We start from the raw sequence: 115,343 nt of genomic DNA, 5'->3' as shown, positions 1-115,343 counted from the left end.
TTCCGGCGGGAAGAACAACTGGCTGAGGGTCAGCGCGAAAAACACGAAGATGATGAAGTCGTAGATTTCCAGGGCCCCGCCCAGAGCGGCCAGGCCCAGGGTTTTGTAATCGGAGCGGGAAAAACGCTGCGCCTGTGCAGGAAAGGTGGCAGTCATGTGCAAGCTCGGCAGACAGACAAAATGGCGTGCAGGTTAGGAGCTGAACCGGATCATGGCAATCACGACAGATACATTTGTTTTGCTCATTGATCGATGAAGATAACTGCATTCCCAAATCAATGGCCGTGGAGCAACATGCCGGAAAGCTGCCGCCGCCATAATAACTACAAGAGGAAGCCCCCATGGCCGATGCCATTGAAGAAAGCCGCTATGCCCGTTTTGCCCTGCGCTGTTCCAACTTCGCCGAACGCTGGTTTCCGGACTCGTGGGTGTTTGCCGCGCTTGCAGTGATTGTCGTCACCGTCGCGACCCTGGGCATGGGCGCCGCGCCGACCGACGCCGCGAAGGCCTTTGGCGATGGGTTCTGGAGCCTGATTCCGTTCACCATGCAGATGGCCTTCGTGGTGATCGGCGGTTATGTGGTCGCCAGTTCGCCGCCGGCGGTCAAGCTGATCGACCGCCTGGCGCGCATTCCCAAAAACGGCCGCTCGGCCGTAGCCTGGGTGGCCTTGATTTCCATGGTCGCGTCGTTGCTCAACTGGGGCCTGTCCCTGGTGTTCGGCGGTTTGCTGGTGCGGGCATTGGCCCGGCGCACGGATTTGCGCATGGACTACCGCGCGGCCGGTGCTGCGGCTTATCTGGGGCTTGGTGCGGTCTGGGCGCTGGGGCTGTCGTCGTCGGCCGCGCAGTTGCAGGCCAACCCGGGCAGTCTGCCGCCGTCGATTCTGGCGATCACCGGAATGATCCCATTCACCGAGACCATTTTTCTGTGGCAATCGGGCGTGCTGCTGCTGGCGCTGATCGTGGTGTCGCTGATCATCGCCTACGCCACCGCGCCCGGCCCGAACAGTGCTCGCGATGCCAAGGCCTGCGGCGTCGACCCGGCGTTCAACCTGCCCAAGGTCCAGGCGCCGACCCGCCCCGGCGAATGGCTGGAACACAGTCCGCTGCTGACCATCCTGCTGGCGCTGCTGGCGGCCGGTTGGCTGTTCCACGAGTTCTCGACCAAGCCTGCAATCAGCGCGATCTCGGGGCTCAATACCTATAACTTCCTGTTCATCATGGTCGGTGCGCTGTTGCACTGGCGCCCGCGCAGCTTCCTGGATGCAGTGGCCCGCGCCGTGCCGACCACCACCGGCGTGTTGATCCAGTTTCCGCTGTACGGCTCGATCGCCGCGCTGATGACGCTGGTCAAGGGTGGCGACGGTCAGACCCTGGCGCACCATATCTCGCTGTTCTTCACCTCCATCGCGTCCCACGACACCTACGCGCTGTTGATGGGCGTGTATTCGGCGGTGCTGGGTTTCTTTATCCCGTCGGGCGGCGGCAAGTGGATCATTGAAGCGCCTTACGTGATGCAAGTGGCCAATGACCTGCAATACCACCTGGGCTGGGCGGTGCAGATCTACAACGCGGCCGAAGCGCTGCCGAACCTGATCAACCCGTTCTACATGCTGCCGCTGCTGGGGGTGCTGGGCCTGAAGGCACGGGACTTGATCGGTTTTTCGTTTGTGCAGTTGCTGGTGCACACGCCGCTGGTGCTGTTTTTGCTGTGGGCGTTGGGGACGACATTGGCGTATGTGCCGCCGGTGATGCCATAGGAGCAGTTATAAGTTGCAAGTTTTTAGCTTCAAGCTTGGAGCCAGGAGCCAGCAGCTGCCTTAATGCCGTCACATTGCATTGCTACCGTCCTGCGAAATATCTTGCAACATATCGACAGGGACTCCCGCAATGAGTGACGAGCACGAAGACCGCCCTTCCCCCGATTCCGTTGCACAACCGCCGGTCGATACCAGCCGGCGACGTTTCCTGGGAGGCGCGGCGGTGCTGGGGGTGGGCGCCACCTTGAGTGCCTGCGGCAATACCAGCGAAGCGCCGGGCAAACCGGCGGATCGACCGCTCACGCCACAGGAATTGGACAAGGCATTGCGCGACCAGGTGAAGACCGTGGTGGTGATCTACGCCGAAAACCGCAGTTTCAATAACCTGTTTGCGGATTTCCCCGGCGTGGAGAAACCGCTGTCCGCACTGTCCGCTGCCCAGACCCGGCAGCGCGACCGCGACGGCAGTGTGTTGAACAGCCTGCCGCCGACCTGGGGCGGTGTGTTGCAGGTCGGCCCGCAAAGCGTGGACGGCGTGACCTATCCCAGCGAAGTGCAATTCCAGGAGAACCTGCCCAACGCACCCTTCGCCCTCAAGGGCCCGAATGGCGCGGACCTGCCTTTGAGCCTGGTCACCCGCGACCTGTGGCACGTGTTCTACCAAAACCAGATGCAGATCAACGGCGGCAAGAACGACGGTTTTGTCGCCTGGGCCGACTCAGGCGGCCTGGTGATGGGCCATTACGCCCAGAGCCGTTATGCCCTGCGTCTGTGGGACGTGGCCAAGGAGTTCGTGCTCTGCGATAACTTCTTCCAGGGCGCGTTCGGTGGCTCGTTCCTCAACCATCAATACCTGATCAGCGCCACCGCGCCGTTTTATCCGAACGCTGCCCAATCGGTGGCCAAGGCACAGATCGCCACGTTGCAGAGCGATGACCCTGCCGACCCGCGCCTCAAACCGCTGGATGCATCCCCGGCCAGCGCCATGACCGGCCCGCCGCAGTTCGGCCCCAGCGCCCTGACCCCGGACGGCTACGGCGTAAACACCCTGGCCCCGCCGTATTGGCCAACCTGGATCCGCGACCCGCAGAACCCGGACTACTCCAAGCCCGACCTGCCCAATGTGCTGGTGCCGCAAACCCACGAGCACATTGGCGACAAGCTGTCGAAGAAGAACGTCGACTGGGCCTGGTACGCCGGCGCGTGGCAGGCGACCCTGGATCAGTTCAAGGACTCGGGCGGTATCCCGAAAATCCCGAACTTCCAGTATCACCACCAGCCCTTCAACTACTTCAAGCAACAGGGGCCGGAAAATCGCGCCGAACGCGACAAGCGCCTGCGCGACGGCGGCCTGGGCGATGAGTCCAGCACCAATAAATTCTTTGCCGATGCCGAGGCGGGCAAGCTGCCTGCCGTGACCTTCTACAAGCCCCAAGGCAACCTCAACATGCACGCCGGTTATGCCGACGTGGCCTCGGGCGACCGTCATATCGCCCGTGCCTTGAAGGTGCTGCAGGAAAGCCCGCAATGGAAAAACATGGTGGTGGTGGTAACTGTCGATGAAAACGGCGGCTGGTGGGACCACGTGGCGCCGCCCAAGGGCGACCGCTGGGGCCCCGGCACGCGGGTGCCGGCGCTGGTGGTGTCGCCGTTTGCGCGCAAGGGCATGGTCGACCATACGGTGTACGACACGGCCTCGATCCTGCGGCTGATCACGCGGGTATTCCAACTGGAAACACTGGACGGCCTCAAGCAGCGCGATGACGCAATGAGTGCCCGGGGCCAGAAGCCGATGGGGGATCTGAGCAATGCATTGCGCTTCGACCTCTAAGGCGCTTATCCAATAGCGACACCGGCAGCGATTTAGCACGCGATTTTCCTGGCCAGCCGCTACTGTGTGCAGGTGGGCTTTTCACCCGCGCAGACGGGCTTTCGCTGACAAGGAATCGACTATGTTTAAACAGACCAGGCTGTCCTGCACCCTGATCGCACTGCTGGCCAGTGCGGTCGTACAGGCCGACATCAACGTACCGCTGGGGAACACCCAGCGCGTCACGCAATTATTCGCCTTCCCCAATAACTGCAACGTGATCTGCTTCAAGCCGTGGACGCTGGAACAGACTGCCGAGCACTACCTCAACCAGAGCCTGCAACGTGACGGCTACAGTCGCGCCAAGGTAAGTGTCAAAACCGACGGCGACCAACTGACCGCCACATTCAGCGGGGTACCGGATACCTACGGCCAGCCTCTCACCCAATTGCTCAACACCGCCGATCTGGCCTATCAGGGCGCCAGCAAGTTGAACAGCGACGGTAAATGGGCCTACAACTGGTACCTGTTCCTGCCGCTGGGCATGGCCCTGGAAAACCGCAAAAGCGTCGAGCTGTTGCACTTTCCGCCGGATTATTCGTTGACCCACTTCCAGGACTACCTGGAGTCGGCCACCACCGACCGCTGGGCCGCCCTGCTCACCGACAACGGCGTGCCGGCCAGCGAAACCCCGGCCTACCAGACCATCATCGATATCGCCCCGATTGCCGCACCGTCCAATGCGGGCAAGGACCTGGAAAACGTCTACGGCTATTTCACCGACTACCAGACACGCATGGTCAGTGAACTGAGCCTGCGGCCCGACGGTGCGCTGCCCATGGTGGCCTTCGGCGCGCCGGTGCGCAGCTGGATCAAGCAGCAATACGGGCAGACCGTTGACGTAATGGGCCTGGCGCAGATCAGCCCGGTGGCCGGCAAAAGCGTATCGGTACTGGGCGCCAACCACCCCAGTTACATCTGGTACGCGGCGGACCCGGCAAGCTATGGCGGTAACGAACAGAAAGCCGACGAGGCCGGCCTGAAGGTGATGGGGCAGGATTTGAGCGCGGCCTGCTGGCAAGCCGGCATGGGCCGCAAGCCGGCCAGTGACCCCAACGTGTTGCTCCAGGCGTGCAACACCACTTGGCAAGTGACGCGCAAGGAACAGACCTGCGAATTGTTCTACACCTCGGTACGCTCGCTGACCCCGGAACAGGCAAATGCCAAATGCGCCACTGCACCGATCAAGGCGCAGTTGAAACAGCTGAAGAACCCCGCGCCAGCGACTCTCCTGCCTGCGCCCAGCCTGTAGAGAGCACACAGGGCTGGCTGATATCTACTGTCAAATTTGACAGTAGATATCAGCCAGCCCATCGGCGAACCTTGAGCCGGGCCCATTCGCTGCAAGACTGGCAGTCAGACATCACCTGCAGGTCGATGCAGCCCATTCAAGGAACGTGATGAAAACTCGTGCCATGGATAAGGCGATTCGCGCGAATTCTGACGACGACTGTCTGTATCCCTTTACGACGACGTTGGCGGAGTATGGCTACCCCTCCAACCGGCAATTTGAAATGGTTTACGACAAAGCCGGCGAAATCATGGGTGTCAAATCCCGCGTCGCGTTCGACAGCCGCACCCTCATCGCTCGCGTATTCGGCTATGCCTTGGGCGAATGCCGCCAGCACACGTTTCAGATCTCGGGGCGTATCTGGCTATATGACCCGTGGTTGTGCGGTCAACTGCAGCATGCCTGCCACCCCAATACGTATTTCGACACGTCCTACCTGGAGCTTTGGTCAGTGATGCCCATCGCAGCCGGTACCTGGCTGACCATCGATCACGCCACCACCGGCGACACCCTGCCCCGACAGTTTGCCTGCACCTGCGGAGCACCGGACTGCCGGGGCTGGATCAAAGGCTCGCAGGAACAACTCAGCGCAGAAGGCCGGCTGTTCCTGGAGCAGCGCGAGCGCGCCGAGCGACCTTAGGCGTCACCCAGCGGGCGCAGGCGATATTGCGGCGGCAGTTGCTCGAAGCCGCTGATGGTGGTGTTCAGGCTTTTCCAGCGACCATCCTTGATGCCGTAGATGCAGCCGTGGATCGATAGGCTCTGCCCACGGTGCCAGGCGTTTTGCACAATGCTGGTGTGGCCGACGTTGGCCACCTGCTGAATCACGTTCAGCTCGCACAGGCGGTCGACCTGTTCTTCTTCGGTGGGCAGCTGCGCCAGCACTTCGCGGTTTTCGTAGTAGAGATCACGAATGGTGCGCAGCCAGCCATCGATCAGGCCGAACTGGCGGTCCTGCATCGACGCACGCACGCCGCCGCAGCCGTAGTGCCCGGTGACAAGGATGTGTTTGACCTTGAGCACATCGACCGCGTACTGGATCACCGACAGGCAATTGAGGTCGGTGTGCAGCACCACGTTGGCCACGTTGCGGTGCACGAACAGATCGCCTGGCAGCATGCCGACGATCTCGTTGGCCGGTACGCGCGCATCGGAACAGCCGATCCACAGGTATTCCGGGGTTTGCTGGCGGGCGAGCTTGGCGAAGAATTCGGGATCTTCCTGTTTGATCGCATCCGCCCAGCGTTCGTTGTTATCAAGCAGGTCTTGTAGTTCGTTCATCAGGGAAAGCCTCGGGAATGATGCGCAGCTGTGTGACTGACAACCCCTCGTTCGGGTCACGCCTGGCGCAAATTAGCTTGAATCTTTGGGGTGCAGAGCCTGTCCACACACTATAAGCCCCACAGTATGAGGATTGGCCATGACTGAATCACGACGTCCCTACGGCGCTACGCAGCCCGAACCGATTGACGATAACGAAGACCGCATGGGTTCGATGCGCGAGCTGGACTTTGACCAGGAAGACCAGACCGCGGAAATCGGCGATGAAATCCCGCGCGGCGAGCGCGAACACCTGATGCCCGATGAGCGGGTGCGCGCGGCTGGGATGACCGGGGCTTCGACGGATGACCATGAGTCGACTGACGATGATATGAGCCCGGAAACCCTGATCCATGAGGACGGGGCGCGGGATGCGCGAGAGGCCGGGGAGGACAACCCAGCCGACTTCGACCTCAGCATTGTGGATGAAGATGAGATCGGAGGCGGCAATGGCCTGGACGAAGCGGAGCTGGCGGATATCGATCCGGTCGACGGCAACCGCTGATACGACACTGTTAGCCATGTGGGAGGGGGCTTGCCCGCGATAGCAGGGTGTCAGTTACTTGATAAGTCGCTGATACACCGCCATCGGGAGCAAGCCCCCTCCCACACTGATCCATGTGTTCAGTCGACGAGCGTGCAGGCCATAACGACTGCGTCTTCGCGGCCGCCGACAGCCGGGTAGTAATCGCGCCGACGCCCAATCTCATTGAAGCCATAACGCTCATACAACCGGAACGCCCCGGTATTGCTGTCGCGCACTTCCAGGAAACACTCTCGCGCACTGGCGGCATACGCGCGGGACATCAAGTGTTCCAGCAATGCCAGGCCCAGGCCACGCCCCTGGTTCTCCGGTTTGACGGTGATATTGAGCAAATGGGCTTCATCCAGAATGATCTGCACCACACCGTGCCCCACCTGCTGCTCACCCTCGAACATCAGCCAGATCTGGTACTTGCCCAGCCCATCGAGAAAGATGCCGCGCGTCCAGGGATGGCTGAACGCCGCGTATTCGATTTTCAGCACGGCGTCGAGGTCGGCCTCGGTCATCGGGCGGAAGGATAAAGCCTCACTCATCGGTTGTTTTCCAGCGCGCCATCAGCCGGCGCATGGCTTGCCAGACATCAGCCTTACGCTGTGGCTCTTCCATTAATAATTCCAGGCCCGGCAGGGCCCACACCGAGCCCAGGCCTTCGACCTGCAGTTCGCGGTACCAGGCTTCGGCGTTGGCCTCGCCGGCAAAGCGCACGGCGGGCAGGCCGATCAGCCACAGGCACACGCAGGGTTCGTCTTCCAGGCGTGCCGAGACAAAACCTTGCACAAAATCCCGCGCGGCGTCCGGGCCCTGATCCATGGTGCCGCGCACCAGCAACGGCCAGCGCACCGGGTCGCCGACGATCTGCGGGCTGTCGGGCAGGCCGGCGGCGCGCAGCATGTCCTTGAGCAGCATGTAGGCCGGGTCGCGGGTCTGGAAGCGCTCGCCGGTGGGCAGTTCCACCAGCAGCAGGCAACGCCCGGCTCGCAGCAGTTGCAGGGCAAAACGCGGCGGCGGCACCACTGGCGCCTTGGCCACCGACGTCGTGTCTTCGGCCACCATCGGTTTGGTCACTGGCGAGGGGCGCGGCACTTCGATTTTGGCCCGTTCGACCACCGGCCGCACCTCGGGCACAGGCTTGACCACCGCAACCGGCGCAGCGGCCTCCTCGCCCGAGGCGTCGAACGCCTCATAGGGCTCAGGCGCCTGCAACAACGCGGGCCGCGACGGTGCGGCAAACGGCAGTTCGGTGCGGGGCAGCCAGTTGACCACCTGCATGGCGGTCAAGTAAGCGCGACGTCGGGACTCGATAAGCACAGCTCGGCCACTTGTGGATAAGTAAAGAGCGGGGATTCTACCGCTGTTCGGCAACAATCGCCCACTGCGCGCTGACCGGCTGTGGATAAATCCCACTCCCGATGCAGTACAATCGCGACCTTTAATCGCCAACCAGCCGGCCTTTCCCATGATCGAACCCAAGCGCGTCCTGCGCGCCCTCGCCGAACACTGGGCCTTGCTTGAGCCACTGTGCGAACACTTCGACCAAGGCACCCTGAGCCTGGGCGAGCTGCGCGCGCAATTGGCCGCCCAACAACTGGACAGCACGCCCCAGGACATCACCAGCCTGCTGGATGTGTGGATTCGCCTGGACATCCTAGTGCCTGTGGCCAAGAGCCCGAACCGTTTCGAGCTCAACGCACAGATCCACGACTTCCTCGCCTATTTGCGCAAAGAGCACCGGCTTGGCCTGTGCCTGGAAATCGAAGCCTACCTGCGCCACCTCGAGCGTCTGGCCGGCTATATCCAGGACGCCTTTGACATCCGTGACGGCCACGACCTGGCCCGGCAATTGCGCCTGCTGGACATGCGCGTGCGCGACGTGCTGAAAAAACTCGCCAACGACGAACAAGCCCTGGCGGCCGTGGCCGACCGCGCCAAGACCAGCGACCGGCAGATCCCGTTGCGCCAGCGTTACGCCGAGGTCTTGGCGACCTGGGATGAATACGTCGAACCGATGATCCAGTTGGTGAACGCCGACGGCGCCTTCGAGCAAGGCGTGCGCAAGGTCGAGAATGTGCTGCTGCGCATGCTCACCGAGCAACAGCGCCTCGGCCACTTGGTGGACGACGACATGCTGCTGCGTACCCACGCGCGCATCCTCGAAATGCAGACCAGCGCCCAGTTGACCCTGCGTCACGCCCGCGAACTGCTGTTGCCGTTGCGTGAGGAGGCACGCCGCCACAACGCAGTGACCCGTGGCGCGGCGCTGGCCCTGTCGGCGATCCGCCGCAAAGGTCTGGACGCGGTGCCGCAGGCAGCGATGCCGCTGTTCACCCGGCCGCAAAGCACCTTTCTGGGCAGTGCCAGCCAGGTCGAGGCCTACGTGTATGCCCTGGCGAATTTCGAGCCGAAACCGGCGCGTTTCCCCAAGGCGCACACATCCCACAAGGGTCAGGCGCAACGCGCGCCGCGCACGGTCAAGGAAATGCTCGAACGCTGCGAAGACGCACTGCCGATGCCCGACCTGATGACCTGGCTGCTGGAGCAGGAACCGGACGGCGCCACCGACGAATTGCTGTACTGGTTCTCCCGCCTCTCGCGCGAAAAACGCTTCAAGCGCGAACGCCTGGAACGCCGCGATTACCACACACACGAGCACCAGGTCAGCCTGCGCTCATTCGCCCTGCTCCCGGCCGGCACAGACGCCGCCGAGCAACCTGCGAGTACACCTTATGCATCTTGATCTATCCGAACTGTCCCAACTGGCGCCGATCTTTCGTGAGCTGTTCAAGGGTTACCACGTCAGCCGCCGCGACCCGGAGCTGTACGCGCAACTGTCGAACTTCCAGGACCAGTACCGCACGCTGTTCAAAGCCCTGGGCTTTGAGCTGGTGTGCGACACCCGTGGTTTTTATTACTTCGTGCCCGACTCCGCCATCGCCAGTGCGCAGGTCAACAAGACCGCCCAGCGTCTGGCGCTGTTCACCTTCATCATCGTCGAACACCTGGCCGACCAGGGCCGCGACCCGATCGCCGTGCTCGACGGCGGCAGCCTGGGCCGTGATGAACTGCCGTCGCTGCTGGATAAATACCGCGACCTGTTTATCCAGGCCGAAGTGCAGACTCAGGAAGAACTCGAAGAAAAAATAATGCGCCGCATGACCCAGCTGGGTTTTGCCAGCGAAGACAACGGCATCTATCGCTTCCTGCCGCCGATGCATCGCTTCCTCGACGTGTGCCTGTCGGTGCAGCAGGACCGCGACCTTGCCGCCAGCGTGCACAGCGTGTTGCCATTGCCAGCGCCGGTAATCATTGACGAAGACAGCGATGAAAAACTGCTGAAGACCGATGACCCGCTGGACTTGAGCGACTTCGAGGAAGAAAGCGAAGAAGACGCCCTGGCGCGTGCCATTGCCGAAGAACAGGAGACCGATGCATGAGCAAGCAACGCTACGGCATCCGCCGCTTCGCCCTATTGAACACCGCCGGTTACAGCCTGGGCCTGTTCCCGCTGGAAGAGCCGCTGTCGGTATACGGCGCGAACAACCTGGGCAAATCCGCCTCGATCAACGCCCTGCAGTTTCCGATTCTGGCGCGCATGTCGGACATGAGTTTCGGCAAGTACACCCTCGAGCAATCGCGGCGCTTCTACTTCGCCACTGACACCAGCTACATCCTCGTGGAAGTCTCGCTGCCCCACGGCCCCCATGTGATTGGCGTGGTCGGGCGCGGCCCGGGTGGCGGTTTCGGTCACCAGTTCTTCGCCTATGCCGGCAAGCTGGACCTGGCGCACTACCAGAAGAACGACACCTGCCTGCGGCAGAAAGAGCTGTTCACCAACCTTGAGAAAGAGGGCCTCAAGGCCTACGAACTCAAGCCGGATGAACTGCGGCGTTTGCTGGTGGGCGGTCACACGTCGATCCCGCTGGACCTGACGCTGATCCCGCTGCGCTCCACCAGTGAGCAGAGCCTGAAGACTTTCCGCGCGCTGTTTATCAACCTGCTGCACATGCGCGAAATCACCGCGGCCAAACTCAAGCAACTGTTCCTTGATGCCTTCGAACACAGCCTGCGTTCCGGCAGCGTGGATTACATCGCAGCGTGTGAAGAGGCCTTCCGCGACGTACGACGCATGGAGCAGGACTACAACTCGCTGGTGGCTGCCGGGCCATTGGTCGAAGCGCTGGCCAATGGCGTGCGGCAACGCGATGTGTTGCGCGGCAAGTTGCACCGCCTCTCACCGCTATTGGACTCGCTACTGGGCACCTGGTCGGACTACGCCAGTGCGCGCAAGGAAGAGCTGACCATCCAGGCCGAGCACTACCGCAATGAACAGGATGCGCTGCAACATGACCAGCGCGGCGGCACCCAGGAGCTGATGCGCCTGGAGCGGGAGATCAGCGGCATCCAGCGCTGGCTGGGCGAGCTGTCGGTGCTCAAGCATCGCTTTGCGCTGGTGGACGACGTGAAGATGCTGGAGCAGCAGTTGCTCGCGGCCAAGGATGCTCACGATGAATTGGCGGGTGCGCTGGCGCAGTCGCGGCAGTTCAGCGCCGAGGATCTGGACGAACGTCTGCGCGACCTGGAAAAACGCCTGAAGTCGGTCAAACAGCAGCTTGATCACGCGGACAACAACAGCTACGCCAAGCTGCGCGAAGAATTCTCACAGCAGGACGTCGAGCGTCTGATGCGGCTGTTCAACAGTTCGCTGTTCAGCCTGCCATTGGGTGAACAGGGCATCACGCTGGATGAAGACGGCCACTGGGTCAAATCCCTGGAGCGGATCCTCGATGGCTTCAAGGGCGAGCGCTTTGAGGTGCCGGGGCTGTCCATCGACATCTCGCACATCGAACCACCCGCGTTGCAGGCGTTGGCGGATCGCGCGGCACTGCGCGATCAAAAAGAGCGTCTGGAAAAAGAACTCAAGCAACTCAAGACTCAGCAGGCTGTGGCGTCCGATCGCGCAGCCAGCAAGACCCAGACCGAGGCGCTGTACCAGCAGGTGCTGGATGCGCAAAAAGCCCTGGAAGATTTCCGTCGCGCGCAGACTCTGAGCGCCGAAGAAGGCGAGAAGCTCCAACAGCTGGCGCAGATGGAGGCGGCGCAGGATGAGTTGAAGCGTTCCAGCGATGCGTTCACCGAGCGTGTCCAGCAATTGTCGGCCAAGCTGCAACTGGTCGGCCGCCAGATTGGCGATATGGAAGCCAAACAGCGCACCCTGGATGACGCCTTGCGCCGTCGCCAGCTGCTGCCGGCGGACTTGCCGTTCGGCACGCCGTTCATGGACCCGGTCGACGATTCCATGGACAACCTGCTGCCGCTGCTCAATGACTATCAGGACAGCTGGCAGGGCTTGCTGCGTGCCGATGGCCAGATTGAAGCGTTGTACGCTCAGGTGCGGCTCAAGGGCGTGGCCAAGTTCGACAGCGAGGATGACGTGGAGCGTCGTCTGCAACTGCTGATCAACGCTTATGCGCACCGCACCGATGAGGCGCTGACGCTGGGCAAGGCGCGGCGGGCGGCAGTCACCGATATCGCGCGGACCTTGCGCAATATCCGCAGCGACTACGACAGCCTGGAACACCAACTGGCGCTGTTCAATCGCGAGATCAACAAGCGACAGGTCTCCAACCTGCAAAGCTTCCGCATCGTGCTGGCACCGAACAAGGAGGCGCTCAAGCATATCGACCAGATCATCCATAGCGCCGGTCAGTATGAGGAAGGCGAGACGCTGTCGGTGTTCGACCTCAGTCAGAGCGCCGAGCAGGACAACAAGAACGAAGAGGCCAAGGAATACCTGGCGCGCCTGGTGGCGGCCAACCATAACCAGTTGGGCCTCAAGGACCTGTTCGAACTCGCGTTCGAGATCACCAAGGTGAACGGCCAGCCGGTGATTCACACCGACATTGATGGCGCCGCGTCCAATGGCACCACCATGACCATCAAGGCGCTGACCAACATGTACCTGTTGCTGCACTTGATGGACCGCGACCAGGCCGGGCGCGTGCGCTTGCCGTACTACCTCGACGAGGCAGCCGATATCGACGAGAAGAACCAGGCGGCGTTGCTGGAGACCAGTTTGCAATTGGGCTTCGTGCCGATCCTGGCGAGTGTGAAGCCGCAGGTGTCCGCCCAGGTGGCCATCGACCTGGAAGGCGGCAGCGGGCCGAACGGGATCTACATTGATGAAGCAGATTGGAAGTACATCCGGCGTCATGATGAGGTGAAGGCGACGGTGATTGCGCAGGCGGAGTTGGATGAGGTCTGACGTCGTGCGTTGAAATGCAAAAAAGGCCGCGATCTATGGATCGCGGCCTTTTTTTGTGGTGCTGCAGAGGGCCTCATCGGGGGCAAGCCCCTTCCCACACTTTGAACTGTGAACACCGTCAAATGTGGGAGGGGGCTTGCTCCCGATAACCGCGCCTCGGTTTATTTGCCCAATGGAATCTTGGGCGCCCAGGTCAGCCACTCATCCTCAAATTTGTCGAACAACGGGAAGGTCTGCTGCGGCCGCGCCGCATTGCCCATCCGCTCGCCATCCGGCGTGGCGAAGGCGATACCGCCGGCGACCAACGTCTCCAGGGATTCGGTGCGCACCGTCGCGCCCTTGAACAAGCCGAAGTCCACGCCAAAACCACTGGTGTTCCAAAAGCGGCTGCCGCTGCGAACCAACGGTGCGTACTTGGGCTCGATCAGGATGTGCACCAGCACGCGGTCGGCAGTCTGGCCCAGCTCGTAGCCGGTGACCTTGCCCACGGTGACTTCGCGGTAGGTCACCGGTACGCCTTCCTTCAGTGAGCCACGACGCGCGGCACTGAGCACCAGACTCAAGCCTTGCTCCTGGCGCACGGCCTCGGGCGGCTGGGCCAGGGCGACGAAGTTTTTCTGCGGGCCTGCGTTTTTCGTCGCAGGCTGCACTTCGATGTATTGCCCGGTCACCAGGGTTTCCAGGTTGGCGGTTTTCATCAGGCCCAGTTCCGGCTTGACCACCCAGAACTGGCTGCCGGCACGTGCGATGCGGTCGGCCACCTGGGTGATGCGTGCGCCGAGCAGCACCGATTGCATGTCCGCACTCAGATTGACACTTTCGATCTTGCCCACGTCCAGCCCTTTGAAACGCACCGCCGTGCCGGGGCGCAGGCCATCGGCGCGATCAACCTTGATAGTCACCAGAGTGCCGTGCTGATTGGCGGCTTCGCGATCGGGGTACAGACGGAAGCGCGGAATGTGTTTTTTCAGCGGCACATTCGGCTCAGGCGTTTCGAACGCGATACCGCCGGCCATCAGGCTCGCCAGGGATTCACTCTTGACCTGGATGCCGCCAGTGAGGCCACCGGTCAGGGTGACGCCGCTGGCATTCCAGAAACGCGTCGAGCCGTTGACCAGGTTCTCGTATTCTTTCTCGATATGTACGCCAATCACCAGTTGCTTGTTCTTGCGCGAGAACTGGTAGCTCTGCACCGAACCGACCTTGACCTGCTTGTAGAGAATCGGGCTGCCGACATCCAGGGAGCCGAGGTTGTCGGTAAACAACACCATGTGCAAACCAGGGGAACGCAGATCCAGCGGAGGCGCCTTCGCGCGGGCGACATACTCGCGCTGCGGCGCAGTACCTTTGTCGCCTGGGCGGATGGCGATGTAGTTACCTTTGACCAGGGCTTCCAGGCCGGTGATGCCAGCGAGGGAGATGGATGGCTTGACCACCCAGAATTGGGTGTCTTGGACCAGATAGTCTTCGGCCAATGGGTCGAGGGTCAGTTCGGCGCTGGCACTGGACAGGTCCGGGTCGATCTTCAGGGTTTTCAGGCTGCCGACCTGGATGCCTTTGTACATCACCGGCGTGCGGCCGGCCTGCAGGCCTTCGAAGTCGCTGAGCTTGACCTTGACTCGGATGCCGGCGGCGGCGGCGTCGAAATCTTCGTACAGACGGAATGGCAGGCTGGGATCGGTGGGCGGGCTGTCCTTGCGATTCTCGGGGGTGGCAAAGGCAATACCACCGGCGACGATGCTGGACAACGACTCGCTGCGCACCTTCACGCCGGACAGGTTGGCGTCGATGCTGATGCCGCTGGCGTTCCAGAAGCGCGTATGTTTACGCACCAGGTGGGCGTAGGTCGGTTCGATATAGAGCTTGATCTCGACGGTGCTCTGGTCTTCGGACAACAGGTAGCTTTTAACCTGGCCGACCTGGATCTGCTTGTAGAACACCGGGCTGCCACGGTTGAGCGAGCCGAGGCGATCTGCCTTGACGGTGATGTGCAAGCCGGGCTTGGCGTCGGACAGCGGCGGCTCTTCGGAGAGCGCCTTGAATTTGCGGGTGGGCTCGCCGTCGCCAGGGCTGGCGGCGATGTAGTTACCCGACACAAGGGTTTCCAGGCCAGTGATGCCGGCCAGCGTTACGCTGGGCTTGACCAGCCAGAAGCGGGTATTGGTCTTAAGGTATTGCTCAACGTCCTTGCCCATCTCGATGGTGGCAATTACCCCCCGATTGTTGCCCTCGTCGTCGAGCGCCAAGGCTTTGACCTTGCCCACAGGCATGCCTTTGTACACAACCTCGGTCTTGTTGACCTGGATGCCTTCACCGCTTTCAAAGCGCACCTGGATCTCGATGCCCTGCTGGGAATAGGCGCGCCATCCGAGCCAGCCGCCGATGATCAGCGCAATCAGGGGCAACACCCAAATGGCTGACCAGTTGGAGGCTGGGCGGGTTTTAGCTTTAGGCAAATCACTCATGGTCGTCGTCCGACTCCGTGTTATCCCAAATCAGTCGGGGATCGAAAGTTACTGCGGCGAGCATCGTCAAGATCACCACACTGGCGAATGCCGCAGCGCCGAGATTGGCCTCAACGCTGGCGAGCCGCCCAAAGTTTACGACCGCCACCAGGATGGCGATCACGAAGATATCCAGCATGGACCAGCGGCCAATGAATTCGATAAAGCGGTACATGACAATGCGTTGTTGTGCGGACAGCGGTTGGTGACGCTGCACCGAGAACAGTAGCAGACCAATGCCCACCAACTTGAACGTCGGCACCAGAATACTGGCGATGAACACCACGGCAGCAATAGGAAACATCCCATGCTGCACCAGCTGGATCACACCGGCCATGATGGTACTGGGCTCGCCCTGGCCGAGTGAGTTGACGGTCATAATGGGCAACAGGTTGGCGGGGATATAGAGGATCGCCGCAGTGATCAGCAGTGCCCATGTGCGGGTTAGGCTGTTGGGCCGACGCGGATGAATCAACGCACCACAGCGGGTGCACGTTTGTTCATCGGTATCCGGCTCTTGCGTATTCAGCTCGTGACATTCGGTACACACCAGAATGCCTGCATCAATCGCCCGCATGATCATCCTCTCCTGACAACGCCTGCCAGATCTGGTGGGGCGACATCACCACCTCAAGCAGAACCTGAACCACTAATAGACTGATGAAACAAACGAGACCCACACCCACCGTGATGGAAGCCATGTCGGCGAGCTTGACGATCGCGACCAGCACGCCCATCAGATAGACCTCCAACATCCCCCAATCTTTCATGTGATGGTAGATGCGGTATAGCAGCAGCCCGTAATTACGGCCGATCTTCCAGCGAATGCTGAGCAGCACGGCCAATTGGCAGAGCAGCTTGAGCAACGGAATACCCATGCTGCACAGGAACACCACAATTGCGACGCCTTGCATGCCCGTATCGAACAGGCCGACGACGCCGGTCCACACTGTGTCCTCTGACGTCTGCCCGAGTAGATTGAGCTGCATGATGGGCAGAAAGTTCGCGGGGATGTACAGCAATAGCGCAGCAATCACCAAAGCGAGGCTGCGCTCAATGACATTGTGGCGGTGAGCGTACAGCTCATAACCGCAACGTGGGCATTCTGCCTTTTCGCCTCGTGCGAGCACAGGCTTACGCATCAGTAAGTCGCATTCATGGCATGCCACCAGATCGTCCAGTGGTAAGTCAGCCACCTGTGGGGCATCAACCGGCTCGGGCATGGATAGGGCTCTTACTCTAAAAAAGGTTAGGCGCCTATTCTAGTGGTCTGGTTCAGAAATAACTGTGCAATTTTATAGGCGAAGGCTTACTTGACTTTCCAACCGCCCAAAACAAAACCCCATCTGCTTTCGCAAATGGGGTTTCGGAATTTAATCTTGACGATGACCTACTCTCACATGGGGAAACCCCACACTACCATCGGCGATGCATCGTTTCACTACTGAGTTCGGGATGGGATCAGGTGGTTCCAATGCTCTATGGTCGTCAAGAAATTCGGGTACTGAGTCGCGGCCAGACGGCCTCGCTTCAGCAAATTGGGTATGTGACAGCTGTCGGTGTTTTGTGAGCGTCGAACTTTCGGTTCATCTCGTCTTCACACACCGCAATCTGATGCTTCTACTTGTTTCCAAGTCAGGAGTAGTCAAATTGCTTGGGTGTTATATGGTCAAGCCTCACGGGCAATTAGTATTGGTTAGCTCAACGCCTCACAGCGCTTACACACCCAACCTATCAACGTCGTAGTCTTCGACGGCCCTTTAGGGAACTCAAGGTTCCAGTGAGATCTCATCTTGAGGCTAGTTTCCCGCTTAGATGCTTTCAGCGGTTATCTATTCCGAACATAGCTACCCGGCAATGCCACTGGCGTGACAACCGGAACACCAGAGGTTCGTCCACTCCGGTCCTCTCGTACTAGGAGCAGCCCCTCTCAAATCTCAAACGTCCACGGCAGATAGGGACCGAACTGTCTCACGACGTTCTAAACCCAGCTCGCGTACCACTTTAAATGGCGAACAGCCATACCCTTGGGACCGGCTTCAGCCCCAGGATGTGATGAGCCGACATCGAGGTGCCAAACACCGCCGTCGATATGAACTCTTGGGCGGTATCAGCCTGTTATCCCCGGAGTACCTTTTATCCGTTGAGCGATGGCCCTTCCATACAGAACCACCGGATCACTAAGACCTACTTTCGTACCTGCTCGACGTGTCTGTCTCGCAGTCAAGCGCGCTTTTGCCTTTATACTCTACGACCGATTTCCGACCGGTCTGAGCGCACCTTCGTACTCCTCCGTTACTCTTTAGGAGGAGACCGCCCCAGTCAAACTACCCACCATACACTGTCCTCGATCCGGATAACGGACCTGAGTTAGAACCTCAAAGTTGCCAGGGTGGTATTTCAAGGTTGGCTCCACGCAGACTGGCGTCCACGCTTCAAAGCCTCCCACCTATCCTACACAAGCAAATTCAAAGTCCAGTGCAAAGCTATAGTAAAGGTTCACGGGGTCTTTCCGTCTAGCCGCGGATACACTGCATCTTCACAGCGATTTCAATTTCACTGAGTCTCGGGTGGAGACAGCGCCGCCATCGTTACGCCATTCGTGCAGGTCGGAACTTACCCGACAAGGAATTTCGCTACCTTAGGACCGTTATAGTTACGGCCGCCGTTTACCGGGGCTTCGATCAAGAGCTTCGCGTTAGCTAACCCCATCAATTAACCTTCCGGCACCGGGCAGGCGTCACACCCTATACGTCCACTTTCGTGTTTGCAGAGTGCTGTGTTTTTAATAAACAGTCGCAGCGGCCTGGTATCTTCGACCGGCATGAGCTTACGGAGCAAGTCCTTCACCCTCACCGGCGCACCTTCTCCCGAAGTTACGGTGCCATTTTGCCTAGTTCCTTCACCCGAGTTCTCTCAAGCGCCTTGGTATTCTCTACCCAACCACCTGTGTCGGTTTGGGGTACGGTTCCTGGTTACCTGAAGCTTAGAAGCTTTTCTTGGAAGCATGGCATCAACCACTTCGTGTTCTAAAAGAACACTCGTCATCAGCTCTCGGCCTTAAGATCCCGGATTTACCTAAGATCTCAGCCTACCACCTTAAACTTGGACAACCAACGCCAAGCTGGCCTAGCCTTCTCCGTCCCTCCATCGCAATAACCAGAAGTACAGGAATATTAACCTGTTTTCCATCGACTACGCTTTTCAGCCTCGCCTTAGGGACCGACTAACCCTGCGTCGATTAACGTTGCGCAGGAAACCTTGGTCTTTCGGCGTGGGTGTTTTTCACACCCATTGTCGTTACTCATGTCAGCATTCGCACTTCTGATACCTCCAGCAAGCTTCTCAACTCACCTTCACAGGCTTACAGAACGCTCCTCTACCGCATCACTTACGTGATACCCGTAGCTTCGGTGTATGGTTTGAGCCCCGTTACATCTTCCGCGCAGGCCGACTCGACTAGTGAGCTATTACGCTTTCTTTAAAGGGTGGCTGCTTCTAAGCCAACCTCCTAGCTGTCTAAGCCTTCCCACATCGTTTCCCACTTAACCATAACTTTGGGACCTTAGCTGACGGTCTGGGTTGTTTCCCTTTTCACGACGGACGTTAGCACCCGCCGTGTGTCTCCCATGCTCGGCACTTGTAGGTATTCGGAGTTTGCATCGGTTTGGTAAGTCGGGATGACCCCCTAGCCGAAACAGTGCTCTACCCCCTACAGTGATACATGAGGCGCTACCTAAATAGCTTTCGAGGAGAACCAGCTATCTCCGAGCTTGATTAGCCTTTCACTCCGATCCACAGGTCATCCGCTAACTTTTCAACGGTAGTCGGTTCGGTCCTCCAGTTAGTGTTACCCAACCTTCAACCTGCCCATGGATAGATCGCCCGGTTTCGGGTCTATTCCCAGCGACTAGACGCCCTATTAAGACTCGCTTTCGCTACGCCTCCCCTATTCGGTTAAGCTCGCCACTGAAAATAAGTCGCTGACCCATTATACAAAAGGTACGCAGTCACCCAACAAAGTGGGCTCCCACTGCTTGTACGCATACGGTTTCAGGATCTATTTCACTCCCCTCTCCGGGGTTCTTTTCGCCTTTCCCTCACGGTACTAGTTCACTATCGGTCAGTCAGTAGTATTTAGCCTTGGAGGATGGTCCCCCCATATTCAGACAAAGTTTCTCGTGCTCCGTCCTACTCGATTTCATGACTAAGAGATTTTCGCGTACAGGGCTATCACCCACTATGGCCGCACTTTCCAGAGCGTTCCGCTAATCTCAAAGCCACTTAAGGGCTAGTCCCCGTTCGCTCGCCACTACTAAGGGAATCTCGGTTGATTTCTTTTCCTCAGGGTACTTAGATGTTTCAGTTCCCCTGGTTCGCCTCTTACGCCTATGTATTCAGCGTAAGATAACCATCTTATGATGGCTGGGTTCCCCCATTCAGACATCTCCGGATCAAAGTCTGTTTGCCGACTCCCCGAAGCTTTTCGCAGGCTACCACGTCTTTCATCGCCTCTGACTGCCAAGGCATCCACCGTATGCGCTTCTTCACTTGACCATATAACCCCAAGCAATCTGGTTATACTGTGAAGACAACATTCGCCGAAAATTCGAATTTCTCAGTTAAGAGAACTCACAAATTTTACCTTAGCCTGATCCGTTACCAGTGAAAGTAACGTTCAGTCTATCTTTCTATCACATACCCAAATTTTTAAAGAACGATCTAATCAAAGACTAGAAATCAATATTCACTTCAGAATATTCATTTCTAAACTCTAACAGCAGAAGCAGTTAATGGTGGAGCCAAACGGGATCGAACCGTTGACCTCCTGCGTGCAAGGCAGGCGCTCTCCCAGCTGAGCTATGGCCCCATAACAAAATTGGTGGGTCTGGGCAGATTCGAACTGCCGACCTCACCCTTATCAGGGGTGCGCTCTAACCAACTGAGCTACAGACCCAATTTCGGGCTGCTTCTTATCGTCTTCTTCAATGAATCAAGCAATTCGTGTGGGAACTTATGGAGCAGCTGATGTCGTCGATTAAGGAGGTGATCCAGCCGCAGGTTCCCCTACGGCTACCTTGTTACGACTTCACCCCAGTCATGAATCACACCGTGGTAACCGTCCTCCCGAAGGTTAGACTAGCTACTTCTGGTGCAACCCACTCCCATGGTGTGACGGGCGGTGTGTACAAGGCCCGGGAACGTATTCACCGCGACATTCTGATTCGCGATTACTAGCGATTCCGACTTCACGCAGTCGAGTTGCAGACTGCGATCCGGACTACGATCGGTTTTGTGGGATTAGCTCCACCTCGCGGCTTGGCAACCCTCTGTACCGACCATTGTAGCACGTGTGTAGCCCAGGCCGTAAGGGCCATGATGACTTGACGTCATCCCCACCTTCCTCCGGTTTGTCACCGGCAGTCTCCTTAGAGTGCCCACCATTACGTGCTGGTAACTAAGGACAAGGGTTGCGCTCGTTACGGGACTTAACCCAACATCTCACGACACGAGCTGACGACAGCCATGCAGCACCTGTCTCAATGTTCCCGAAGGCACCAATCTATCTCTAGAAAGTTCATTGGATGTCAAGGCCTGGTAAGGTTCTTCGCGTTGCTTCGAATTAAACCACATGCTCCACCGCTTGTGCGGGCCCCCGTCAATTCATTTGAGTTTTAACCTTGCGGCCGTACTCCCCAGGCGGTCAACTTAATGCGTTAGCTGCGCCACTAAAAGCTCAAGGCTTCCAACGGCTAGTTGACATCGTTTACGGCGTGGACTACCAGGGTATCTAATCCTGTTTGCTCCCCACGCTTTCGCACCTCAGTGTCAGTATTAGTCCAGGTGGTCGCCTTCGCCACTGGTGTTCCTTCCTATATCTACGCATTTCACCGCTACACAGGAAATTCCACCACCCTCTACCATACTCTAGTCAGTCAGTTTTGAATGCAGTTCCCAGGTTGAGCCCGGGGATTTCACATCCAACTTAACAAACCACCTACGCGCGCTTTACGCCCAGTAATTCCGATTAACGCTTGCACCCTCTGTATTACCGCGGCTGCTGGCACAGAGTTAGCCGGTGCTTATTCTGTCGGTAACGTCAAAACAATCACGTATTAGGTAACTGCCCTTCCTCCCAACTTAAAGTGCTTTACAATCCGAAGACCTTCTTCACACACGCGGCATGGCTGGATCAGGCTTTCGCCCATTGTCCAATATTCCCCACTGCTGCCTCCCGTAGGAGTCTGGACCGTGTCTCAGTTCCAGTGTGACTGATCATCCTCTCAGACCAGTTACGGATCGTCGCCTTGGTGAGCCATTACCCCACCAACTAGCTAATCCGACCTAGGCTCATCTGATAGCGCAAGGCCCGAAGGTCCCCTGCTTTCTCCCGTAGGACGTATGCGGTATTAGCGTCCGTTTCCGAACGTTATCCCCCACTACCAGGCAGATTCCTAGGCATTACTCACCCGTCCGCCGCTCTCAAGAGAAGCAAGCTTCTCTCTACCGCTCGACTTGCATGTGTTAGGCCTGCCGCCAGCGTTCAATCTGAGCCATGATCAAACTCTTCAGTTCAAACATCTTTGGGTTTTTAAGAAACCCTAAACTTGGCTCAGCAATCGTTGGTTATTCTTTGATTTCTCGCGGAGTAACTTGTGATGCTGATAATCTTGTTGACTATCAGTCTGACTCCACAAGCACCCACACGAATTGCTTGATTCAGTTGTTAAAGAGCGGTTGGTTAAGATGTTTCGTCTCAACCGAGGCGCGCATTCTACAGCAGCCTCATTTGCTGTCAAGTGATTATTTTCAGAAGCTTTCGAAGAATTCTTCAACAACTTCAACCACTTGCGCTTCCGATCTCTCATCAGCGGGAGGCGAATTCTACAGCGTTACACGCTGCTGTCAACACCTCTTTTTCTCCGCTTTCGACCGAGAAGATCGAAACGTTAATAGCGCCAGACAACACCGCACTATCAACTTCTTCTGGACTTCGATGAACTGAAGCAACTCGCTGTCGAATCTTGCATAACTACTTGTTTACCAAGGAGTTTTCCGTTTCGACTGCGCCGGAAGTGGGGCGAATTATAGACTTCCAGAATCTGCCGTCAATACCTATTTTCATCTTTCTGTCATAAACCCCAAAAACAAAAAAAGCCGGCCCAAAGGGGCCGGCTTTCATCGCATCCTACAAACTAGGGAAAGCAAACTGCGACGCTTCATGACTGGCCCGCTGCGGCCAGCGCTGGGTGATCGCCTTGCGACGCGTATAAAAGCGCACCCCGTCGGGCCCATAGGCGTGCAAGTCACCAAACAGCGAACGCTTCCAGCCACCAAAGCTGTGATAGGCCACCGGCACCGGCAGTGGAACGTTCACACCCACCATGCCCACCTCAATTTCGTCACAGAACAAACGCGCCGCCTCCCCGTCACGGGTAAAGATGCACGTACCGTTGCCATACTCGTGATCGTTGATCAGTTGCATCGCCGCTTCCAGGCTGCTCACGCGCACTACGCACAGCACCGGCCCGAAGATCTCTTCCTTATAGATACGCATCTGGGGTGTCACACGGTCAAACAAACTGCCGCCCAAAAAGAAGCCCTGCTCATTCCCGGCAATGCTCAAGCCGCGCCCATCCACCACCAACTCAGCACCCGACGCCACGCCGTCTTCTATATAGCCGCTGACCTTGTCCCGTGCCTGCCCCGTCACCAATGGGCCCATATCCAGGCCGCACGTAGTGCCCGCACCAATCTTCAGCGCCTTGACCTGCGGCACAAGCTTGGCGATCAACGCATCCGCCACCTGGTCGCCCACGCACACCGCCACCGAGATCGCCATGCACCGCTCACCGCACGAACCATAGGCAGCGCCCATCAGGGCACTGACGGCGTTGTCCAGATCCGCGTCCGGCATCAGCACCGCATGGTTCTTCGCCCCGCCCAGCGCCTGCACGCGTTTACCGCGTCTGGTCGCCTCGGCATAAATGTACTCGGCAATCGGCGTCGAACCCACAAAGCTAAGCGCCTTGACCTCCGGCGCTTCAATCAAGGCATCCACCGCCCCTTTGTCGCCGTGCACCACACTGAGCACGCCCTTGGGCAAGCCGGCTTCCTGCAGCAATTGCGCGATCAACAGCGTTGAGCTCGGGTCACGCTCCGACGGTTTGAGGATGAAACAGTTACCGCACACGATCGCCAGCGGGTACATCCACAACGGCACCATCGCCGGAAAGTTGAACGGCGTAATACCGGCCACCACGCCCAACGGCTGGAAATCCGACCAGGCATCAATATTCGGCCCCACGTTGCGGCTGTACTCGCCCTTGAGAATTTCCGGCGCCGAACACGCGTACTCCACGTTCTCGATCCCGCGCTTCAACTCACCGGCGGCGTCTTCCAGCGTCTTGCCATGCTCCTCGCTGATCAGCTGCGCGATACGCGCCTCGTTCTGCTCCAGCAATTGCTTGAAACGAAACATCACCTGCGCCCGCTTGGCGGCTGGCGTATTGCGCCAGGCCGGGAAGGCGGCCTTGGCGGTGTCAATCGCACTTTGAATGGTTTCGCGACTGGCCAACGGCACCTGGTGGATGACCTGGCCGGTGGACGGGTTGTACACATCAGCCGTACGGCCGCTGTCGCTGACCCATTCACCGTTGATCAAATGCTGGATAACGCTCATGCAGGACTCCTGAAAATTGTTCTATAGAGAAGGAGAAAATCAATCGATCTTGCGCAGCACTTCGCCAACGGCATCAAACAAGCGGTCCAGGTCCTGCGCCTTGCTGTTGAACATTGGCCCGAACTGCAAGGTGTCTCCGCCAAAGCGCACATAGAAACCGGCCTTCCATAACGCGATACCCGCCTCGAAGGGACGCACAATCGCATCACCATCACGCGGCGCAATCTGGATGGCACCGGCCAGGCCATAGTTGCGGATGTCGACCACGTTCTTGCTGCCCTTCAAACCATGCAGCGCATTCTCGAAGTGAGGTGCGATGTCGGCCACGCTCTGCACCAGGTTTTCCTTCTGCAACAGGTCGAGTGCCGCCAGGCCCGCCGCGCAGGCCACGGGATGGGCCGAGTAGGTGTAGCCGTGGGGAAACTCCACCGCGTACTCCGGCGTCGCCTGGTTCATGAAGGTTTGATAGATCTCACTGCTGGCGACCACCGCTCCCATAGGGATTGCGCCGTTGGTAACTTGTTTGGCGATACACATCAGGTCCGGCGTCACGCCGAAACTGTCGGCGCCGAACATTGAGCCGGTACGGCCGAAACCGGTGATCACTTCATCGAACACCAGCAGGATATTGTGCTGATCGCAGATCTCGCGCAGACGCTTGAGGTACCCCTGTGGCGGCACCAGCACACCGGCTGAACCTGCCATCGGCTCGACAAATACGGCGGCGATATTCGAGGCGTCGTGCAACTCGATCAACTTGAGCAACTCATCGGCCAACGCAACGCCGCCCTGCTCCGGCATACCGCGGGAGAACGCATTGCTCGCCAGCAACGTGTGAGGCAGATGGTCAACATCCATCATGGCCTGACCAAACATCTTTCGGTTGCCATTAACCCCGCCCAGGCTGGTACCGGCAATATTCACACCGTGATAACCACGGGCGCGGCCGATCATCTTGGTCTTGGTCGCCTGGCCTTTCAGGCGCCAGTAGGCACGTACCATCTTCACCGCGGTATCGGCGCACTCGGAGCCCGAATCGGTGAAGAACACATGGTTCAGGTTGCCCGGGGTCAGCTCGGTAATCTTTTCCGCCAACTGGAAGGACAACGGATGACCGTATTGAAAGCCCGGCGAGTAGTCCAACGTGCCCAATTGTTTGGTCACCGCTTCCTGGATTTCCTTGCGCGTATGCCCGGCGCCGCAGGTCCACAGGCCCGACAGGGAGTCATACACCTGGCGCCCCTTGTCATCCGTCAACCAGCTACCTTGCGCTGCCACGATCAGGCGCGGGTCACGCTGGAAACTGCGATTGGCGGTATACGGCATCCAATGCGCATCCAGCTTCAACTGGCTGGCAAGGGACGATGGAGCGTTTTCGGGCATGTTCATCAGCAAAACCTCGCAGGGCAAACGGCAGCGTCGGGATCGATAAAGCGTAGTTGCGAGTAAATTGCCATGGCGATAAAGTCAATGAAATCCAACTTTTCTAACCTTCAGTCGGGCCTTCACTAAACTATGAGCAGTCGCAGGCCAGATCCCCTCGCTCAAGTCAGCGACTTCGATATCCGCCTGCTGCGCATCTTTCGCAGCGTGGTCGAATGTGGCGGTTTTTCGGCGGCGGAGACCGTACTCGGCATTGGCCGCTCGGCCATCAGCCAGCAAATGAGCGACCTGGAGCAACGCCTCGGGCTGAGACTCTGCCAACGTGGACGCGCCGGGTTCTCGCTGACCGAAGAAGGTCGCGAGGTCTACCAATCCGCCCTGCAACTGTTGAGCGCGCTGGAAAGTTTTCGCACCGAGGTCAACGGACTGCACCAGCACCTGCGCGGCGAGTTGATCATCGGCCTCACCGACAACCTGGTCACCCTGCCCCACATGCGCATTACCCACGCCCTGGCGCAATTGAAAGAACGCGGCCCGGACGTGCAGATCCAGATCCGCATGATCGCCCCGAACGAAGTGGAACAAGGCGTACTCGACGGCCGCCTGCATGTCGGCGTCGTACCCCAGGCCAGTGCATTGTCCGGCCTTGAATACCAGCCGCTGTACAGCGAACGCTCACTGCTCTATTGCGCGGTCGGCCACCCGCTGTTCTACGCCGACGACAAACAGCTGGACGATGCCCGCATCGACAGCCAGGACGCCATCGCGCCCACCTTCCGTCTGCCCGCCGAGATCCAGGCGCACTACCAGGCCCTGCGCTGCACGGCCAGCGCCTCCGACCGTGAAGGCATGGCGTTCCTGATCCTCACCGGGCGCTATATCGGTTATTTGCCCGACCACTACGCCAGCCTGTGGGTGCAACAAGGCCGACTGCGCGCGCTGAAATCGGCTACACGTTTTTACGATTTGAGCCTGGCATCGGTCACGCGCAAAGGCCGTCGCCCTCATTTGGTGCTGGAAAGCTTTCTCGAAAGCCTCGCCGCAACCCGCTGACTCGGGTCTCAAGCAAAAAGCTGAGCAACTGGACAGTTTTTTGCAAGGACGCAACTACCTTGAACCGTCCGCCTTGAGTTGACCCACCATGCCCCCAGAATCCTTGAGCCCCAGCGACCTGATCTACGGCCTCGACGACCGCCCGAAACCCGCACCGGCTATGCTCGCCGCCCTGCAACATGTGCTGGCCGCCTTCGTCGGCATCATCACCCCGCCACTGATCATCGGTTCCACGCTGGGTCTCAGCGCCTACTTGCCCTACCTGATCAGCATGGCATTGATGGTTTCCGGCGCAGGCACGTTCATCCAGGCGCGCAGGCCGTTTGGTATCGGAGCCGGCATGATCTGCCTGCAAGGCACCAGCTTTGCGTTTCTCGGCGCAGTGCTGTCGGCGGGTTTTCTGGTGAAGCAACGCGGCGGCAGCCCGGAGGACATCATGGCGATGATCTTCGGTGTGTGTTTCTTCGGTGCCGCGGTGCAGATCGTGCTCAGCCGCTTCATCGGCCAACTGCGTCGGGTGATCACCCCGCTGGTGACCGGCATCGTGATCACGTTGATCGGCATCAGCCTGATCAAGGTCGGCATCACCGACCTGGGCGGCGGCTTCAACGCGCCCGACTTCGGCGCGCCCACCAATTTGGCGCTCGGCCTGTTCGTGGTGCTCACCATCATCCTGCTCAACCGCTCCGCTACGCCGTGGGTGCGCCTCTCGGCCATCATCATCGGCCTGGCCCTGGGCAGCCTGGCCGCCTGGTTCAGCGGCAAACTCGTCCCCCAGGCGCTGCCGGACTTGCCCTGGGTCAGCGTGCCGACCCCGTTTCGCTTCGGATTCAACTTCGACTGGAGCGCCTTCCTGCCAATCGCGCTGATTTATCTGATCAGCAGCATCGAAACCGTGGGCGACCTCACCGCCAACTGCATGATCGCCCGCCAACCCATCAGCGGCCCTTCCTATATAAGCCGACTCAAAGGCGGCGTACTGGGCGACGGCGTGAGCTGCATGATCGCCGCCACCTTCAGCGCCTTTCCCAACACCACCTTTGCGCAAAACAACGGCGTGATCCAACTCACCGGTGTGGCCAGCCGTTACGTCGGCTTATATATAGGCGTGCTGCTGTTTTGCCTCGGATTGTTTCCGCTGATTGGCGCCGTGCTGCAGCAAATCCCCAAACCGGTGCTGGGCGGCGCGACCCTGGTGATGTTCGGCAGCGTGGCCGCCGCCGGCGTGCGCATCCTCGCCCAGGCCCCGCTGGACCGGCGCAGCATGCTGATCATCGCCACCTCGTTCGGCGTCGGCCTGGGCATCGCCGCCCAGCCCAATCTGCTGCACCTGATGCCCACCCTGGTGCAGAACCTGTTCGACTCGGCCATCACCAGCGGCGGCTTGACCGCTATCGTGCTGTGCCTGCTGTTGCCCGAAGCCAAGGCGAGCCCGGTTGGCGCAAACCCGGCAACCGAAAGCGACACCCTGGAACCGCTTTGACGGTTTTATTGCATCAGGACTTGTCTGAGGCTTGAGGGTGGGTTATCTGTGCACACGTCGTCTCTATCGATCAGCACGGAAACCTCCATGAGCCTCGAAGTTCCTGCCCACAGCAACCACGCCGGTAAACCTGCCAGCCGCATTCGGCAAAAGAACGAACAAGCGATTCTGCGGGCTGCTGAAGATGAGTTCGCGCGCCATGGCTACAAAGGCACGAGCATGAACACCATCGCGGCCAGTGCCGGACTGCCCAAAGCCAACCTGCATTACTACTTCACCAACAAGCTGGGCCTGTATATCGCAGTGCTCAGCAATATCCTCGAACTGTGGGACAGCACCTTCAACGCGCTGACCGCCGAGGACGACCCCGCCGTGGCGCTCAGTCGTTACATCCGCACCAAGATGGAGTTCTCTCGGCGCCAGCCCCAGGCCTCGCGGATCTTCGCGATGGAGATCATCAGCGGCGGCGAATGCCTCACCGAATATTTCAGCCAGGACTACCGCGCCTGGTTCAGCGGCCGTGCGGCGGTGTTCCAGGCCTGGATCGACGCCGGCAAAATGGACCCGATCGACCCCGTGCACCTGATCTTCCTGCTGTGGGGCAGCACCCAGCACTACGCCGACTTCGCTACCCAGATCTGCCGCGTCACCGGTCGCACCCGGCTGACCAAGCAGGACATGGAAGAGGCCGGCACCAACCTGATCCACATCATTCTCAAAGGCTGTGGCATCAAGCCAGCCCAATAAACGAAGCGACTTATGCCTTACACGCTGACCGGCCTTTGCGAATTTCGCGAAGAAATACGCAAAAGCCGCTTTATTACCCTGGCCGCGCCGATCACCACTGCGCAGGACGCTCAGGCGTTTATCGAGCACCACAGTGACCTCAACGCCACCCACAACTGCTGGGCCTGGAAACTGGCCGACCAATACCGCAGCAACGACGACGGCGAACCCGGTGGCACCGCCGGGCGCCCGATACTCGCTGCCATCGAGGCGCAAGGGTTCGATCAGGTCGCGGTGCTGGTGATCCGCTGGTACGGCGGCATTCAACTGGGCACCGGCGGGCTGGCCCGCGCCTATGGCGGCGGCGCCAACAAGTGCCTGCAAACGGCCGAACGCATCGAGCTGATCAGCCGTGTGGCGCTGAGTTGCGCCTGCGGCTTCTCCGAACTGAACCTGGTCAAGCTGCGCGTGGCCGAACTGGACGGGCTGATCGTGGAAGAAAATTTCACCGCCAACGGTGTCGAGCTGCAACTGGCCCTGGGCGAAGCGCACATCGACACCCTGCAGACCCAACTGGCCGATCTGAGCCGTGGCCGTATCCTGCTGCAACGCTGAACCTGCTACTGTTGCCCACTGCACCCTGAACCGCTACTGCAAAGGAAGCTTTTCATGTCTACGCAAAAAACCGCACTGATCATCGGCGCCTCGCGCGGCCTGGGCCTTGGCCTGGTCAAGCAATTGCTGCAGGACGGCTGGGACGTCACCGCCACCGTGCGCGACCCGAGCAAGGCCGATGCCCTGAAGGCCGTCGGCCCGGTACAGATCGAAAAACTGGACATGGACGATCAACAAGCCGTAATCGCCCTGAGCCAGCGTCTCAAGGACCGCACCTTCGACCTGCTGTTCGTCAACGCCGGCGTCAAGGGCCCGGACAACCAGGAACCGGGCCACGCTACCCTGGCGCAGGTCGGCCAGCTGTTTTTTACCAACGCCGTGGCGCCGATCAACCTGGCCCAGCGCTTTGTCGGGCAAATCCGCAAGGACAGCGGTGTGCTGGCGTTCATGAGTTCGGTGCTGGGCAGCGTGACCATCCCCGACGGTTCGGATATGGCGCTGTACAAAGCCAGCAAGGCCGCGCTCAACTCCATGACCAACAGTTTCGTCACCCAACTGGGCGGAAAAAAACTCACCGTACTGTCGTTGCATCCGGGTTGGGTGAAGACCGACATGGGCGGTGAGAACGCGCACATCGATGTCGACACCAGCGTGCGCGGCCTGGTGGACCAGGTAAATGCCTACACCGGCAAAGGCGGTCATCACTTCGTGGACTACAAGGGCGACACCATCGCCTGGTAATCTTCCCGCCTGGAGCGAGCTTGCTCGCTCCAGCACCTCGCCCTCCACGGCGACCCTGGATCAGCAGACAGGGCAACACTGAGCTGGCAAACCTGAACCCATCATTCAGAGGAGCCGGCCAATGCCTGCGACCCGTATCTGGTTAAAAACCCCCCTCGCGATATTCACCGCCAATGGCCTCGATGCCCGTGGCGGCCTGGTGCTGCAAGACGGTGTGATCAGCGAAGTACTGGCCCACGGCCAGGCGCCCGCACATCCCTGCACACAGGTGTTCGACGCCCGCGAGCACGTGACCCTGCCGGGCCTGATCAACACCCATCACCACTTCTACCAGACCCTGACCCGCGCCTGGGCACCGGTGGTCAACCAGCCGTTGTTCCCCTGGCTGAAAACCCTCTACCCGGTGTGGGCGCGGCTGACGCCGCAAAAGCTCGCGCTGGCATCCAAGGTCGCCCTCGCCGAATTGCTGCTCTCCGGCTGTACCACCGCCGCCGATCACCATTACCTGTTTCCCGACGGCCTGGAGCACGCGATTGACGTGCAAGTGCAAAGCGTGCGCGAACTGGGCATGCGCGCCATGCTCACTCGCGGTTCCATGAGCCTGGGCGAAGCCGACGGCGGCCTGCCGCCGCAACAGACCGTGCAACAAGGCCAGGTGATTCTCGACGACAGCCAGCGCCTGATCCGCGACTACCACGAACGCGGCGACGGCGCGCAGATCCAGATTGCCCTGGCGCCCTGCTCACCGTTCTCCGTCACCCGCGAAATCATGCAAGCCAGCGCCGAGTTGGCCAGTCAACTCGATGTACGCCTGCACACGCACCTGGCGGAAACCCTCGACGAAGAAGATTTCTGCCTGCAACGCTTCGGCCTGCGCACCGTGGATTACCTCGACAGCGTCGGCTGGCTTGGCCCGCGCACCTGGCTGGCCCATGGCATTCACTTCAACCCGGATGAAATCGCACGCCTGGGCGCGGCCGGCACCGGTATCTGCCATTGCCCCAGCTCGAACATGCGCCTGGCGTCCGGCATCTGCCCCACCCTCGACCTGCTCGCCGCTGGCGCGCCGATTGGCCTTGGCGTGGACGGCTCGGCGTCCAACGATGCGTCGAACATGATCCTCGAGACGCGCCAGGCGTTGTATATCCAGCGCCTGCGCTACGGCGCCGAAAAAATCACCCCCGAAGGTGTGCTTGGTTGGGCGACCAAAGGCTCGGCGCAGTTATTGGGACGTACGGATATCGGCGAATTGGCCGTAGGCAAACAGGCAGACCTGGCGCTGTTCAAACTTGATGAACTGCGCTTTTCCGGCAGCCATGACCCGATTTCGGCGCTGCTGCTGTGCGGTGCCGACCGGGCCGATCGGGTGATGGTGGGCGGCAAGTGGCGCGTCATCGACGGTCAGATCGAAGGCCTCGACCTCAAGGGCCTGATCGCCGATCACACCCAGGCCGCGCGGCAATTGATCGCCGGGACCTGAGCCAGACACTGTTCAAAATGTGGGAGGGGACTTGCTCCCGATAGCAGTGGATCAGTCAGCTTATCTGTAGCTGACACACCGCCATCGGGAGCAAGCCCCCTCCCACATTCGTTATGCGGTGCTTAAAGTCCGAGCAGCGACAACATGATGAACGTCGCAAACAGCACAAAGTGCGTCATCCCTTCGATGGCATTGGTTTCGCCATCGTTGAGGTTGATCGCACTCACGATCAGCGTGATAAACACCATCACTGTCTGCACCGGGGTCATCGCCATCTGGAACGGCTGGCCGCTGTAGAGCGCCATGGCTTCCATCACCGGTACGGTCAGAATCACCGTCGACAACGAGGCACCCAGGGCAATGTTCACCACCGACTGCATGCGATTGGCCAGCGCCGCACGCAATGCGGTCAGGATCTCCGGCGCCGCGGAAATGGCCGCTACCACAATCGCCGTGATCACCGGCGGTGCGCCGGTGCCTTCCAGGCCCAGGTCGAGGGTCTTGGACATCACTTCGGCCAGCGCGCCAATCACGATCACACCGAACACCAGGGTGCCGATGGAAAACGCCAGGCTCACCGGCGCCTCATGTTCGGCTTCCGGCAGCTTCTTGCGGCGTTTTTCCGGGTAGCTGTAGCTGAAGAAATAACTGTGCGGCCCGACCTGCATGCGCAGGAACAAGGTGTAGAGCACCACCATCGCGCCGATGGTGAACGCCGAGTAAATCTTCCAGTCGGCCTGGGGAATAAATTCCGGCACCACCATCGACACGCCCATGGCGGTCAGGATCATCACGCTGTAGGTGCGCGCCGAATCATCGTTGTAGGACTGCTCACCGTGCTTGATGCCGCCCATCAGCGCGGCCAGGCCGAGGATGCCGTTGATGTCCAGCATCACCGCCGAGTAAATGGTGTCGCGCACCAAGGTGGGCGAAGGTTCGTTGCTCATCATGATGGCCAGGATCACCACTTCCACCAGCACGGCGGCCAGCGTCAGGATCATGGTGCCGTAGGGGTCGCCGACCTTCTCCGCCAATTGCTCGGCATGGTGGGCGACGCGCATCGAGGCCATGACGATAAAGCCGATCAACACCACGCCCGCCACCAGCGCCACGACCTGCCCGCTGTGCAGCATCCAGTGCTCCAGCGGGTAGGCGGCGATGGCGGCAATCAGCGCCAGCAGCATGAATTTTTCTTGCTTGAGTGAGGTAAGCATTACGGGCCTTCTGGTAGGGCAAATCAGTCATTGATGGGGTACAGACTGCATCGCGCCGCTAACGTTTCGTTACACCTTAATTCAAGTCGCCCTTGCGCGAATAATAGGAATACTCTCCTGCCGGTCAGGTTTTGCCGATTATTTCTGCCATGGCCTGTAGAATGCCGCCATTGCACCTGATGAGAATTTGACTATGTACGATTGGCTCAACGCCCTGCCCAAGGCCGAATTGCACCTGCACCTGGAGGGCTCGCTGGAGCCTGAGCTGCTGTTCGCCCTGGCCGAACGCAACAAGATTGCGTTGCCGTGGAACGACGTCGACGCCCTGCGCAAGGCCTACGCTTTCAACAACCTGCAAGAGTTTCTCGACCTGTATTACAAGGGCGCCGATGTGCTGCGCACCTCCCAGGACTTCTACGACCTGACCTGGGCCTACCTGCTGCGCTGCAAGGCCCAGAACGTGATCCACACCGAACCGTTCTTCGACCCGCAAACCCATACCGACCGTGGCATTCCCTTTGAAGTGGTGCTCAACGGCATCGCCGCCGCACTCAAGGACGGCGAGCAGCAACTGGGCATCACCAGCGGCCTGATCCTCAGCTTCCTGCGCCACCTGAGCGAAGCCGAAGCCGAAAAAACCCTCGACCAGGCGCTGCCGTTCCGTGACGCATTCGTGGCCGTAGGCCTGGACAGTTCGGAAATGGGTCATCCGCCGAGCAAGTTCCAGCGCGTGTTCGACCGCGCCCGTGGCGAAGGCTTCCTCACCGTGGCCCACGCCGGCGAAGAAGGCCCGCCCGAGTACATCTGGGAAGCCATCGACCTGTTGAAAATCCAGCGCATCGACCATGGCGTGCGCGCCATCGAAGACGAGCGCCTGATGCAGCGCATCATCGACGAACAGATCCCGCTGACCGTGTGCCCGTTGTCCAACACCAAGCTCTGCGTATTCGACGACATGGCCCAGCACAACATCCTCGACATGCTCGAGCGCGGTGTGAAAGTGACGGTGAACTCCGATGACCCGGCGTACTTCGGCGGTTATGTCACCGAGAACTTCCATGCGCTGTACACCAGCCTGGGCATGACCCAGGACCAGGCCAAACGCCTGGCGCAGAACAGCCTGGATGCGCGGTTGATCAAGCCATAACTTAATCAATAAAACCAAATGTGGGAGGGGCTTGCCCCTCCCACATTTGGTTTGCAGTGTTCTTCATGCTTCGGTGAGTTCTTCCAGGGTCTTGCCCTTCGTCTCCATTCCGAACACCCACACCACCAGTGCCGCCACGGCAAAGCACAGCGCGCCGAGGGCAAACACCCCGCCTTGCCCGGTTATCGGGAATACCAGCCCGGTCACCAACGGCCCGAGCAGCGAGCCGACCCGGCCTATGGCCGAGGCAAATCCGGAGCCTGTCGCACGCGCCGACGTGGGGTAAAGCTCCGGCGTGTAGGTGTACAGCACCGCCCACATGCCAAACAGGAAGAACTGCATCAGCAGCCCCGAGGTGATCAGCAGGCCGACGTTGCCGCCAAACACCGCGCTTTGTCCGTAGAGAAACGCCATCACCCCGCCGCCGAGCAGCGTCACCACGCACACCGGTTTGCGCCCCCAGCGCTCCACCAGCCAGGCCGCCATCAGGAAGCCGGGAATTCCGCCCAGGGAAATGATCACCGTGTAATACACCGACTGTGTCACCGCAAACCCCGACTGTTGCAGCAGCGCGCTCAGCCACGAGGTCAACCCGTAGAACCCGAGCAGGGCAAAGAACCACACGCTCCAGATCATCATCGTGCGCTGACGGTACTGCGCCGACCACAGCTGGTGGAACGCAGAGAAGAACGTGCCCGGCGCACTCTCAACCCGTGGTAATGCAATCGGTTCGGGCAAGTCCGCGCGGCCCAGCGAATCGCGCACCTTCTGCTCGATCCCCAGCAGCACCTTGTCCGCCGCCGCATGCCGCCCGGCCTGCTCCAGCCAGCGCGGCGATTCCGGGATAAAGAAGCGGATCGCCAGGACAAACACCGCCGGCACCGCCAGCACCAGGAAGATGTCGCGCCAGCCAATCACCGGCAACAGGAAGTAAGACAGCACCCCGGCAGCCACAAAACCCAGCGGCCAGAAGCCGTCCATCAAGGCGATGTAGCGCCCGCGCCGCTTGGCGGGAATCAGCTCCGACAGCATCGACTGGGCAATCGGAAACTCCATGCCCATGCCGATGCCCAGCAGCACACGGAACAAGGTCAGCGCCTCCACCGTCTGCGCCGTGGAACACAGGTAGCTGGCCAGGCCCCACAGCACGATGCTCCACTGGAACACTGGCTTGCGGCCGAAGCGGTCCGCCAGCATGCCGGACAGGGACGCGCCCACCACCATGCCAAAAAAACTCGAGCTGGCGAGCAACCCGGCCTGGGCCGTGCTCAGGCCAAACTCGGTTTTGATCGAGCCCAACAGAAAGGTCATCATCGCCAGGTCCATGGAGTCGAAGAAAAACGCCAGGGCGATGATGATAAAGATGACGCGGTGATAGCCGCTCAAAGGTAACCGTTCCAGCCGTTCCGCTGCGCTATAGCCTTGCCTGCCCATGCTGCACCCCACCGTGTGAAATTCCCCTCGGCGAGTGTGCGGCATCGTATTGGCGGGCTATTGCTGGATGCGACCTGACTGAAACCCTGAACGACGCCAACCGTCTCAGGCCTGGGCCGGTTCGGCCAGGCGGGCGATTTCCAGCAGCCCCATGGGGCTTACCAACAGGCCGCGCGACTCATGCGTGGCGCGGATCCAGTTCGACTGCAAAAACAGTTGCATCAGCCCCGCCCCCAACGCGCCGCCCAGGTGCGGTTGCTGCTGACTCCAATCGAAACAATCGCACACCAGCGGCGTGCTCAGCGCCTGGGTGAAAATCCCCAGGCCGGCCAGTTGCTGCGCGCCCTTGGGCGTGACTTCGACGCGCTGCTCACAGCGCTCGATCCACCCCGCCGCTATCATCCGTTGGTACAACTGCGCCGCCAGTTCACCGCCCAGATGGCCGTGACACAAACGCGCGTGGCGTAACAGCGCCGGCGCTGCCAACGACACGGGCGCCACCTGGGGTGAACAACGCGCGGCACTGGCCATGGTGGTGCTGGCCAGGGCGTCGATGGCCAGGCTGACGTCGGCGGCGGCAACGCGGAATAGGCGCCGGCCACGCCGCACCTCGACCCGCAGCAGGCCGCTGCCGGTCAGTCGCGCCAGGTGCGCATTGGCCGAGGTCGACGACACGCCCGCCAGCGTCGCCAATTCCTCCGACGACCTCGCCGAACCGTCCATCAATGCCCAGAGCATGGCGGTGCGCTTGGGCTCGGCCAGCAAGCTGGCAATACGACTGATGCATGGTGCCTGTTCCATCTATCCACTCCCTGTTGACGCATTTTTCTGATGCGGTTGCCGCCAGAGTACAGGCACCCAAAGTGCCGGTTCCATGGGGTCTTACAGTATGGATAGGGACATAAGCTGAGTGAAATTTCCGACATTGATGGAAGGTTTTACGTCGCACGCATTCATCCGGGCATTTGCGCCGTCAATGTCGCACAGCGGGACACGAGCATTTCCCGCAGCAGGTTGATGGGCTTGCTCAATTGCGCACGGTGTGTGCACAGCAGATTGAGGGGCGTGCCCTCGCCGCGCAGCGCCGGCAGGATCAGGCGCAGGCGCCCGGTCAGCACCTCGGCGCTCACATCCAGCCAGGACTTGTAGGCAATGCCCATGCCCGCCACTGCCCAGCGCCGCACCACATCGGCGTCGTCACTGAAGCGATCGCCCGTAACCGTCAGGCCGACCTTGCGCTTGCCGTCGTGAAAGCCCCATTGATCGTGCACGCGGGTGCCGAGCATATACAGCAGGCAATTGTGCTGGGCCAGTTGCTCCAGATGCTGCGGCTCGCCATGCCGCGCGAGATAGCTGGGCGCGGCGCAAAGCACGCGGATATTGTCCGGCGCAACAGGCAGCGCGACCAGGCTGGAATCCTCGGGCTCGCCATAACGCAGGGCAATGTCCACCGGCTGGCGAAACAGGTCGGCAATACGGTCGCCCAGCAGCAGACGGATATTCAGTTGCGGGTGCTCGCGCTGGAACTCATCCAGCCACGGCAACAGCAGGTTGCGGCCGAAATCCGAAGGCGCCGACAGTTGCAGCACACCGCTGACGTGGTCCTGGCCGCTGGCCAGATGACGCCGTCCGTCCTCCAGCGCACCCAACGCGGTGCGCGCGTAGTCCAGAAAGCCCTCACCCTCGGCCGTCAGGCGCAGGCTGCGGGTGGAACGCGCCAGCAAGCGCGCGCCCAGTTGCTGCTCGATGCGCTTGAGGGCGGCACTCGCCACTGCCGGTGACAGGTCCATCACCCGCGCCGCCGCCGACAGACTGCCCAGGTCCGCGGCGCGTACAAACAGCTGCAAATCATCAAAACGCAGCATCAAACCCACCCATTATCAAAATTATATTGAAACAGACCTCTGTTTTAGCGGCTTTTATCCGCCCTGCAAATAGCCAATCATCTGTGCATCCCGCTCATCACGTATCTGGAGTCGACCATGTCCACCGCCTTTAACGTCATTGCCACGCTGATCGCCAAGCCCGACCAGCAGGACACCCTGGAAAAACTCCTGCGCGAGCTGTTGGAGCCCACCCGCCTTGAAGCCGGTTGCGAGCAATACGACCTGCACCAGGACCTGCAACACCCGCAGACCTTCTACATGCTCGAACGCTGGAGCGACGACGCCGCCCTGGCCGACCACAACCAGAGCGCACATATCCAGAGCTTTCGCGCCAAGGCCGCCGATGTGATCGAACATTTCGAACTCAAGCGCCTGACATTGCTCGCCTGATCACCGCACCTTCCCATCACCCTTTTGCGGAGCCCCCATGAAAGCCATCGCCTATTACGCTTCACTGCCGATCAACGATCCAAAATCCCTGCAGGACATCGAACTGCCCGAACCCGTCGCCGGCCCGCGCGACCTGCTGGTGGAAGTCAAAGCCATCTCGGTCAACCCGGTCGATACCAAGATCCGCCAGAACGTCACCCCGCAGGACGGCGCCGCCAAGGTGCTGGGCTGGGACGTGGCGGGCGTGGTCAAGGCGGTCGGCAGCGACGTGACGCTGTTCAAGCCCGGTGACAAGGTGTTCTACGCCGGCTCCCTGGTGCGCCCGGGCGGCAACAGCGAGCTGCACACCGTCGACGAACGCATCGTCGGGCACATGCCCAAACGCCTGAGTTTCGCCGAAGCGGCCGCCCTGCCCCTGACCGCCATCACCGCCTGGGAACTGCTGTTCGAGCGCCTGCAGGTGCGTGAAGGTCAAACAGATGAAGGCCAGAGCCTGCTGATCGTCGGCGCCGCCGGGGGCGTGGGCTCGATCCTCACCCAACTGGCCAGCCGACTTACCGCACTGAAAGTGATCGGCACCGCCTCGCGCCCGGAAACCCAGGCCTGGGCCAAAGACCTCGGCGCCCACCTGGTGATCGATCATAGCCAACCGCTGAGCCAGGCCCTGCAACAGGCCGGCCACCCGCAGGTGACCCACGTCGCCAGCCTGACCCAGACCGAGCATCACCTGGAGCAACTGGTGGAAGCGCTGCAACCCCAGGGCAAACTGGCGCTGATCGACGACCCCAAGGCGCTGGACGTGAGCACGCTCAAGCGCAAGAGCCTGTCGCTGCACTGGGAGTTCATGTACACCCGCTCGATGTTCGAAACACCGGACATGATCGAGCAACACAACCTGCTCAACCGCGTCGCCGACCTGATCGACGACGGCACCCTGAAAACCACACTGGGCGAGCACTTCGGCGTGATCAACGCCGACAACCTGCGCCGCGCCCACGCGTTGCTCGAAAGCGGCAAGGCCAAGGGCAAGATCGTGCTCGAAGGGTTCTGATCGGTCAGACCTGCGCCTGCTCGGCCCGCGCCCGTTGCAGGCGCTGGGTCGACACGGCAATGGTCACCGCGAGTACACCGCACAGGCTGATGACCATCGCCATCGGCAGCGCGGTGCCATCGTGCAACACCCCCACCAATGACGCGGCCCCCGCCGCCACGCCGAACTGAATGCACCCCAGCAACGCCGAAGCACTGCCGGCCCGGGCGCCCTGCCCGGTCATGGCACAGGCCGAGGTGTTCGGCAAAATACAGCCCAGGCTGGCGATGCAGATAAACAGCGGCACCAGCAACGGCCACAGCGCCTCGGTGCGCAACGCGGCGATGCCCAACAGCGTCAGCGCCGCCAACGCATACAACCATACGGTACGCGACAGCAGGAACGCCGGCCCACGCTTGGCCAGCAGCCGCGCATTCACCTGCGCCATCAGGATAAAGCCCGCCGCATTGGAGCCGAACAGCCAGCCGTAGTGCTCGGGCGCCACGCCATAGAGCTTGATGAAGACGAAAGGCGAACCGGCGATGTAGGCAAACATCCCGGCAATCGAGATACCGCCGGTCAGCGCGTAACCGAGGTAGACACGGTCCGAGAGCAGCGCGGCGTAACGACGCAACGATCCGGACAACGGTTGGCGCGCTTGATGGGCCGGGAAGGTTTCCGGCAACCCCACCGCCACCGCGATGGCGGCCAGTGCGCTGAACAGCGACAACGCCAGAAAGATCGACTGCCAGCCCCACAAGCCGACCATGACCCCGCCCGCCAACGGCGCCAGGATCGGCGCCAGGCCGGTCACCAGCATCAGTTGCGAATACACCTTGGCCGAGCCTATGGCATCGCACTTGTCACTGACCACCGCGCGGGAAATCACCATGCCCGCGCACCCGCCCAGGGCCTGCACGAAGCGCGCGCCAATCAGCCATTCCAGAGACGGCGCATACGCGCAGGCGCAAGACGCGAGGGTAAACAGAATAACGCCGCTGAGCAGCGGCACCCGGCGCCCGAAGCGGTCGGCCAGCGGGCCGTAGATCAATTGACCAATGGCCAGGCCTGCGAAATACACCGCCAGGGTCAGCTGGATATGCTTTTCATCGGTGGCAAACGCCGTGGCCATCGCCGGAAAGCCCGGCAGGTAAAAATCGATCGACAACGGCGCGAAGGCGCTCAAGGCGCCCAGGATCAGGATTATGCGAAGGTTCATCAGACACCCAAGTGAGTCGGCAGCCCGATAGTCTAGCTGCGGGTGGGTTTCTTGGATAGAACGATAGCTCGCTAACTATTGAAGTTCAGATGCCCCTGTCGCCTTCTTCCCATCAAGTTCCAGCAACATCGGCCGGGCTGGTATTTGCACGCGCGGTCGGCCAAGCTGCACCTCTCTTTGCATCTGAACCACGGAGCATTCGCCATGCGCTGGTCGTATTTCGCCGTTGCCGGCCTGCTGAGCCTGTCTACCGCTGCGCCCCTGGCCAGTGCCGCACAGGATTACGCAGTGCTGATCATTTCCCGTGAACGCCTGGAAGTGCCGACCACCTGCGAAATCGGCCTCTACATCCAGGACCAACTGGCCGGCCGCCTGTTCCAGGAAGAGTCCACCTCGTTCAACCTGCCGCCGGGCGACGTGTCGCTGCGCCTCAAGCTGCTGCCGGGCCAGACCCCGGGTTGCCTGCCGGGCCTGCTTGCGCCGCCCGCGCAGAACATCACGCTCAAGGCCGGCGACATACGCAAGTTGCGTATTGCCCAGGGGCCGGACGGCATGTACCTCAAGGCGGCCGAACTCGATTACTGAAACATCAACCTTGACCTTCCCCACAGGTCAAGGTTGATGCTTGGGGGCAACTTCCCTTGGAGGACTTGCCCCATGAACCGATCCACCACCTTCGACCTGCCCATCAGCGGCATGAGTTGCGCCAGTTGTGCCGGCCGGGTCGAACGCGCGCTGGGCCAGGTGCCGGGGGTGCACAGCGTCAGCGTCAACCTGGCCAACGAACGCGCCCATGTCCAAGTAGTCGGCCCAATGGACCCTGGCGTATTGATCGCCGCCATCGACAAGGCCGGCTACACCGCCACCCTGCCCCAATCCGACATTGATACTCAGGCCGACCAGGCCCGGCGCCTGCACCGCGAGCGTTGGGCGTTGCTGCTGGCGATTGCGCTGGCGTTGCCCCTGGTGCTGCCGATGCTGGTGCAACCCTTCGGCCTGCACTGGATGCTCCCGGCCTGGGCACAGTTCGCCCTGGCCACGCCGGTGCAGTTCATCCTCGGCGCGCGTTTTTACAGCGCCGCCTGGAAGGCCGTGCGGGCCGGCAGCGGCAACATGGACCTGCTGGTGGCCATTGGCACCAGCGCCGCGTATGGCCTAAGCATTCATCAGTGGCTGAGCGCCACCGCGCCGCACTTGTATTTCGAAGCATCTGCGGTGGTGATCGCCCTGGTGCTGCTCGGCAAACACCTGGAAAGCCGCGCCAAGCGCCAGACTGCCAGCGCCATCCGTGCCCTGGAGGCGCTGCGCCCGGAGCGGGCGGTGCGCGTGCGGGACGGGCGTGAAGAAAGCGTCGCCATCCACCAGCTCAAGCGCCACGACCTGGTCATGGTCAAACCCGGGGAGCGCTTCCCGGTGGACGGTGAAGTGGTGGACGGCCACAGCCACGCCGACGAAGCACTGATCAGCGGCGAAAGCCTGCCGGTGCCCAAACAGCCGGGCGACCCGGTTACCGGCGGCGCCATCAACGGCGAAGGCCGCCTGCTGGTGCGCACCCTGGCCATTGGCGCAGAAAGCGTGCTGGCGCGGATCATTCGCCTGATGGAAGACGCCCAGGCGGCGAAGGCCCCCATCCAGAAACAGGTGGATAAAGTCAGCCAGGTGTTCGTCCCGGCGGTGCTGACGCTGGCGTTGGTCACCCTGGTGGGCTGGTGGCTGTACGGCGCGCCGCTGGAAACCGCGATCATCAATGCGGTCGCCGTGCTGGTGATCGCCTGCCCCTGCGCCCTGGGGTTGGCCACGCCCACCGCGATCATGGCCGGCACCGGCGTCGCCGCGCATCACGGCATTCTGATCAAGGACGCCGAAGCGCTCGAGCGCGCCCATGCCGTAAGCACTGTGGTGTTCGACAAGACCGGCACCCTCACCAGCGGCGCGCCAACCATCGCGCACCTGGTGGCGGTGGTGGGCAACGCGTCACAGCTGCTGCAACAGGCCGGCGCGTTGCAACGTGGCAGCCAGCACCCGTTGGCCAGGGCGGTACTGGATGCCTGCAACGAACAGGGACTGCCCGTCGCCGACGCGAGTGCCAGCCAATCCCTCACCGGACGCGGCATGACCGGCACCGTTGACGGTCGGCAACTGGCGTTGGGCAACACGCGCATGCTGCAGGAACACGGCTTGAGCGCAGGCGAACTGGCAACCCGCGCCAGCGCTTGGGAAGCCGAAGGCCGCACCCTGTCCTGGCTGATCGAGCAAGGTGCGCAACCGCGCGTGCTCGGGCTGTTCGCCTTTGGCGATACGCTCAAGCCCGGCGCGCTGGCGGCGGTGCAGGCGCTCAAGGCGCAACACATCGGCTGCCACTTGCTCACCGGCGACAATCGCGGCAGCGCGCAGGCCGTGGCTCAGGCGCTGGGCATCGAGGACGTGTACGCACAGGTGCTGCCCGGCGAGAAAGCCGCCATCATCGCGCAACTGAAAAAAACCGGCGTAGTGGCCATGATCGGCGACGGCATCAACGACGCCCCGGCCCTGGCCGCTGCCGATATCGGCATTGCCATGGGCGGTGGCACCGATGTGGCCATGCACGCCGCCGGTATCACCCTGATGCGCGGCGACCCGCGCCTGGTGCCGGCGGCGCTGCAAATCTGCCGCAAAACCTGTGCAAAAATCCGCCAGAACCTGTTCTGGGCCTTTGTGTTTAACGTGATCGGCATTCCGCTGGCGGCATTCGGCCTGCTCAACCCGGTGATTGCCGGCGCGGCGATGGCCTTGTCCAGCGTCAGCGTGGTGAGCAATGCGCTACTGTTGAACACCTGGAAACCGCAGCACCTGGAGGACAAACACCCATGAACATCGGCCAAGCCGCTCGCCACAGTGGCCTGAGCGCAAAGATGATTCGCTACTACGAAGCCATCGGCCTGCTCGAAGCCGCCCAGCGCACCGACAGTGGTTACCGCGTATACGGCGCGCAGGACCTGCACACCCTGGCGTTCATCAAACGCTCGCGGGACCTTGGGTTTTCATTGGAAGAGGTCAGCAAGTTGCTGACCCTGTGGCAGGACCGGCAACGCGCCAGCGCCGATGTAAAGGCACTGGCGCGTCAGCATATCGAGGCGTTGAACCAGAAGATTCTGGAGCTTGGGCAACTGCGCGACACCCTGCAGGACCTGATGGATCACTGCCAGGGCGACCACAGGCCGGACTGCCCGATCCTCAAGGAATTGGCGTCCGGAAGCTGTTGCGCCTGAAGATCTTAATGACACACCACGAACCAATGTGGGAGGGGGCTTGCTCCCTCCCACATTTTTAATCTTCATTTATCTGAAGATCACTGCATCCAGGGCGGCGGCGGTGGCTCGTCGGATCCCTTGCTCGGTGGCGCATCATCCGCCGCCCGAATCGCCTGCTTGCGCGCTTCATCCAGCCGCGCCGCTTCGATCTCGCGGATCACACCGCCCACGTCCGCCAGCTCTTCCGGCTCGTCGAACTCACCGGTCAATACGCTGGCCGGGTGCAAGGTGCCGGCTTCGTACAACGCCCACATTTCCTTGGCGTATTTGGTCGCCTTCAACTCCGGGGCAAAGCGCCCGAAGTAGGACGCCATGTTGCCTACATCGCGCTCGAGCATGCTGAACGCGTGGTTGTTGCCCGCCGCATCCACTGCCTGGGGCAGGTCGATGATCACCGGGCCCGTCGGCGTGAGCAGTACGTTGAACTCGGACAGGTCACCGTGCACCAGGCCGGTACACAGCATCAGTACGATCTGGGAGATCAGGAAGGCGTGGTATTCGCGCGCCTGATCCGGGTCCAGGGTCACGTCGTTCAGACGCGGCGCCGCATCACCATATTCATCGGCCACCAGTTCCATCAACAGCACGCCTTCGAGGAAGTCGTACGGCTTGGGCACGCGAACGCCCGCACCGGCCAGACGGAACAATGCCGCCACTTCCGCGTTCTGCCAGGCGTCTTCGGTTTCTTTCTTGCCGAACTTGGAGCCCTTGGCCATGGCCCGGGCCTGGCGGCTGTTGCGGACCTTGCGGCCCTCCTGGTATTCGGACGCCTGACGAAAACTTCGTTTATTCGCCTCCTTGTAAACCTTGGCGCAACGCAATTCGTTGCCGCAGCGCACCACATAAACAGCTGCTTCTTTACCACTCATCAGAGGGCGCAGCACTTCGTCGACCAGACCGTCTTCGATCAGGGGTTCAATGCGTTTAGGAGTCTTCATCAGCTTTTATTGTGGGTCCTTTATTACCAAATACGCGTATGGCACTCGTTATACGGCAATCGGCGCGCCGGTGGGAGAGGCGACCGACCTTTGACCACCCAAGAATGCATCCTGTGTGCCAATTTCACTGCCCATCAGCGTTCAATGATGGCAGTCACCCCCTGCCCACCTGCGGCGCAGATCGAAATCAAGCCGCGCCCCTTGCCCGCCGCGTCGAGCAACTTGGCCAGGTTGGCGACGATCCGCCCACCGGTGGCCGCAAACGGGTGCCCGGCGGCCAGGGAGCTGCCCTTGACGTTCAGCCGGCTGCGGTCGATAGCCCCCAGCGGCGCGTCCAGCCCCAGGTGCGTCCGGCAATAGTCGGCGTCTTCCCAGGCCTTGAGCGTGCACAGCACCTGGGCGGCGAACGCTTCGTGGATTTCGTAGTAATCAAAGTCCTGCAGCGTCAGACCATTCCTCGCCAACAGGCGCGGCACCGCGTACACCGGCGCCATCAAGAGGCCTTCGGCGCCGTTGACGAAATCCACCGCCGCCGCTTCGCCGTCGCGCAGGTACGCCAGAATCGGCAAGCCGCGCTCACGGGCCCAGGCTTCGCTGCCCAGCAACACCAGGGATGCACCATCGGTGAGCGGCGTGGAGTTGCCGGCGGTGAGCGTGCCTTTTTCACTGCGCTCGAAGGCAGGCTTGAGCGCGGCGAGTTTTTCCAGGGTCAGGTCGGGGCGCAGGTTGTTATCACGGGTGAGCCCCATAAACGGTGTGAGCAAATCGTTGTGCCAGCCTTCGGCATAGGCGGCGGCCATTTTGCGATGACTCTCAAGGGCCAGTTGGTCCTGCTCGGCGCGGGGGATCTGCCAGGTCTGCGCCATCAATTCACAGTGCTGGCCCATCGACATTTTGGTGCGCGGTTCGCCATTGCGCGGCAGCTCGGGCTTGAAGTGCTGCGGGCGAAGTTGTAACAGGACTTTTAATTTATCCGCCATGGACCTGGCGCGATTGGCCTGCAGCAGGATCTTGCGCAGCCCTTCATTCACGCCAATCGGCGCGTCCGAGGTGGTGTCGACGCCGCCGGCAATACCGCACTCGATCTGGCCCAGAGCGATCTTGTTGGCCACCAGCAACGCCGCCTCCAGCCCCGTGCCGCAGGCCTGCTGGATGTCATAGGCCGGCGTCTGCGGCGACAGCCGCGAGCCCAGCACGCACTCGCGGGTGAGGTTGAAGTCGCGCGAATGCTTGAGCACAGCGCCGGCAACCACTTCGCCAATGCGCTGGCCGTGCAGGTCGTAGCGTTCGATCAGGCCTTCCAGCGCAGCGGTCAGCATCGCCTGGTTGCTCGCCGTGGCGTAAGGGCCATTGGAGCGGGCGAACGGAATGCGGTTACCGCCAATGATCGCCACACGGCGCAATTGAGTCATAAGAAGCTCCCTCTGTCGGTTGCGGGCTGGATCACTGAGCCTAGTCGAACGACTGCTACCCTGGAATGGTCAACCTTTTGAACCCCAGCCTTCGGAGAGCGTTCCATGTCTGACCGTTATATCGACTTCGCCAACTCAAGCCTCGGCCATCGCCTGGTCGCCGCCATTGGCCTGCCGTCACCGGTGCGCCTGGAACGCTGGCAAGCCGGGCGCCTGCGCCCGGTGGAGGGTGCGCTGTTGCTGAGCGGCGGCGCGCTGGCCGACAAGGTGCAGGCGTTTGCCCACAAATTTACCGACGCCACTTACCGCTATGGCACCGAGGCCTCGACCTGGATTCCCGGCCACGGTCCCAAACTCAAGGCAGTGGTGTTCGACGCCAGCGGCTTGCAGCACACCGATCAGCTCAAGCAACTGCGCGAGTTCTTCCAGCCGCTGCTGAAGAACCTCGACCACAGCGCCCACCTGGTGATCCTCGGTCGCGCGCCGGAAAGCCTCGACGATCCGTTTGCCGCCAGCGACCAGCGCGCCCTCGAAGGGTTCAGTCGTTCCCTGGCCAAGGAGTTGCGCAGCGGCGGTGTGCTGCAGTTGCTGTATGTCGGCGCGGGGGCTGAAGACCAGTTGGAAGGTGCGCTGAGGTTTTTCCTCTCGCCCAAAAGCGCCTACATCTCTGGCCAGGTGCTGCGCCTGCAAGCCTGCGCAACGCCAGTGGAGGACTGGACGCGCCCACTGGCCGGGCGCAAGGCACTGGTCACCGGCGCCGCACGCGGGATTGGCGCCTCCATCGCCGAAACCCTGGCCCGCGATGGCGCCGAGGTGATCCTGCTGGACGTGCCCCAGGCCAAGGCCGACCTCGACGCCCTGGCCGCGCGCCTGAGCGCGCGCACCATCACCCTGGATATCTGCGCCGAAGACGCCGCCGCCCAACTGATCGAACACCTGCCCGACGGCCTCGACATCCTGGTGCACAACGCCGGCATCACCCGCGACAAGACCCTGGCCAACATGACCCCGGAATACTGGGACGCCGTGCTGGCGGTCAATCTCAATGCGCCGCAGGTGCTGACCAAGGCCCTGCTCGACAGCGGCACCCTGCACGACAACGCGCGCGTGGTGCTGCTGGCCTCCATCAGCGGCATCGCCGGCAACCGCGGGCAGACCAACTACGCCGCGAGCAAGGCCGGCCTGATCGGCCTGGCCCAGGCCTGGGCACCGCTGTTGCAACAACGAGGCATCAGCATCAATGCCGTGGCGCCGGGGTTTATCGAAACCCAGATGACCGCGCATATTCCGTTCGGCCTGCGTGAGGCCGGGCGACGCATGAGTTCACTGGGCCAGGGCGGCCTGCCCCAGGATGTCGCCGAAGCCGTGGCATGGCTTGGCCAGCCGGGGTCCGGCGCGGTCACCGGCCAGGCCCTGCGGGTCTGTGGGCAAAGTCTTCTGGGAGCGTAAGCATGGATTGGCAAACACTGGACAGCCCGCCGTTTCTTCCGCCGCTGTACTGGCGCGCGGCGCTCAAGCGCAAGATCAGCGGCAGCACGCTGCCCGACAAGGGCCTGCGCTGCCGGGTCAGCCTTGAGCCACGGCACGTGGCGGCGTATCGCAAGGTCTGCGGTTTTGCCGACGGGCCGATATTGCCGGCGACTTACCCGCATATCCTCGCGTTCGGCCTGCAGATGCAACTGCTCACCGACCGGCAGTTCCCGTTTCCCTTGCTGGGGCTGATCCACCTGAGTAATCGCATTCGCCTGCATCGGCCCCTGGGCAGTGTCAGCGAGCTGACCCTGGCGGTGCATGCCGAAAATCTCCAGCCCCACGCCAAGGGTGCCACTTTCGATCTGGTGACCACCGCCCACGATGCCCTCGGCCTGCTGTGGCAAGCCGAGAGCCGCATGCTGTGCCGAGGCGTCAAGCTCGACGGTGAAGCGCCGGATGACACGCGGCCTGCGCCCTTGGACGTCAGCGAACTGACCCGCTGGAAAGCTCCGGCCGACATAGGTCGACGCTATGCACGGGTGTCCGGCGACTACAACCCGATCCACCTGAGCGCGCTCACCGCCAAACTGTTCGGCTTCCCCCAGGCTATTGCCCATGGCTTGTGGAACAAGGCGCGCCTGCTTGCCGCGCTGGGAGAGCACTTGCCTGCGGCGAATGTGGAGATCGACGTGGCGTTCAAAAAGCCGGTGCGTCTGCCCGGCGAAGTGACGCTATCTGCCAGCGCACCGGGGGCCAGCGGTGAATTGCAGCTCAAAGGTGCGGGTGATATCGAACACATGGTCGGCACCTGGCGACCCATTGCTTGAATGTGGGAGGGGGCTTGCTCCCTCCCACATGAACCCCATTCACATACTGGAGCTGGGGTGTCTTTAACGGGGCGGGTAGCTGGAGAGGATTCGCGCCACCGTGGTGCGTATGGCTTTGTCGCGATCCTGCGGGTTGGGCGAGCTGGCCATCAGTTGCTCGTCGCTGCCGCGCCACACCAGCTTGCCGTCCTTGCCGTCGAGCAGATCGATCTGCAGGGTCGCCACCTTGTAGGTGAGGTTGCGCGTTTCGTTGTACATCGGCGCGCCCCAGTAGCCGTTCCACGGGTTGCCCCACGGGCCGCCGTAATTAGTGGTGACTTGTTGCTGGCGATCTTCGACGATCAGGTAGGCCTGCACACGCAGGTCGGCCCGCGCGCCTGGCGCGGCAGCGCGCAGGCCGCGCTGGTCCAGTTGCTCGCCCACGGCCTGGCGGATGCGCTGTTCGGTGAGGTCGCTCTTGATGCGCGGATCATCCGGGCTGTATTGCAGGGCCGGGTCTTTCCAGGCCCAGCTGCGGTAGGCGCCGAAGTCTCGGCTGGCGTCAAAATCGTGGTTGACCTGGCCGCTCTGGCAACCGCCCAGCAGCAGGACAACGGCAAGCACAGCGATACGTCCAAACATGGTGATTCTCCCAGACCCTAGCGTTAATGCGGAGGATACGCCGTCAGCGCCTTTTGCACCGCCTGGCGCAACGCATCGGCGCGCTCGCCCAGGCTGCCCGAGCTGCCGGTCTCCGCGCTGGCACTCCACACCGGCTGGCCGCTGCGCGCGTCGAACAGGTCGACCCGCACCACAACCACCTGCACTTCATAGGTGCGCACCAGCGGTGCCGAGTTGTACATGCCGTAGCGATTGCCATAGCGGTTGTAACCGCCGTAGCCGCCGCCGTAACCCCCGCCGTATTCATAATCATCGCGCACCTGCCGCAGGCGCCTTTCCGTGTGCACGTCGGCGCTGACCAACAGGTCCGGCGCACGGTTATCATGCAGCGGGCGCAAGCCACGCTGGTCCAGCGCACCGCTGACCGCCTCGGCAATCTGCGCCGAATCCGCCCAGGCACTGCCCGCCGGGAGCTGGCCGTTGCGCCAGGCCCAATTGCGGTAGGCGCCGTAGTCGCGCACGGGCGCCGGATACGCGCTGGCATCGAACACGTTGGCCGCCTGCGCAGGTGCCGGCGGCATCGGCGCCGAACTGGCCACGTAAGGGTTGGGGCTGGAACAGGCGCCCAACCCCAGGGATAACAGGATCAAACCGAGACGACGCATTTGGACCTCCGCACACTGGCGTGCTTAAACCGGACGGCACATCCAGTGCAAATAGCGCCCAAGTCCGGCAAAGGCTGGGTGACGACGATGAGCGAGCTCCATCTCGACCAGGTCCTGCAACTGGGCGCGGGCCTGGAATTCCACCGGCATGTAATCGTGAAACACTCTGACACCGCTTTGGCTTTCGACCTGCCACGCGCCGGCGAGTTGCGCCGCCAGTTCCCGTGGATCGAGGGGTTGCTGGGGGGTGAGGCTCTGCTTCTCACCGGCCATGTCATTGTTGCGCATCTTGCGAAAGTGGCCCTTGAGCAGGTTGCGGTAGATCAGCGCATCGCGATTGTAGAACGCCAGCGACAGCCAGCCACCCGGCACGGTCAACTGGTGCAGCACCGGCAGGATCGCGTGAGGTTCGGCCAGCCACTCCAGCACGGCGTGGCACAGCACCAGGTCGTAGCGCTCGGTGAGCTGGCCGGGCAGATCCTGCCAGGGCGCATGAATGAAGGTTGCGCTCTGCCCGGCCTCGGCGAAACGCTGGCGCGCGCCGTCGAGCATTGGCGCGGCGGGTTCGGCCAGCGTCACCGTGTGGCCGCGTTCGGCCAGCCACAGCGACATGTGGCCCAGCCCCGCGCCGATGTCCAGCACCCGCAATGGGCGCTGCGGCAAGGCCTCGGCGAGGTCGGCCTGGAGCACCGCCAGGCGGATGGCGCCTTTGGCGCCGCCGTAGATCTTCTCGGCGAAGCGCGTGGCCAATTGGTCGAAGTGGCGGTCACTCATGGGCAAACCGCCGTTCGCTGTCGGCCAGCTTGGCGCGCACCACCGCGTCCATGTCCAGGCCCAGTTCGCTGCACAGCAGCAGCAGGTACAACACGATATCGCCGACTTCCTGCCCGGCATGGGCGAGCTTTTCCGGCGGTAGCTGGCGCGACTGGTCTTCGCTGAGCCATTGGAAGATTTCCACCAGCTCGGCCATTTCCACACTGGCAGCCATGGCCAGGTTTTTCGGGCTGTGGAACTGCTTCCAGTCGTTGGTATCGCGGATGCGGTGCAGGCGTTCGGTGAGGTGTTCGAGGTTCATGCTGGGCTCCTGAAGGGGTATAGCTTCAGGGGGATGGGGCTTGAAGGCAAGTGAATAGCCTGCGCTGGCCTTCAGGACACTATCGGGAGCAAGCCCCCTCCCACAGTTGAAGGTATTCACACCACACAATGTGGGAGGGGGCTTGCTCCCGATGAGGCCTTAATCAACAACGCTGAACTCAATCCTGGCCGTCTGCCCGGCCTCATCCAGCACACTGAGCTGATAACGCCCGAGCCGATCAAAGCTGGCATTGATGCTGTCCTGGTTGGCACTGTCCCCCAGCGGCGCGCCGTTGAGGAACCACCAGCGCCGACCACTGCCCCCCAGCGCCGATAGCTTCAGGCGCAGCGCCTGCTGGCTGGCGGCCGGCAGGCGCAGCTGGTCACCTTCGCGCACGCCGACAATCGACAACGGCGACGCCGCCGCCAGTGCCGGCGGCGGGCAATCCGGGTCCGCCGCCGGAATCCGCGCTTCACGGCGCTCCACCTTCGGCAGCCACGGTTCCAGCGGCGCGGGCCACAGGGCAATGTCCCGGGCAACCGCGCCGGGGCAATGGGCGTCGACGCGCAAGCCCTTGGCGTTGACCCACACAGTTTCCTTGAGGCCCACGCTCAGCGGCTGATCCAGCGCCTGCAGGGTCGGCGGCGTGGTGTTGTCAAGCGTCCAGGCAAAGCGCTGGCGCCGACAATTGGGGTCGCTGCGGCTCATGGGCTGGCCCAGCGGCCAGCAGATCGCCGCGACCCCGACATTGGCCGGCACCGGCTTGACCGGCGCACTGATGCCGCGCTGGCTGTCGCGGTTGGCCAGCACATCGTGCACCTGCAACATCAACGGCGCCGCCGACGCCAGGCCGAACTGCCCCGGCACCGGCGTGCCGTCCGGCCGGCCGATCCACACGCCGATCAGATAGCGCGGCCCCACGCCAATCGCCCAGGCATCGCGAAAGCCATAGCTGGTGCCAGTCTTCCAGGCCAGCGTCGGGCGTTGCACCAGCTCGGCACGCGGGTCACGGTCGGGCCGCGCCTGGCCGCTGAGGATGCGCCGCACAATCCAGGCGGCCCCCGGCGACAGCAACGGACGCTCGCGCAAGACGTCGTCCGGCTGCAAACGGAGGGTCGCGCTTTTGCCGTCGCGGGCAAACGCACTGTAGCCACTCACTAAATCCTCAAGGCGACTGCCAGCCCCGCCGAGGATCAGCGCCAGGTTTGGCTCGGCCAGCGCCGGCAATGCCAGGGGCACGCCGCCGATGCGCATCTGCGCGGCAAACCGCTTGGGCCCGTAGGCTTCCAGCAACTGCACCGCCGGCAGATTCAACGAACTGGACAGCGCGGTACTGGCCGGCACCGCGCCGGTAAAGCCCATGGAAAAATTGCCCGGTCGATAATCGCCATAGCGCCGGGGCACGTCCTGCAACAGCGATTCGGAATGAATCAGCCCCTCGTCCAGGGCCATGCCGTACAAAAACGGTTTCAAGGTCGAGCCGGGCGAGCGCAGGGCGCTGATCATGTCCACATGGCCGAAGCGCCTGGCGTCGTTGATGTCCACCGAGCCCAGGTAAGCGCGCACGGCCATGGTTTCTTCCTCCACCACCAGAATCGCGGCCGAGGTGTGCTCGGGCAGGCGCGCGCGCCAGCCCAGCAACAGGTCTTCGAGACGGCGCTGCAGGGTGGCATCCAGCGTGGTGCGGATCAGCGGCGGGCTGTCCGGGCGGTTAAGGCGACGCGCGAGCAACGGCGCCAGGCTCGGTTCCAGGCGCGGCGCCAGCAGCAGCGGTTCTTCCAGGGCCTCATCGACCGCCGCCTGCGGCCACACCTGAAACTCGGCGAGGCGGCGCAGCACTTTGTCCCGGGCCTGCTGGGCACGCTGCGGGTGGCGGTCCGGGCGCAGGCGGCTGGGCGCCTGGGGCAATACCGCGAGCAAGGCGGCTTCGGCACGGGTGAGCTGCGCCGGAGACTTGCCCAGGTACGCCCAACTGGCCGCCGCCACTCCCTGCAAGGTACCGCCGAACGGCGCGCGGTTGAGATAGAGGTTAAGAATCTGCTCCTTGGACAGGTGCCACTCCAGCTGCGCGGTGCGCCACAGCTGACGCAACTTGCCGTGCCAGGTGCGCGAATGCGGGTCGAGCAGGCGCGCCACCTGCATCGACAGGGTGCTGCCGCCCGACACCACCCGTGCGCCGGTAAGGTTCTGCCAGGTGGCGCGCACCAGTGCCAGCGGGTTTACGCCGGGGTGCTCGTAGAACCAGCGGTCTTCGTAGGTGAGCAGTGCATCGAGGTAATACGGTGAGACTTCACCGGTTTGTACGGGGTAACGCCATACACCGTTGGCATCGGCAAAGCGCCACAAGGGCGTGCCATCCTCGGCCAGCACCACACGGGCGAGGTCATCGCGGGGCAGCGGCAAGGGCCAGAGGCGGTCGGCCAGCCATAGCAGCGCTATCACCAACAACACAATCGCAAAGGCCCAGCGCAGCACCTGTGGGAGGGGGCTTGCTCCCGATGGCGACCTTCCAGCCAACTTATTCACCGCTGACACACCGCTATCGGGAGCAAGCCCCCTCCCACGTTGAATTGCATGATTAATCGAAAACTCAAACCGCCAAACCTCTATGCTTGCAGGGAACTAGCCCGCGTTATCGGCAACCAAAGGCACACACACGCCCACCTTCTCATCAGGACACACACATGCAGGTAGAAAGCTTCTTCGAATGGTTGGGCCAGGCACTGGGTTCGGTGATCCGGTTTATCGTCGACGGCCTCAGCGGCCTGTTCGGGGCGTTGACCCATGCCGGCGGCAACTTTGTCGAAGGCCTGTCGCGCACCCTGGGCATGGACACCTCGATCATCAGCATCATCACCCTGATCATCGGCCTGATGCTGCTGTACTCGGCGGTACGTGCGTTCATGCGCGCCTCGATCATCATGGGGATCATCTGGCTGATGCTGGGGTTGTGGTTGCTCAGCTGGGTGGTGCACTGATCCCCTGTGGGAGAGCGCTGGCTCCCTCCCACATTTGCCCCCTTACACATCGGGCCGTCAGCGGCCCTTGATCACCATGTCTGCCGGGGTCTCGCCCACCGCCTGCCAGTTCGGCCGGTACATCGACTCCACCTGCGGCGGCGGCACACGGTAGGTGCCCGGGGTGACCGCACGCGCCAGGTACAGCAGGTGCGTGGCGCCGTAGCCGTCCAGGTTCAGCGCCGCCACATAGCGGTCATCGCGGAACTCCTGATGTTTGAGCGATGCGTTCTGCATCGACTCGCGCCATTCCTTCACCTGGCTGCTGGCGTTCTCAAGGCTGGCGGCGCTTTGCGCCAGGTTCTGGTTTTCCAGCTCCAGGCCGGCCGGCAGCAGGTCCACCACCAGCGCATCCGGCACGCGCTGTTTGGCACCGACCGTCAAGTGCACCAGCACCAGGTCGCCGCTGTTGAGGTTACGCAGGTTCAACGGCTGCCCGTTCATGCCCAGGTATTCGCGGTGGATACTCAGGTTGTCGCCGCCCGGCGCCGGTGGCACTTGTGGATAACCCGAAATCGTCAGTTGCTGATACACCGGCGTTTCACCCCCGTTGCTCAGGCTGAGGTCGCCCGACAGCGACTTGTCATCCAGTTGCACAGTCGAGTGCTGGTTGTTCAGTGCCTGCGCACCGCCGCTGCCGGTCAAGGCGACCTGCCAGTTCGCCTCGGGCTGGGCAAACCCGAGCCGCCCGGCCAGGAACAGTGAATTGCGCTCCTGGGTCGACAGGTACGGACTGGCCGCCAACTGGTCCGACAAGCTGAACAGGCGCTCTTCACGCGTACCCTTGGCCAAGTCATTTTCCTCCAGCAACGCCAGGATCATCGCCTGATCGCGCAGCGGGCTGCCGTAGTCGGCCAGCCATTCCTTGGCGCCGCGCTGGGCGGCGAGCCCTGCCTGCAATGCCTGATCGGCACGCGGCTGGTCACCCATCTTCTGCAACGCGATGGACAATTGCACCAGCGGCAACCCGGAACGCGCGTCGCTGCGTCGCTCGAAAATGCTGCGCAATGCGCCCAACGGCGCCTGTTGACTGCGCGCCAGCACCATGCCGGCGTAAGCCTGTACGGCAAAGCGGGTGTGTTCGGCGTTGTCGCTGTAGTCCACCTCGATCAGGTTGCGCTCCTGCACATAGCGCAGCAGGCGCTCACTGGCTTTTTTCAAGGCGTCAGGCGGCACGGCAAAACCCTGGTCGCGGGCGCGCAGCAGGAAGTCGGTGACGTAGGCGGTCAGCCAGTATTCCTCCTCGCCATCGGCGCCCCACAGGCCAAAGCTGCCGTTATAGCGCTGCATGCCCAGCAGACGCTCGATGCCCAGCTCGATCTTGCGCTTGCGCTCGGCGTCCGGTTCGCCCTTGATGCTCAGGCGTTTGAGCAACGCCTCATCGGCATACAGCGAGGGATACAAGCCGCTGGCGGTTTGCTCCAGGCAACCGTAGGGATACGCCTTGAGCGCCGCGATTTGCGCGCCCAGGTTCAACGGCGGCCGGCTCGACAGGCTCAACAGCGCCTCACGCCCGGAGGCATCGAACTGATCCAGCGCGCCCGCCGGCAGGCTCCACGGCTGGTCCTTGAGCACCGCGCGGTAGTGTTTGAGCAACGCCGGGTAGGCCGGGCGCACGCCCAGGGTCCATTCGCGGCTGAACGGCGGCAGGTTTTCGCCCGGCAAGTCCAGGCCATTGACGCTCACCTTGACCTTGCCCTGCCCCAGGCCGCCCCAGGCTTTCACCGGAATGCGCAACGTGGTGCGCTGGCCCTGTTTCAACTCGACGGTTTGCGCACCGCCATTGACCAGCTCCAGTTGCCCTTCGGCGCTCAACTGCACTTCCAGTTTCTGCGCCTTGCCTGACAGGTTGGACAGGTCCAGCGCCAGGCTGGTCTGGTCGCCACCGGCCAGAAAGCGTGGCGCCGACAGTTCAGCGATCAGCGGTGCGGCGATCACCGTCTTGCCCTCGGCCATGCCGTAGCGGTCATCGCTCCAGGCCTGGGCCATCAGGCGCAGTTCGCCGTTGAAGTCGGGGATATTGACGCTGACTTCGCCCTCACCCTGCTCGTTCAAGGTGACCGGCGCGCTTTGCAGGGCGACGATGGTCACGCTGGTGTCCGGGCGCTTGCCGCCCTTGGCCAGCGCGGCGTCGCCACCGAACGCCAGGCTGGCCAGACGGCCCTGCCCGGCTTCGATCAACTGGCCGTAGATGTCGAACTGATCGACCCCGTAGGCCTTGCGGCCGAACAGGCTGGAGTACGGGTCGGGCGTCGGGTATTCGGTGATATTGAGGATGCCCACGTCCACCGCCGCCAGCAGCACATGCACCTGCCTGGGTACGCTGCCGTCGGCATTTTTGGCGGCGATCTTCACCGTCAGCGGTTGTTTGGGCCGCATTTTTTCCGGCGCGGTGAGGGTCAGGCCGAGTTTGCGCTGGGTGCGATCCAGCGGCAGGTGCAGCAAGCCCACGGCGCGCTTGGGGGTGATATTGGCCTTGCGCTCGCCGGGACGAACCACCAGGGCGCTGACGTACAGGTCATGCCGCGCCCATGTCGGGTCGAGTTTAACGGCGAAGCTTTTGCCTTCGGCCGGCACGTCGATTTCCTGCCACCACAACGGCCCTTCGGCGGATTCCACCAGCAGGTAGCCCTTACCGGCCGCCGGCGGCGTCACCGTGACGTTGGCGGTGTCGCCGTCGCCATAGGCGGGTTTATCCAGCGCCAGCTTGACCTGATCCGGCCGCACGGCGCCGCCTTCAGTGTTGTCCTGGGCCTGGTAGCCGGCCCAGAACCGCAGGCTGCTGACCAGCCCGGTCTGCGGGTCTTCAACCTCGACGCGGTAAGGGCCCCACTCCACCTGGAAGCTGACCCTGGCGGTATCGCCGGCCTTGATATTGAGGGTCTGCTCGTCGAGGTTGAGGAATTTTTCGTTGAAGTGATAGCTCCAGCCGTCGTTGTCGGAGTAGTTCCAGTAGTAGTCACGACGCTCGCGCACCAGGCGCACCTTGAGGTTCTGCGCGGCAAGTTTCTGCCCCGCCTGGTTGGCCACCAGCACTTCGAATTCCGCCGGGCCGTCACCATTGGTTTCCTTGCCGTCAAACAGCCCGCGCAGGCCCGGCAGCTGCTCGGCCGGCCAGATCGGCTGCACCAGACGCCGGGTGATCGGGCGTCCGCCGGACTCCTGCAGGCTGGCCTGCACGATCAGCTGCAGCGGTGATTTGGCCTCGGCCCATTTGCTTTCCAGGGTCAACGCCTGCTGGCCCTTGGCGTCGAGCACGCTTTCGTCCAGCTCGAAATCCTGGCTCAGCTCTTCTTCGGTGACCGAGCCGAACTGGTAACCCGGCAGCGACTTGACCGCTTCGCGCAGCGGGCGCACGTAGACCTGGCCGCTGACCCGATTGCCCGACGCCGGGGCGCCGTACAGGTAGCGCCCATTTACCTGGATGACCGGGTTGTCCGCCGGGCTCAGCGCGGTGTCGCTGCCCTTGAGTTCCAGCGCCAACCGCTCGGGCAGGAAATCCTCGACGAGAAATTCATACAACTGCGGTTTGCCGTCGCCCAGGTCGAACACCAGTTGCCAGCGCCCGGTCGGCGCTTCGCCGGCCAGTTGCAAGGGGTATTGATAGAGGCCAGAGGCATCGGCCTCCCACACGAATTTGCGGCTCACCTGTTCGTCCGGGCGGCGCACCTCGACGCTCACCGGCTGCGGCTTGACGGCGTTGCCGTCCTTGTCGCGCAGCAGGGCATTGAGCAGCACGGTTTCGCCGGGGCGATACAGGTCGCGCGGGCCAAACACAAAAAACTGCAACGGGTGTGACGGTTGCCCGCCGATATCGAATTCGGCCAGGTCCAACGCCGCACTGTCCAGACGCAACAGGCTGGTTTGCTCGCCCTGTTTGGCCAGCAGCACCTGGGCCTTTTTCGGCAGCGGCAACTCGGCGTGGCCGCCCTGTTCGGTCTTGCCCTGGCCCAATACGCGGCCCTCGGCGTCCAGCACTTCAAGCTCGACGCCCTCCAGCGCCTTGCCGCCTTCCAGCGCCTGGGTGAACACATCCAGGCGATTGGCGTAGCGGTGCACCGACAGGCCGATATCACTCAAGGTGAACAGCGTGGCCGGTTGCGAATAGTTGTAGGTGCCCGACGCGCGCATCACCGCCAGGTACACGCCTGGCTGCTGCAATTGCTTGAGCCCGGCGATCGGCAACAACAGGGTTTCACGGGTGTTGCGCGCCGGGTTCAGGTCGAAGCGGCCGCCGTAGACCAGGTCGGCCAGGGGCAGCAGTTCCTGGGATTCATAGCTTTGCAGGCTGGTGTTGCGCCCCCATTGCGCCAGGAACGTGGGCAGGGATTCGGGCTTGATGCGGAAGAACTCCACATCGATCTTGTCGACATTCAGCGCGATCACCGGCAAACCTTCGGCCAGACGCGTGGGCAACAGGGTGCCGCGGCTGGCGAAGCCGACGGTGGCCTGCAGGTCACGGGTTTCCAGGCGCGCGGTGTATTCGGCGGGCAGCAGATTGTTGTTCACCGCCTTCACACCGGGGTCGACGGTGAGCACCAGTTTGCGCTGCGGCTCAAGATGACGCAGGCGCAGTTCCATGAGGTTGTCGGACAGCTCCCAGGCGCCATCGACCTTGCCGGACTTGCTGTCGACCAGATGCAGCTTGTCGGCGAATTTCTGGTCCGGATCCAACGGGATGGAAAAGCTCACCGACAAGGTACTGGCCCCGTCCAGCTGTACTTCGGACACGTCCACCACGCTCAACTCGCGCCCGGCGTAGCGTTGCTTCAACGCCGCCACATCCGGCGCCACCTTGGCCGACTTGGGCACCGCCGCCGCGCTGGGCGCAGACGGTGCAGCCGGTTTATCGGAGGAATCGCAGGCGCTCAGCAGGGCCAGCGCACAGGCCAGGAACAATCCTTTGTTAAGCATGGGGCACTCGTAGTGAGAGGGAACCGGGTGTGAACTATATATCAGCCGTAGCGAGACTGCCGCTGGAGATCAAAAGGTGGAGAGACCTTTTATCAAACACAAAATAACGGGTTGATTTTAAAACCTGAAACGTCAGGCAACCCCACTCCTGTGGCGAGCGGGCTTGCCATAATGCCGTTCAGTCAAGCGCAGATTCCCTGTGGCGAGCAGGCTTGTCCTGCGTTGGGCTGCGCAGCAGCCCCAAAGCCAGGCGCTGAGCCGTATCAGGTACACCGCGTTTTGCTCGATTGGGGGCGCTTCGCACCCCAACGCGGGGCAAGCCCGCTCGCCACAATAAGCCCACACATTTTCCTTAACTGAACGGCATTAGGGCTTGCCACAGAGACTCTGTTTGCTGCGCGACACTGCCTCCCACATTGGTTCCTTGGTGTGGTTAATACGAGGTTACAATGCCGCTCCCCGAAGGAGTCCCCATGCCGACCTTACTGAACGACTGGCGCGACCGCCCCACTCATCGCCGTGTCTGGGCGCTGGCGGCGCCGATGATTCTTTCGAATATTTCCGTGCCGCTGGTGGCGCTGGTGGACAGCATGGTCATCGGCCACTTGCCTCACGCCCATCAGTTGGGCGCCGTCGCGGTCGGGGCCACGCTGTATACCTTCCTCGCCTGGGCCATGGGCTTTCTGCGCATGGGCTCCACCGGCTTTGCCGCCCAGGCTGCCGGGCGCAATGACGGCGCGGCGTTGCGGCAAATTCTGCTGCAGGGTCTGCTGCTGGCGCTGGGCCTGGCGATGCTGCTCGGCACCGTGGGCATCCCCCTCAGCCATCTGGCGCTGGAATGGATGCAGCCCTCGCCCGAACTGGGCCAGCTCACCCGCGAGTTTTTCCACACCCGCCTGTTCGGCCTGCCTGCCGCGCTGGCCAGCTACGCCCTGGTCGGCTGGTTTCTCGGCACGCAGAACGCCCGTGCACCGCTGGCGATTCTGCTGACCACCAACCTGGTGAACATCGCACTCAACCTGTGGTTCGTGCTCGGCCTGGATTGGGGCGTGGTCGGCTCCGCCCGCGCGTCGGTGATCGCCGAATGGACCGGCGCCCTGCTGGGCCTGGCCCTGACGCAAAAAGCCCTGCGCGCCTACCCCGGACAGATCGCCTGGGCCGCGCTCAAGGTGTGGCAGAACTGGCGGCCGCTGCTGGCGGTCAACCGCGATATTTTTATCCGCAGCCTGGCCTTGCAGTCGGTGTTTTTCATGATCACCGTGCAAGGCGCGCGCTTGGGCGATGCCACGGTGGCGGCCAATGCGCTGCTGCTCAACGGCCTGTTGCTGACTGCCCACGCGCTGGACGGCCTGGCCCACGCGGTGGAAGCCCTGTGCGGTCACGCCATCGGCGCCCACGACCGCCAGGCCCTGCGCCGCTCACTGATCGTCGCCTGCGGCTGGTCACTGATCGCCAGCGTCGGGTTCGCCCTGCTGTTCACCTTCGCCGGCCATCTGTTTATCGCCATGCAGACCGACATCCCCAGCGTGCGCGACACCGCCGACCGCTACCTGCCCTATCTGGCCGTGCTGCCGCTGATTGCGGTGTGGAGTTACGTACTCGACGGGCTGTTTATCGGCGCCACCCGCGCGCGGGAGATGCGCAACGGCATGCTGCTGACGGTGTTGATCCTGCTGCCCATCGCCTGGCTGTTGCAGGGTTACGGCAACCACGGCCTGTGGATCAGCTTCCTGCTGTTCATGGCCGTGCGCAGCCTTACCTTGTGGGCAATTGCCTGGCGCTTGAATCGACAGGATCGCTGGCTTGGATGAATGCCGTGACGCGCTCCAGCACCGGCGCCAGCCAACGCAGGGGTTTGGACAGGGCCGCCACCAGCGTCTGGTGGTTGGTGCGACCGAAGTAGAACGTCTGCACCGGCACGCCTGCCGCCGCCAGTCGTTCAGCCAGCCCACCGGTATTGCGCGTGGGATTGACCAGGTTGTCATCGTTGGAAGCAATCAACAGGCTGGGCGGCGCCGCAGCGCTGACATGGTTGATCGGCTGCGAATCCGGCGGTGAATCAGGGAAGAAAAACACCGGTTTCACGTCCGGATTTTCAATCGGCAGAAAGTCATAAGGCCCGGCCAGGCCAATCCAGCCTTTGAATACCGACGGCGCCAGTCCCACCTCTTTCAGCCAGCGTGCATCCAGCGCCAGCATCGAAGCGTTGTAGGCGCCGGAGCTGTGGCCCATCACGTAGAGGCGCCTAGGGTCGGCGCCGTAGTCCGCGCTGTGCTGAACGGCCCAGGCCACTGCCTTGGCGCCGTCCTGAAGAAACGCGGGGTAACGCACCTGCGGGTAAAGCCGGTAATCGGCAATCACCACCACAATGCCGCGCGAAGCCAGGGCTTCGCCGACAAAACCGTAATCTTCTCTGGAACCACTGTTCCAGCTGCCACCGTAGAAAAACACCACCACGGGGGCATTCGAGACGGCCGGGAGTGGCCGGTAGACATCGAGCTTCTGCCGGGGGTCGCTGCCATAGGCGATTGCGGGTGTTTTGGTGAAGGTGCTGGAGGGCGTGAGTGCGTTGAGCACTTTGATGGGCGAGCAGGCGGCCATGAAGGCAGCCATCGCCAGGGTGAACATTTGCAGCCATTTGCGCGACATTGCTCAGCCCCCACAAAATTTCAGGATCAGCAGTGCTTCAAATGTGAGAGGGGGCTTGCTCCCGATGGCAGTGTGTCAGTCAACACATGCATCAACTGACAAACCGCAATCGGGAGCAAGCCCCCTGCCGCATGGGTTACGAGGACAGGTACGAAGAGCGCGTCAGGCCCAAACGCAACGCGTCCAGGAACTGCGTGCGTTCCGACGCGGAGATCTTCGCGCTCGCGCACTTGTCGCGGTAGTGGGTCATCAACTCCTCCGGCGACAAATGCACATAACGCAGCATGTCTTCGATGGTGTCGTGGGTCTCGATGCCGGCGCTGTACACCGAACCGTCTTCGCGCTGGTAGATGTTCACCGAGTCGGTGTCACCGAACAGGTTGTGCATGTCGCCAAGAATTTCCTGGTATGCGCCCACCAGGAAGATACCCAGCAGGTAGTCTTCGCCTTCGTTGAGGGCGTGCACCGGCAGGCTGGTCTCGATGCTCTGCTCGTCGACGTACTGCTTGATCTTGCCGTCGGAGTCGCAGGTCAGGTCCTGCAGCACCGCGCGGCGCAGCGGCTCTTCGTCGAGGCGGTGCAACGGCAGGATCGGCAGCACCTGGCCGATGGCCCAGGTGTCCGGCAGGCTCTGGAAGACCGAGAAGTTGCAGATGTACTTGTCGGCCAGCTTGTCGTTGAGTTCGTCCAGCACCTGGCGGTGGGAACGCTGACGCGCCTTGAGCGAGTTGTGCAGGCGGCGGCACACGGCGAAGTAGCATTGTTCGGCCAGGGCTTTTTCGGCCAGGGTCAGTTTGCCGTCGGCGTACTGGGTGGCCACGTCGCTCATGTAGTGGGTGGCGCGCCAGTAGGTCTCGGTGACCATCTCGATGTCGGTCGGCCCCAGCAGGTCCACCAGCCATTGCACGGTTTCCGGCAGGCTTTCCTTGTTTTCGATGGTCGGGATTTCGTCGTTGTGTTTCTCGACGTCGGTGACCTGCACCACCAGCATGGCGTGGTGGGCGGTCAGCGAGCGGCCGCTTTCGGAGAAGATGTTCGGGTGCGGCAGGCTCTGCGCGTCGCAGAACTCCTTGAGCATGCCCACCACCACGCCGGCGTAGTCATCCATGTCGTAGTTGATGGAGCTGGCGTTGCGCGAGTGGGTACCGTCGTAGTCCACGCCCAGGCCACCGCCAACGTCGATGTGGTCCACCGGCAGGCCGAGGTTGCGCAGTTCGCCGTAGTAACGAATGGCTTCCTTGAACCCGTGCTGGTAGTCGGCCAGGTTGGCGATCTGCGAGCCCATGTGAAAGTGCAGCAGGCGGATGCCCTGGTCCAGGCCGGCCGCGCGGAAGCGCTCGACCACCGACAGCAATTGCGCCGCCGACAGACCGAACTTGGACTTCTCGCCACCGGTGTCCGCCCACTTGCTCGACGCCAGGGACGACAGGCGCACGCGCAGGCCCACCTGTGGCTTGACCTTCAGCGACGCGGCCTCTTCGATCACCAGCTCAACTTCGGATTCTTTCTCGATCACGATAAACACGTTGTGACCGAGCTTCTGGCCCATCAGCGCCAGGCGGATGAACTCGCGGTCCTTGTAGCCGTTGCAGACGATGGTGCCGCCTTTTGGCGCCAGGGCCAGCACGGCCAGCAGCTCCGGCTTGGAACCGGCTTCCAGGCCGATGGACACATTCTGGGTAGCGATGATGTTTTCGATCACCGCTTCCTGCTGGTTCACCTTGATCGGGTACAGCGCGGTGTATTTGCTCTGGTATTCCAGGCGCTCGATGTTCGCATCGAAGGCACCGGTGAGCTGGCGCACGCGGTCTTGCAGAATATCGGGGAAGCGCACCAGCAACGGCAGCGACAGGCCGCTTTTGCGCAGTTGGTCGACCTGCTCGTAGAGGTCGACGGGGGTGCTGTTCGGGCCGTTCGGACGGACTTCGACGCGACCGGCTTCATTGATCGCGAAATACCCGGCCCCCCAATGGCGAATCCCGTAAACGCTGCGGCTGTCCGCAACGGTCCATTGGCTGCCATCGTCTTTGCGTGTGCGTCGTACGGACATCGAAGTCCCCTATAAATGAAGGCGAAAGCGCCACCTCAAGCGGAGGCTGGCGCAGTCTAAAGAATGAAAATGACGATTTGCCTGTAAGCAGGTGAGACCTCGCCTGCGGGGCAGAGTTTAGACACAGGTTGGCAAGCGGCCTTCAGCCGCCGGACTTCCTGGCCTTGTAACCGAGCTTGATCAGCTCGGCCAACAGCAGTTCGACGTGATCGCCCTGGATCTCGATGACCCCGTCCTTCAATGCGCCGCCGGTGCCACAGCGCTTTTTCAGCGTGGTGGCCAGCTCCTTGAGCGCGTCTTCGGCCAGGGGCACGCCGGTGATGGTGGTCACCGTCTTGCCGCCACGGCCTTTGCTTTCGCGGCGCACGCGGGCAATGCCGTCACCTTCGGGGATCAGGGTTTGTTTGCAGAGGCAGGCGTCCACGGGCTGGCGACAGTCCGGGCAGTGTCGACCTGCGTCGGTGGAAAATACCAGGCCACCGAGGGCGGCGAAGGATGCGGCTTTTTTGGCCACCGGCAATCCTCTTGGGAGGATGGAGACTGATCGACGTTAGCACAGGGCGAATATCGACCGCGAAGCCCCACTCAGGCAGGGGCAGCGCTACCGAATCGCCAAGGCGGTTCGGGTGAAAAGGCGCGCAGTGTAACGGCAAAAACGCAGCTTGCTAAGGGCCAAATGGCGCCAATTCATGCCGCTTTAGCGACGTGAAGCCAGATAGCGTCGCAAGCCCTCCTGGGCGTCCGGGCAGTAAGGCTTTTGCTCAGCCTCTGCGAGCACGGCTTCCAGGGGCAGAAAGCGCGCTTCCATGACCTCTTCGGGCTGCAGCAACAGCGGTCCGTCCCATATGGCGGAATAGGATGTGCACCACAGGCGGCTGTCGCCGTCTTCGAAATAGAAGTGGTCATGTTCGACCAGTTCGACCCCGCTCACCCCAAGCTCTTCTGCAAGCTCGCGGGCCGCCGACACGGCGTAGCTCTCCCCTGCCGCCACCATGCCGCCGGCTGCCGTGTCCCAGAACCCGGGATACAGCGCCTTGCTGAGGGTGCGCCGATGCACACACAGCTCGCCTTTGGCATTGAACAGAAAGATGAAGGTGCAACGGCCGATCAGGCCGCGCTGGCGAAGGTCGGAACGTACAAGGTGGCCGAGCAGGTTGTCCTGCTCGTCCACCCAGCAGATCAATTCAGCATCCGAGGCCGCTCGGTGTGCGGCCTCTTTTTGAATAGCGTCCATCATCAACCCTGATTGAGGAGCTGACGCAAATCGATCACTGCAGCGTTTGCTCGGGAAATATAGTTGGCCATCACCAGCGAATGATTCGCCAGTACCCCGAAGCCACTGCCGTTAAGAATCATCGGACTCCACACCGGTTCCTGCGAGGCCTCCAGCTCACGAATGATCTGGCGCACGCTGACGGTGGCGTTTTTCTTGGCCAGCACGTCGGCAAAATCGACTTCGATGGCACGCAGCAGGTGGGACAGGGCCCAGGCCTGGCCGCGCGCTTCGTAGAACACGTTATCGATCTGCATCCATGGGGTTTCCACCACTTCTTCGTCGACCTGCGGCACTTCACCTGGCGCCAGCGCCTCGGTTTTCAGCGCGGTGTTGAGTTTCACCCGGCCCACGCTGGCCGACAGGCGTTGCGACAGCGAGCCCAGGCGCGTAGCAACATCGCCCAGCCAGTTGTTGAGGTTGTCGGCACGCGCATAAAACAGCGCGCCGCGCTGGTTCGGGTCGGACAGACGCGCTTCGTAGCGGCTCAGGGAGTTGATGCCTTGCTGGTATTCCGACTCGCTGGAGGGCAGCACCCAGCTCTTGTTGTCAAAGTTGAAGCGCGGCTCGGCCTTGGCCAGGTCAGCGTCTTCGGCCGATTGCGACTGGGAACGGGCAAAATCCTTACGCAGGGCACGGGTCAGGTCACGCACCTGCACCAGCACGCCGTATTCCCAGCTCGGCATGTTGTCCATCCACAGGCCGGGCGGGAAGCGGTCGTTGGAAATGTAGCCACCTGGCTTGTTCAGCAAGGTGCCGACAACGGTCTTGAGGGTTTCGACGGTGGTGTAACCGATCACCATCTGCTTGCCTTCCTGCTCGGCGGCAAGCTGGGCATTCTGCTGCACCGGAAACAGCGCAGGCTCTTCGCTCCAATACCAGCCCAGGGCACCGGTGACCAATAGGTACAAGCCGAGCACAGCGAGCACGGCGCGGCTCATCAGTACGCTGCGCAAATAGCCGCGTTGGGTCGACTTGGGCTCAGGGGCGGGGCCTTTGGCACTGCCTGCGCGGTTTTTCCAGTCCAGCATGGCGATATCCTTTCAATCACTTGAGTTCATGCACTTCAAAAGGCGGCGTGCGTTCAAATATTCCGACCACAACCCTAACCCATCGTGCCCGTCAGTGCGCAGGCTTTGCGCAAACTGGCGGTTGCCGGGCAGTCGACTATAAAGGATGCACGCTTTTTTTTGCGCGACGCGACGAGCAGGACCGTGACTGAATATCAGCGGCGCGCAGTTTATTGACATACAACACTCATCCGACCGAAAGAGGTGCTAGCATAGCGCCATCAGTCGACCTCAGCATGCAGCCTAACTAGTAGTCAGGATATGACCGAGTCAGAAGACCCCAGCCGTGAACGCCTCAAGCAGCATTTTGCCCAGCGGGTAATTCATCAGGCGCGTCAAATTCTCGAGATCTGGCAGCGCCTGCAACGCAGCGAATGGTCCGAGGCTGACTTTTGCGAACTCAGCGAGGCCACCCTGCGCCTGCTGCGCTTTGCCGAGCGCTTCGAACAGCCCGAGCACTGCCAGTTGGCGCGGCATATCGGTGAATCGCTGAAAGCGGTGGACGAAAATCGCGGCCGCCTGAGCAGCCACCTGATCACCGATCTCAACCGCCTGATGCAGCGCCTGTCGCGCACCGGCCTGCGCCAGGGCGACCAACTGGAGCAGACGTTCCTGCCGCCGATGCGCAAGCCGATCTACGTGATGCTGGCCGATCACGACCGCGCTGAACGCCTGGCCAAGCAGCTGGAATTCTTTGGCCTGAGCGCGCAATCCCTGGACAGCGTGGCGGCGTTTCGCTCGTCCATGGCCGAGCGCCTGCCATCGGCGCTGGTGATGGACGTGGACTTCTGCGGCGCAGGCCTGGGCCTCAAGCTCGCCGCCGAAGCCCAGGAGGGACTGGAGCAGAAACTGCCGCTGCTGTTTTTCAGCCTGCATGAAACCGACACCCCGACGCGCCTGGCGGCGGTGCGTGCCGGCGGCCAGGAATTCCTTACCGGCACCCTCGAAGCATCGAGCCTGCTGGAAAAGATCGAGGTGCTCACCTGCGTCGCCCAGTACGAGCCCTATAAAGTGTTGATCATCGACGACTCGCGGGCCCAGGCGCTGCACACCGAGCGGCTGCTCAACAGCGCCGGCATCGTCACCCGCACGCTGATCGAGCCGATCCAGGCCATGGCCGAGCTGGCCGATTTCCAGCCCGACCTGATCATCCTCGACATGTACATGCCCGCCTGCACCGGCACCGAACTGGCCAAGGTCATCCGCCACAACGACCGCTACGTGAGCGTGCCGATCATCTACCTGTCGGCCGAAGACGACCTGGACAAGCAGCTGGACGCCATGAGCGAAGGCGGCGACGACTTTCTCACCAAGCCGATCAAGCCGCGCCACCTGATCACCACCGTGCGCAACCGCGCCGCCCGCGCCCGTAACCTCAAGGCGAGGATGGTGCGCGACAGCCTGACCGGGCTGTACAACCACACCCATATCCTGCAATTGCTCGAAGACTGCAGCTTCCGCGCGCGCCGCGAGAACAAGCCGCTGAGTTTTGCCATGCTCGACATCGACCACTTCAAACGGGTCAACGACAGCCACGGCCACCCCATGGGCGACCGCGTGATCAAGAGCCTGGCGCTGTTTCTCAAGCAGCGCCTGCGCAAGACCGACTACATCGGGCGCTACGGCGGTGAAGAGTTTGCCATCGTGATGCCCGACACCGACCTGGAATCGGCCAGCAAAGTGCTGGATGAAATTCGCGAGCGCTTCGCCGAAATCCACTACCCGGCCAAGCCGCAGGATTTGTGGTGCACCTTCAGCGCCGGGCTGGTGGAGCTGTGCGATGATTCCGACAGCCTGATGATGGCCGCCCAGGCCGACGAAGCGCTGTACCGCGCCAAGCACGCTGGACGCAATCGTGTGCATGCCGCGCATGCACCGAATCAAAGTGCCATCTTTTCACCGGAATCGACTGATTCCGTCATAAGGATGTAATGGAAACGCAATAACTTCAGGCGCTTACCTTTTGCTGTCGGTAGAAACCCCGCATGCGCCTGAAGCTGCTGACCAATCTTAATACCCTGCTGCTGGTGGCCGTGTGCCTGGCGCTGGGAGCGACGCTGTGGTGGTCGCAACGCGCGCTGGAGCGTCCCTATTTGCTCATGGAGCGTTACCTGGGCCTGTCACAGACGTTCCAGAACCAGGCCGCGCGCAATATCGACGACTACCTGGCCAGCGGCGATGCCCTGCGCCTGAGCAGCGCCAGCCAGAGCCTGGAAACCCTGTTGCAACAGCTCGACGAATTGCCCGCCGAACTTGCGCAAAACCTGCGCCCCAGCCTGACCAACCTGGAAGCCTTCAGCAGAACCGAGCTGCTGGCCGCCGGCAAACTGGCCGGCGACCCGCAGGCGCTGTTGCTGCAAGCCGAGCGCGAATTGGGCGCCAACCTTGACCAGCTCAGCCAGTACGCCAGCGGCATAAACTCCGCGGATGCCGCACGCTACCTGCCGCCGCTGCTGGCAGCGTCGCAACACCTGGGCCGGTTGTCTCTGGCCCGCGACAAATTGGTGAGCAGCGGGCGCGCGGAACTGGCCGACGATGTAGAGCGCGAAGTCAGCAATATGCGCACCCAGGCCGAGGTGCTGGAACACCTGCCGCTGCTGGGCGTCAAGGCCAGCGCCGACTCCAACACCGACGATTTTTCAGCGCTGATGGGTTTGGAAAACACCACGAAGACCGAAACCCAGGACACCGGCGTCGACCTCAAGCGTGAACTCAACAGCCTGCTCACCCGCTACCCCGCCGAACTCAAGCGCACCCGCGAACAGATCCAGCAGCGCACCGACCTCAGCGCCGCCACCCACCTGAAAATCGCCGCGGTGCAGCAGGCCATTGCCGGGCTGGAACCGGTGGTGCGCGCCCAGCACGGCAAGATCCAGGGCGAGGTGCGCCTGATGCAAGGGCTGATGATCGGCCTGATCCTGCTGATTGCGCTGCTGATCGACACCCTGCAACGGCATCTGGCGCGCAAACTGACCAGCCTGGCACCGGCCCTGTCGACCTGGGCCGAAGGCGACTTCAGTCAGCCGATAGCCCTGGGCAGGACCAACCGCGAACTGCATGACATCGAAGCGTCTCTCAACCGTCTGCGCACGTACCTGGTGGAGCTGGTGGGCACCATTCGCGGCAATGCCGAAGCGGTGGCCGGCACCAGCCGCACCCTGGCCGAGCTGAGCAGCGGCCTGCACGACGGTGCCGAACGCCAGGCCGGGGACACCGCGCAGATTCGCGATTCGCTGGGCGAACTGGAGGCAACCATCCAGCAGGTCGCCGACGATGCCAGCCAGGCCGCCGGCGCCAGTCGCAGCGCCGGCCAGGCGGTGGAACAGGGCCAGCGCGTGATCGGCCTGAGCCTGACCGGGCTGCATGCGCTGGTGGACGAGGTACAGCAGAACGCGCAGATGATCGAGAAACTCGCGGAAGAATCGGCCACCATCGGCGGCGTGCTCACGGTGATCCGCTCGATTGCCGACCAGACCAACCTGCTGGCGCTCAACGCGGCCATCGAAGCCGCGCGCGCGGGTGAGGCGGGGCGCGGGTTTGCCGTGGTCGCCGACGAAGTGCGCTCGCTGGCCCAACGCACCGCCGGCGCCACTGCCGAGATCCAGAGCCTGATTGCCGGCCTGCAGACCGCTGCCCATCAGTCGGTGCAAGGCATGCGCGCGCAGGTCGAACACGCCGAGGCCACCGCCCAGCAAGCCCAGGCGGCGGATGGCGCACTGGATGAGATCGTCGAGGCGATCCAGACCATTTCCGGGACGGCGGTGCGCATTGCCGACGTGACCGCACAGCAAAGTGGCGCGGTGAGCGAGATACGCGACAACAGCGAGCGGATTCACCAACTGGGTGAGGACAATTTGCTGCGTATCGGCCAGGGCCGCAGCCAGGGCGAGCACTTGCTGGTGCTCGGCGGGCAACTGAACACGGCGGTCAAAGCCTTCCGCGTCTAACCTGCCCACTGCAGATCCAAAACCCAATGAAGATCAACAGGTGGGAGGGGGCTTGCCCCCGATTGCAGTGTGTCAGTCTCAGTATCTGTAGCTGATACACCCCTATCGGGGGCAAGCCCCTCCCCCAATGTGATCTCCACAGAATTGGAGACAATGTTACCGATGACTGGATTCAAGCGCTTAGTCACAAATTTTTCGCTATCCTCGCTAATCGTGCTGCCTACTGCATAGAACTGGACAGTCACAAAGGCTTTGCGGCATAGTCGCCGGGTTCTGCCGTACCCACATCAATAACAAGGAACAGCCGATGGCGACCTTTCTGGTTCTTCACGGACCCAATCTGAACCTGCTTGGCACCCGCGAACCGGGCGTCTACGGGGCAGTCACCCTGGACCAGATCAACCTCGACCTGGAACGCAGGGCCCGTGAAGCCGGCCACCATTTGCTCTACCTGCAAAGCAACGCCGAGTACGAACTGATTGATCGCATCCATGCCGCGCGTGGCGAAGGCGTAGATTTTATCCTGATCAATCCCGCCGCTTTTACGCACACAAGTGTTGCATTACGTGACGCGCTGCTGGCGGTGAGCATCCCATTCATCGAAGTGCATTTGTCGAACGTGCACAAACGCGAAGCTTTCCGCCATCACTCCTACTTCTCCGATGTAGCGGTAGGTGTGATCTGCGGCCTTGGCGCCAGCGGTTACCGGCTGGCCCTGGAGGCCGCCCTGGAACAACTTGAACAACCGGCCAAGCGCCCCTGACCGACCCTTGGGAGTTGATGATTCATGGATATCCGTAAAGTCAAGAAACTGATCGAACTGCTGGAAGAATCCGGTATCGACGAGCTGGAAATCAAGGAAGGCGAAGAGTCCGTACGGATCAGCCGTCACAGCAAGACCCCGGCCCAACAGTTCTACGCGCCGCAAATGCAAGCGCCGGCTCCGGCCGCTGCTGCTCCGGCCGCCGCACCTGCTGCCGCTGCGCCTGCCGCACCGGCAGAGCCTGTGCTGAACGGCTTCGTGGTCAAGTCGCCAATGGTCGGTACCTTCTACCGTACCCCGGCACCGACCTCGCCAGCCTTCGTTGAAGTCGGCAAGACCGTGAAAGTGGGCGACACCATCTGCATCGTTGAAGCGATGAAGATGATGAACCACATCACCGCTGAAAAAGCCGGCGTCATTGAATCCATCCTGGTAGAAAACGGTCAGCCGGTTGAGTACGACCAGCCGCTGTTCACCATCGTTTGAACCGCGGAGCGCCTTCGATGTTGAAACCTGCGAAGAAACTGCAAAAAGTCCTGATCGCCAACCGCGGCGAGATCGCGCTGCGTATCCTGCGCGCCTGTAAGGAAGAGGGCATCAAGACCGTCGCTGTTTACTCGACGGCCGATACCGAATTGATGCACGTGAAACTGGCGGACGAAAGCATCTGCATCGGCCCGCCGCTGGCCACGAACTCGTACCTGAAAGTCTCGAACATCATCGCGGCCGCTGAAGTGACCGGCGCTGATGGCATCCACCCAGGCTACGGCTTCCTCGCGGAAAACGCCGACTTCGCCGAACAGGTGGAAAAATCCGGGTTTGCCTTCATTGGCCCGAAAGCCGACACCATTCGCCTGATGGGCGACAAGGTCTCGGCCAAGGACGCGATGATCGCCGCTGGCGTGCCAACCGTTCCAGGCTCCGACGGCCCACTGCCGGAAGACGAGGAAACCGCCCTGCGCATTGGTCGCGAAGTCGGTTACCCGGTGATCATCAAGGCCGCCGGTGGCGGTGGTGGTCGCGGCATGCGCGTGGTGCACAAGGAAGAAGACCTGATCGAAGCCGCCAAGCAGACCCGCTCCGAAGCAGGCGCCTGGTTCGGCAACCCGATGGTCTACCTGGAGAAGTACCTCACCAACCCACGTCACGTGGAAGTGCAGGTACTGTCCGACGGCCAGGGCCACGCCATCCACCTGGGCGACCGCGATTGCTCGCTGCAACGTCGTCACCAGAAGGTACTGGAAGAAGCCCCGGCACCCGGCCTGGACGAAAAAGCCCGCCAGGAAGTACTGGCTCGCTGCGTCAAGGCGTGCATCGACATCAACTACCGTGGCGCCGGTACTTTCGAGTTCCTCTACGAGAACGGCCGCTTCTACTTCATCGAGATGAACACGCGTGTGCAGGTAGAGCACCCGGTGTCGGAGATGGTCACAGGTATCGACATCGTCAAGGAGATGCTGAGCATCGCCGCCGGCAACGTGCTGTCCTTCACCCAGGACGACGTGAAGATGCACGGTCACTCGCTGGAGTGCCGGATCAACGCCGAAGACCCGAAAACCTTTATCCCAAGCCCTGGCCTGGTCAAGCATTTCCACGCGCCCGGCGGCAACGGCGTACGTGTGGATTCGCACCTGTACAGCGGCTACAAGGTTCCGTCCAACTACGACTCGCTGATCGGCAAGCTGATCACCTGGGGCGCCACCCGCGACGAGGCCATGGCCCGCATGCGTAACGCTCTGGACGAAATCGTGGTCGACGGCATCAAGACCAACATCCCGCTGCATCGGGATCTGGTGCGCGATGAAGGCTTCTGCGAAGGTGGTGTGAACATTCACTACCTGGAACACAAGCTGGCCAACCAGTAAGTGCTCCAACCAACAAAGCCGCCTTCGGGCGGCTTTGTTGTTTTTGAGGATTGGCAAAATACCTGTGCCGAGCGGGCTTGTTGTAGCGAGCGGGCTTGCCCCGCGTTGGAGTGCGAAGCACTCCCAATAGGGCATTCCCGGTTTGCCTGCCTAACCGAGAGTGCCGATTTCAGGGCCGCTTCGCGCCCCAACGCGGGGCAAGCCCGCTCGCCACAAGCCCGCTGCTCGCGTAAACTTGCGCGCTTTCGCAGCCCCCTCCCCGCTGCACACTCATTTTTCCAAAGGTGCCCGCCATGCCTTGGCTGCAAGTCCGTCTCGCCATCAGCCCAGAACAAGCCGAAACCTACGAAGACGCGTTCCTCGAAGTGGGCGCCGTGTCGGTGACCTTCATGGACGCCGAAGACCAGCCGATCTTCGAACCCGAACTCAATACCACCCCGCTGTGGTCCCACACCCATTTGCTGGCGCTGTTCGAAGATGGCACCGATGCCGCCTCCGTGCTGGCCCATATGCAACTGCTCACCGGCAGCCCGCTGCCCGAGCATCACAGCGAAGTGATCGAGGACCAGGACTGGGAGCGCAGCTGGATGGACAACTTCCAGCCGATGCGCTTCGGCCAGCGCCTGTGGATCGTGCCGAGCTGGCATGCCGCGCCAGAACCCGATGCGGTCAACCTGCTGCTGGATCCGGGTCTGGCATTCGGCACCGGCACCCACCCCACCACCGCGCTGTGCCTGGAATGGCTGGACGGCCAGGACCTGACCGATTGCAATGTGCTGGACTTCGGCTGTGGCTCGGGGATCCTGGCCATTGCCGCACTGTTGCTGGGCGCCAGGGAGGCCGTGGGCACCGATATCGACGTGCAGGCACTGGAAGCGTCGCGCGACAACGCCGGACGCAACCACATTGCCGAAGGCAAATTCCCGCTGTACCTGCCCCAGGACCTGCCGCAGGTGCAGGCCGATGTGCTGGTGGCCAATATCCTCGCCGGGCCGCTGGTTTCCCTGGCGCCGCAGTTGTCGAGCCTGGTCAAACCGGGCGGGCGCCTGGCGCTGTCGGGCATCCTCGCCGAGCAGGGCGAAGACGTTGCCGCCGCTTACGCGAAGGATTTTGAGCTGGATCCGATCGCCAACCGCGATGGCTGGGTACGCATCAGCGGACGTCGGCGCTAGAATGAGCGCTTGCCTGAATCGGATGGCCGCATGACCGACAGTTTCGTCACCCAGTGCCCGCATTGCCAATCGCGCTTTCGCGTCAACCACGCTCAATTGAGCGCGGCTCGCGGCGTGGTGCGTTGCGGATCGTGCCTTCAGGTCTTCAACGCCCTGCGCCAACTGCTCGAGCAGCGCGCCGAGGCGGGCGACGCCGACCTGCCGGTGGCCGTTGAACCGGCGCCCGAATCACCGCGCGCCATCAGCCAGAAACAGTGGAACGCTGAAGAGCTGGACCTGGACAACCTGGACCTGGACGAAGAGCTGGCCAAGCTGGAGCAGCGCGAAAAACCGCTGGGCGCGGAGCGTCGTCACGCCGGCTCCGACCGTCGCCAAAAGGACGATGCCCTCAGCGCCAGCCGCAACACCGTGAAGGCCGAGGAAGAAAAATGGGCCGCCAGCCTGTTCAGCGAGCCGCCGCAGGAACGCGCCCCGGTTGTCGACGAGCCCGCGGACCCGAGCAGTGGCCGGCAGCGCACCGAACCGTCGATGTCGCGGCGCGCCGAAGCCCTCGACGACGAACCCGCCCTGGATGATGAAAATCCCGACCCACCGTTCACACTCCTGACCCACGCGGCCGAGCCGCAGGAACAACGCCCGCCGCTGCGCCGCAAGCGCCCGCGCGCCGAAACCCGTGTTCACGACGAGCAACTGCTGGACCTGGAAGACGACCCGCTGCACTTGTACGCGCAGAAACGCGCATCGACACCGGGCCGTCGCCTGCTGTGGATTCTGCTGGTGCTGATCGCCGCTGCCGGCCTCGCCGGTCAGTTCATCGCCTACCAGTTCGACGACCTCGCGCGCCAGGACGCCTACCGCCCGTGGTTCCAGCAAGTGTGCCCGGTGCTTGGCTGCAAGGTGCCATCGCGGGTCGATATTGCGCACATCAAGAGCAGCAACCTGGTGGTGCGCAGCCACCCTGAGTTCGCCGGGGCGCTGGTGGTGGATGCGATCATCTACAACCGTGCGGCGTTCTCCCAGCCTTTTCCCTTGCTGGAACTGCGCTTTGCCGACATGAACGGCGGCCTGATCGCCAGTCGTCGCTTCAAGCCCGCCGAATACCTGAGCGGCGAGCTGGCCGGAGTGAGCGAAATGCCATCACAAACGCCGATCCACATCTCGCTGGATATCCTCGACCCCGGCAACAAAGCCGTAAATTACAGCCTGAGCTTTCATTCGCCCGAGTGAAACGGCCCGCTCTGCGGGGCTTTGGTGGCAGATACCTGCCAGAATCGCCGGTTACCGAACTGACGGCGATAAAGAAATAACTGTTCAGATTTTATCCAATTCAGCCTTTATCCAGTCATCGAGAGCGGGTATCATGCCAACCCTTTTTCGAACTCTAATGATCCGGCCCCACAACAGGGAAGTCCTATGTCGGCGGTACGCATCGGCCCATACACATTGCAGAACGGCTTGATCCTCGCCCCGATGGCGGGCGTCACCGACCAGCCCTTTCGTCAGCTGTGCAAACGTTTGGGTGCGGGTCTTGTAGTCTCGGAAATGGTCACCAGCGACATGAGCTTGTGGAACACCCGCAAATCGCGGATGCGCATGATCCACGAAGGTGATCCCGAGCCGCGCTCGGTACAGATCGCCGGTGGCGATGCGCAGATGCTGGCGGACGCGGCCCGGGCCAATGTGGAACTGGGTGCACAGATCATTGATATCAACATGGGCTGCCCGGCCAAGAAGGTCTGCAACAAGGCCGCCGGATCCGCGCTGTTGAAGGACGAGCAGTTGGTTGCCGAGATCCTGCAGGCCGTTGTGGCCGCAGTCAATGTGCCGGTAACGCTGAAGATCCGTACCGGCTGGGACCGGGACAACAAGAACGGCCTGACAGTGGCGAAGATCGCTGAACAGGCAGGCATTACGGCGCTGGCGGTGCATGGTCGCACCCGCGCCGATCTGTACACAGGTGTTGCCGAGTACGACACCATTGCCGCGATCAAGCAGGCGGTGTCGATGCCGGTGTTTGCCAATGGCGATATCGACTCGGCCGAGAAAGCCCGGCGCGTGCTGCACGCCACCGGCGCCGATGGCCTGTTGATTGGCCGGGCCGCCCAGGGGCGGCCATGGATCTTTCGTGAGATCGAGCACTTCCTGCGCACTGGCGAGGTATTGCCGGCACCGGAGTTGCCCGAGGTGGAACGTATTCTGCTAGAGCATCTGGCGGCCCTTCACACGTTTTACGGCGATGTGATGGGCGTGCGTATTGCTCGCAAGCATGTGGGTTGGTATCTCGCAACCCTGCCAGGCGCCAGGGAGTTTCGCGCCGGGTTCAATCGTTTGGATGAAACGCAAGCACAGGTCACCGCCGTTCGTGAGTTCTTTACCGAGCGAGACAAGAGCCTGAGAGCAGGGGACGGAGAATGGGTGGCCGCATGACGATGATGACCGAGACTTTAGTGAGTGGAACAGCACCCGTGAGCGACAACGTCAATTTGAAACAGCACCTGAACACGCCGAGCGAAGAAGGCCAGACCCTTCGCGGGAGTGTGGAGAAGGCGCTGCACAATTATTTCGCCCACCTTGAGGGCGCTTCCGTCACGGACGTGTACAACCTGGTGCTTTCCGAAGTCGAGGCGCCCCTGCTCGAAAGCGTGATGAACTACGTCAAGGGTAACCAGACCAAAGCCAGTGAGCTGCTCGGCCTCAACCGTGGCACCTTGCGCAAAAAGCTCAAGCAGTACGATTTGCTGTAAGCATTCAATCAAACCAGAAAGGCGCCCGCGTAGAACCGGTCGCCTTTTTTGCTGACTCCTTTGCTTTTGATGGAAATTGAAATGACCGACCAGACTACCCGCCTGCCGATCCGCCGCGCCTTGATCAGTGTTTCCGACAAGACCGGGATCCTCGAATTTGCCCGGGAGCTGGAAGCCCTGGGCGTGGAAATCCTCTCCACGGGCGGGACCTTCAAACTGCTGCAGGACAACGGCGTGGCCGCAGTGGAAGTGGCGGACTACACCGGTTTCGCAGAAATGATGGACGGTCGGGTCAAGACCCTGCACCCGAAGATCCACGGCGGTATCCTCGGCCGTCGCGGTATCGACGACGCCATCATGAGCGAGCACGGCATCAAGCCGATCGACCTGGTGGCCGTCAACCTCTACCCGTTCGAAGCCACCATCAACAAGCCCGGCTGCGACCTGCCGACCGCCATCGAAAACATCGACATCGGCGGCCCGACCATGGTCCGCTCGGCGGCCAAGAACCACAAAGACGTGGCCATCGTGGTCAACGCCGGCGACTACGCCCAGGTGCTCGAAGGCCTCAAGGCCGGCGGCCTGACTTACGCCCAGCGCTTCGACCTGATGCTCAAGGCCTTCGAACACACTGCGGCCTACGACGGCATGATCGCCAACTACATGGGCACTGTGAATCAGGCCGCCGACACCCTGAGCACCGAAGACCGCAGTCAATTCCCGCGCACCCTCAACAGCCAGTTCATCAAGGCTCAGGAAATGCGCTACGGCGAGAACCCGCACCAGAGCGCGGCGTTCTACGTGGAAGCCAAGCCTGCCGAAGTCGGCATCGCCACCGCGACCCAACTGCAAGGTAAAGAGCTGTCCTACAACAACGTGGCCGACACCGACGCCGCGCTGGAATGCGTGAAGAGCTTCGTCAAGCCAGCCTGCGTGATCGTCAAGCACGCCAACCCGTGCGGCGTGGCGGTAAGCCCCGACGCGGAAGGCGGGATTCGCCAGGCCTACGAACTGGCCTACGCCACCGACACCGAGTCGGCCTTCGGCGGCATCATTGCCTTCAACCGTGAGCTGGACGCCGAAACCGCCAGGGCCATTGTCGAGCGTCAGTTCGTCGAAGTGATCATCGCCCCAAGCGTCAGCGCAGAAGCCCGCGCCATCGTGGCAGGCAAAGCCAACGTGCGCCTGCTGGCCTGCGGCGAATGGTCGGCCGAGCGTGCCGCTGCCTGGGACTACAAGCGCGTCAATGGCGGCCTGCTGGTACAGAGCCGCGACATCGGCATGATCGGCAGTGACGACCTGAAAGTCGTGACCCAACGCGCGCCGACCGAGCAGGAAATCAACGACCTGATCTTCGCCTGGAAAGTGGCCAAGTACGTTAAATCGAATGCCATCGTCTACGCGAAGAACCGCCAGACCATCGGTGTCGGCGCCGGCCAGATGAGCCGCGTGAACTCGGCGCGCATTGCTGCGATCAAGGCTGAGCACGCCGGTCTGCAGGTGGCGGGTTCGGTGATGGCCTCCGACGCGTTCTTCCCGTTCCGTGATGGCCTGGATAACGCCGCCAAGGCAGGCGTGACCGCCGTGATCCAGCCGGGCGGCTCGATGCGTGATGCTGAAGTGATCGCCGCTGCGGATGAGGCCGGCATTGCCATGGTCTTCACCGGCATGCGCCACTTCCGTCACTGATCCAACTTGATCGAAATGTGGGAGCGGGCTTGTGTGGGAGGGGGCTTGCTCCCGATGGCGGTGCATCAGTCAACTAATGTGCTACTGAACCACCGCTATCGGGGGCAAGCCCCCTCCCACATTTAAAAGCGCTCCTGCAGCGCCTACAGAATTTGAGGTTTTTGAAATGAATGTTTTGATCATTGGCAGCGGTGGCCGTGAACACGCCCTGGCCTGGAAAGTTGCCCAGGACCCACGCGTCCAGAAAGTCTTCGTGGCACCCGGCAACGCCGGTACCGCCATTGAAGCCAAGTGCGAGAACGTCGCCATCGACGTACTGGCCCTTGAGCAGTTGGCCGACTTTGCCGAAAAGAACGTTTCGCTGACCATCGTCGGCCCGGAAGTACCGCTGGTGGCGGGCGTAGTGGATCTGTTCCGCAGCCGTGGCCTGGATTGCTTCGGCCCCACCGCTGGCGCCGCGCAGTTGGAAGGCTCGAAAGCCTTCACCAAGGATTTCCTGGCGCGTCACAAGATCCCCACCGCCGACTATCAGAACTTCACCGAAATTGAGCCGGCCCTGGCTTACCTGCGGGAAAAAGGCGCGCCCATCGTGATCAAGGCCGATGGTCTGGCCGCCGGTAAAGGCGTGATCGTCGCCATGACCCTGCAGGAAGCCGAAGACGCGGTACGCGACATGCTCGCCGGCAATGCCTTTGGTGACGCAGGTTCCAGGGTAGTGATCGAAGAGTTCCTCGACGGCGAAGAAGCCAGCTTTATCGTGATGGTCGACGGCAAGAACGTGCTGCCGATGGCCACCAGCCAGGACCACAAACGCGTCGGCAACGGCGACAGCGGTCCGAATACCGGCGGCATGGGCGCCTACTCCCCTGCCCCCGTGGTCACCAGCGAAGTGCACCAGCGCGTCATGGACCTGGTGATCTGGCCGACCGTGCGCGGCATGGCCGACGAAGGCAACGTCTATACCGGTTTCCTGTACGCGGGCCTGATGATCGACAAGGCTGGCAACCCGAAAGTCATCGAGTTCAACTGCCGCTTCGGCGACCCGGAAACCCAGCCGGTGATGCTGCGCCTGCAGTCCAGCCTGGTGCTGCTGGTGGAAGCCGCCCTGGCCCAGGCGCTGGACAAGGTTGAAGCGCAGTGGGACCCGCGCCCGAGCGTCGGGATTGTGCTGGCCGCCGGGGGTTATCCCGCCGACTATGCCAAGGGCGACGTGATTGGAGGTCTCGAAGACGCTGCTACGCTGGAAGGCAAGGTGTTCCATGCGGGCACTGCGCTCAAGGATGGCAAGGTCGTGACCGCCGGTGGCCGCGTATTGTGCGCCACCGCGATGGGTGCCAGTGTCGACGCCGCGCAGCAACAGGCGTACAAGCTGGCGGCGAAGATCGACTGGAAAGGCTGTTTTTACCGTACGGACATCGGCTACCGCGCCATTGCCCGTGAACGTGGCGAGAACGCGTAACCGCTATCCGTTCGGTTAGGTGAGGGCCTGCGGCCCTTGCCGTACTCATGCCTCCCCGCGCATAGTTCACCCGTGCACCAACCTACGAAGGGATTTCGCCTTGCGCTGGCTCAGGATCGCCATAGGTTTCACTGTCAGCCTGCTGACATTGCTCTGCTTGTTCCCGGCCCAGGCGGCCGCACAAGGCAGTGGTTGGGCGATATTGCTCGACGAACAGGCCGACCTGCAACTGAGCGACATACGGTCCCCGCGCTACACCAATCAATTCAGCCCCACCGAACTGGACCGGATCACCGCTGCTCCGCCGGACGGTGCACTGTGGGTACGCTTCAAGCTGCAACCCGGCAAGCACGAGCAACTGCTGCGGGTGTTCGCCCCTGACCTGTCGCACCTGAGCCTGTACGTGCTGGACGGCGACGCCCTGGTCGAACAGCAGAACACCGGCACCCGCCAGCCGCAATCGGAGCGCCCGCTGCCCAGCAGTGACTTCATGCTGCCGATGCCCCAGAGCCAGAAGCCTCTGGAGGTGTACCTGCGCATGGTGTCGGAACACGAACTGCGCCCCTATATCACCCTGGAGCCGGCGGTACTGGCCGCCGCCAACCAGAACCAGACGCTGATCTACGGCCTGCTGTTCGGCGTACTGGCGATGTTGATCCTGCATAACCTCACGCGTTTCGCCTATCACCGCTCGCGCAGCAGCCTGTGGCTGGCGGCCTGCGAAGTGCTGTTGATGCTCAGCCTGGCGCTGCTGCTCAACCTGGTGGGACCGTGGCTGCCCAACTGGCACGCGATCCAGACCCCCGGCGCCTACCTCGCCCTGCTGCTCACCGCCCCTTGCGGGCTGATGTATGCCTACCGTTTCTTCATGCCGCTGGGCCCGCACCCGCTGAACAAGCTGTTGATGGCCGATATCCTGGTGATCGTGCTCTGCGGTCTGTTGCTGCTGTTCGTCAACACCCTGCCGCTGAACATCATCACCTACGCACTGGTGGCCCTCGCCGGCCTGAGCATGCTGTTCGTCTCGGCGTATCACTGGCAAAAAGGCTACCGCCCGGCGCGCCTGTTCGTGGCGGCGATGGTGGTGTTCAACATCGGCACACTGATCATCCTGCCCGCCCTGCTCGGCTTGACGCTGGTGGCGCCGCAAGGGCTGATCGTGACATTGCTCGGCTTTATCTGCCTAAGCGGTCTGCTGATGAGCCTGGCGCTGGGCGAACGCCAGCGCGCCATTGTCGAAACCCGTTTCAGTCTCAGCCGCGACCTGGCCGCGAGCAACGCCGAAATCGCCGCCAAGGCCGAGTTCCTGGCCAAGATCAGCCATGAAATCCGTACCCCCATGAACGGCGTGCTGGGCATGACCGAGTTGCTGCTGGGCACGCCGCTGTCGGTCAAGCAGCGCGACTATGTGCAGACCATCCACAGCGCCGGCAACGAACTGCTCACGCTGATCAACGAGATTCTTGACATCTCCAAGCTCGAATCCGGGCAGATCGAGCTCGATGACGTGCAGTTCGACCTCAACGCACTGATCGACGACTGCCTGAGCATCTTCCGCGCCAAGGCCGAACAGCAGAACGTCGAGCTGATCAGCTTTATCCAGCCTCAGGTCCCCCGCGTCATCAGCGGCGACCCCACGCGCCTGCGCCAGGCGATGCTGAGCCTGTTGGAAAACGCCCTGCAGAAAACCGACGAAGGTGAAGTGCTGATCGTGATCGCACTGGAAGACCGCAACACCCAGCCACGCCTGCGCATTGCCGTGCAGGACAGCGGCCTGCCGATGGATGCCGCCGAACGTGACGCCTTGCTGCACAGCGAACTGCACAGCAAGAACTTCGTGTCGGCCACGCGCCTGAGCGGCCACCTGGGCCTGGTGATTGCCCGCCAGTTGATCCTGTTGATGAACGGCGAGTTCGGCATCAAGAGTGGCACGCACCAGGGCAGCACCCTGTGGCTGACCCTGCCGCTGGACCCGCAGCGCCTGCAACACCCGACCTGCGACCTCGACGGCCCGCTGCAGGATGCGCGCGTGCTGGTGGTGGACGACAACGACACCTGCCGCAAGGTGCTGGTGCAGCAATGCAGCGCCTGGGGGCTGAACGTGAGCGCCGTGTCGTCCGGCAAGGAGGCCCTGGCGCTGCTGCGCACCAAGGCGCACCTGCGCGATTACTTCGACGTGGTGCTGCTGGACCAGAACATGCCCGGCATGACCGGCATGCAGCTCGCGGCGAAGATCAAGGAAGACCCGAGCTTGAACCACGACATCCTGCTGATCATGCTCACCGGCATCAGCAACGCGCCGAGCAAGATCATCGCGCGCAACAGCGGGATCAAGCGCATCCTCGCCAAGCCGGTGGCCGGTTATACACTCAAGACCACCCTGGCCGACGAACTGACCCAGCGCAACAAAGGCAACACTCAGCCACGCGCGCAACTCAGCGCACCGGCCGCGATTACCGTGCCAGCCGACTTCCGCATCCTCGTGGCCGAGGACAACAGCATCTCCACCAAAGTGATTCGCGGCATGCTTGGCAAGCTCAACCTCAACCCGGACACCGCCAGCAACGGCGAAGAAGCCCTGCAAGCGATGAAGGCCCAGCGCTACGATCTGGTGTTGATGGACTGCGAAATGCCGATCCTCGATGGCTTCTCCGCCACCCAGCAACTGCGCGCGTGGGAAGTCAGCCACCAGCGCATCCGCACGCCGGTGGTGGCGCTGACTGCGCATATCCTCTCGGAACACAAGGAACGCGCACGCCAGGCCGGAATGGACGGGCACATGGCCAAGCCGGTGGAGTTGTCGCAGTTGCGTGAGCTGGTGGAGTTCTGGGTGGCGCAGCGCCAACAGCGCCCGGAACACACGCCTTCCTGACTTCAACGGGGTTGTCTTGCTGCAAACTCTAGCCGCTGTGGCGAGCGGGCTTGCCCTGATGCCGTTCAGTTAAGTGCAGATTGGGAACGGCGGTACGACTTGCCCGCGAACGCGGTGGGTCAGTCAACATCAATGTTTGCTGGACTACCGCCTTCGCAGGCAAGCCAGCGCTTATCAAACACAAAATAGCTTATTGATTTTAAAACCTGAAGTTTCAGGCAGCCTCATTCCTGTGGCGAGCGGGCTTGCCCCGCGTTGGGGTGCGAAGCGCCCCCAATCAAGCAAAACGCGGTGTACCTGATACGGCTCAGCGTCTGGTTTTGGGGCTGCTGCGCAGCCCAACGCAGGACAAGCCTGCTCGCCACAGGGAATCTGCGCTTAACTGAACGGCATTCGGGCAAGCCCCTCCCACCGTTGGTCCCACAGGCCTGATAAATGCCTCAGATGCGGTATCTGGCGATAGCCGACTGCACCTTGTCTCCCGCGCTCTCGCGCATCAGCTGGATGGTCTTTTCGTTGACCAGCGAGGTATTGAGCACCAGGCAGGTCTGCCCGCTGAAGGCCTCGAACGAGGAACTGTCCCATTCCAGAAACGGCAGCCCTACCTGTTTGCTCACGCCCTGGCTGCTGTAGGTCACCAGCACCATCATCACTTCGCCGTTGGCTTCGGTGCACGACGCCACGCCAAAGTCTCCGCCCTGACGCAGCGTACTGTTGCGTTTGAACAACTCGAACGAGGCGGGTTGCTGCTTCATGGCCTCCAGCGCATCCGCCGCCAGCTTGGGCAAGGCCGCCAGCACCGGCCCGGCCAGTGCGGTCGAGGCGAGCATCGCGGCAATCATGTTCAGCACCGCCAGTTGCACCGTCAGGCCCTTGCCGCTGCTGGAGACCCGCTCGAAGCTGCTGCGCATCGGCAGCCAGCCCAGGCTGATCATCACCTTGATGAACTCGTCATACCACGCCTCGGTGCCGCGATGAATCTTCAACACATCGCTGACATAACTGCTGGCCAGCAAGTAACTTTTGCGAATGTATTCGCGGCTCAGGCCGGACAGGCCCTCGGCAAACGAGATCACGCTGTTATTGACCACCGCCGCGTTCGAATCGTCGTCGGGGTCGGGCGCCGACAAAGCCTGCGCACCGAACGCCGCCGGAAGCTTGTAGGCCGCAATCAACTTGCGCCTTTTTGTACTGTTGATCCTTCTATGATGTCGCTCCATGTTCAGCTCTCCACAAGTGCCCCACATTGGGGCTGCCTCCACCCTAGTCCAGTGACGGGCGCGCTTGCCAGACGACACTTATCCCTTGCCTGCGCGCACCGCAACACGCCGCCCAGCAATTGCCGGGCGCAGCGTCAGGTCGCGCCTGTTTCATCGATGAAAAAAGAAAAAGCCCCGACCACCCACCGGTATAACCCGAGAATCAATCGGAGCTTTCCCACGGTATCAGGCGTTGGGTTTGTCGCCGTACCAGCGCGGCGTGTACACCCACTCACCGCCACCGGCACGCGGAAATGTGCAGGTGGTGGACGAGCCGATCAGCACCATGGTGCGCATGTCCACCTGCTCGGGCGTGAGTTGCCCCAGGGTGGTGACGCGCAGGGTCTGGCCCGGTCGCCCGATATCGCGGCCGAGCACCACCGGCGTTTCGGGCGTGCGGTGCTGTACGACGATGTCCAGCGCTCGCCCCAGTTGCCACGGCCGTGCGCGGGAGATCGGGTTGTAGAACGCCAGCGCCAGGTCGGCCTGGGACGCGAGGTCCAGGCGTTTTTCGATGATCGACCAGGGCTTGAGGTTGTCCGACAGCGACATCACGCAGAAGTCATGACCCAGCGGCGCTCCGGCCTGGGCGGCGGTCGCCAGCGAGGCGGACACCCCCGGCAAAATCTGCAGGTCGACCTGATGCCACGCCGGGTCACTGGATTCGTGCAGCGCCTCGAGTACGGCCGCGGCCATGGCAAATACGCCCGGGTCGCCGGACGACACCACCACCACCGAACGGCCTTGCACGGCCAGTTCGAAGGCGTGCCGTGCGCGCTGCATTTCTTCGCGGTTGTCGGTGCAGTGCTGCACCTGATCGTCGCGGAACGGCCCGGCCATGCGCACATAGGTTTCATAGCCCAGCACATCGGTGCAGCGCGCCAGCTCGGCCTTCACCGCCGGCACCATCAACTCGGAGGCGCCGGGGCCAAGACCGATCACTGCGAGACGACCACGCGCGCGACCGACCAGGGACAGCTCCAACGGCTGCTCGGCAACATCGATCACGATATCGGCGTCCTCGCTGACGCTGGCGAACCGCAGCGGCACCGCCAACTGCGTTGCGGCTTCGTGCAACGACGCGTCCGCCATCTGCGTGTCGCTGGCCAACAGACAGGCCAGCGATTGCAGCGCGATGCCGGCCTGTTGCAGCGCGGTGCGCACCCGCTCGGCCAACTGCGCGCCCGGTTTGCAGGTGACGCTCACATTTTTCGGGTAGATCAGCAGTTCATTGGCCGCAGGCGCGCGCGCGGCGCTGCCCACGTGAATCGCCAGATGAGCCTGTTGATCCTGGGGCAGATTCGCCTCGTTCAACCATGGCGCCGCCCCTTCGATGCGCACACGTTCACCGGCCAGCAGATCGCTGACAAAGCGCTTGCCCAGCGCCAGGTCTCCCAGTTCATAACCCTGGGGCGGGTTGAGCAGGCAGGTGCCGAAACGCAGCTCGCCACTGGTGGTGATCGCCGCCGCCACGTTCAACGCCGCCGCGATCTCGCGCGCCATGACATTCACACCGCCCAGGCCACCGAGCAGCGGCACCACCGCACTGCCGTCCTCGGCCACCGCCAGCACGGCGGGCTCTTCGCCCTTTTCCAACAACAGCGGCGCCAGGGTGCGAATCACAATGCCGGCGGCGCACAGCGCAATCAGCGGCGTGCCCTGCTGGTAGAGCTGGCGCAGCGTGGCGCCGAATTCGCTGTAATTTACGTCCGCGCCGTCGACGCGTCCGGCCAGGCCGTGGATCAATGCAGCGGGGTACACCTGCTGGATAGCGCGCGCGGTGGCGAGGCTGCCCTGGCCAAGGATGACAATCGCGGGATCGATCACCCTTGCCACCGTTCACCGGGCACGATGATCAGCGAGAAATACGGCGACGACATCGGCACCACCTGGTCCAGCGGCACGATTTTCTGATTGGCCATGGTTGCGCGCTCCACGTACAGCGCACGCTCAGCGAGCCCGAGCTCTTCCAGCACCTGGCGCACCTTGGGGAAATTGCGGCCCAGCTTCATGATCACCGCCGCGTCGGCATCGGCCAGCCGGCGCTTGAGGTCTTCATGGGGCAATACGCCCGACAGCACCGACAGGCTCTGGTTGCGGTACACCAACGGCGCACCGAGCACCGAAGCGCCACCGAGCATCGAGCACACGCCGGGGATGACCTGTGCTTCGTAGCGCTCGGCAAGGCGGTCGTGCAGGTACATGTAGGAGCCGTAGAAGAACGGATCACCCTCGCAGATCACCGCCACATCGCGGCCGGCGTCCAGATGCGCCGCCACGTGCAGGCTGGCGGTGTCGTAGAAGTCGCTGATCACCTGTTCGTAGGACAGCGGCGCCGGCAACGCTTCGGTGGTCACCGGGTACACCAGCGGCATCAGGGTCTGCTGGGGCACCAGGTGGTCCTCGATGATGCTGAACGCGTTGCCTTTCTTGCCCCTGGCCACGAAGTACGCCACCACCGGGGATTCGCGCAGCAGGCGCAGGGCCTTCACGGTGATCAGCTCCGGGTCGCCGGGGCCGACGCCCAGGCCGATCAAGCGTCCGCGTGCCGGCATCACTCCACCTCCGTGGCAAGCGCATTGACGGCGGCGGCAGCCATGGCGCTGCCACCGAGGCGACCCTGCATGATCACGAAGGGCACGCCACGGCTGTCGGCGGCAAGCATCGCCTTGGATTCGGCGGCGCCGACGAAGCCGACAGGGAAGCCGAGGATCAGCGCCGGTTTCGGCGCGCCGGCATCGAGCATCTCCAGCAGGTAAAACAGCGCGGTCGGTGCGTTGCCGATCACCACCACACTGCCTTCCAGGTGCGGGCGCCACAGCTCCAGCGCGGCGGCAGAGCGGGTGTTGCCCAAGTCGCGCGCCAACTGCGGCACGCTGTCGTCACGCAGGGTGCAGATCACCTGATTGTTGGCCGGCAGGCGCGTGCGGGTCACGCCTTCGGAGACCATCCGCGCGTCACACAGGATCGGCGCGCCGGCCGCCAGCGCATCGCGCCCGGCCTTGCCCGCACCTTCGGAGAACTGCAGGCCGTCGATGGCGCCGACCATGCCGCACGCATGAATCACCCGCACCGCGAGTTTTTCCAGGTCGGCCGGGATGCGCTCCAGGTTGGCTTCCGCGCGAATGATGGCGAAGGAGTTGCGATAGATCTCCTGACCGTCGCGGATGTAATCAATCATCGGTGTTGCTCCGTGGACGAGCGCGCAGCACGGCGCCCGCCGCTTCAATGGAAAGGTTGCGCGCGTGCAGCCGGCCGAAACCCGGCTGGGCTGCATCGCGAAAATAGAGGTCGTAGTGGCCGCGGCTCACCGCCAGCAAGGTGACTGGCGCGATGTGCGCAGCGGCGCAGGAGCGCGAGCAGCCGGACAGGTGCACGTCATGGCCGGGCGGCAGGCCGAGGGCGTCGGCCTTGGTGTCGGCCAGGCCCTTGGCGCAGCCGCTGGAACCGGTGCAGGCGATCACCTGGGCCAGGGGGGCGTCGGCCGAGCAGAGAAAGCCCAGTTGCGCCAAACCTGCAGTCACCGCTTGAGGTTGCGTGAGGTTGGGCAGCAGCACGCCTTGCCAGGGGGTGAAGCGCAAGGTGCCGTCGCCGTGCTCGCTGGCCAGTTGTGCGGCGCCGTTGAGCATCGTCGAATCCAGACGACCCAACGGCGCCACGGCGGCGACATAGCAGCGGTTTTTCTGCCGTTGTGGATGACTGCCCAGGTGCAGCAAGGCGCTACTGGCCGCGCGTTTGAAGCCATCTGCCGGCAACAGCGGCAGGCTCAGGCGGCTCACCAGGTTATCCACAGCCAGATGACGCATGCGTGTTTGCTGCGGCGTCGCCAGCGCCAGAAACGCTTCCAGCACGGCGACCACCAGGGCATGCCCCTGCTCAAGACGCACGGCCGCCAGTGGCGCATCCAGCCCCGGGCACCCGGCCAGGCCGAACGCCAGCAAGGTATCGCCGCCGCGTTCAAACGCCGACAACCACACGTCGTGCGGGTGCTCGAGCATCGCCAGGGCCTCGCCGCCGTCCAGTTGCACGGCGAACTTGGCCGACAGCTCATGAAAGCGCGGATGGTTTTCCAGCGTGGCGAGGATCTGCGCGGCCAGCGGGCGGGTGTCGAACAGCATCTGCGGGTCGATGCCGGCACTGGGGCTGAGCATCAGGTTACGCACGTCGTCACCCGCCGCATTATTCGGCCCAAGGCCTGCAGCCAGCAGGGCCGCGATCAAGGCGTCCTGCTCGGCGCCGATCCCGCGAATCTGCAGGTTGGCGCGGTTGGTCGCCTCGATCACGCCGCCCGCGTAGGCCCGGGCCGCGTCCGCCACCGCGTGGGCCTGGGTGGCGGTGATCGAACCGCCGGCCAGTTTGATCCGGCAGATGCCGCCATCCAGCGCCTGGACGATACGCAGCAACCCCGGACAAGCCGAGGGGCGCAAGGTGTTCAGGGCGGGCGATGGGTTCACGGGGCTACCGATTGACGGGTAAAGGCGCGGTATTATGCCTGCTTTGTCCGGCGGCATGAAAAGCCTGCCCGTCGGATGTCGCTCAAGGAATGGATATGTCGCCCTGGCTGACGGTTGTAGGCATCGGTGAAGACGGCTTCAAGGGGCTGGGCAAAAACGCCCGGCACGCCCTGTTGCGCGCTACGCGGATTATAGGTGGTCAGCGCCAGTTGGACCTGCTGCCGGTGTGTATTCGCGGCGAGCGGCACGTGTGGCCGAGCCCGTTTTCTTTGGCGCCGGTGCTGGCACGGCGCGGTGAGCCGGTGTGCGTGCTGGCCAGCGGCGACCCGATGTTCTACGGCGTGGGCGCCAGCCTGGCGCGGCAGGTGCCGGCTGACGAACTGCTGGTGTTGCCGGCGCCGTCGTCCGTCTCGCTGGCGGCGGCGCGGCTGGGTTGGCCGTTGCAGGACGTGGTGACGTTATCCGTGGTCGCCCGGCCGCTGGCGGCGCTCAACGCGCATCTGGCCAGCGGCGTGCGTTTGCTGGTGTTAAGCAACGACGGCAGCAGCCCTGGGTTGATCGCCGCGTTGCTGGCACAGGCCGGATTTGGATCGAGCCGACTGAGCGTGTTTGAACACCTGGGCGGCGCGGATGAGCAGCGCATCGATGGGCTCGCGCAGTCGTGGACGCTGGACCGGGTCGCCGATTTGAACTTGGTCGCCATCGACTGCCAGGCCTGCAGCGACACGCCGGGGCTGTCACGCCTTGCCGGCCTGCCGGATTCGGCGTTCCGGCACGACGGTCAACTGACCAAGCGTGACGTGCGCGCCATGACCCTCGCGCGCCTCGCGCCGCTGCCCGGCGAACTGCTGTGGGACGTGGGCGCGGGCAGTGGCTCCATCGGCATCGAATGGATGCGCACGCACCCGAGCTGCCGCGCGTTGGCGATTGAAGCAGATACTGGTCGCCAGGGCCTGATCGAACACAACCGTGATGCCCTTGGCGTGCCGGGCCTGCAACTGATTCGCGGCAAGGCACCCGAGGTTCTGGCGGGGCTTGCGGCGCCGGACGCGATCTTCATCGGCGGCGGCGTCACCCGCGAGGGCGTGCTGGAAACCTGCTGGCAGCAATTGCGCCCAGGCGGGCGGCTGGTCGCCAACGCAGTAACTCTGCAAAGCGAAATGACCCTGATGAACTGGCGCGCCCGGTATGGCGGCGAACTCACGCGCATCCACGTGGCCCAGGCGCAGCCGTTGGGGGAATTCGATACGTGGCGCCAGGCGCTGCCGATCACCCTGCTGGACATGGTCAAGCCGTCATGAACAGGATTTTGCTGCTGGGCGGCGTGACCGAGGCGCTGGCCATCGCGCGGACGCTGGGGCCGCAGCATATCTACAGCCTGGCGGGTGTTGGGCGCGTGCCCACCGACCTGACCTGCCAGGTGCGCGTGGGCGGTTATGGCGGTGCGGACGGCCTGGCGCAGTTTGTGCGCGCCGAAGGCGTCAGCCTGATTCTCGACGCGACCCACCCGTATGCGGCGCAGATCAGCCACAACGCAGCCCAGGCGGCGCGCGCCTGCGGGGTGCCGTGCTGGGCACTGCGGCGTCCGGCCTGGCAGCCGCAGCCCGGGGACGACTGGCGCGAAGTCAGTGACTGGACGCAGTTGGTTGAAGCGTTGAAACCGTTCAAACGACCGTTGTTCACCCTGGGGCGCGAGCCGTTGCAGCACTTCGACGAAATCCCCGACCACCAGTTCTGGACCCTGCGCGCGCTGGCGGTGTACCCGGGCAATGAGCGCTGCGAAGTGATCGGCGCGCGCGGGCCGTTTCTGCTGGAGGATGAGCGTCAGTTGTTTGCGCGCCAGCGAATTGATGTGCTGATCAGCAAAAACAGTGGCAGCACGGCCACCGAGCCGAAGCTGGAAGTGGCACGGGAGTTGGGGGTGCCGGTGCTGGTGTTGAAGCGGCCAGTGTTGGCAGGAGTGGATCGAGAATTCACAGCGGTGGATGCGGTGCTGCAGGCAATCCACTCTCACTGAGAAATGCGCATCCACTACGGCCCTGGATATCGGGTGTACTTCAAGCGCATAGATGAAGTTACCTGCTGTTGATGGGTGGCGATAAATCAACGCAAAAACGCGATATACAACGCGCGAGACACATCGCAGCTGAATTTGAAAAACCGGAGTGACGCATGACCAGGTTCAAAGATTTCGATATAGCCGAGCACCTCAACACCCCCGAGGATATGGCCGAGTACCTTGAAGCCTCTTTCGAAGAGGATTCCGGTGATGGATTGCTTATTCGCTCAGCCCTTAACAACATCGCCCGCGCCCAAGGCATGACCCAGATAGCCCGCGATACAGGCCTGGGCCGCGAAAGTTTATAAAAAGCCCTCTCCAGCACTGGCAATCCCGAGTTCGCGACTATCATGAAAGTCATGAAGGCGCTGGGGCTCAAGCTTCACGCCACTGCCATCTGATTGCACTGCGCCACCCCACCACACCAGCCCTTTTTACTTATCCACCCCGTTCAGGCTAAATACCCGCCTGATCGCTTACCCTCACGGATTTGTCCGCCATGGCCCGTCAACGCTTTGCACTTGCCTGGATCGCCTGTCTTGCAGTGCTGTTCAATGCGTTTGCCATGCCGCTAGCCAATGCGATGCAGCCAGCGCACGATCCGGTCAAGCAGCTGTTCTGGGGCGGGTTCTGTTCGTCCACTGGCGCAAGCCTCAAGACCGTCGCCCTGGGCCAGTTGGAGATCCCGGCGCCGCAGCAGGACGATCACTCCACGATGCAGCATTGCTGGTGCTGCTCGGGCTCGACGCCATGGGTGGCGCTGCCGGGGCATGTGCCGCAGTTGTACGTCGCTCGTTTTGAAGCCTCCCAGGGCCTTTCACCGCCGTCGCCACACGCCCCAAACCCGCGCCGTCAATGGCCGAGCCTCAACCCGCGCGCCTCTCCCACGGTCTGATTTGCTTCGCTCGTGAACTGCGTTCAAAACCGTTCTGGAGAACTGTCATGCTCAAATCTTCCCTGCTGCTGGCCGCATTGCTGATGCCCGTGTTCAGCGCCGCCAATGCCGATGACTACAAGGCCGGCGAGCTGCTGGTCAGCGACCCCTGGTCCCAGGAGCTGCCACCGAATGCGCCCACCGTCGCAGCGTATTTCGTGATCCATAACGACGGCAAAACCCCGGACCGCCTGCTCGGTGTCGAAACCCCCGTGGCCGACAAGGCCGAGTTGCATGAGCATGTGATGCAGGGTGACCTGATGAAGATGCAGCAAGTGACCAGCGTCGCGGTGCCGGCCCACGGCGAGCTGACCTTCGCGCCCATGGCATATCACGTGATGCTGCTGGGCCTCAAGGACCGCAGTTTGTTGGCCGATGGTAAGCACTTCCCGCTGACCCTGACCTTCGAAAAGGCCGGCAGGGTCGAGGTGCAGGTGTCGGTACAAAAGGCACCGCCCCACGCGCATAACCACGCCCAATAGGTCGCTGATCGATGGGCGCCTCTCGCGCCGGGTTGTCTGCACGCCACCGCCTGACACGCGGCGGCTGGGTCAGCCTGTTCGCCATGCTGATGATCTTTATCGGTCCGCTGATTTCCCAGGCGATGCCGATGAATCATCACGTCGGCATGTCCATGGACATGCCGGCACACCACGGCAACTCCCATCACCCTCAAGCCCCCGACGATCATCACGCACTCTGGGCAAAATGCGGCTACTGCGACCTGCTGTTCAGTTGCCCTGCCCTGCCCGGCGGCGTGTCCTGGGTCGCCCTCGACATTCCGCCGCCGATAGCCGCCCTTACCCCCGCTCCGCGCCTGGGCCATGCCCGGCAAAGTACCTTCCCCGGCGCCCGTAGCCGCGCTCCGCCCGCTGCCGCGTAGGCCCTTCACACCCTGTGCTTGTAAAAAGCATCGGGAGCTAGCCCCCTTCGCACCTGTAAATGTGTGGGAGGGGGCTTGCTCCCGATGACGGCCCAATCGGCATCCAATATTCATGGCTTGCGGAGCCCCTGATGACCCCCCAAAAAGTATCCTTCTACAACCTCGCCTGGCGCTGGCACTTCTACGCCGGCCTCTTCGTGGCCCCGTTCATGGTGCTGCTGGCCCTCACCGGCATCATCTACCTGTTCAAACCCCAGCTCGACCCGCTGATGTACGCCGACCTGCTCAACGTAAAAAGCGCCGAACACGCCCTCAGCGCCGATGAACAGTTGCAACGCGCCAGGGCCGCCTACCCGCAGGCGACGATCAGCAAGTACCTGCCACCGACCGACGCCACCCGCAGCGCGCAATTCGTCATGCACAACAGCGGCCGCGAAATAACCGTGTTCGTCGACCCCTATCGCGGCAACGTGCTCGGCGAGCAGGACGCCAAATACAACCTCCAAGCCATCGCCCGTGCGCTGCACGGTGAATTGATGATCGGCACCACCGGCGACCGCCTGGTGGAGCTCGCCGCCGGCTGGGGGGTCATGCTGGTGGTGTCCGGCCTGTACCTGTGGTGGCCGCGTGGCAAGTCATCGGCTGGGGTCTTGTGGCCGCGCCTGAACGCCAGGGGCCGCCTGCTGTGGCGCGACTTGCACGCCGTCGCCGGCTTCTGGGGCGCGGCCTTCCTGCTGGTGATGCTGCTCAGCGGCATGACCTGGACCGGCTTCTGGGGCAAGCAATACGCCGCCCTGTGGAACACCTTCCCGGCGGCGATGTGGAACAACGTGCCGCAGTCCGACCAGCAGGCGCGCATCCTCAACAGCGCCAGCCAGCAGACGGTGCCGTGGGCGATGGAAAACACGCCGATGCCGATGTCCGGCGACCATGCCGAACACATGAACCACGGCGCCATGCATGCAGGCCCCGCCGCGCCCGGCGTGCGCCTGCAACAGGTGGTCGACCTGGCCACTGCGCGCAAGGTCGAACCCGGCTACAGCATCACCTTCCCCACCACCGCCACGGGCGTGTTCACGGTCTCGGTGTTCGCCGACGACCCGCGCAATGACGCCACCCTGCACGTGGACCAGTACACCGGCAAGGTCCTCGCCGACGTGCGCTGGCAGCATTACAACCTGGCGGCACGCGCCACCGAGACCGGTGTGATGCTGCACGAGGGCAAGATGTTCGGCTGGGTCAACCAGCTGATCGTACTGCTGATCTGCCTGATGATTCTGCTCAGCGCGGTCAGTGGCGTGGTGATCTGGTGGAAGCGCAGGCCCGTGGGCGGGCTGGGCGTTCCGCCGCTGCGCCATGACCTGCCGAAATGGAAAACCGCGATGCTGATCATGCTCGGCCTGGCGATCATTTTCCCGTTGGTGGGCGCTTCGTTGATCGCCGTGTGGGCAGTCGATCGCCTGGTGCTGTCGCGTCTTTTTGCTCAAGGTGAATCCGCCTCAGGTTCTGCATGAAACCGGCGAGATGCCCACGCCACAAGGCTTGTGTAGGCTGCGCGGACGTTAGTCACGCAGCCGATAAGTGTTAACTTATAACACTTTGTGCGTTATCGTTGCTCGCCGCGCCCTGCGGCGAGCACACCCCAGGAAGACTGATCGACCGATGAACAAGTACCTAGCGTCCGGCCTGTGCCTGCTCGCCTTGCACAACAGCGCCCAGGCCCTGACCCTGCCCGCCAGCCCCGTCACCGCGCCCGCCGTGGATGACGAACGGGTCGACCTGAACACCCCGACCACCGCTGGCTCGCGCCTTAACCTCAGCGCCCTGCAAACCCCGGGCAGCGTCGAAAGCCAGACCGGCACGCAGATTCGCCAGCGTGGCGATGCCAGTGTGCAGGACGCCATCTCCCGTGCCACCGGCATCAGCCGCACCGGCTCGCCGGGCGACGGCGGCACCTCGTTGTCGGCGCGCGGTTTTACCGGCCAGGGTTCGGTGATGCAGCTGTACGACGGCAACCGCATGTACATGGGCATGGGCACCTCGACCTTCCCGGTGGACACCTGGTCGGTGGAGCGCGTCGACGTGCTGCGCGGCCCGGCTTCGGTGCTGTACGGCGAAGGCGCCACCGGCGCGGTGATCAACACGGTGCCGAAAAAACCGTTCGAAGGCGAAATCGAAAACCACGTGCGCCTCGGCTACGGCTCCTACGACCGCCAGCAGCAAGCCCTCGACAGCGGCGGCTCGCTGAGCGACACCTTGAGCTACCGCCTGAACCTCAATCGCCTGCGCAGCAACGGTTTCATCGACCGTGGCGATTCGGCCAGCGACTTCGTCAGCGGCGCCCTGCGCTGGCAAGCGGCGGACACCCTGAGCTTCACCCTCGCCAGCGACTACGGCGACCAGCAACCGCAAAACTACTTCGGCACCCCCTTGATCAACGGCCAGTTGCACAAGGGCCTGCGCGACAAGAACTACAACGTCAGCAACGACACCCAACACTACAACGACCAGTGGACGCGCCTGACCAGCGAGTGGCAGATCAACGACAGCGTCAGCGCCACCAACGAGTTGTTCTACCTGAAAAACCAGCGCCGCTGGCAGAACGCCGAGAACTACAACTTCACCAACGGCCAACTCACCCGCAGCGGCAACTTCGGCATCAAGCACAATCAGCAACAGGTGGGTGATCGCCAGACCGTCACCTTCAAGCACACGCTGTTCGGTCTCGACAGCCAGACCGTGACCGGCATTGAGTACAACCGCATCCGCTTTCGCCTGGCCAGCAACTCGCCGTTTGACGACACCTTTGCCAACGGCCAGCCCATCGACGTGAACCACCCGCAACCGGGGCCGTTTGCCAGCGCCGATCCGTTCGAACCGCTGTTCGCCACCACCACCAAAACCGTCGCAGGTTTTGCCGAAAACCGCCTGCAGCTCACCGACCAGCTCGCACTGGTTACCGGCATTCGCCGCGACTACGCCCATGTCGATCGCGATGATTTGCGCGATGGCAGCCAAACAAGCAGAACGCTGACCGGCAACAACTGGAAGGCCGGGCTGGTGTATGCGATCACGCCGGACACCTCGCTCTATGGCCAGTACGCCACCAGCACCGACGGCGTCGGCGGCCTGATCTCGCTGAGCCCGGGCCAGCAGCAGTTCGACCTGTCCACGGCCAGACAAAGCGAAATCGGCATCAAGCAGGCGTTCTGGAGCGGACGCGGCGACTGGACCCTGGCGGCCTACCACATTGTGAAAAAGAAGCTGCTGACCGACGTTCCGGGCAACCCGAACCTCAAGCAGCAAGTCGGCCAGCAATCCTCCAGTGGCCTGGAAGCCAGCCTCGACCTGCAACTGCCCAATGCCTGGCAGCTGCAAGCCAACGCCGCCCTCGTGCGTGCGCAGTACGACGACTTCCAGCAGGACGTCGGCGGTGTGCAGGTATCGCGCGACGGCAACCGCCCAGTGGACGTGCCGCGCCGTACCGCCAACCTGTGGCTGAGCAAGGCCGTGAGCGATAGCATCCGCGCCGGTGCCGGCGTGCGGTATGTCGACGCGCGCTATGCCGACATGGCCAATCAGAACGAGCTGCCGAGCTACACCGTGGTGGACGCCAGCGTGTCATGGAAGGCCCTGCGCAACACCACCCTGGGCCTGCAACTGAACAACCTGTTTGACCGCACCTACGCCGTCAGCCAGTACAACGACGGCCAACAGTGGATCCTAGGCGAGCCGCGCTCGCTGTTCGTCACGGCGGACTACACCTTCTGACCGGCATTACACACAGCCCCCTCCCACCTTTAGCCCCTGCACTGCACCTGAGAAAATTGATGACCGCACTGAGCCTCACCCACCTCACCTGGACCCCACGGGACCACGGCAGCTGTCATCACCAGTTCCACCTGTGTGACGCCAGCCTGCACGTCGCCGCCGGTGAATTCGTGGGGCTGATAGGCCCCAATGGCAGCGGCAAGACCAGCCTGCTGCGCTGCGCTTACCGCTTCTGCAAACCGGACCAGGGCGACGTACTGCTGCAACATCAGAACGTGTGGAAGCAAAGCGCCAAATGGTGCGCGCAACGCATCGCCGTGGTGCTGCAGGAGTTCCCCGATGCCTTCGGCCTGCGCGTGGATGAAGTGGTCGCCATGGGCCGTACGCCCCACAAGGGCCTGTTCGATGGCGACACCGTGCACGACCGGCAGTTGGTGTGCAACATGCTCGAATCAGTTGGCATGCAAGGCTTCGAAGACCACGCTTTCGCCACCCTCTCAGGCGGCGAAAAGCAGCGTGTGATCCTCGCCCGCGCCCTGGCCCAGGAGCCGCACCTGCTGATCCTCGACGAGCCGACCAACCACCTCGACCCGCGTTACCAACTGGAGCTGCTGCGCCTGGTCAAGCGCCTGCACATCGGCACACTGGCCAGCATCCACGACCTCAACCTGGCCGCCGCGTTCTGTGATCGCCTGTATGTGATCGACCACGGCCGCATCATCGCCAGCGGCACGCCCCATGAAGTCCTCACTGCCGAACTGCTGCACGACGTGTTTGGCGTGCAGGCACTGATCGACACTCACCCCTTGTCCGGCTACCCCCGAATCACCTGGATAACTCAACCATGATGCTGCGCTCACTGCTGTCTCTCGCCCTGCTGTTCGGCACCGCCCAGGCGTTCGCCGAGGCCACCCATTACCCGGTGACCATCAAGAGCTGCAACCGCAACGTGACCTTCCAGGAAGCGCCGCAACACGCGGTCAGCCATGACATCAACATGACCCAGATGATGCTCGCCCTGGGCCTCAAGTCGCGCATGGCCGGCTACAGCGGCGTCACTGGCTGGAAGTCGGTCACCCCTGAAATGGCCGCGATCCTCGACGGCCTGCCGGAACTGGCGAGCAAGTACCCATCGGTGGAAACCCTGCTCAACGCCAACGTGGATTTCTTCTTCGCCGGCTGGGACTACGGCATGCGCGTGGGCGGCGACCTCACGCCCGCCACCCTGCAACCCCTGGGCATCAACGTGTATGAGCTGACCGAGTCCTGCGCGTTCGTGATGAAGCGCAAGGCCGCGAGCCTGGACGACACTTACAACGACCTGCGCAACCTGGGCAAGATCTTCGACGTGCAGGACCGCGCCAACGCGCTGATCGCGCAGATGCAGGCGCAAGTCGCCGAGGTGCAAAAAGACCTGCCGGCCGACAAGCCCCGCGTGTTCCTCTACGACAGTGGCGAAGACCGCGCCATGACCTCCGGGCGCCTGGGCATGCCGCAGGCGCTGATCGCTGCCGCTGGCGGGCGCAATATCCTCGACGACATTGACGCCAGCTGGACCCGGGTTAACTGGGAAACCGTGGTGGAGCGCAACCCGCAGGTGATCGTGATCGTCGACTACAGCGAAATCACTGCCGACCAAAAGGAACAATTCCTGCTCAACAACCCCGCGCTGCAAGGGGTGGACGCGATCAAAAACCAGCGCTTTATCGTGATCCCTTATGTGCAGGCCACGCCGGGCATCGACAACGTGCAGGCGGTGGAAACCCTGGCCAAGGGGTTCCACGGCGAATGATCAGTCGTCGCTACGCCCTGTTGCTCGCCGCCCTCGGTGCGCTGTTGCTGGTGTCCTGCGTGATCTCCCTGGGTTTTGGCCCGGCGCGGGTGCCGGTGGACGTGGTGTGGCGCATCCTGCTGCACAAGGCCTTTGGATTCGGCGAGGTGAACTGGCCGGCCGGGCAGGCGCATATTGTCTGGCTGATCCGCGTGCCGCGCATGCTGCTGGGGGCGCTGGTCGGTGCCGGCCTGGCGCTGATCGGCGCGGTGTTGCAGGCGGTCACGCGCAACCCGCTGGCCGACCCGCATCTGCTCGGCGTCACATCCGGCGCCACCCTCGGCGCGGTGATCGTGGTGCTGCATGTGGGTGAAATCATCGGTTTGCTGACCCTGCCCATCGCCGCATTCATCGGCGCGCTGGCGAGCATGCTGGTGGTGCTGGCGGTAGCCAGTCGCAATGGCCGGCTGGAGAGTGATCGCCTGTTGCTGTGCGGCGTGGCGGTGTCGTTCGTGATGATGGCCGCCGCCAACCTGCTGCTGTTCATAGGCGACCATCGCGCGGCGTCGGCGGTGATGTTCTGGATGCTCGGCGGCCTCGGTTTGGCGCGCTGGGAATTACTGGCGATCCCCGCCGTCACGGTACTGCTGGGCTTGCTGATTCTGCTGGGTATGGCCCGACCGCTCAACGCACTGATGGCCGGCGAACAGACCGCCGTGACCCTGGGCCTCAACGCGCGCACGGTGCGCCTGAAGGTGTTTCTGGTGGCCTCGCTGATGACTGGCGTGCTGGTGGCCATCAGCGGCTCCATCGGCTTCGTCGGGCTGATGGTGCCGCATATCGCGCGGCGTCTGGTCGGCGCCGAGCATCGTCGTCTGCTGCCGGTGTGCGCGCTGCTGGGCAGCTTGTTCCTGGTGTGGGTCGACGTGGCCGCTCGCACCCTGATCGCCCCCGAAGACCTGCCTATTGGCGTGGCCACGGCGGCGATTGGCGGGTTGTTTTTCATCGGGTTGATGCGCAAGCGCTAACGGCTCACAGTTCGTCCTTGTCCGGGACGAAACTGCCATTCACATCCTTGAAATCCGCCTCCACCTTGCCCTGCAGCCTCCAGAAGCGTCCCGGGTGAATCACTTGCAACTCGCCAATGCCTGCCAGCTCAATGACAACCCTGGAAGGGGCTGGTGCATCGGCTGAGTAGCCCTCGTCTTTCGACCACTTGGCGGCAGTGTCGAATAGCGTGGCCTCTTCATTGCTGAACCGCGGCATGTAGCTCAACAACGCACCATCGCGCACCGATAGATAGACTCGGTTTACAGGCAGCCCCTTGCGTTTCAACTCATGAAGGTAGAACCCCAGCTCACGCCAGGAGACGAAGTACTGTCTGTACTCACTTTCACCGACCGCTTCAGGCTGGTCGAGCCCCGCATGAAACACCAGGTGAGCAGCATTCAACTGGTAACCCTGAGGCAACTGCGGCAGCGGGAACGCAAGGGAGGGGCTCGGTCCGCCCGCAAAGCGCGCCTGAGGAAACAATCGCTCGGCCACTGCCGAGGGAAAACCGTCGTCGGGCTGCGCAAGCACTGGCAGGTAGCAAAGACCGTCCTGGCTCGCCAGTTGAGCACCCAGATACTGTTCGCCGCTGAATGTCCCCGCCCGTCCATGGATATAGTGCGCGGCATCTTCGGCATGGGAATGAATCGGTCCCAGCACCAAACGGCTGTCGCGCGGGTCTGCAACGGCTCGTGTATGGCCCAGTTGCCAATCGTCGCCGACCACGCCCAGCCCTGGCCAATTTGCGCTGGAGCGGAGCACCCGCAGCTCCCCGGCCGACGCCATGCGGCGAATATAATCACGCGGACTCAACAACCCCAGCCTTAAAAAGAGCAGGTCATTGGGCTTGATAAACTGCCTGTCCTGTATCACGAACTTGAGCAACGCACCGTCCGCACAGGAGATATAGAGCGGCAGGGCCGCGCGCGACGCGGTGGCATGCAGAAGCGCAAGCGCACTTTTCAAATCAGCAGGCGAGAACAGCCCCAGGTACCGGCTGGCCCCCGCCACCGACGACCTCGCCGGATGAAAGTCAGCGTGCTGCGGCACGCAAAAATACAGCCCGGCCATTTCATAGCGGTAGGGGTAACCGACGTCGCTGAACACCCGGCGATGAGCAAACCTGGCGCCCCTGTCGGCCACTGGCAACGTCGCGGTGAAGTTGCCGTTTTTCATGGACTTGAGCAGGTAACCGAAACTCAGTTCGGCACGCGTCGTCACTTGTTGGTGTACACACAGTGCGGCGTCGTCCGGTTGGGCGCAGATCGCGCTACAGGACGGATCAGTTTGAGCCATGGGGTAGCCCCGATCGGTACTGGCGGCCGAAGCGAACGGGAGCCACCAGTTCGATACCTGGCCCGGCTCACCCCACATCCGGCTGCCCACCACCACCTGCAATGGGTAGGTCCCGGCGACTAGTTTCACATACTCCAAAGGCGTCAACTCGCCGGAGCGAAGCTTGCGCTCAAGCTCTCCATGCAGCCAATCGTGGCGGCCTTGCGGGTGCAATACCACATTTTGACGGCTGATCAGCCTGGAGCGAGGTGTTATCAGCAGGCTGATCAATGATCCGTCCGCCCCCAATGAATAGTGATGCATGTGATCGTCTACGGCGGCCATGGCCTGGGCCAGGACCCGCGTGGAAAACATGGCGCTGTAGATCACTGCCTGCTCGGCTGTCAGCAGGAACGGCATGTGCCTCGCAGGTTTTGAGTGATACAGCGCAACCACCGAGGTGAGAACAGGATGAAGCCCCAGGTCGGCCAACCTGTCAGGAAAAATCTGCTTGATATCGAACACTTCATTGAGCACCACAACCGGCTCGGTGGCCAGGAACCAGCCATCGTCGCGTCGCAGGATCGCACCGCCGTAGCAAACGCGCGCTGTCACCGGCACACGCCGACGCACATACCGCGCAGCATCGTCCATCGACAGGAAAGCGGGGCTCAAGCGGCGACGCTGAATATGCGCGTAGGGCTGCCACTGCCCCGTTACCTTGCCCAGGCGGTCCCAGCAATGACTGTAGCGGATGACCTGCAGGTCACCCGAATTGGCCACCTTGTGGACAAACTCCGGTGCAGAGAGGGTACCGCTATCCAGCTTGGCCTGGACCGTCTCAAACGTATCGCCTTCGCTTTGCGCTTCAAACAAGGCGCTGGTAGAGGGTGAGCGATAGCGTAGCAATACACCTTCGGGCGGTGCGATATACAACGAAGGCTCCCTGGTCGACGGCGACTGGGCGTTACGTAACTGGGTAATCGCAATACTCAAATCCTGCGGCGCGATAAAAAAACGTTCCAGCCATTTCGTCTTGCCTTCATTCGACCATTGCTGGGAGTAGTACACACCACAGCAACCAAAACCTTCAGGCACCGGGTTTGCGGATACGTCCGCGAGGGACAGCAGCGGTGTCTTGCGCGTGGTCGCCACGAGCTCGCTGGCGAGGTACTCCTGTTTTTCTTCGTGCTTGAAAATAAAGGCGAAGTACTGATCGGCATAGCGCTGCTGCTCCCGCTCAGGCCGACGATGGTAGACATCCAGCGCGGCCGCATCCGCCGTTTCGAATAGCCCACCGTAACTCAGCTCGACCGGGCGCTGAAACTCCAGCACGCGAACAAAAGGCCCCCAGTCCACTGCCACTTTCTCGGCCGGCCCCCACAGCGCCGTGCCGGTCATGACCCGCAAGGTGCCCCCCTCGGCAAGGGAGCGGACCACGTCGGCTGGCTTGATCTTGCCGTCTTCGAGTTGCCTGGCGATGGGGCTCATCCCGCCGGCTGCATCGGCTTGCCACTGCTGCCGCCAATTGCCTGGGGCGGGACCTGGCTGGAAGCTGATCAAGCTGTCATGTGTCCCTGACAAATACCCCGGCAACCCGGACTGAACAATCGCCTCGACCTCCTGATCGGTGAACATTTGCCCATACAGTTCGGCTTCCTGGTGCGTCCACTTGAGCCGGGCGCTATTGGCCGTCTCCATCATCGACAGTCCTGGACAGGCGCCGTAGCGCCCTTTCAAGCGATGGCCTGCATGCAGAATAATCATTTTCCCCAACCGGCCCTTTGGGTACCAGCCGTCATGCAGCAATCCCCGCACAGGCGTCTCAACAGGTTCTGTGACCACAAAGCGACCGTCACTGCGTTGCAAAACGAGCCCGCCGGACATCTTGTCCCGACGCCCGCCGATACTGGCGTGAGCGTAGCGAACCGCATCGTCGGCCGTCAGAAAACGGCGACTGAGCCCCGGCAACGGAAAATCGGCGTAGGGTTCCCACGTCTCCTCGACCACACCGAGGCGGTCCCACAGCGCACTGGTCTTCTGCACCGACAATTCACCTGCCTGCGCCACCTGGCGCACGAACGCTCGAGTCAACAAGGTGCCGGCCTTGAGTTTGGCCTGGTGCCCGTTGTCATTGACTGTGCCGTCGCTGCCCGTGTCGAACAGCTTCGACTCGGCGGCCGAACCAGAGAAGCGGTAGTACAGGATCGCCTCATCACGTAGCCGGATGAACAGCGAAGCACCGAGGTTTGATTGCACGCTGCGGGCAAAATGTCGGTAGTGGGCGATGTGCCGGGCCAGCTGCATCGGGCTGATGAAGTTTTTGTACAGCCAGTCTTCCAGTTCAGGGTAATTGGCCGGCAACGGTCGCGCCTGCACGTAGAAGCCGCGTACGTAGCAGCCGGCAGGGAGCGGCGGCAGTGGATCGAACAGCGGCTCGACCGCGACGGGTTCGCTGGCGATGTAACGCTCCGAGAGCGTCTGCTGCAGGATCACCACCTGTTGTTGCAACGCGGGCTGGCGCTGAATGCGCTGTTGAGCGTAGTTCAGCGCCAGGTCCTGCGAGGGAAACACCGGCCCGCAGGGCAAGGTCAGCGGTTCGCTGGCGAACGGTCTGAGCGGTTGCCAATCCTGCGGCACCTCGCCGACGGAGCCGCCCCATGACGGGCTGGATACCAGGAACGTCAATTTGCCCACACTGGCGAGCTTTTTGAACGCGCCTTCCAGGGTCCCATCGGGCGCGTCAGGTGAGGTCCAGGGACCCTGCGTCTTCAACCAATTCACATGGCCTTCGGCAGCCTTGACGTCGTGCACCTGATACTTGAGCAAGGCGCCGTCCGGGCCAGACAAATAGGCCAGCCTGAATCGCGCGCGCTCGGTGAAGTTGAAAATAATATCCGGCTCGGAATAGAAGCTGAGAAACGCCTTGACCTGCGGCATCGACCACGACGGGTTCAATTGACTGGTGGACTGAACGATGTCCGGGTGGGAATGCAGGCTGGCCACGATCCGGTAGCCGGTCGGCTCAATGAAGTCTGCGGTGGGTCCGGAGCGATCCAGCAGTTGGGTCCAGTCAAACGCGCTGGCGCGGCCAACAACAGGTTGCGAGGCGACAAACAGATCATCGGACAGCCGCTGCAGGATCACGCTGCCGTACTCGTGCTCGGCGGTGCGCGGGATGCGCTCGTGCACGTAGCGTGCAGCATCATCGGCGCTGAGAAAAGCGGGGGTCAGGGTGCCGAGAGTGGCGCGCTTTTCCCGGGAGAGGGGTGCATCCATGACATAAACCTCGAAACGCAATATGGATAAGCGTTTCATCCTCTCCCGTCGCCAACGCCGCGGGCGCTACATAGTTGCTCTCGCTGACACTGTGCGGTTCGTACCCCACGGTGTCCTGCTGCAAACCTGGCTTGAACATAGCTAACGCGCGTCATTTTGGCGCTTGGCAGCGCACCATCAATTGCGCCTGCCCGCTTGTGGTGCGCCATCGCGCCAGGCCCCCTGGCGAAACGACCGACAGGTGCTCTTTTCCGACTAGGCACACCCCTTGCAATGCCTCCTGCATCTGCCCTTACAACACCAACAGGTTCTCGGAGATCGCACCATGAAGCGTCGCAGCTTGATCAAGGCTTTCACTCTTTCCGCCTCCATCGTCGCCATGGGCCTGACCTGGACCGCACAGGCCGCAGAGACCATCAAGGTCGGCATCCTGCATTCGTTGTCCGGCACGATGGCGATCTCCGAAACGTCCCTTAAAGACATGGCGCTGATGACCATCGACGAGATCAACGCCAAGGGTGGTGTGAACGGCAAGATGCTTGAGCCGGTGGTCGTGGACCCGGCGTCGAACTGGCCGCTGTTCGCCGAGAAGGGCCGTCAGTTGCTGACCCAGGACAAGGTCGCCGTGGTGTTCGGTTGCTGGACCTCGGTGTCACGCAAATCGGTATTGCCGGTGTTCGAAGAGCTCAACGGCCTGCTGTTCTACCCGGTGCAATACGAAGGTGAAGAGATGTCGCCAAACGTGTTCTACACCGGTGCGGCACCCAACCAGCAGGCGATCCCGGCAGTGGAATACCTGATGAGCGAAGAAGGCGGCAGCGCCAAGCGCTTCTTCCTGCTGGGAACCGACTACGTCTACCCGCGCACCACCAACAAGATTCTGCGTTCGTTCCTGCACTCCAAAGGCGTGGCGGACAAGGATATCGAAGAGGTCTACACCCCCTTCGGCCACGCCGATTACCAGACCATCGTCGCCAACATCAAGAAATTCTCCGCCGGCGGCAAAACCGCCGTGATCTCCACCGTCAACGGCGACTCCAACGTGCCGTTCTACAAAGAGCTGGCCAACCAGGGCCTGAAAGCCACCGACGTGCCGGTGGTGGCTTTCTCGGTGGGCGAAGAGGAACTGCGCGGCATCGACACCAAGCCGCTGGTGGGCAACCTCGCCGCCTGGAACTACTTCCAGTCGGTGGAGAACCCGGTGAACAAGAAATTCGTCGCCGACTGGAAAGCCTACGCCAAGAAACACAACCTGCCGGGCGCCGACAAAGCGGTGACCAACGACCCGATGGAAGCCACCTACGTGGGCATCCACATGTGGGCGCAGGCAGCGGAAAAAGCCAAGTCCACCGACGTCGACAAAGTGCGTGAAGCCCTGGCCGGCCAGACCTTCGCCGCGCCGTCCGGCTTCACCCTGACCATGGACAAGACCAACCACCACCTGCACAAGCCAGTGATGATCGGCGAGATCCAGGCCGACGGGCAGTTCCAGGTGGTGTGGCAGACCGAAGAGCCGATCCGTGCCCAGCCGTGGAGCCCTTACATTCCGGGCAATGACAAGAAGCCGGACTATGCGGTGAAAAGTAACTAAAGCCGCACCACAGGTTAAAAATGTGGGAGGGGGCTTGCCCCCGATGGCGGTGCATCAGTGACAGAAGTTTCACCTGACACTCCGCTATCGGGGGCAAGCCCCCTCCCACACTGTCCACGCATGATCAGGACATTTGTTTATGCCCACTGCCCTCACACGCTATCTCCTGACGCTGCTGCTATTGCTGCCCTTCGCCGCACACGCCGGCGACGCCGAAGACTTCCTTGCCGCCAACCCGGCGCAGCAAGCCAAATTGCTGCAGGACTGGGCCGCCCAGCCTGACCCGGCGCGCATCGAGCTGGTGGACGCCCTGCAACAAGGCCAGCTCACACTCAACGGCGAAACCAAAACCGTACGCCTGAACAATCGCCTGCGCAGCCTGATCGATAACGTACAGGCCAGCCAGCAACTGCTTGCCGCCGATCCCAAAGTGCGCCTGGCGGCCGCCCGCACCCTGCAAAAAAGCGCCGTGCCTGCGCAACTCAAATTGCTCGACCAGCAGGTCGCCGCCGAGACCGACGAGGGCGTGCACACTGCCCTCAGCCTGGCCCTGGCCAACCTGCAACTGGTCGACAGCGACCCGCTGGTGCGCCTGGCCGCCGTGCGCCTGCTCGGCGGCACCGGCGATCCGCTGGCCCGCACTCGCCTTGAGGCGCTGCTGGCGCCCGGCGTGGAAACCGATGCCGCCGTGCACACCGCCGCCGAGACCAGCCTGGCCCAGGTCAAACGCAAGCTGATGTTTGGCGAGATCCTCGGCCAGGCGTTCAGCGGCATGTCCCTGGGCTCAATCCTGCTGCTGGCCGCGCTGGGCCTGGCGATCACCTTCGGCCTGCTCGGGGTGATCAACATGGCCCACGGCGAAATGCTGATGCTCGGCGCCTACTCCACCTATGTGGTGCAACTGCTGATGCAGCGCTACGTGCCCGCCGCCATCGAGTTTTACCCGCTGCTCGCACTGCCGGTGGCGTTCTTCGTGACTGCCTGCATCGGCATGGCGCTGGAACGCACGGTGATTCGTCACCTCTATGGCCGCCCACTGGAAACCCTGCTCGCCACCTGGGGCATCAGCCTGATGCTGATCCAACTGGTGCGCCTGGTGTTCGGCGCGCAGAACGTCGAAGTGGCCAACCCCGCGTGGCTGTCCGGTGGCATTCAAGTGCTACCCAACCTGGTGCTGCCGTACAACCGCATGGTGATCATCGCCTTCGCGCTGTTCGTGGTGGTGCTGACCTGGCTGCTGCTGAACAAGACGCGCCTGGGCCTCAACGTGCGCGCCGTCACCCAGAACCGCAACATGGCCGCCTGCTGCGGCGTACCCACCGGGCGCGTGGACATGCTCGCCTTTGGCCTCGGCTCCGGCATCGCAGGCCTGGGCGGCGTGGCGCTGAGCCAGATCGGCAACGTCGGCCCGGACCTGGGCCAGAGCTACATCATCGACTCGTTCCTGGTGGTGGTGTTGGGCGGCGTCGGCCAGTTGGCCGGTAGCGTCATGGCCGCGTTCGGGCTGGGCATCGCCAACAAGATTCTGGAGCCGCAGATCGGCGCGGTGCTCGGCAAGATCCTGATCCTCGCGCTGATCATTCTGTTTATCCAGAAACGTCCGCAGGGACTCTTCGCACTGAAAGGACGGGTGATCGACTGATGAACCAGCCATTGATGCTCACGGCCACGCAAAAGGCCGGCCCCAAGGTGACGATTGCGGTGGGCGTGGTGATCCTCGCGGTGCTGCTGGCCCTGCCGCTGCTGTCATTGTTGCCGCAGGAAAACGCTTTTCATGTTTCCGCCTACACCCTGACGCTGGTGGGCAAGATCCTTTGCTATGCGATTGTCGCCCTCGCCCTGGACCTGGTGTGGGGCTATGCAGGGATGCTGTCCCTCGGCCATGGCCTGTTCTTCGCCCTCGGCGGTTATGCCATGGGCATGTACCTGATGCGCCAGGCGTCCGGCGATGAGCTGCCGGCGTTCATGACCTTTTTGTCGTGGACGGAGTTGCCCTGGTACTGGGCCGGCACCGACCATTTCCTCTGGGCCCTGTGCCTGGTGGTGCTCGCTCCCGGATTGCTCGCTCTGGTGTTCGGCTTTTTCGCGTTTCGCTCGCGGATCAAGGGCGTGTATTTCTCGATCATGACCCAGGCGCTGACCTTCGCTGGAATGCTGCTGTTCTTTCGCAACGAGACCGGCTTTGGCGGCAATAACGGCTTCACCAATTTCCGCAGCATCCTCGGGTTCGGCATCACCGAGCCCGGCACCCGCGCGGCGCTGTTCATCGCCACCGTGCTGCTGCTGATCGCCAGCCTGTACATCGGCTGGCGCCTGGCGCAAAGCAAGTTCGGCCGAGTGCTCACCGCCCTGCGCGATGCCGAGAACCGCCTGATGTTCTGCGGCTACGACCCGCGCGGTTTCAAGCTGTTCGTGTGGGTGCTGAGCGCGGTGTTGTGCGGCCTGGCCGGGGCCTTGTATGTGCCGCAGGTGGGCATTATCAACCCCAGCGAAATGTCGCCGACCAACTCGATCGAAGCCGCCGTGTGGGTGGCACTGGGCGGACGCGGCACGTTGATCGGGCCGCTGCTCGGCGCCGGCGTGGTCAATGGCATGAAGAGCTGGTTCACCGTGGCCTTCCCGGAATACTGGCTGTTCTTTCTTGGCGCGCTGTTCATCATCGTCACCCTGTACCTGCCCAAGGGCGTGATCGGGCTGCTGAAAAAATGAGGAACGTCATGCTGGAACCTATCTTCGATGCGGGCAGCGGCCGCGATGCCATCGGCCTCGGCCAGGCCGCAGGCAAGGGCCTCAATACGCGCCACGGCACGATCCTGACCCTGGAAGACATCAGCGTCAGTTTCGATGGTTTCAAGGCGCTCAACGACCTGAACCTGTACATCGGTGTCGGCGAACTGCGCTGCATTATCGGCCCCAACGGCGCAGGCAAAACCACGCTGATGGACGTGATCACCGGCAAGACCCGCCCCAGCCACGGCAAGGCCTGGTTCGGCGAAACCCTGGACCTGACCAGCATGAGCGAAGTGCAGATTGCCCAGGCCGGCATCGGTCGCAAGTTCCAGAAGCCCACGGTGTTCGAAGCGCTCAGCGTGTTCGAAAACCTGGAGCTGGCGCAGAAGACCGACAAGTCGGTATGGGCCAGCCTGCGCGCGCGCCTGAGTGGCGAGCAGAAGGACCGCATTGAGGAAGTGCTCGAGACCATTCGCCTGACCGCCTCGGCGCAGCGCCCGGCCGGGTTGCTGTCCCACGGGCAAAAACAGTTTCTGGAAATCGGCATGCTGCTGATGCAGGACCCGCAACTGCTGCTGCTGGATGAACCAGTGGCAGGCATGACCGACGCCGAAACCGAGTTCACCGCCGAGCTGTTCAAGCGCCTGGCGGGCAAGCATTCGCTGATGGTGGTGGAGCACGACATGGGCTTTGTCGGTTCGATTGCCGATCACGTGACCGTGTTGCACCAGGGCAGCGTGCTGGCCGAAGGGTCGCTGGAACAGGTGCAGGAAAACGAGCGGGTGATCGAGGTTTACCTCGGTCGCTGAAAAGTGCGTGGTATGCACACCTGCTTGCCACAGAAGCCAGGCACCCGCACGATTTGAGGAGTATTTGAACATGCTGCAAGTCGACAAGCTGCACCAGTACTACGGCGGTAGCCACATCCTGCGCGGGCTTTCGTTTGACGTGAAGATCGGCGAAGTCACCTGCCTGCTCGGGCGCAACGGCGTGGGCAAGACCACCCTGCTCAAGTGCCTGATGGGCTTGCTGCCGGCCAGGGAAGGCGCAGTGAACTGGGAAGGCAAAGCCATCACCGGCTACAAGCCGCACCAGCGCGTGCACGCCGGCATTGCCTACGTGCCCCAGGGCCGGGAAATTTTCGCTCGATTGACGGTGGAGGAGAACCTGTTGATGGGGTTGTCGCGTTTTCCTGGCGCCGAGGCCAAGGAAGTGCCGGCGTTCATCTACGAGCTGTTCCCGGTGCTGCTGCAGATGAAACATCGACGCGGCGGCGACCTGTCCGGCGGGCAGCAACAGCAATTGGCAATCGGCCGCGCCCTGGCCAGCCGTCCGCGCCTGCTGATTCTTGATGAACCGACCGAAGGCATCCAGCCGTCAGTGATCAAGGAGATCGGCGCGGTGATCAGAAAACTCGCGGCTCGCGGCGACATGGCGATCCTGCTGGTGGAGCAGTTCTACGACTTTGCCGCCGAATTGGCCGACCAGTACCTGGTGATGTCGCGGGGTGAAATCGTGCAGCAGGGCCGTGGCGAAAATATGCAAAGCGAGGGTGTACGCGGCCTCGTAACCATCTAACCTGTGGCGTCCCGATACTAAGCCAGAAACCATGAACCTGCCCGTTTCCCCTGCCCTGTTCACCCCCAGCTGGCACGCCGCGCTGGACCTCGGCTACGCGCGTTTCGGCGATACCACGCGCCCGGTGATGCGCCGGCACAGCGGCCCGCTGCGCGTGCAAAAGCACCTCTACGCCGAAGGCCCCGAGGTGTGTCAGCACATCATCGTGCACCCGCCCGGCGGCATTGCCGGCGGTGATCGGCTGGATATCCGCGCCCACGTTGGCGACGGGGCGTGGGCACAATTGACCAGCCCCGGCGCCGCCAAGTGGTACCGCGCCAATGGTCCGGCGTATCAACAGCTCGAACTGACGGTGCAGGACGGCGCCACGCTGGAGTGGCTGCCCCAGGAAACCATCGTGTTCAGCGCCGCCCAGGCCGAGTTGACCACACGCATTGAGCTGCAGGGCGATGCACGTTTGCTCTACTGGGACGTGGTCGCCCTCGGTCGCCCGGCCAGCGACGAGCGCTTTGACCTGGGCCACTTCCAGTCGCACCTGGATATCCGCCGCGACGGCCAGTTGCTCTGGCATGAGCGCCAGCGCATTGTGGGCGCCGATGGCCTGCTCGACTCACCCATCGGCCTGGACGGGCAACCGGTGTTCGCCACCCTGCTGCTCACCGGCGACATCGATCCTGACTTACTTGAAGCCTGCCGCGCCCTGCCCCATGCGGTGCGCGGCGACCTGACCCAACTGCCCGGGCTGCTGGTGGCCCGCTGCCTGGCCAGTGAAGCACTGCAGGCGCGGGCCTGGTTGATTGATTTATGGCGTTTGCTGCGCCCGGCGGTGCTGGGACGGGAAGCGGTAGCACCGAGAATCTGGAGCACATGAAGATCAACACTGTGGGAGCAAGCCCCCTCCCACAGGGATCTCCAGTGTTTTTATGAATGTAGTCTGAAGGACCTTGAACCATGGATCTGACCCCACGGGAAAAAGACAAACTGCTGATCTTCACCGCCGGCCTGGTTGCCGAGCGCCGCCTGGCACGCGGGGTGAAGCTCAACTACCCGGAAACCATCGCCTACATTTCCGCTGCGCTGATGGAAGGCGCGCGCGATGGCCGCACCGTCGCCGACCTGATGCACTACGGCACCACCCTGCTCAGCCGCGAACAGGTGATGGAAGGCATCCCGGAGATGATTCCGGATATCCAGGTGGAAGCCACCTTCCCGGACGGCACCAAGCTGGTCACCGTCCACCAGCCCATCGCGTGAGAGGCCGGCCATGATTCGTGATGCCATTGAAAGCGACCTGTCGGCGATCTGCGCCATCTACAACGATGCGGTGCTCAACACCACGGCGATCTGGAACGAGCAACCGGTGGATCTGGCCAACCGCCAGGCCTGGTTCCAGGCGCGACAGGCCCTGGGCTATCCGATTCTGGTGTCGATCGAAAACGACGAGGTCACCGGCTACGCCTCGTTTGGCGACTGGCGGCCCTTCGAAGGCTTTCGCTACAGCGTCGAACACTCGGTGTACGTGCGCAACGACCAGCGCGGCAAAGGCCTGGGCCCACGGCTGATGGAAACCCTGATCGAACGCGCGCGCACCTGCGGCAAGTACGTGATGGTCGCGGCCATCGAAAGCGGCAACCTGGCCTCGATCCGCCTGCACGAACGCCTGGGGTTCGTCACCACCGGGCAGATGCCGCAAGTGGGCATCAAGTTCGGCCGCTGGCTGGACCTGACCTTCATGCAACTGGCCTTGAACCCGGGCGCCGAACCGCCCAAGGAGTGACATCGATGAGTACTGCGCAACTGCGTCGAGTCAATGCTGAAAGTTTTGCCCACTACCGCCTGGGGTTGATCGAGCTGTTGCTGGACGCGGTACAGCATGGCGCCTCGGTCGGCTTCATGGCCGACCTCGACGAGGCCCAGGCCCGCGCCTACCTGACCGGCGTACAGGCCAGCATCGAAGACCAGAGCCTGCTGCTGTGGGTAGTGGTGCGCGACGAGCAGGTGATCGCCAGCGTGCAATTGGCGCTGTGCCAGAAAGCCAACGGGCGCAACCGCGCCGAAGTACAAAAGCTGCTGGTACACAGCAGCGCGCGCCGCCATGGCCTGGGCCAGCAGTTGATGAACACGCTGGAACTCGCCGCGCGCCAGCACCGGCGCGGCCTCTTGTATCTGGACACCGAGGCCGGCTCCGGCGCGGAAGCTTTCTACCAATCGCTGCACTACACCAAAGTCGGTGAACTGCCCGACTACTGCCAAAGCCCGGACGGGCGCTACAGCCCGACCGCCATCTACTTCAAGACCCTGGGGCAACCTGCATGATTCCTGGTGAATATCAGATCCAGCCTGGCGAGATCGAACTGAATGTCGGCCGCCGCACCGTCACCCTGAGCGTGGCCAACAGCGGCGACCGGCCGATTCAGGTGGGCTCGCACTATCACTTTTTCGAGACCAACGACGCGCTGACCTTCGACCGCGCGGCAAGCCGGGGCATGCGCCTGAATATTCCGGCGGGCACGGCGGTGCGCTTTGAGCCGGGGCAGAGTCGCGACATCGAGTTGGTGGACTTGAGCGGTGGGCGGCGGGTGTTCGGGTTTGCCGGCCGAATCATGGGTGATCTTTAGGGCCTCATCGGGAGCAAGCCCCCTCCCACAGTTGAAATACGTTCCCCTGTGGGAGGGGGCTTGCTCCCGATAGCGGTTTCACATTCAACACATTTTTTCAGGGTTCACACACATGAAAATCAGCCGCCAAGCCTACGCCGACATGTACGGCCCCACCGTCGGTGACAAGGTCCGCCTGGCCGACACCGAGCTGTTCGTCGAAGTGGAACAGGACTTCACCGTCTACGGCGAAGAGGTCAAATTCGGCGGCGGCAAGGTGATCCGCGATGGCCAGGGCCAGAGCCAGTTGCTCGCCCACGAAGTGGTCGACACGTTGATCACCAACGCGCTGATCATCGACCACTGGGGCATCGTCAAGGCCGATGTGGGCCTCAAGAATGGCCGCATCCACGCTATCGGCAAAGCCGGCAACCCGGACATTCAACCCGGCGTGACCATGGCCATCGGCGCCAGCACCGAAGTGATCGCCGGCGAAGGCATGATCCTCACCGCCGGCGGCATCGACAGCCACGTGCATTTCATCTGCCCGCAGCAGATCGAAGAGGCGCTGACCAGCGGCGTCACCACCATGATCGGCGGCGGCACCGGGCCGGCTACCGGCACCAACGCCACCACTTGCACCTCCGGCCCCTGGCACCTGGCGCGCATGCTCCAGGCCAGCGATTCGTTCCCGATGAACATCGGCTTCACCGGCAAAGGCAACGCCAGCCTGCCCGAACCGTTGATCGAACAGGTCAAGGCCGGCGCCATCGGTTTGAAGCTGCATGAAGACTGGGGCACCACACCGGCCAGCATCGACAACTGCCTGAGCGTCGCCGACCAATACGACGTGCAGGTGGCGATCCACAGCGACACCCTCAACGAGTCCGGCTTCGTCGAAACCACCCTGGCCGCGCTCAAGGGCCGCACCATTCACACCTACCACACCGAAGGGGCCGGTGGCGGCCACGCGCCGGACATCATCAAGGCCTGCGGTTTCCCCAACGTGCTGCCCAGCTCCACCAACCCGACGCGACCGTTCACGCGCAACACCATCGACGAACACCTGGACATGCTGATGGTCTGCCATCACCTCGACCCGAGCATTGCCGAAGACGTGGCCTTCGCCGAAAGCCGCATCCGCCGCGAGACCATCGCCGCCGAAGACATCCTGCACGACCTCGGCGCGTTCTCGATGATCAGCTCCGACAGCCAGGCCATGGGCCGGGTCGGCGAGGTGATCACACGCACCTGGCAGACCGCCGACAAGATGAAAAAACAGCGCGGCCCGCTGCCCGGCGACGGCCCCGGCAACGACAACTTCCGCGCCAAGCGCTACATCGCCAAGTACACCATCAACCCGGCGATCACCCACGGCGTGAGCCATATCGTCGGTTCGATTGAAGTGGGCAAGTGGGCCGATCTGGTGCTGTGGCGTCCGGCGTTTTTCGGTATCAAGCCGACGCTGATTCTCAAGGGCGGCGCGATTGCCTCAAGCCTGATGGGCGACGCCAACGCGTCGATTCCCACGCCGCAGCCGGTGCACTATCGCCCGATGTTCGCAAGCTTTGGCAGTTCGCTGCACGCCACCAGCCTGACCTTTATCAGCCAGGCGGCGCAGGACGCCGGATTGCCCGAGGCCCTGGGCTTGAAAAAGCAGATTGCGGTGGTCAAGGGCTGCCGTGACGTGCAGAAAACCGACCTGATCCACAACGATTACCTGCCGGACATCGAAGTGGACCCGCAGACCTACCAGGTCAAGGCGGACGGCGTGCTGCTGTGGTGCGAGCCGGCCGAGGTGCTGCCGATGGCGCAGCGGTATTTCTTGTTCTGACTCGGCCTTGGCGACCCTGAATACCAGGCGGTGTTCAGGGCCGATGCCTCACGCAAATTTGTTCTTGATCATGTTTTCGGTGTAACCGTAATCCATCCGCAGTTCCACACCTGCCGGGATATCTTGCGTGGCAAACATCGTATTCAACCGATAGGTCGTTCTCTTGCCTGGCGCGCTGGTGGCGTGCTCGGCTTCCACCTGGAACGGCACGCACTCGACGTTGTACCCGCCGGTGGCCTGGCGTACCGGCGTGCCTTGAGCATCGTATTCGAAGTTCGTGTTGATCCTGGAGGTGATGGTGTCGCCGATGATAAAGATCGGATCGGCGCGAAACGCGCCGGCATCCGGGAGCATTTTATAGGCAACGACCATGCCGAACGTGCTCTCCGAGCGCACCGACATGTCGTAGGGGATCACCACCCCGCCGTACAGGCCGATGATTTCGCCCTTGGCGATCCGCCGGTTGGCCACCACCATGGACTGCCCGATCAAGGCTTTTTCTCCGGGCACTTTCACGTCATCGGCGGTGAACGTGCGCCATTGCAGTTTCTCTTCATACAAGGCCGCCACGCGCTCATACCCTTCAAAGCGGATGTAGGGTTTGATCTGGGTCGAGGCATAGGTCGTCCCGGCGTCCATCCGGGCCTCTCGCTCCAGACTGCGGATACGAATCGGCCGACCTTGCAGGTCCCTGAGAGGATACTTGCCGTTGTTGGCCCGGTTGTAGCGCCCCAGCACGTTCTTCTGAGCCGAAAAGTGCACGGCCTGACGCATGAAGGCGAGTTCGTCAGCGCTGTAGGGCGTGACCGGCATGGACTCCGACGCAGACTCGTACTCGTCCTCGGAAACGCCCCCGCCTTTGAGGCCCCTGCGCTTCCACACCCCCGCCGCATCCGGCTTGGCGATGATGCCGCTGTTGGCCAGTTCATAAGGATTGTCCGAGCGTTGCACGCGCAACAGATAATGCTGCCCATCCCCGGCGTCCGGCAGGCTTGCGATGAAATACTGTTTGCCCTCGAATTCGATGGCCTGGGCGTTCGAAAACTGCAAGGTGAGCTGACTGAACACCGGTTCGTTCAAGGTTTGAAGCGGCTCCCTGGGGAGCAGGTGCGCGGCGATCTCCTGGCGGGTCAGGGTGTCGATCAGCGCGGCATCATCAATCGCCAGTTGGGCTTGCAGCGCCCTGGCCTGCGTGTCGTAGGCCGCTTCGGCCAGGGTGCCGTCAGAAAACCTGTCGTGCAAAGCCGCCATCCGGTCCTGATACGGTTTGCTCTGTGCCTCGAACCGGGGCCGATATTTCTGCGTCACGTAGTCCTGCCAGAATTCCCGGGCCAGCAAGGCCTGGAACATCTGCGCCGAATTATCCAGTGCCACAACGCGGGTGTAGGCAGCGTCCAGCATGGCCGGGGTTACGTTGCCCAACTGGGTGAACTTGACGTCCAGGGGTTGCCCAGGCAGTTGCAGGCGGTCCTTGAGGCCGTAGCGATAGGCCAACCTGATTTCAACCTCCTCCAATAGCGCCAGGCGCGTGTATTTTTCGGCCGCCGTCAACGCCGGGTCGGCATTGATCGTGGCGCGACGTTGATCAATATCGCGCAGGGCAATCCGCTCAACCTCGTCCAGGCGCAGCAATCCCCTGGACAAGCTCGACAGCGCCACGCCCTGGGTCGCGTCCAACGCCTGGAGCCGGGCCTTGTCGACCAGCGACATGACTTCCAGGTTACTGAACGACAACGCCGCCCGGTCGCAGCATGCCGCCCTGCCCGCCCACTCGAACATTTGCGCGCGCAGGCTTTCCGACTGGGTGGAGTTGGCCGTGATGGAATCGATCACCGCCCAGACGCGGCGCTGCAGGTCTTCCTGCCCGTCGACAGTGGTTTGCAGGTCCCGGAGCATGTCGAAGAACCCTTGCGAGCCGGTCTGCCCACGCAGGCCTTGCCACTGGATCTGGCGGGCGGCCGCCTCGGTTTCGGACAGGCCGACGGCCCAACGCCGAAAGACCGCATCGTTGCCCCCACTCCGCGCCACTCGCCCCGTGCTGCGCGGCGCTGTAGCGACCAGCCGGTTCGGGCGCTCCGGCGAAGCCAGGCCCGCGCGTTCAAGCCGCTCGCCGTAAGCGCGTGTGGCCTGCAAGGTCGCGTCGGTCCAGGGGTTGTCGCTCGCATCCGTCACGTTGTTGACCCGCGCGGTGGTTGCCAGTTGTTCGTCGGAGGGCGCGATGATCGAGGCGGGAATGGTCGTTAGCCGGTTGCCTGAAAGGTTTATCCCGTCGAGCAAGGGTTGCTCAAGCAAACCCGCCGGCCAGGTCTCCAGACCAGTGTGCGCCAGGTTGAGGGAGCGCATATCGGTGATTTGAGTGAAGTCGGGGGTCAAGCCCAGGTCGTTGTAGCTCAGGTCCAGGGCGCGCAAGGTGACGCGCTCAGACAGAATGCCGGCCGCCTCGGGACTCAGGCGAATACTGTTGAATTGCAGGAACAAGCGC

Annotated in this window: 91 protein-coding genes, 2 tRNA genes, 3 rRNA genes and 2 pseudogenes (2 of these 98 running past the window's edge); 59 read left to right on the top strand and 39 right to left on the bottom strand. The window is 62.4% G+C overall.

The window, feature by feature from the left end; genetic code table 11:
* Positions 1-156: the beginning of an MFS transporter gene (locus JOE32_RS20620; protein WP_209988237.1), read on the bottom strand. Its footprint begins 1,134 nt before the window's first position; only the first 156 of its 1,290 coding nucleotides appear in the window; it begins with the start codon at positions 154-156; the stop codon falls past the left edge of the window.
* A 185-nt stretch (positions 157-341) separates the two neighbouring features.
* On the opposite strand from JOE32_RS20620, the gene JOE32_RS20615 reads away from it, so the two are divergent.
* The 4 genes from JOE32_RS20615 to JOE32_RS20600 all read left to right on the top strand — a co-directional run bounded on the left by JOE32_RS20615 (position 342) and on the right by JOE32_RS20600 (position 5,561).
* The gene (locus JOE32_RS20615) at positions 342-1,760 is read left to right on the top strand and encodes a TIGR00366 family protein (RefSeq protein ID WP_209988222.1); all 1,419 of its coding nucleotides are present in this window, start codon (positions 342-344) and stop codon (positions 1,758-1,760) included.
* Between the two features lie 130 nt (positions 1,761-1,890).
* A complete protein-coding gene (gene acpA, locus JOE32_RS20610; protein WP_209988220.1) occupies positions 1,891-3,591 on the top strand; it encodes an acid phosphatase in 1,701 nt (566 codons plus the stop codon).
* Between the two features lie 121 nt (positions 3,592-3,712).
* On the top strand, positions 3,713-4,882 hold the full coding sequence (locus JOE32_RS20605) for a hypothetical protein (RefSeq protein ID WP_209988217.1): 1,170 nt from the start codon (positions 3,713-3,715) through the stop codon (positions 4,880-4,882).
* Positions 4,883-5,030: 148 nt separating this feature from the next.
* On the top strand, positions 5,031-5,561 hold the full coding sequence (locus JOE32_RS20600; RefSeq protein WP_209988214.1) for an SET domain-containing protein-lysine N-methyltransferase: 531 nt from the start codon (positions 5,031-5,033) through the stop codon (positions 5,559-5,561).
* On the opposite strand, the gene can is transcribed toward JOE32_RS20600, so the two are convergent.
* Positions 5,558-6,202: a carbonate dehydratase gene (gene can, locus JOE32_RS20595; RefSeq protein ID WP_003232867.1), complete on the bottom strand. Its 645-nt coding sequence runs from the start codon at positions 6,200-6,202 to the stop codon at positions 5,558-5,560. The genes JOE32_RS20600 and can overlap by 4 nt on opposite strands.
* Before the next feature lie 139 nt (positions 6,203-6,341).
* On the opposite strand from can, the gene JOE32_RS20590 reads away from it, so the two are divergent.
* Positions 6,342-6,746 carry a serine kinase/phosphatase gene (locus JOE32_RS20590; RefSeq protein WP_209988211.1) on the top strand — a complete coding sequence of 135 codons (405 nt, stop codon included), beginning with the start codon at positions 6,342-6,344 and terminating at the stop codon, positions 6,744-6,746.
* 119 nt (positions 6,747-6,865) lie between these two features.
* On the opposite strand, the gene rimI is transcribed toward JOE32_RS20590, so the two are convergent.
* Both rimI and JOE32_RS20580 read right to left on the bottom strand, forming a co-directional pair.
* Complete coding sequence (gene rimI, locus JOE32_RS20585) at positions 6,866-7,318, bottom strand: ribosomal protein S18-alanine N-acetyltransferase (RefSeq protein ID WP_005784514.1); 453 nt, start codon at positions 7,316-7,318, stop codon at positions 6,866-6,868.
* A complete protein-coding gene (locus JOE32_RS20580) occupies positions 7,311-8,054 on the bottom strand; it encodes an energy transducer TonB (RefSeq protein WP_209990643.1) in 744 nt (247 codons plus the stop codon). The genes rimI and JOE32_RS20580 overlap by 8 nt, the downstream gene beginning before the upstream one ends.
* A 187-nt stretch (positions 8,055-8,241) precedes the next feature.
* On the opposite strand from JOE32_RS20580, the gene mksB reads away from it, so the two are divergent.
* Genes mksB through mksF form a run of 3 tightly spaced genes read left to right on the top strand, consistent with a single transcriptional unit; the run spans position 8,242 to position 13,044 of the window.
* Complete coding sequence (mksB, locus tag JOE32_RS20575; protein ID WP_209988208.1) at positions 8,242-9,519, top strand: Mks condensin complex protein MksB; 1,278 nt, start codon at positions 8,242-8,244, stop codon at positions 9,517-9,519.
* On the top strand, positions 9,509-10,216 hold the full coding sequence (gene mksE / locus JOE32_RS20570) for an Mks condensin complex protein MksE (RefSeq protein ID WP_003232858.1): 708 nt from the start codon (positions 9,509-9,511) through the stop codon (positions 10,214-10,216). Before mksB ends, mksE begins: the two co-directional genes overlap by 11 nt.
* Positions 10,213-13,044 carry an Mks condensin complex protein MksF gene (gene mksF / locus JOE32_RS20565; RefSeq protein ID WP_209988205.1) on the top strand — a complete coding sequence of 944 codons (2,832 nt, stop codon included), beginning with the start codon at positions 10,213-10,215 and terminating at the stop codon, positions 13,042-13,044. Before mksE ends, mksF begins: the two co-directional genes overlap by 4 nt.
* 161 nt (positions 13,045-13,205) lie before the next feature.
* Here the strand turns inward: mksF and JOE32_RS20560 are convergent, their stop codons facing one another.
* The 10 genes from JOE32_RS20560 to JOE32_RS20515 all read right to left on the bottom strand — a co-directional run bounded on the left by JOE32_RS20560 (position 13,206) and on the right by JOE32_RS20515 (position 25,620).
* On the bottom strand, positions 13,206-15,509 hold the full coding sequence (locus tag JOE32_RS20560) for an MlaD family protein (RefSeq protein ID WP_209988202.1): 2,304 nt from the start codon (positions 15,507-15,509) through the stop codon (positions 13,206-13,208).
* On the bottom strand, positions 15,502-16,125 hold the full coding sequence (locus JOE32_RS20555; protein WP_209988199.1) for a paraquat-inducible protein A: 624 nt from the start codon (positions 16,123-16,125) through the stop codon (positions 15,502-15,504). The genes JOE32_RS20560 and JOE32_RS20555 overlap by 8 nt, the downstream gene beginning before the upstream one ends.
* Positions 16,112-16,771: a paraquat-inducible protein A gene (locus JOE32_RS20550; RefSeq protein WP_209988196.1), complete on the bottom strand. Its 660-nt coding sequence runs from the start codon at positions 16,769-16,771 to the stop codon at positions 16,112-16,114. Before JOE32_RS20550 ends, JOE32_RS20555 begins: the two co-directional genes overlap by 14 nt.
* 154 nt (positions 16,772-16,925) lie before the next feature.
* Positions 16,926-17,041 (bottom strand): 5S ribosomal RNA (gene rrf / locus JOE32_RS20545).
* 172 nt (positions 17,042-17,213) lie between these two features.
* A 23S ribosomal RNA gene (locus JOE32_RS20540) occupies positions 17,214-20,105 on the bottom strand.
* 237 nt (positions 20,106-20,342) lie between these two features.
* Positions 20,343-20,418 (bottom strand) — tRNA-Ala (locus JOE32_RS20535).
* Between the two features lie 10 nt (positions 20,419-20,428).
* Positions 20,429-20,505: transfer RNA gene (locus JOE32_RS20530), tRNA-Ile, on the bottom strand.
* Between the two features lie 82 nt (positions 20,506-20,587).
* Positions 20,588-22,124, bottom strand: a 16S ribosomal RNA gene (locus JOE32_RS20525).
* The 16S, 23S and 5S rRNA genes sit together here with 2 tRNA genes alongside, the layout of an rRNA operon.
* A gap of 613 nt (positions 22,125-22,737) precedes the next feature.
* Positions 22,738-24,231 (bottom strand): CoA-acylating methylmalonate-semialdehyde dehydrogenase, encoded by a 1,494-nt coding sequence (locus tag JOE32_RS20520; RefSeq protein WP_209988193.1) that lies wholly within the window; start codon positions 24,229-24,231, stop codon positions 22,738-22,740.
* Between the two features lie 39 nt (positions 24,232-24,270).
* Positions 24,271-25,620 (bottom strand): aspartate aminotransferase family protein, encoded by a 1,350-nt coding sequence (locus tag JOE32_RS20515; RefSeq protein WP_209988188.1) that lies wholly within the window; start codon positions 25,618-25,620, stop codon positions 24,271-24,273.
* A gap of 126 nt (positions 25,621-25,746) precedes the next feature.
* Here JOE32_RS20515 and JOE32_RS20510 point away from each other — a divergent pair, with 126 nt between their 5' ends.
* From JOE32_RS20510 to JOE32_RS20485, 6 genes are all read left to right on the top strand, one after another.
* Positions 25,747-26,667, top strand: coding sequence for a LysR family transcriptional regulator (locus JOE32_RS20510; RefSeq protein WP_209988184.1), 921 nt, complete (start codon positions 25,747-25,749; stop codon positions 26,665-26,667).
* An 88-nt stretch (positions 26,668-26,755) separates the two neighbouring features.
* Entirely contained in the window at positions 26,756-28,150 is a 1,395-nt protein-coding gene (locus JOE32_RS20505; RefSeq protein WP_209988181.1) for a nucleobase:cation symporter-2 family protein, read from the top strand.
* Between the two features lie 87 nt (positions 28,151-28,237).
* Positions 28,238-28,897 (top strand): TetR/AcrR family transcriptional regulator, encoded by a 660-nt coding sequence (locus JOE32_RS20500; protein ID WP_209988177.1) that lies wholly within the window; start codon positions 28,238-28,240, stop codon positions 28,895-28,897.
* 12 nt (positions 28,898-28,909) lie between these two features.
* Complete coding sequence (locus JOE32_RS20495; protein WP_209988174.1) at positions 28,910-29,491, top strand: YigZ family protein; 582 nt, start codon at positions 28,910-28,912, stop codon at positions 29,489-29,491.
* Between the two features lie 54 nt (positions 29,492-29,545).
* Positions 29,546-30,232 (top strand): SDR family oxidoreductase, encoded by a 687-nt coding sequence (locus JOE32_RS20490; protein WP_209988170.1) that lies wholly within the window; start codon positions 29,546-29,548, stop codon positions 30,230-30,232.
* Between the two features lie 121 nt (positions 30,233-30,353).
* Positions 30,354-31,712 (top strand): 8-oxoguanine deaminase, encoded by a 1,359-nt coding sequence (locus JOE32_RS20485; protein ID WP_209988167.1) that lies wholly within the window; start codon positions 30,354-30,356, stop codon positions 31,710-31,712.
* A 122-nt stretch (positions 31,713-31,834) separates the two neighbouring features.
* Here JOE32_RS20485 and JOE32_RS20480 read toward each other — a convergent pair whose 3' ends face one another.
* Positions 31,835-32,926, bottom strand: a complete 1,092-nt coding sequence (locus tag JOE32_RS20480; RefSeq protein ID WP_057009659.1) for a calcium:proton antiporter — start codon at positions 32,924-32,926, stop codon at positions 31,835-31,837.
* Positions 32,927-33,119: 193 nt separating this feature from the next.
* On the opposite strand from JOE32_RS20480, the gene JOE32_RS20475 reads away from it, so the two are divergent.
* Entirely contained in the window at positions 33,120-34,073 is a 954-nt protein-coding gene (locus JOE32_RS20475) for an adenosine deaminase (RefSeq protein WP_209988165.1), read from the top strand.
* 63 nt (positions 34,074-34,136) lie between these two features.
* Here JOE32_RS20475 and JOE32_RS20470 read toward each other — a convergent pair whose 3' ends face one another.
* From JOE32_RS20470 to JOE32_RS20460, 3 genes are all read right to left on the bottom strand, one after another.
* A complete protein-coding gene (locus JOE32_RS20470) occupies positions 34,137-35,507 on the bottom strand; it encodes an MFS transporter (RefSeq protein WP_057009661.1) in 1,371 nt (456 codons plus the stop codon).
* 105 nt (positions 35,508-35,612) lie between these two features.
* Positions 35,613-36,308: a helix-turn-helix transcriptional regulator gene (locus tag JOE32_RS20465; protein WP_209988162.1), complete on the bottom strand. Its 696-nt coding sequence runs from the start codon at positions 36,306-36,308 to the stop codon at positions 35,613-35,615.
* 152 nt (positions 36,309-36,460) lie between these two features.
* Positions 36,461-37,372, bottom strand: a complete 912-nt coding sequence (locus JOE32_RS20460; protein WP_209988160.1) for a LysR family transcriptional regulator — start codon at positions 37,370-37,372, stop codon at positions 36,461-36,463.
* Positions 37,373-37,489: 117 nt separating this feature from the next.
* On the opposite strand from JOE32_RS20460, the gene JOE32_RS20455 reads away from it, so the two are divergent.
* Positions 37,490-37,783 (top strand): putative quinol monooxygenase, encoded by a 294-nt coding sequence (locus JOE32_RS20455; protein WP_209988158.1) that lies wholly within the window; start codon positions 37,490-37,492, stop codon positions 37,781-37,783.
* A 37-nt stretch (positions 37,784-37,820) separates the two neighbouring features.
* Positions 37,821-38,834 carry a zinc-binding alcohol dehydrogenase family protein gene (locus JOE32_RS20450; protein ID WP_209988155.1) on the top strand — a complete coding sequence of 338 codons (1,014 nt, stop codon included), beginning with the start codon at positions 37,821-37,823 and terminating at the stop codon, positions 38,832-38,834.
* Between the two features lie 4 nt (positions 38,835-38,838).
* On the opposite strand, the gene JOE32_RS20445 is transcribed toward JOE32_RS20450, so the two are convergent.
* Positions 38,839-40,032 (bottom strand): multidrug effflux MFS transporter, encoded by a 1,194-nt coding sequence (locus tag JOE32_RS20445; protein ID WP_209988152.1) that lies wholly within the window; start codon positions 40,030-40,032, stop codon positions 38,839-38,841.
* Between the two features lie 204 nt (positions 40,033-40,236).
* Between JOE32_RS20445 and JOE32_RS20440 the strand changes: the two genes are divergently transcribed.
* From JOE32_RS20440 to cueR, 3 genes are all read left to right on the top strand, one after another.
* Positions 40,237-40,617 (top strand): hypothetical protein, encoded by a 381-nt coding sequence (locus JOE32_RS20440; RefSeq protein WP_003233137.1) that lies wholly within the window; start codon positions 40,237-40,239, stop codon positions 40,615-40,617.
* Between the two features lie 72 nt (positions 40,618-40,689).
* The gene (locus tag JOE32_RS20435; RefSeq protein ID WP_209988149.1) at positions 40,690-42,882 is read left to right on the top strand and encodes a heavy metal translocating P-type ATPase; all 2,193 of its coding nucleotides are present in this window, start codon (positions 40,690-40,692) and stop codon (positions 42,880-42,882) included.
* Positions 42,879-43,280, top strand: a complete 402-nt coding sequence (cueR, locus tag JOE32_RS20430; protein WP_209988146.1) for a Cu(I)-responsive transcriptional regulator — start codon at positions 42,879-42,881, stop codon at positions 43,278-43,280. Before JOE32_RS20435 ends, cueR begins: the two co-directional genes overlap by 4 nt.
* An 80-nt stretch (positions 43,281-43,360) precedes the next feature.
* Here the strand turns inward: cueR and JOE32_RS20425 are convergent, their stop codons facing one another.
* Together JOE32_RS20425 and JOE32_RS20420 are read right to left on the bottom strand one after the other, a co-directional pair.
* Positions 43,361-44,260, bottom strand: coding sequence for a PA4780 family RIO1-like protein kinase (locus JOE32_RS20425; RefSeq protein ID WP_057009670.1), 900 nt, complete (start codon positions 44,258-44,260; stop codon positions 43,361-43,363).
* Positions 44,261-44,394: 134 nt separating this feature from the next.
* Positions 44,395-45,672 (bottom strand): acetyl-CoA C-acetyltransferase, encoded by a 1,278-nt coding sequence (locus JOE32_RS20420; RefSeq protein WP_209988142.1) that lies wholly within the window; start codon positions 45,670-45,672, stop codon positions 44,395-44,397.
* A 105-nt stretch (positions 45,673-45,777) separates the two neighbouring features.
* Between JOE32_RS20420 and JOE32_RS20415 the strand changes: the two genes are divergently transcribed.
* Together JOE32_RS20415 and JOE32_RS20410 are read left to right on the top strand one after the other, a co-directional pair.
* Positions 45,778-47,121 (top strand): 3-oxoacyl-ACP reductase, encoded by a 1,344-nt coding sequence (locus JOE32_RS20415; RefSeq protein ID WP_209988139.1) that lies wholly within the window; start codon positions 45,778-45,780, stop codon positions 47,119-47,121.
* 2 nt (positions 47,122-47,123) lie between these two features.
* Entirely contained in the window at positions 47,124-47,972 is an 849-nt protein-coding gene (locus JOE32_RS20410; protein WP_209988136.1) for a MaoC/PaaZ C-terminal domain-containing protein, read from the top strand.
* A 63-nt stretch (positions 47,973-48,035) separates the two neighbouring features.
* Here JOE32_RS20410 and JOE32_RS20405 read toward each other — a convergent pair whose 3' ends face one another.
* The 5 genes from JOE32_RS20405 to pbpC all read right to left on the bottom strand — a co-directional run bounded on the left by JOE32_RS20405 (position 48,036) and on the right by pbpC (position 52,787).
* Positions 48,036-48,593: a DUF4136 domain-containing protein gene (locus JOE32_RS20405; protein ID WP_209988133.1), complete on the bottom strand. Its 558-nt coding sequence runs from the start codon at positions 48,591-48,593 to the stop codon at positions 48,036-48,038.
* 23 nt (positions 48,594-48,616) lie between these two features.
* Positions 48,617-49,237: a DUF4136 domain-containing protein gene (locus JOE32_RS20400; RefSeq protein WP_209988130.1), complete on the bottom strand. Its 621-nt coding sequence runs from the start codon at positions 49,235-49,237 to the stop codon at positions 48,617-48,619.
* Positions 49,238-49,261: 24 nt separating this feature from the next.
* The gene (locus JOE32_RS20395) at positions 49,262-50,011 is read right to left on the bottom strand and encodes a methyltransferase domain-containing protein (protein WP_209988128.1); all 750 of its coding nucleotides are present in this window, start codon (positions 50,009-50,011) and stop codon (positions 49,262-49,264) included.
* Entirely contained in the window at positions 50,004-50,312 is a 309-nt protein-coding gene (locus JOE32_RS20390; RefSeq protein ID WP_003233158.1) for a MazG-like family protein, read from the bottom strand. The genes JOE32_RS20395 and JOE32_RS20390 overlap by 8 nt, the downstream gene beginning before the upstream one ends.
* A 159-nt stretch (positions 50,313-50,471) precedes the next feature.
* A complete protein-coding gene (pbpC, locus tag JOE32_RS20385) occupies positions 50,472-52,787 on the bottom strand; it encodes a peptidoglycan glycosyltransferase PbpC (protein WP_209988125.1) in 2,316 nt (771 codons plus the stop codon).
* A 209-nt stretch (positions 52,788-52,996) separates the two neighbouring features.
* Between pbpC and JOE32_RS20380 the strand changes: the two genes are divergently transcribed.
* Positions 52,997-53,290 (top strand): hypothetical protein, encoded by a 294-nt coding sequence (locus JOE32_RS20380; protein ID WP_003233162.1) that lies wholly within the window; start codon positions 52,997-52,999, stop codon positions 53,288-53,290.
* Between the two features lie 57 nt (positions 53,291-53,347).
* Here the strand turns inward: JOE32_RS20380 and JOE32_RS20375 are convergent, their stop codons facing one another.
* Complete coding sequence (locus JOE32_RS20375) at positions 53,348-58,243, bottom strand: alpha-2-macroglobulin (RefSeq protein WP_209988122.1); 4,896 nt, start codon at positions 58,241-58,243, stop codon at positions 53,348-53,350.
* 473 nt (positions 58,244-58,716) lie between these two features.
* Between JOE32_RS20375 and JOE32_RS20370 the strand changes: the two genes are divergently transcribed.
* Complete coding sequence (locus tag JOE32_RS20370) at positions 58,717-60,054, top strand: MATE family efflux transporter (protein ID WP_209988119.1); 1,338 nt, start codon at positions 58,717-58,719, stop codon at positions 60,052-60,054.
* Here the strand turns inward: JOE32_RS20370 and JOE32_RS20365 are convergent.
* The 5 genes from JOE32_RS20365 to JOE32_RS20345 all read right to left on the bottom strand — a co-directional run bounded on the left by JOE32_RS20365 (position 59,999) and on the right by JOE32_RS20345 (position 65,246).
* Positions 59,999-60,892 (bottom strand): alpha/beta hydrolase, encoded by an 894-nt coding sequence (locus tag JOE32_RS20365; RefSeq protein ID WP_209988116.1) that lies wholly within the window; start codon positions 60,890-60,892, stop codon positions 59,999-60,001. The genes JOE32_RS20370 and JOE32_RS20365 overlap by 56 nt on opposite strands.
* Before the next feature lie 136 nt (positions 60,893-61,028).
* Complete coding sequence (gene speA, locus JOE32_RS20360) at positions 61,029-62,942, bottom strand: arginine decarboxylase (RefSeq protein ID WP_003233168.1); 1,914 nt, start codon at positions 62,940-62,942, stop codon at positions 61,029-61,031.
* A 142-nt stretch (positions 62,943-63,084) separates the two neighbouring features.
* Positions 63,085-63,456 (bottom strand): translation initiation factor Sui1, encoded by a 372-nt coding sequence (locus tag JOE32_RS20355; RefSeq protein ID WP_209988113.1) that lies wholly within the window; start codon positions 63,454-63,456, stop codon positions 63,085-63,087.
* A 183-nt stretch (positions 63,457-63,639) separates the two neighbouring features.
* Positions 63,640-64,176, bottom strand: a complete 537-nt coding sequence (locus JOE32_RS20350; RefSeq protein WP_209988110.1) for an NUDIX hydrolase — start codon at positions 64,174-64,176, stop codon at positions 63,640-63,642.
* Positions 64,177-64,178: 2 nt separating this feature from the next.
* Positions 64,179-65,246 carry a DUF2333 family protein gene (locus tag JOE32_RS20345; RefSeq protein WP_209988107.1) on the bottom strand — a complete coding sequence of 356 codons (1,068 nt, stop codon included), beginning with the start codon at positions 65,244-65,246 and terminating at the stop codon, positions 64,179-64,181.
* A gap of 300 nt (positions 65,247-65,546) precedes the next feature.
* Here JOE32_RS20345 and JOE32_RS20340 point away from each other — a divergent pair, with 300 nt between their 5' ends.
* From JOE32_RS20340 to JOE32_RS20285, 12 genes are all read left to right on the top strand, one after another.
* Positions 65,547-67,217 carry a PleD family two-component system response regulator gene (locus JOE32_RS20340; RefSeq protein WP_209988104.1) on the top strand — a complete coding sequence of 557 codons (1,671 nt, stop codon included), beginning with the start codon at positions 65,547-65,549 and terminating at the stop codon, positions 67,215-67,217.
* A gap of 53 nt (positions 67,218-67,270) precedes the next feature.
* The gene (locus JOE32_RS20335; RefSeq protein ID WP_209988100.1) at positions 67,271-69,232 is read left to right on the top strand and encodes a methyl-accepting chemotaxis protein; all 1,962 of its coding nucleotides are present in this window, start codon (positions 67,271-67,273) and stop codon (positions 69,230-69,232) included.
* Between the two features lie 307 nt (positions 69,233-69,539).
* Positions 69,540-69,995 carry a type II 3-dehydroquinate dehydratase gene (aroQ, locus tag JOE32_RS20330; protein WP_015373673.1) on the top strand — a complete coding sequence of 152 codons (456 nt, stop codon included), beginning with the start codon at positions 69,540-69,542 and terminating at the stop codon, positions 69,993-69,995.
* Between the two features lie 24 nt (positions 69,996-70,019).
* The gene (gene accB, locus JOE32_RS20325) at positions 70,020-70,481 is read left to right on the top strand and encodes an acetyl-CoA carboxylase biotin carboxyl carrier protein (protein ID WP_015373672.1); all 462 of its coding nucleotides are present in this window, start codon (positions 70,020-70,022) and stop codon (positions 70,479-70,481) included.
* Positions 70,482-70,498: 17 nt separating this feature from the next.
* Positions 70,499-71,860: an acetyl-CoA carboxylase biotin carboxylase subunit gene (gene accC / locus JOE32_RS20320; RefSeq protein ID WP_046033970.1), complete on the top strand. Its 1,362-nt coding sequence runs from the start codon at positions 70,499-70,501 to the stop codon at positions 71,858-71,860.
* A 293-nt stretch (positions 71,861-72,153) separates the two neighbouring features.
* Positions 72,154-73,032: a 50S ribosomal protein L11 methyltransferase gene (gene prmA / locus JOE32_RS20315; RefSeq protein WP_209988097.1), complete on the top strand. Its 879-nt coding sequence runs from the start codon at positions 72,154-72,156 to the stop codon at positions 73,030-73,032.
* 30 nt (positions 73,033-73,062) lie between these two features.
* Positions 73,063-74,259, top strand: a complete 1,197-nt coding sequence (locus tag JOE32_RS20310; RefSeq protein ID WP_209988092.1) for a DUF3426 domain-containing protein — start codon at positions 73,063-73,065, stop codon at positions 74,257-74,259.
* 186 nt (positions 74,260-74,445) lie between these two features.
* Complete coding sequence (gene dusB, locus JOE32_RS20305; RefSeq protein ID WP_209988089.1) at positions 74,446-75,459, top strand: tRNA dihydrouridine synthase DusB; 1,014 nt, start codon at positions 74,446-74,448, stop codon at positions 75,457-75,459.
* Positions 75,456-75,776, top strand: coding sequence for a DNA-binding transcriptional regulator Fis (gene fis / locus JOE32_RS20300; protein ID WP_003221275.1), 321 nt, complete (start codon positions 75,456-75,458; stop codon positions 75,774-75,776). The genes dusB and fis overlap by 4 nt, the downstream gene beginning before the upstream one ends.
* 81 nt (positions 75,777-75,857) lie before the next feature.
* Positions 75,858-77,465 carry a bifunctional phosphoribosylaminoimidazolecarboxamide formyltransferase/IMP cyclohydrolase gene (gene purH / locus JOE32_RS20295; RefSeq protein WP_209988087.1) on the top strand — a complete coding sequence of 536 codons (1,608 nt, stop codon included), beginning with the start codon at positions 75,858-75,860 and terminating at the stop codon, positions 77,463-77,465.
* Positions 77,466-77,631: 166 nt separating this feature from the next.
* Positions 77,632-78,924, top strand: a complete 1,293-nt coding sequence (gene purD, locus JOE32_RS20290) for a phosphoribosylamine--glycine ligase (RefSeq protein ID WP_209988085.1) — start codon at positions 77,632-77,634, stop codon at positions 78,922-78,924.
* A 100-nt stretch (positions 78,925-79,024) separates the two neighbouring features.
* Entirely contained in the window at positions 79,025-81,796 is a 2,772-nt protein-coding gene (locus tag JOE32_RS20285) for a hybrid sensor histidine kinase/response regulator (RefSeq protein WP_209988082.1), read from the top strand.
* 440 nt (positions 81,797-82,236) lie between these two features.
* Here the strand turns inward: JOE32_RS20285 and JOE32_RS20280 are convergent, their stop codons facing one another.
* The 5 genes from JOE32_RS20280 to cobG all read right to left on the bottom strand — a co-directional run bounded on the left by JOE32_RS20280 (position 82,237) and on the right by cobG (position 87,566).
* Positions 82,237-83,016, bottom strand: a complete 780-nt coding sequence (locus JOE32_RS20280) for a hypothetical protein (RefSeq protein ID WP_209988080.1) — start codon at positions 83,014-83,016, stop codon at positions 82,237-82,239.
* A gap of 225 nt (positions 83,017-83,241) precedes the next feature.
* Entirely contained in the window at positions 83,242-84,879 is a 1,638-nt protein-coding gene (cobJ, locus tag JOE32_RS20275) for a precorrin-3B C(17)-methyltransferase (RefSeq protein WP_209990640.1), read from the bottom strand.
* Positions 84,879-85,610 (bottom strand): precorrin-2 C(20)-methyltransferase, encoded by a 732-nt coding sequence (locus tag JOE32_RS20270; protein ID WP_209988079.1) that lies wholly within the window; start codon positions 85,608-85,610, stop codon positions 84,879-84,881. The genes cobJ and JOE32_RS20270 overlap by 1 nt, the downstream gene beginning before the upstream one ends.
* The gene (locus tag JOE32_RS20265) at positions 85,610-86,236 is read right to left on the bottom strand and encodes a precorrin-8X methylmutase (RefSeq protein WP_057009696.1); all 627 of its coding nucleotides are present in this window, start codon (positions 86,234-86,236) and stop codon (positions 85,610-85,612) included. The genes JOE32_RS20270 and JOE32_RS20265 overlap by 1 nt, the downstream gene beginning before the upstream one ends.
* Complete coding sequence (gene cobG, locus JOE32_RS20260; RefSeq protein WP_209988076.1) at positions 86,229-87,566, bottom strand: precorrin-3B synthase; 1,338 nt, start codon at positions 87,564-87,566, stop codon at positions 86,229-86,231. The genes JOE32_RS20265 and cobG overlap by 8 nt, the downstream gene beginning before the upstream one ends.
* 38 nt (positions 87,567-87,604) lie before the next feature.
* On the opposite strand from cobG, the gene cbiE reads away from it, so the two are divergent.
* From cbiE to JOE32_RS20205, 12 genes and pseudogenes are all read left to right on the top strand, one after another.
* Positions 87,605-88,810, top strand: a complete 1,206-nt coding sequence (cbiE, locus tag JOE32_RS20255) for a precorrin-6y C5,15-methyltransferase (decarboxylating) subunit CbiE (RefSeq protein ID WP_209988073.1) — start codon at positions 87,605-87,607, stop codon at positions 88,808-88,810.
* Complete coding sequence (locus JOE32_RS20250; RefSeq protein WP_209988068.1) at positions 88,807-89,526, top strand: cobalt-precorrin-6A reductase; 720 nt, start codon at positions 88,807-88,809, stop codon at positions 89,524-89,526. The genes cbiE and JOE32_RS20250 overlap by 4 nt, the downstream gene beginning before the upstream one ends.
* Positions 89,527-89,678, top strand: a pseudogene (locus tag JOE32_RS25060) (type II toxin-antitoxin system RelE/ParE family toxin); the annotation flags it as partial. It lies immediately after the preceding gene.
* 3 nt (positions 89,679-89,681) lie between these two features.
* Positions 89,682-89,969, top strand: a pseudogene (locus JOE32_RS20245) (addiction module antidote protein).
* A gap of 98 nt (positions 89,970-90,067) precedes the next feature.
* Positions 90,068-90,463 carry a DUF2946 domain-containing protein gene (locus tag JOE32_RS20240; RefSeq protein ID WP_209988065.1) on the top strand — a complete coding sequence of 132 codons (396 nt, stop codon included), beginning with the start codon at positions 90,068-90,070 and terminating at the stop codon, positions 90,461-90,463.
* Between the two features lie 47 nt (positions 90,464-90,510).
* Positions 90,511-90,984, top strand: coding sequence for a copper chaperone PCu(A)C (locus JOE32_RS20235; protein ID WP_209988063.1), 474 nt, complete (start codon positions 90,511-90,513; stop codon positions 90,982-90,984).
* An 11-nt stretch (positions 90,985-90,995) separates the two neighbouring features.
* Positions 90,996-91,385 (top strand): DUF2946 domain-containing protein, encoded by a 390-nt coding sequence (locus tag JOE32_RS20230; protein WP_209988060.1) that lies wholly within the window; start codon positions 90,996-90,998, stop codon positions 91,383-91,385.
* Positions 91,386-91,516: 131 nt separating this feature from the next.
* Positions 91,517-92,899, top strand: coding sequence for a PepSY domain-containing protein (locus JOE32_RS20225; RefSeq protein ID WP_209988058.1), 1,383 nt, complete (start codon positions 91,517-91,519; stop codon positions 92,897-92,899).
* A gap of 148 nt (positions 92,900-93,047) precedes the next feature.
* Entirely contained in the window at positions 93,048-95,156 is a 2,109-nt protein-coding gene (locus tag JOE32_RS20220; RefSeq protein ID WP_209988056.1) for a TonB-dependent receptor, read from the top strand.
* A gap of 59 nt (positions 95,157-95,215) precedes the next feature.
* Entirely contained in the window at positions 95,216-96,004 is a 789-nt protein-coding gene (locus JOE32_RS20215; protein WP_209988053.1) for an ABC transporter ATP-binding protein, read from the top strand.
* Positions 96,001-96,948 (top strand): ABC transporter substrate-binding protein, encoded by a 948-nt coding sequence (locus JOE32_RS20210; protein WP_209988051.1) that lies wholly within the window; start codon positions 96,001-96,003, stop codon positions 96,946-96,948. The genes JOE32_RS20215 and JOE32_RS20210 overlap by 4 nt, the downstream gene beginning before the upstream one ends.
* The gene (locus JOE32_RS20205) at positions 96,945-97,955 is read left to right on the top strand and encodes an iron ABC transporter permease (RefSeq protein ID WP_209988049.1); all 1,011 of its coding nucleotides are present in this window, start codon (positions 96,945-96,947) and stop codon (positions 97,953-97,955) included. The genes JOE32_RS20210 and JOE32_RS20205 overlap by 4 nt, the downstream gene beginning before the upstream one ends.
* 4 nt (positions 97,956-97,959) lie before the next feature.
* On the opposite strand, the gene JOE32_RS20200 is transcribed toward JOE32_RS20205, so the two are convergent.
* The gene (locus tag JOE32_RS20200; RefSeq protein ID WP_209988047.1) at positions 97,960-102,531 is read right to left on the bottom strand and encodes a DUF4329 domain-containing protein; all 4,572 of its coding nucleotides are present in this window, start codon (positions 102,529-102,531) and stop codon (positions 97,960-97,962) included.
* A 325-nt stretch (positions 102,532-102,856) separates the two neighbouring features.
* On the opposite strand from JOE32_RS20200, the gene urtA reads away from it, so the two are divergent.
* The 11 genes from urtA (at position 102,857) to ureC (ending at position 112,861) form a co-directional block, all read left to right on the top strand.
* A complete protein-coding gene (urtA, locus tag JOE32_RS20195; RefSeq protein WP_209988044.1) occupies positions 102,857-104,122 on the top strand; it encodes an urea ABC transporter substrate-binding protein in 1,266 nt (421 codons plus the stop codon).
* A gap of 139 nt (positions 104,123-104,261) precedes the next feature.
* Positions 104,262-105,764, top strand: a complete 1,503-nt coding sequence (gene urtB / locus JOE32_RS20190; protein ID WP_209988042.1) for an urea ABC transporter permease subunit UrtB — start codon at positions 104,262-104,264, stop codon at positions 105,762-105,764.
* The gene (gene urtC, locus JOE32_RS20185) at positions 105,764-106,831 is read left to right on the top strand and encodes an urea ABC transporter permease subunit UrtC (protein WP_209988039.1); all 1,068 of its coding nucleotides are present in this window, start codon (positions 105,764-105,766) and stop codon (positions 106,829-106,831) included. Before urtB ends, urtC begins: the two co-directional genes overlap by 1 nt.
* Positions 106,828-107,661, top strand: a complete 834-nt coding sequence (gene urtD, locus JOE32_RS20180) for an urea ABC transporter ATP-binding protein UrtD (protein WP_209988037.1) — start codon at positions 106,828-106,830, stop codon at positions 107,659-107,661. Before urtC ends, urtD begins: the two co-directional genes overlap by 4 nt.
* A 70-nt stretch (positions 107,662-107,731) precedes the next feature.
* Entirely contained in the window at positions 107,732-108,430 is a 699-nt protein-coding gene (gene urtE / locus JOE32_RS20175; RefSeq protein WP_209988035.1) for an urea ABC transporter ATP-binding subunit UrtE, read from the top strand.
* Between the two features lie 31 nt (positions 108,431-108,461).
* Complete coding sequence (locus JOE32_RS20170) at positions 108,462-109,301, top strand: urease accessory protein UreD (protein WP_209988034.1); 840 nt, start codon at positions 108,462-108,464, stop codon at positions 109,299-109,301.
* An 80-nt stretch (positions 109,302-109,381) separates the two neighbouring features.
* Positions 109,382-109,684 (top strand): urease subunit gamma, encoded by a 303-nt coding sequence (gene ureA / locus JOE32_RS20165; protein WP_003171437.1) that lies wholly within the window; start codon positions 109,382-109,384, stop codon positions 109,682-109,684.
* Between the two features lie 10 nt (positions 109,685-109,694).
* Entirely contained in the window at positions 109,695-110,207 is a 513-nt protein-coding gene (locus tag JOE32_RS20160) for a GNAT family N-acetyltransferase (RefSeq protein ID WP_209988033.1), read from the top strand.
* Positions 110,208-110,212: 5 nt separating this feature from the next.
* Complete coding sequence (locus JOE32_RS20155) at positions 110,213-110,746, top strand: GNAT family N-acetyltransferase (RefSeq protein ID WP_209988030.1); 534 nt, start codon at positions 110,213-110,215, stop codon at positions 110,744-110,746.
* On the top strand, positions 110,743-111,048 hold the full coding sequence (locus tag JOE32_RS20150; RefSeq protein ID WP_003236142.1) for an urease subunit beta: 306 nt from the start codon (positions 110,743-110,745) through the stop codon (positions 111,046-111,048). Before JOE32_RS20155 ends, JOE32_RS20150 begins: the two co-directional genes overlap by 4 nt.
* Positions 111,049-111,160: 112 nt before the next feature.
* A complete protein-coding gene (gene ureC / locus JOE32_RS20145) occupies positions 111,161-112,861 on the top strand; it encodes an urease subunit alpha (RefSeq protein WP_209988027.1) in 1,701 nt (566 codons plus the stop codon).
* A gap of 48 nt (positions 112,862-112,909) precedes the next feature.
* Here ureC and JOE32_RS20140 read toward each other — a convergent pair whose 3' ends face one another.
* Positions 112,910-115,343, bottom strand: the 3' portion of a protein-coding gene (locus tag JOE32_RS20140) for a DUF6543 domain-containing protein (protein ID WP_209988023.1). It continues 4,556 nt past the right edge of the window; only the last 2,434 of its 6,990 coding nucleotides appear in the window; the start codon falls outside the window, past its right edge — the gene reads right to left on this strand; its stop codon occupies positions 112,910-112,912.

This window comes from Pseudomonas sp. PvP025, from assembly GCF_017832155.1.
Taxonomy (GTDB): Bacteria; Pseudomonadota; Gammaproteobacteria; order Pseudomonadales; family Pseudomonadaceae; genus Aquipseudomonas.
Note: the sequence above shows the minus strand (reverse complement) of the source record. Positions and strands in the feature narration are given on the sequence as shown.

Excerpts from the sequence above, each read along its gene's own strand:
- JOE32_RS20615 (WP_209988222.1), top strand. The coding sequence starts at position 342 with ATGGCCGATGCCATTGAAGAAAGCCGCTATGCCCGTTTTGCCCTGCGC.
- acpA (WP_209988220.1), top strand. The coding sequence starts at position 1,891 with ATGAGTGACGAGCACGAAGACCGCCCTTCCCCCGATTCCGTTGCACAA.
- JOE32_RS20605 (WP_209988217.1), top strand. The coding sequence starts at position 3,713 with ATGTTTAAACAGACCAGGCTGTCCTGCACCCTGATCGCACTGCTGGCC.
- JOE32_RS20600 (WP_209988214.1), top strand. The coding sequence starts at position 5,031 with ATGAAAACTCGTGCCATGGATAAGGCGATTCGCGCGAATTCTGACGAC.
- can (WP_003232867.1), bottom strand. The coding sequence starts at position 6,202 with ATGAACGAACTACAAGACCTGCTTGATAACAACGAACGCTGGGCGGAT.
- JOE32_RS20590 (WP_209988211.1), top strand. The coding sequence starts at position 6,342 with ATGACTGAATCACGACGTCCCTACGGCGCTACGCAGCCCGAACCGATT.
- rimI (WP_005784514.1), bottom strand. The coding sequence starts at position 7,318 with ATGAGTGAGGCTTTATCCTTCCGCCCGATGACCGAGGCCGACCTCGAC.
- JOE32_RS20580 (WP_209990643.1), bottom strand. The coding sequence starts at position 8,054 with ATGCAGGTGGTCAACTGGCTGCCCCGCACCGAACTGCCGTTTGCCGCA.
- mksB (WP_209988208.1), top strand. The coding sequence starts at position 8,242 with ATGATCGAACCCAAGCGCGTCCTGCGCGCCCTCGCCGAACACTGGGCC.
- mksE (WP_003232858.1), top strand. The coding sequence starts at position 9,509 with ATGCATCTTGATCTATCCGAACTGTCCCAACTGGCGCCGATCTTTCGT.
- mksF (WP_209988205.1), top strand. The coding sequence starts at position 10,213 with ATGAGCAAGCAACGCTACGGCATCCGCCGCTTCGCCCTATTGAACACC.
- JOE32_RS20560 (WP_209988202.1), bottom strand. The coding sequence starts at position 15,509 with ATGAGTGATTTGCCTAAAGCTAAAACCCGCCCAGCCTCCAACTGGTCA.
- JOE32_RS20555 (WP_209988199.1), bottom strand. The coding sequence starts at position 16,125 with ATGCGGGCGATTGATGCAGGCATTCTGGTGTGTACCGAATGTCACGAG.
- JOE32_RS20550 (WP_209988196.1), bottom strand. The coding sequence starts at position 16,771 with ATGCCCGAGCCGGTTGATGCCCCACAGGTGGCTGACTTACCACTGGAC.
- JOE32_RS20520 (WP_209988193.1), bottom strand. The coding sequence starts at position 24,231 with ATGAGCGTTATCCAGCATTTGATCAACGGTGAATGGGTCAGCGACAGC.
- JOE32_RS20515 (WP_209988188.1), bottom strand. The coding sequence starts at position 25,620 with ATGAACATGCCCGAAAACGCTCCATCGTCCCTTGCCAGCCAGTTGAAG.
- JOE32_RS20510 (WP_209988184.1), top strand. The coding sequence starts at position 25,747 with ATGAGCAGTCGCAGGCCAGATCCCCTCGCTCAAGTCAGCGACTTCGAT.
- JOE32_RS20505 (WP_209988181.1), top strand. The coding sequence starts at position 26,756 with ATGCCCCCAGAATCCTTGAGCCCCAGCGACCTGATCTACGGCCTCGAC.
- JOE32_RS20500 (WP_209988177.1), top strand. The coding sequence starts at position 28,238 with ATGAGCCTCGAAGTTCCTGCCCACAGCAACCACGCCGGTAAACCTGCC.
- JOE32_RS20495 (WP_209988174.1), top strand. The coding sequence starts at position 28,910 with ATGCCTTACACGCTGACCGGCCTTTGCGAATTTCGCGAAGAAATACGC.
- JOE32_RS20490 (WP_209988170.1), top strand. The coding sequence starts at position 29,546 with ATGTCTACGCAAAAAACCGCACTGATCATCGGCGCCTCGCGCGGCCTG.
- JOE32_RS20485 (WP_209988167.1), top strand. The coding sequence starts at position 30,354 with ATGCCTGCGACCCGTATCTGGTTAAAAACCCCCCTCGCGATATTCACC.
- JOE32_RS20480 (WP_057009659.1), bottom strand. The coding sequence starts at position 32,926 with ATGCTTACCTCACTCAAGCAAGAAAAATTCATGCTGCTGGCGCTGATT.
- JOE32_RS20475 (WP_209988165.1), top strand. The coding sequence starts at position 33,120 with ATGTACGATTGGCTCAACGCCCTGCCCAAGGCCGAATTGCACCTGCAC.
- JOE32_RS20470 (WP_057009661.1), bottom strand. The coding sequence starts at position 35,507 with ATGGGCAGGCAAGGCTATAGCGCAGCGGAACGGCTGGAACGGTTACCT.
- JOE32_RS20465 (WP_209988162.1), bottom strand. The coding sequence starts at position 36,308 with ATGGAACAGGCACCATGCATCAGTCGTATTGCCAGCTTGCTGGCCGAG.
- JOE32_RS20460 (WP_209988160.1), bottom strand. The coding sequence starts at position 37,372 with ATGCTGCGTTTTGATGATTTGCAGCTGTTTGTACGCGCCGCGGACCTG.
- JOE32_RS20455 (WP_209988158.1), top strand. The coding sequence starts at position 37,490 with ATGTCCACCGCCTTTAACGTCATTGCCACGCTGATCGCCAAGCCCGAC.
- JOE32_RS20450 (WP_209988155.1), top strand. The coding sequence starts at position 37,821 with ATGAAAGCCATCGCCTATTACGCTTCACTGCCGATCAACGATCCAAAA.
- JOE32_RS20445 (WP_209988152.1), bottom strand. The coding sequence starts at position 40,032 with ATGAACCTTCGCATAATCCTGATCCTGGGCGCCTTGAGCGCCTTCGCG.
- JOE32_RS20440 (WP_003233137.1), top strand. The coding sequence starts at position 40,237 with ATGCGCTGGTCGTATTTCGCCGTTGCCGGCCTGCTGAGCCTGTCTACC.
- JOE32_RS20435 (WP_209988149.1), top strand. The coding sequence starts at position 40,690 with ATGAACCGATCCACCACCTTCGACCTGCCCATCAGCGGCATGAGTTGC.
- cueR (WP_209988146.1), top strand. The coding sequence starts at position 42,879 with ATGAACATCGGCCAAGCCGCTCGCCACAGTGGCCTGAGCGCAAAGATG.
- JOE32_RS20425 (WP_057009670.1), bottom strand. The coding sequence starts at position 44,260 with ATGAAGACTCCTAAACGCATTGAACCCCTGATCGAAGACGGTCTGGTC.
- JOE32_RS20420 (WP_209988142.1), bottom strand. The coding sequence starts at position 45,672 with ATGACTCAATTGCGCCGTGTGGCGATCATTGGCGGTAACCGCATTCCG.
- JOE32_RS20415 (WP_209988139.1), top strand. The coding sequence starts at position 45,778 with ATGTCTGACCGTTATATCGACTTCGCCAACTCAAGCCTCGGCCATCGC.
- JOE32_RS20410 (WP_209988136.1), top strand. The coding sequence starts at position 47,124 with ATGGATTGGCAAACACTGGACAGCCCGCCGTTTCTTCCGCCGCTGTAC.
- JOE32_RS20405 (WP_209988133.1), bottom strand. The coding sequence starts at position 48,593 with ATGTTTGGACGTATCGCTGTGCTTGCCGTTGTCCTGCTGCTGGGCGGT.
- JOE32_RS20400 (WP_209988130.1), bottom strand. The coding sequence starts at position 49,237 with ATGCGTCGTCTCGGTTTGATCCTGTTATCCCTGGGGTTGGGCGCCTGT.
- JOE32_RS20395 (WP_209988128.1), bottom strand. The coding sequence starts at position 50,011 with ATGAGTGACCGCCACTTCGACCAATTGGCCACGCGCTTCGCCGAGAAG.
- JOE32_RS20390 (WP_003233158.1), bottom strand. The coding sequence starts at position 50,312 with ATGAACCTCGAACACCTCACCGAACGCCTGCACCGCATCCGCGATACC.
- JOE32_RS20380 (WP_003233162.1), top strand. The coding sequence starts at position 52,997 with ATGCAGGTAGAAAGCTTCTTCGAATGGTTGGGCCAGGCACTGGGTTCG.
- JOE32_RS20375 (WP_209988122.1), bottom strand. The coding sequence starts at position 58,243 with ATGCTTAACAAAGGATTGTTCCTGGCCTGTGCGCTGGCCCTGCTGAGC.
- JOE32_RS20370 (WP_209988119.1), top strand. The coding sequence starts at position 58,717 with ATGCCGACCTTACTGAACGACTGGCGCGACCGCCCCACTCATCGCCGT.
- JOE32_RS20365 (WP_209988116.1), bottom strand. The coding sequence starts at position 60,892 with ATGTCGCGCAAATGGCTGCAAATGTTCACCCTGGCGATGGCTGCCTTC.
- speA (WP_003233168.1), bottom strand. The coding sequence starts at position 62,942 with ATGTCCGTACGACGCACACGCAAAGACGATGGCAGCCAATGGACCGTT.
- JOE32_RS20350 (WP_209988110.1), bottom strand. The coding sequence starts at position 64,176 with ATGGACGCTATTCAAAAAGAGGCCGCACACCGAGCGGCCTCGGATGCT.
- JOE32_RS20345 (WP_209988107.1), bottom strand. The coding sequence starts at position 65,246 with ATGCTGGACTGGAAAAACCGCGCAGGCAGTGCCAAAGGCCCCGCCCCT.
- JOE32_RS20340 (WP_209988104.1), top strand. The coding sequence starts at position 65,547 with ATGACCGAGTCAGAAGACCCCAGCCGTGAACGCCTCAAGCAGCATTTT.
- JOE32_RS20335 (WP_209988100.1), top strand. The coding sequence starts at position 67,271 with ATGCGCCTGAAGCTGCTGACCAATCTTAATACCCTGCTGCTGGTGGCC.
- aroQ (WP_015373673.1), top strand. The coding sequence starts at position 69,540 with ATGGCGACCTTTCTGGTTCTTCACGGACCCAATCTGAACCTGCTTGGC.
- accB (WP_015373672.1), top strand. The coding sequence starts at position 70,020 with ATGGATATCCGTAAAGTCAAGAAACTGATCGAACTGCTGGAAGAATCC.
- accC (WP_046033970.1), top strand. The coding sequence starts at position 70,499 with ATGTTGAAACCTGCGAAGAAACTGCAAAAAGTCCTGATCGCCAACCGC.
- prmA (WP_209988097.1), top strand. The coding sequence starts at position 72,154 with ATGCCTTGGCTGCAAGTCCGTCTCGCCATCAGCCCAGAACAAGCCGAA.
- JOE32_RS20310 (WP_209988092.1), top strand. The coding sequence starts at position 73,063 with ATGACCGACAGTTTCGTCACCCAGTGCCCGCATTGCCAATCGCGCTTT.
- dusB (WP_209988089.1), top strand. The coding sequence starts at position 74,446 with ATGTCGGCGGTACGCATCGGCCCATACACATTGCAGAACGGCTTGATC.
- fis (WP_003221275.1), top strand. The coding sequence starts at position 75,456 with ATGACGATGATGACCGAGACTTTAGTGAGTGGAACAGCACCCGTGAGC.
- purH (WP_209988087.1), top strand. The coding sequence starts at position 75,858 with ATGACCGACCAGACTACCCGCCTGCCGATCCGCCGCGCCTTGATCAGT.
- purD (WP_209988085.1), top strand. The coding sequence starts at position 77,632 with ATGAATGTTTTGATCATTGGCAGCGGTGGCCGTGAACACGCCCTGGCC.
- JOE32_RS20280 (WP_209988080.1), bottom strand. The coding sequence starts at position 83,016 with ATGGAGCGACATCATAGAAGGATCAACAGTACAAAAAGGCGCAAGTTG.
- JOE32_RS20270 (WP_209988079.1), bottom strand. The coding sequence starts at position 85,610 with ATGCCGGCACGCGGACGCTTGATCGGCCTGGGCGTCGGCCCCGGCGAC.
- JOE32_RS20265 (WP_057009696.1), bottom strand. The coding sequence starts at position 86,236 with ATGATTGATTACATCCGCGACGGTCAGGAGATCTATCGCAACTCCTTC.
- cobG (WP_209988076.1), bottom strand. The coding sequence starts at position 87,566 with ATGCCGCCGGACAAAGCAGGCATAATACCGCGCCTTTACCCGTCAATC.
- cbiE (WP_209988073.1), top strand. The coding sequence starts at position 87,605 with ATGTCGCCCTGGCTGACGGTTGTAGGCATCGGTGAAGACGGCTTCAAG.
- JOE32_RS20250 (WP_209988068.1), top strand. The coding sequence starts at position 88,807 with ATGAACAGGATTTTGCTGCTGGGCGGCGTGACCGAGGCGCTGGCCATC.
- JOE32_RS20240 (WP_209988065.1), top strand. The coding sequence starts at position 90,068 with ATGGCCCGTCAACGCTTTGCACTTGCCTGGATCGCCTGTCTTGCAGTG.
- JOE32_RS20235 (WP_209988063.1), top strand. The coding sequence starts at position 90,511 with ATGCTCAAATCTTCCCTGCTGCTGGCCGCATTGCTGATGCCCGTGTTC.
- JOE32_RS20230 (WP_209988060.1), top strand. The coding sequence starts at position 90,996 with ATGGGCGCCTCTCGCGCCGGGTTGTCTGCACGCCACCGCCTGACACGC.
- JOE32_RS20225 (WP_209988058.1), top strand. The coding sequence starts at position 91,517 with ATGACCCCCCAAAAAGTATCCTTCTACAACCTCGCCTGGCGCTGGCAC.
- JOE32_RS20220 (WP_209988056.1), top strand. The coding sequence starts at position 93,048 with ATGAACAAGTACCTAGCGTCCGGCCTGTGCCTGCTCGCCTTGCACAAC.
- JOE32_RS20215 (WP_209988053.1), top strand. The coding sequence starts at position 95,216 with ATGACCGCACTGAGCCTCACCCACCTCACCTGGACCCCACGGGACCAC.
- JOE32_RS20210 (WP_209988051.1), top strand. The coding sequence starts at position 96,001 with ATGATGCTGCGCTCACTGCTGTCTCTCGCCCTGCTGTTCGGCACCGCC.
- JOE32_RS20205 (WP_209988049.1), top strand. The coding sequence starts at position 96,945 with ATGATCAGTCGTCGCTACGCCCTGTTGCTCGCCGCCCTCGGTGCGCTG.
- JOE32_RS20200 (WP_209988047.1), bottom strand. The coding sequence starts at position 102,531 with ATGGATGCACCCCTCTCCCGGGAAAAGCGCGCCACTCTCGGCACCCTG.
- urtA (WP_209988044.1), top strand. The coding sequence starts at position 102,857 with ATGAAGCGTCGCAGCTTGATCAAGGCTTTCACTCTTTCCGCCTCCATC.
- urtB (WP_209988042.1), top strand. The coding sequence starts at position 104,262 with ATGCCCACTGCCCTCACACGCTATCTCCTGACGCTGCTGCTATTGCTG.
- urtC (WP_209988039.1), top strand. The coding sequence starts at position 105,764 with ATGAACCAGCCATTGATGCTCACGGCCACGCAAAAGGCCGGCCCCAAG.
- urtD (WP_209988037.1), top strand. The coding sequence starts at position 106,828 with ATGAGGAACGTCATGCTGGAACCTATCTTCGATGCGGGCAGCGGCCGC.
- urtE (WP_209988035.1), top strand. The coding sequence starts at position 107,732 with ATGCTGCAAGTCGACAAGCTGCACCAGTACTACGGCGGTAGCCACATC.
- JOE32_RS20170 (WP_209988034.1), top strand. The coding sequence starts at position 108,462 with ATGAACCTGCCCGTTTCCCCTGCCCTGTTCACCCCCAGCTGGCACGCC.
- ureA (WP_003171437.1), top strand. The coding sequence starts at position 109,382 with ATGGATCTGACCCCACGGGAAAAAGACAAACTGCTGATCTTCACCGCC.
- JOE32_RS20160 (WP_209988033.1), top strand. The coding sequence starts at position 109,695 with ATGATTCGTGATGCCATTGAAAGCGACCTGTCGGCGATCTGCGCCATC.
- JOE32_RS20155 (WP_209988030.1), top strand. The coding sequence starts at position 110,213 with ATGAGTACTGCGCAACTGCGTCGAGTCAATGCTGAAAGTTTTGCCCAC.
- JOE32_RS20150 (WP_003236142.1), top strand. The coding sequence starts at position 110,743 with ATGATTCCTGGTGAATATCAGATCCAGCCTGGCGAGATCGAACTGAAT.
- ureC (WP_209988027.1), top strand. The coding sequence starts at position 111,161 with ATGAAAATCAGCCGCCAAGCCTACGCCGACATGTACGGCCCCACCGTC.